Genomic DNA, 109,225 nt, shown 5'->3' on the forward strand with positions numbered 1-109,225 from the left:
CTTTTGCTGCTTGGTTGCGGCAAAATGGGATCGGCGCTGCTCAGGGGCTGGCTGGATTTCGGCGTGCCTGCCAGCAATGTCTGGGTGATCGAGCCGCATCCCTCGGACTGGCTGCAAGCAACCGGGGTACATCTGAATAAAGGCGTGCCGGACCGCGCGGAAATCGCCATTCTTGCCGTGAAACCGCAGATGATGGGTGCCGCGCTCCCGGGGCTGACCGCGCTTGGGAATGGCGAAACGCTGTTCATCTCAATCGCCGCCGGGACGACGATTGCCACGCTGGAACAGGTGCTTGGGGCCAGGACACCGATCGTCCGGGTGATGCCGAACACCCCGGCGATGGTCGGGCGTGGCATTTCGGGCCTTGTCGGCAATGCCCATGCCTCTGCTGCGCAGATCGCGCAATCACGGCTGTTGATGCAGGCCGTCGGCGAGGTGGTCGAGCTGGAGAACGAGGCCCAGATCGATGCGGTGACGGCCGTATCCGGCTCTGGCCCGGCCTATGTCTTCCATCTGATCGAAGCGCTGGCTGCCGCCGGTGAAGCCGAGGGCCTTTCCCCCGAGATCGCGATGAAACTGGCACGGGCGACCGTCACCGGCTCGGGCGAGCTGGCCCATCGCTCGGAAGACAGTGCTGAACAGTTGCGGATCAATGTGACCTCGCCCGGCGGCACCACCGCCGCCGCCCTTGCAGTGCTGATGGAAACGGAGACCGGTTTCCCGGCGCTTCTGAGGCGGGCGGTGAAAGCAGCGGCAGACCGCGGCCGGGAATTGGGCAAGTGAGCACGGAAATGACAGATCAGATCAGCTATGACGACTTCGCGAAGGTCGATATCCGGGTGGGCCGGATCATCGAGGCCGAACCTTTCCCCGAGGCCCGCAAGCCCGCTTTCAAGCTGCGCATCGATTTCGGGCCCGAGATCGGCGTGAAACGCTCTTCGGCCCAGATCACCAGGCATTACACGATTGAAGAGCTGATCGGTCGCCAGGTGCTGGCGGTGGTGAATTTCCCGCCGCGCCAGATCGGGCCGGTGCGCTCCGAGGTGCTGGTGCTGGGTGTGCCGGACGAGGCGGGCGAGGTTGTGTTGCTGAGCCCCGGCCATGAGGTACCGCTGGCCGGGAAAATGTTCTGACAAACCGCTTGCCCCTCTAGTGACTAGAGGGATTAGAACTGATTCGATGATAAAAGGCCGCTGCCGGGTCCCGCCGGGCAGTGGCCGGAGGATCGGTGATGCAAGAGACGAACAGACGTGAATGGCAGGTGGGGGGCATGGATTGTGCCTCCTGCACGGTGAAGGTGACGAAGGCAGTCGAAAAGCTGCCCGGCGTCGGCGATGTACGCGTTGCGCTGATGAGCGAGCGGCTTTCGGCAACGTTGAGCGAGGGTGGCGCCGGCCCCGAAGAGGTCGAAGCAGTGGTACGCCGGCTTGGCTATGAGATCAGCGCCGGCAAGGGCGGCCCGGCAACGCCACGGCCTGATCAGGATCACGGTAAGGCGGAAGACGATCCCGGTCATGGCGCCCCGGGCCATGTTCATTCGCATGATGATCCGGCAGATCGCGGCAAAGCCTGGTATGCGACGGGCAAAGGGCGGCTGGTGATCTTCACCGGCATCCTCCTGGCTCTGGCCTGGATTTTCGAGCTGCTGACCAATGCCGAATATGGCTATTGGGCCTTCCTGGCCGCCTGTGTGATCGGCGTCGCCCCGGTCGCGAAACGCGCTTTCGAAGCGTTGCGGATGGGTCAGCCCTTCACGATTGAAAGCCTGATGACCATTGCCGCCATCGGCGCGCTGTTCATCGGCGCGGCGGAAGAGGCGGCGCTGGTTGTCTTCCTCTTCGCGGTGGGCGAGGTGCTCGAAGGCGTTGCCTCGAACAAGGCACGTGACGGCATCCGCGCGCTGGCAAATCTCGTGCCGAAAACCGCATTGCTGGAAGAGGGCGGCACGACGCGTGTGGTGCAGGTCTCAGACCTTGCCATCGGGCAGACGGTCTTTGTGCGCCCCGGCGACCGGATCCCGGCGGATGGCACGATCCTTGAAGGGTCCAGCGGCATTGATGAAAGCCCGGTCACCGGCGAGAGTGTCCCTGTCACCAAAGGCCCTGAAGATGCCGTTTTCGCAGGCTCGATCAATACCGAAGCCGTGCTGCGCATCGCCGTCAGCCGCGAGGCCTCGGACAATACCATCGCCCGCATCATCCGCCTCGTCGAAGACGCGGAAGAGGCGCGCGCGCCCACCGAGCGCTTCATCGACCGCTTCTCGCGGTTTTACATGCCGGCCATTGTCGGGCTTTCAGCACTGGTGATCCTGATACCACCGCTTGTGGGTGGCGGCGACTGGGACACCTGGATCTATCGTGGTCTTGCGCTTTTGCTGATCGGCTGCCCCTGCGCGCTGGTGATTTCGGTGCCGGCCTCTATCGCCTCGTCGCTCTCTGCGGGCGCGAAAAAGGGGCTGCTGCTGAAAGGCGGTGCGGTAATCGAAGCTGCGGCCACCGTGCGCCGCATCGCCTTTGACAAAACCGGTACGCTGACGCATGGCAAGCCTGTCGTGACCGATCTGGTGGCGGCGCCAGGGGCAAGCGAGGCCGAACTTCTCGCGGTTGCAGGCGCGGTCGAGACCGGCTCGTCCCACCCGCTGGCCCGCGCGGTGCTGGACCGCATTGCAGCTGCGGGCATCACCGCTCTGCCCGCACGTGAAGCCCGGGCAATCATCGGCAAGGGTGTCGAGGCGCTGGTCACAATGTCGAAGGGCGAGGTCCGGGCCTGGGTCTCATCCCCCCACCATGCACATGCGAGTGGTGGCATCGACACCGCATTGAACGACCGCGCCGCCACGCTCGAATCCGAAGGCAAGACCGTGGTTGCGGTCCATGACGAGACGAGGGCCTTCGGCCTGATCGCCATGCGCGATGAACCCCGCAGCGACGCTGCCGATGCGATGCGGCAATTGCAGGCGATGGGGATCGGCGCGACCATCCTCACCGGCGACAATCCCCGCACCGCTGCCGCGATTGCAGGCGGTCTCGGAATGGAGTTCCGCGCCCAGATGATGCCCGAAGACAAGCTTGCGGTGATCCGCGAGATGGGGGCGGAAGGCGGCGTCATGATGATCGGTGACGGCATCAATGACGCACCGGCGCTGAAACAGGCGGGCGTGGGTGTCGCGATGGGCTCGGGCACCGATGTGGCGCTGGAGACGGCGGATGCTGCGATCCTGCGCGACCGGGTCTCGGATGTTCCGGCGCTGATCCGCCTGTCGCGCGCGACCATGGCGAATATCCGGCAGAACATCACCCTGGCCCTGGGGCTGAAGGCGGTGTTCCTGGTGACCTCGGTGCTGGGGATCACCGGGCTCTGGATCGCCATTCTCGCCGATACCGGCGCAACCGTGCTGGTGACGCTGAACGCGCTGCGGCTGCTGGCCTATGACCCGGGGCGCGAAGGCTGAGTTGGCGAGGCGCCCGGCCTGGCGTTTCGCCCTGAAGATGATGGACCTGCCAGCCCTCGCCAGGTTTGCCGCACTCTTCGCCTGCGTCTCCTTCCTGCTCAAAGGCGGCCCTGGCGCGGCCCGGGCCGTCTGCAGCGCGACGCGGGGGGGTCCGGGGGGTCTTAACCCCCCGGCCTTGCCAGAGAAATCCCCATCACCCGCGTGCAAGCCGCGCAAGCCAGGCCCGGCCAAGACGTGCGGTTCCTTCGGCGAAATGCGGAGCCATGGCCTGCGGCTCCGGCGCCTCGCTATGACTGCCGATCCAGGCCAGAAGCGCCATCCGCCGCAGCATGACAAATGTGTCGATCTCGCGCTCCTCCTCCTCGGACAGGGGCGCGATGTCGCGATAGCCGGCCACCCAGGCCGCGCGCAAAGCCGGAACCTGGGGGTGATCTTCCATAAAGCTCACCGCCGCCGCAAAGTCGTAAAGATACCAGCCGAGCCCGGAATCATCGAAATCAATCAAAACGGTACGTGACCCGTCGATCAGCAGATTGGTCAGCCGCATATCGCCATGGATCAGCCCATAGCGCGCCTGCCCCTTGCCCCAGGCCGCCAGCCGCAGGCGGATCATCTGCTCTGCTTTCTCCAGCACTTCGCGGATCTCAGGCGTCACATTCGGGCCAGCGCGCCAGTCGCCCCAGGTCGCGCCGGGCCCAAACACGGCCGCCTCATCCCAGACCAGCCGCTCCAGCGGTTCCGCCGATTGCCAGCCCCGTGCATGGATATGGGTTCTGGCTGCAATTGCCCCAAGGCTGCGAAACGGCGCCACCAAATCATCATCCGGCCCCGGCTGCCGGCCCGGCGCGAATTCGAACATCACCATGTAGCGCCCGGCATCGCGGCCCGCTTCAACTCCGGGCACCGGCGCCTCCTGCACCAGCGCGCCATTCACCCCGGCGATCACGGCAGGCGTATCGATCCCGGCATCGCGTGCCAGCGCCTGGCTCCAGGCCAGTTCCTGGCCGATGCCGGTCCGCGTGTGATAGCCCGGCCGATGCACCCGCAGCACCGCGCGAAACGCCCCCGCCTCCACCAGCCAGGTCAGGTTTTCGGCAATATTCAGAAGGCTCACTTCCGCGCCCGCCGGCACCGGCCAGAGCGGCAAGGCCGCTTCCACCATCTGGCGGATCATTACCAGCTCGTCTTCCAGCGCCACATCGGTCTTGGCCAAAACCCGGATCTCCCTGCGCGGTCCCGCCGTCGCATGCGGCTTTCACGGATCACAGATTTCGCCGCATGGGACGCGCCCTTCAAGCAGGAATGCCGGGACGTATGTGGTTTTTTTAACCGCGCGCGCCCTGCCTGACCCCGCTTTGCGCGCCTCCGGGTCGCGATCACCGCCATCGGACGCCGAGCGGGAAAAGCTATAACGACACGCTGTAGCGGTGCGGTTCCCTGCAGTTCTGGCCGGAGATGGACATAGTGTGGGTCGTGCCGAAGGTCGGAACCAACCCCCGGTGTTCAGCGATGCGGCTGTCCGGGTTTGTCTGATGGTGACAGCTCTGATCGGCCAGCCGCTTCGACAAACGACCAGAATTGTGACGAGCAGTCTCCCGATGGCCGGCCCTGACGGGCCGGTGCCGGGCTTTTCCGCCCTGCTCCGGGTCCGCTGAACCTGGCGGTGGGGCCTCCGGCACAGGGCGATGCCACCGCACGATCCTTGAGCGCGGCGGCATCGCGGTCACACCTATCTGCAGGAATGAACGACGATGGCGCGAGGACTGCCCTTGCCGCGAACGCCTGTGGCGACTTCGTCGGACTTACTCGGCACGAATGGCGCCCCTGTTCCTCCTCAACCTGGAAACCCTGGTCCGGATATCAGGTCCGAAGCGGGATCAAAGCAAAGATAAAGTACCTCAGGGCCTTCGGGGAACGCATCGCGTCACGCGATCCGGATCGCCAGACAGCAGACGTCCAGATCCGCGTGGCCCGCGTCACCTGCTTCACTGCTCCCGGCGCCACCGGGATCGAACGCATGGCCTGAGCTCAGCGGGGAAAGGGCCAGGTCCGGCTGGTGCCTGACTTCTGCAACAACGCCCAAAGGGCAAATCCGGGCGTGCCGGCCTGCCGTATTTGTCGTGCATGGCGATCACTCCCAGACGGTTCTGAACAGATCGAGCGGTATTTTCAGATAGCGCGTGCCATTGGCCTCACGCTCCGGCAGGCGGCCGGCATTGGTGTTCACCTGCAGCGCATGAAGGATCAGTTTTGGCATCGGCAGGGTCGCATCGCGCGCCTCGCGGACCGCGACGAAAGCGGCCTCACCCGGGTGTTTCGAGAGATGGATATTGGTTGCCCGCTGTTCGGCGACGGTGGATTCCCAGGCCGCCGCGCGCCCGCCCTGGCGGTAATCATGACCGGTGAAAAGCCGCGTCGCATCGGGAAGTGCCAGGATCTCCTGGATCGACTGCCACAGCATCCTGGCGCTGCCGCCGGGGAAATCGGCCCGTGCCGTGCCGGTATCGGGCATGAAAATCGTGTCATGGATGAAAGCCGCATCACCGATCACATAGCTGACCGACGCCATGGTGTGACCGGGCGAGAACATCACCCTGGCCGGGATTTCCCCGACCATGAATGTGTCGCCCTCGTCATAGAGCCTGTCCCATTGCGATCCGTCTGCGGCCATATCGCGGTTGTAAAACCCGTTCCACAGCGCCTGAACCTTTGTCACCTTCGCCCCGATCGCAATGGGCGCTCCGGTCTGCCGTTTCAGGTAATCTGCGGCCGAGAAATGGTCGGCATGGGGATGGGTGTCGAGGATCTGGTCAAGCCGGTATCCGCGCTCTGCGACAAAGGCCAGCAGGCGGTCGGCCTCGATTGTGGCGGTCGCGCCTGACTTCTCGTCATAATCCAGCACCGGGTCGATAATGACACAGGCCTTTGTGGCGGGGTCTGCCACCACATATTGAACCGATCCGGTGCGGGCCTCATAAAAGCCGGTGACCTCAGGACGGGGTATCATAGATGCCTCTTTATTCCGGACAAGTACAGGCAGCCTGTCGGCGCAGGTAGAAACATATGTTTTTCCGAAGATACCACATCACAGAAGGGAACAATATTCTACCCGATCAGCCTCTACAGGACGCTCTTCCTTTCAGATACAGGAAACCCGGGATCAGATCACGCAATCATTGCCGCCTTCGACAGGAATCTTCGCGCCGTTGGATCAGGAAACGAACGCTGTCCTCCACCAGCGCAACACCGCAGAGATCGCGCGCCCCGCCTTTCCACAAGCTATTGCCGCCACCCTGCAGCACGCGGCCCGGATTCTGCCCGATCAGGCGAGACGGGTAAGCCCTGAGTGCCAGCCCGGTGAGGCCGGACCGGCGGCCTCATCCCATTGGGTCCGCATCACAAACCTTCTCCGGGCATGATCCGGCCAGTGGTCCACGGGATCGCCCGCGATTAAACTGCATCTGGTTTGCCCTCAGGCAGTCAGGTGCCAGACTGTTTGGCGCTCTGCCAGATCGCAGTACATCTTATAGACTGCAGCGCCGCTCCGGCCCTCATGCACCAGGAAAGCCAGCGCCCTGACCATCGCAACCGGGCCTGAGACCTGGAACAGCTTGCGGGCCATATCTGTCCCCGCCGCGCCCTGGCCGATGGCGCGCGAAGCCATCTCCATTGCCTCGGACTCCGGCAGCTTCTTGTCACCCGTGATCACGACAGGCACCGGGCACATCTTCAGTGCCAGATGGAATCCAGTATTTCCGACCCCGCGCCATCTCTCTCCAAAGCGGAACGCCGGCGTGAATGGATTCTCCGGATCCTGATACCGGGCTCCACCACGCTGAATGATGTGCCTGATCTGACCGAATTCGACCTGATCCTGCCGGCGCGACCCGTGGCAAAGGCCTGTCTTCAGCGCATGCGCGGCGGCGGGGCAAATGCCGAGCTGGTCTGACAGGCTTTCTGCCCGCCAAAGCGCTTGATCCCGAAGCACTTGCCAGGTGTTATTGCGCTGTCCGGAACGGAGAGCGCAATGCATGACGAACTGATCCCGACTCATTTGCCTGCCGCCCTGCTATGCGGCCTCCTCCTGTCAGCGCCCCTCGCGACCCATGCAGCCGAGATCTCGCTCATCGACCCCGCCTTGCGCGATGCGGCGGGGCTGGTATCGGGCAGCTGCAGCCTTCGCCTGAAAGGCGGGATCGAACCAGGGGATGCCGGCCGGCTTGAGGTCATGCTGGAAGATGACAGCATCGAGCACGGACGCCCGACCAGTCTGATGTCCGGGACCGGCGCCGAGGGTCAGGTGCTTTGCCTCAACAGCGCCGGAGGCGATGCCTCTGCGGCGCTGGCGCTGGCAAAGGTGATCCGCGACAACGCGCTTGCGACCGTGGTGCCGGATGGCGCGGACTGTTTCGGCGCCTGTGCGGTGGCGTTCATGGCCGGGTCAGCCGCCTCCTCGAATTCGGGGGGCGGTGCGCGGATGCCGATGCGGGCGCTCCATACCGGGGGAAGGCTGGGCTTTCTGGCACCTGATTTGCCCGATGGCGATGCAGTGCTGGATTACATCGCCGGGCTGACCGACCTGTTTTCCGGCATCGACAGCTATACGCCCACCGCCCGGTTCCATCCGCAACTCCTGGTCGGGATGCTTTCGCATCGTGATCCGGCCCAGCCCTATATGATCGACACCACCGGCAAGGCCGGCCTCTATGATATCCGCCTTGCCGGCGTGCCGCCCATCGAGACTGATGAGGCCACCTGGATGCGCGCCTGCAACAATCTCTCGCTGCAGGCCAGGGGCTGGCAGGGTGCGACCGATCCGGATCTGAGTTCCTGGGCCTGGCAGGTCAATCTGCCCGAAGAGGGATATGAACCCGAAGCCCGCCTGCCGCCCGCAAACTGGAACCTGCTGGCCGGGGGCACGGATGAGACAGCGCCGCCCTTTTTCCGCGAAGTTCTGTCGCGACATCACCAATGCCTGTTCTACCATGATGCCCAGGCCACGCCGGCCTATACCGCCTGGTTTGAACGGGTGAGCGAAGATTCGGTGCCGCAGCACCGGCTGTTCGATCTCTGGCAGACACTGCCGCATTACACGCCTCTGGCTGAATTACGCACTATGGCACGCGTAGAACCCGCCGATTTCCGCACGCTTTACGCCAATCCGCCGGTGGACGCGCCCCATCCTGACCTGCCCGCTGTCCAGGCTTTCGCGCCCGGGCACACGGTGCTGCTGGAAAGCAAAGAGGGAAATATCGCCTATTGGCTTGGCGAGAATGGCACCGGCAGGGCCTATGCCTCCGGCGCGCCCGCTGCCGGTTTCCACTACCAGATCGAGGCGGATCAGCTTTGTGTGACCCGCGAGGCGGGGGCCGAAACCTGCGGCCGGATCGTCAGCGCCGGGGATGGCGGGACGCTGCTGAAAACCGAAACAGAAGATCTTACGATCCACTGGATGCGGCCCGGCGATATCGGCCCGCTGCCGGTAAACTGACAGCCTAGCGCCCCGCATCTCGCGGCCAATGCAGGTTTGGGGAAGACCCCCGGGGGCAATCACGCCCCCGGGGCAGGATTACGGAGCCGGTGCCTCGACCGGCGGCACCTCTGCCGGAGCATCCGGTGCCGCAGCGGGCCTGTCATGCCCCTGGCCGGATTTGTCATGTCTGAACCCGGCCCCGCCTTTTTCGCGATCCTTGCCGCGATCCTTGCCATGGGCTTTATGGTGCTCCCCGCCCCGGCCCTTTGCATGGTCGCGGTCTTTGCCGGGGCCTGCAGCCGGGGTCGCGGCCAGCTTTTCGGCCAGCGGCGTGATCGCCTCGACACAGGCGGCAATTGCGGTCTCGCCGCATTGCACGCTGATGGTCCGCCCGGCCCCGAAATCAAGCCGGATCATCGGGGACCGCGCAAAGCGCGCGCCCGCGCCGTGACCATGGCCCGTCCCGGGGCCGGCCCCTTGGTCTGCATTTTGCGCCGGGGGCGGCACTGCGGCCTCCTGGGAAAACGCGCTCAGCGGCATCAGGGCAAGGGCGCCGGCCAGCGCGGCCGGAAGAAGCTTAAGTCCTGCCATGGGAGATACTCCTTTTCATGGTCTGTTCGTCCTGGATCACGACTGTTCCACGCCCCTCCCCGGGGTTTCCGTCGGCAAGGCGCCCCCGGCACGGGAAGCGCCAGGCGGCGATCCGCCGGGCTCCGACGGCAACGCCCCGATCTGCACCACAGGCATGGCGCGCCGCGCGACTTGACGCATGGCCTCTGACCAGGTCATTGCAGGATCATGTCGGACGAGATCGTTGAGCAGCCCGAGGAAAAGAAGCCGGTGGTCCGAAAACCACGGAAAAAACCCGCAGCGGGCGCGACGGGCGCTAAAAGCACGCGGCGTCGCGGGGCGTTTGCGCAGCTCCGGCGTTGGGCGCTCCGGGCGGTTCTTGGCGTCGTGGGCTTCTTCCTTGTGCTGATCCTTCTGTTCAGCTTCCTGCCGCCCCCGATCAATATCTATCAGATGCAGGAAAAATGGCGGCTTGGCGCGATTGACCGGAAATGGGTGTCCTGGGACGAGATCGCGCCGGTGATGGGCCGCGCGGCCGTGGCGGCAGAAGATGCGAATTTCTGCAACCACTGGGGATTTGACATGACCGCAATCCGGGACGCGATCAATTCGGGATCGAACCGGGGGGCGTCCACCATCACGCAGCAGGTGGCGAAGAATGTCTTTCTCTGGCATGACCGCTCTTACGCCCGCAAAGCCGCCGAAGCCGCGCTCACCCCGGTGATCGAGCTTTTCTGGTCGAAAGAGCGCATCCTCGAAGTCTATCTGAACGTTGCCGAATTCGACGAGGGCGTGTTCGGGGTTCAGGCGGCGGCGCGGCATTATTTCGGGGTCGATGCGAAAAACCTGTCGGCCCTGCAGGCGGCACGGCTCGCGGCGGTACTGCCCGATCCGAAACGCCGCTCGGCCTCGAAACCCTCGGCTTTCGTGCGCAAACGGACCGCCTCGATCATGTCAGGCGCCGATACGATCCGCGCCGATGGCCGCGCCGGCTGTTTTCAGTAGCACGCTTTTGCCGCTCTGACCGGCGCCGGGATTGATCGCCAGGCCCGCAGGGTCTAGGACAGGGGAAGTTTGCGGGCAGTAACCAGATGAACCGTCTTTATCACGTCCCCCTTTCCCCCTTTTGTCGCAAGGTGCGGCTGACTTTGGCCGAGAAGAAAATCGAGGTCGAGCTGGTCGAGGAGCGTTATTGGGAACAGGGTCAGGATTTCCTGCGGCGCAATCCGGCGGGGAAAGTGCCGATTCTGCGGCTGAACGGGCGACTTCTGAGCGAAAGCCAGGCGATTTGCGAATATATCGACGAAACGGTTCTGGTGCCGCCGCTGGTGCCGAGGGATCCCGAACTGCGCTATGAGATGCGCCGGCTCTGCACCTGGTTTGACGACAAGTTCCATCACGAAGTGACGTCCAAGCTGCTTTACGAGCGGGTGAACAAAAAGCTGACGAAAGAGGGCTACCCGGATTCGAAAAATGTGAAATCCGGGTCGAGCAAGATCAAGTATCACCTTGATTATATGGCCTGGCTGCTGGACCGGCGGTCCTGGCTGGCCGGAGATGTGATGACGCTGGCGGATCTGACGGCGGCGGCGCATCTGTCGAGCCTGGATTATATCTCGGATGTCGACTGGCACCGGCATGAGGTGGTCAAGGACTGGTACGCCAAGATCAAGTCGCGCCCGTCCTTCCGGACGCTGCTGGCGGATCAGGTGCCGGGTTTCCCGCCACCCCGGCAATATACCGATCTGGATTTCTGAAGCTGGCCGGGTGGGGGCCAGCCCCCACACCCCCGGAGTATTTGAGCCAGGATGAAAAGCAACCATCCCCTCCCGTTGAAGGAGCGGCTGCGGGAGCAGGCGCTGGCAGAGGGATTCTCGAAAATGGGGATCTGCGCGCCGGATGCGGTGCCGGGAACCGCGGCGCGGCTGAGGGAATTTCTGGAAGCCGGGCGGCATGGGTCCATGGGCTGGATGGCAGAGCGCGAGCACTGGCGGGGGGCACCGGGGGCGCTCTGGCCAGAGGCGCGGTCGGTGATCATGCTGGCAGAGGTTTACACGCCCGAAGAAGATCCGCGCGCAGTGCTGGAACAGCGCGACCGGGCGGCGGTCTCAGTCTATGCCCAAGGCAAGGATTACCATGATCTGGTCAAGCGGCGGCTGAAACGGCTGGGGCGCTGGCTGCTGGACCAGACGGCGGGCGAGGAGATCAAGGTTTTCGTCGATACCGCGCCGGTGATGGAGAAGCCACTGGCCGAGGCGGCGGGTCTGGGCTGGCAAGGGAAACATACGAACCTGCTCAGCCGCGATCTGGGGAACTGGTTCTTTCTCGGCTCGATCTTCACCACGCTTGATCTGCCGAAAGATGCGGCAGAGGTCTCGCATTGTGGCTCCTGCCGGTCCTGCCTGACCGCCTGCCCGACCGATGCCTTTCCCGCGCCCTATCAGCTGGATGCGCGGCGCTGCATTTCCTATCTGACCATCGAGCATAAGGGGCCGGTGGACGAAGACCTGCGCGCCCGGATGGGCAACCGGATCTATGGCTGCGATGATTGTCTTGCCGCCTGCCCCTGGAACAAATTCGCGCAGCAGGCCAAAGAGATCGGCTATCAGCCGAAGGTCGGGGCACCAGAACTCGCCGAGCTTGCCACGCTGGATGATGCCGCATTTCGCGCGCGCTTTGCCGGCAGCCCGATCAAGCGGATCGGCCGCGACCGTTTCGTCCGCAACGTGCTTTACGCCATCGGCAATTCGGCAGACCCTGGCCTCGCCAGCGCCGCCGGGGCGCTGTGTGCGGACCCGGATCCGGTCGTTGCCGATGCAGCAAGATGGGCTCTGAGCCGGCTGACCAATGCCGGGCCCGGCCGCTGACCAGGCCGGATCCGGCCGGACGGGGTGAGGCTGGCGGAAAACGCCTGATTGCAGGCTTGGGATATAAGACGGCCTGTGCCAGACTGCCTGCAGTGACGCAGCACATGTGAGGAGGACGTTATGAGCAGGCATCTTGCCGACAAACGCACAGCCACCACCGGCGCGAGGGTCAAAGCCTTTCTGAACATCGCCCGCAGCAAGGGCGAGACCGGGCGCGACACATTCCACAAGCCGCGCGAAGGCGCCGGCCCCGCCCGGATGCAGCAATTCCTGCGGATCGCACGCGGCCGCACGGTCTGAGCCCCATCCGGTTGACCGGGTGACCGGATGTCCCGGCCCGGCGATAAGGACTCGGGCCATTTCAAAGGAGTGACCATGTCTGTCGACGTGAAATACAAGACTTCTGCCAAAGCCACGGGCGGTGGCCGCAACGGGGTGGCCGGGCTCGACAACGGCCAGCTCACCGTGACCATGGCCAGCCCGAAAGAACTGGGCGGATCGGGCCTCGGGCATAATCCCGAAGAGCTGTTCGCCACCGGCTATGCCGCCTGCTATCTGGGTGCGATGCGCTTTGCCGCCGCGTCCGAAAAGCTGGGCACGGTGCCGGATGCGGCAACCGTCAGGGCAGAGGTCGGGATTGGCCCGCGTTCGGATGGGGGATTTGGCCTGAAGGTAACGCTGACGGTCAGCCTGCCGGGCCTGGAGCGCGACGTGGCCGAAAAGATTGTCGAGCGCGGGCATTTCATCTGCCCCTATTCCAACGCAACCAAGGGCAATATCGAGGTCGAAACCGTTCTGGCCTGAGCGGGTCGGAACGGATCGGGCCGGCTCCGGCTTGACCTGGACGGCATTTGCGCCTATCTGGGCGGCAGGGTTCCGGTCCCTGCCGCCTGCTGGCATTCGCCATGGTGAAACCGGAAAGACCGATCCGCCGCTTCTGTTTCAGGCCGGGTTCGATGGCAATGCAGGCTCCATCCCAGATCTCCCGGCGCTCTGAATAAGGATGCCAAGGCAGATGGAACACAGAATTTCTGCAATACCGCGCCTCGAAGAGGCAAAGACCCAGGCGAAAGCCCTGCGCAGTGAACTGGCCCGCCAGGGTCAGGAGATCAGCCATTCCGCCGCGCTGGAACTGGTGGCAAAGGCGCATGGCTTTCACGACTGGAACACGCTTCATGCAAGGGCCGGCAACCGGCCGCAGCCCCCTGTGCGACTGGGAGACATCACTGCCGGGCGCTATCTCGGTCAGGACTTCCTCGCCGAGGTGATCGGGGTGACGGCGCTGTCCGAGGGCCGTTATGAGGTCGAGTTACAGCTGGATCAGGCGGTGGATGTGGTGACATTCGACAGTTTCTCGAATTTCCGCAGCCGGATCCGCAAAGTGGTCGATGCCTCGGGGCGGTCGTTTGACCGCACGTCGGACGGGGCGCCGCATCTTATCCTGCGCGCGCCATAAGCACGACGGCTTCGGGTTGCAGAGAGCATCTCGGGGCGCCAGCTTCACGCGCCGTGAGATGCTGGCGCCCCTATGCGTGCCTCTGTATCTGAGATCCCCCGGTGAACCGCTGACCTTTCAGCGCAAAGCGTTCCCGAGCCCGAGGGAGAGGGTATGCTACGGCTGACCAAACCAAAAACGGCGGAGCAAATGCTCCGCCGTTTCTGATTTCATGATGCCGCAGCTTATGCGCGGACGTGGCGCTCATAGGTTTCCGCGATGTCGCGGGCGATAGCGCCGACTTCGAATTTAAAGCCACCAATCTCACCCACCGGGGTGACCTCGGCCGCGGTGCCGGTCAGCCAGCACTGCTCGAAATCAGCAAGCTCGGTCGGCATGATATGGCGCTCATGCACGGTGAGGCCTTTTTCTTTCAGCAGGCCGATCACCGTCTGGCGGGTGATGCCGTTCAGGAAGCAGTCGGGCAGCGGCGTATGCACTTCGCCGTCTTTGACGAAGAAGATATTCGCGCCGGTCGCCTCGGCGACATAACCGCGGTAATCCATCATCAGCGCGTCGGAACACCCTTTGGCCTGGGCCGCGTGTTTCGACATGGTGCAGATCATATAAAGACCGGCAGCCTTGGCGGCGGAGGGGATCGTCGCCGGATCCGGACGGCGCCATTTCGAGATGTCGAGCTTGGCGCCCTTCATCTTGGCGTCGCCGTAATAGGCGCCCCATTCCCAGCCTGCGATCACCAGACGTACCGGGTTGCCAACGGCCGAAACACCCATCTCATCGCCCGCGCCCCGGAAGGCAATCGCGCGCACATAGGCATCGGTCCAGCCGTTTGCCTTCAGCATCTCATATTTGGCGGCCTCGATTTCCTGCACGGAATAGGGGATATCCATGTCAAGGAGTTCGGCCGATTTGCGCAGCCGCATCGAATGCTCGACGCCCTTGAAAATCTTGCCATTATAGCAGCGCTCGCCCTCGAAGACCGAGGATGCGTAATGGAGCGCATGGGTCAGGACGTGGACATTCGCCTCACGCCAAGGGACGAGCTTTCCGTCCATCCAGATCCAGCCATCACGATCGTCATATGCCGCCATATCCCGGCCCTCCATTTTTACGAAAGTTGCGCGACACTCATGCTGCACATGCATTATCTTGCGCCAACCTGTCGACTCGCTACGCTTCATGACTTGGAAAGTCAACAAGGCTGACGTAAGTTGTCCTCAAATAGGAGGCTGACCATGTCTCAATTTTCTGGGTCTCAACTTTCTGGCACCGCTCCGGGTGGCGGCGGCGAGAACCTGCTCTTCCTGACCGATGAGCAGCTGCGCAAAGGGATCGAAGCGATGTTCTTCGCCTATCGCGGCTTTACCGCCGATCCGGACCGGATTCTGGAGACGATGGATTATGGCCGCGCCCATCACCGGGCGGTGCATTTCATCCATCGCAGCCCGGGGACGACGGTGTCGAACCTGCTGGGGATCCTTGGCGTGACCAAGCAAAGCCTGAACCGGGTGCTGCGCAGCCTGATCGATGATGGTCATGTCCGCAGCGAAAAGGGCCGGCGCGACGGGCGCGAGCGGCATCTTTTCCTGACCGAAAAGGGCGAGGCGATGGAGAAAAGCCTGTCGGATGCGCAGCGTGCGCGGATGCGGGCAGCTTACCGTGCCGCCGGGCCGGTGGCGGTACAGGGTTTCCGGCAGGTGCTTGAGGCAATGATGGACCCGGGCCTGCGCGACTATTACAACCGTCTGAGAGATGGCGCCTGAGGCGTTGCAAAGGGAGAGCGACGCATGACAGGTACCGCACAGCATCTGGCGGATATCCATCTTCTCGTGGTCGATGACGACGAGCGGATCCGGGTTCTGTTGCAGAAATTCCTCGTGCGCAGCGGCTATATGGTCACTGTGGCGAAGGATGCCGCCCAGGCCCGGCGGCTGCTTGCCGGGCTTGAGTTCGACATGCTGATCCTTGATGTGATGATGCCCGATGAGGACGGTATCGCGCTTACCCGCGATCTGCGCAAAAAGACCTCGGTGCCGATCCTCCTTCTGACGGCGCGGGGCGAGACGGCGAACCGGATCGAGGGGCTGGAGGCGGGGGCGGATGATTACCTCGCCAAGCCCTTCGAGCCGAAGGAGTTGCTGCTGCGGGTGGCCGCGATCCTGCGCCGGGTGCCACAGGTGAGCGAGGCCGATCAGCCGCCGAAGATGCTTCACATGGGCCAGGTGCGCTATGATATGGACCGGGGCGAGCTGTGGCGCGGGCCCGAGCTGGTGCGGCTGACCGCGACTGAGGCCGCTTTGATGCGGCTCTTTGCGGCAAGCGCGAATGAGCCGATCTCGCGCGAGCGGCTGGTCCTCGACATGGGCCGCGAGGAAGAGGCGCAGGAACGCGCGGTCGATGTGCAGATCACCCGGCTCAGGCGCAAGATCGAGGATGATCCCAAGGTGCCGCGCTATCTGCAGACGGTGCGGGGCGAGGGCTATATGCTGGCCCCCGACTGAGGTGGCCGAACGCGGGGGGCCAGCCCCCGCCCCCGGAGTATTTAAGTCAGGAGGAAGGAGCATTGATGCTGGTTTTCTCAGATGGTGCTTTCGCGCGGCATCTGGTGCCGGAGGGGCATCCGGAACGGCCGGAACGGATGGCTGCAGTCGCGCGGGGCCTCGCCGGGCTTGAACTGGAAACACGGCCCGCACCTTTGGCATCAGAGGCAGAGCTCTTGCGCTGTCACCCGGCGGATTATGTCGCCCGGGTCAAGGCAGCCGTGCCTGCAGCTGGCCTCAGAGCAATCGATGGCGATACATGGCTCTCTCCTGGGTCATGGGAGGCCGGGCTTTGTGCCGTGGGTGGCGCCTGTGCAGCAGTTGATGCGGTGATCAGCGGCGAGGCACGGGCGGCTTTTGTGGCGGCGCGCCCGCCGGGCCATCATGCGGAAGCGGCGGTTGCGATGGGGTTCTGCCTCTTCGGCACCGTGGCGATTGCGGCGAAGCGGGCGCTGGATCATCACCGGCTGACCCGCGTCGCGGTGCTGGATTTCGACGTGCATCACGGCAACGGGACCCAGGATCTGCTGTGGGATGAGGCGCGGGTGCGCTTTGTCTCTTCGCAGCAGATGCCGCTTTTTCCCGGCACGGGATATGCGGATGAGTGCGGCGCGCATGGGCAGATCACCAATCTGCCGCTTAACGCCGGATCGGACGGGCGGGCGATGTGGGCGGCCTGGGCGCCGGAGCTGGAGCGGCTGCGGGCCTGGAAACCAGAGCTGATCCTGATCAGCGCCGGGTTTGACGCGCATATCGACGATCCGCTGGGGGGCCTTGGCTGGACGACGGCGGATTTCGTCCGACTGACGCGCGCGATTGCCGATCTCGCAGCGGGATGCGGCGCGGGGGTCGTATCCTGCCTCGAAGGGGGCTATGATCCGGGCGCGCTGGAAGATACTGTCCGCGCGCATGTGAGCGAGCTGAGCAGGACCCTCCGATGAGCCAGAAACCCGTTGCGGAAATGAGTTTTGAAGAAGCGATGGCGGCGCTGGAATCGGTTGTCGGCCAGCTGGAGCGCGGCGATGTCGCGCTGGAGCAATCGATCAGTCTTTACGAATTCGGCGACAGCCTGAAAAAGCACTGTGCCGCGAAACTCGCCGAGGCCGAGGCGCGCGTCGAGATGATCCGAGTCCAGGAAGGTCGCGCCACCGGCACCGCTCCGGCGGAGGGGCTGTGAGCTTTCCCGAACTGTTGAAGGCCGATGCCAGCCGGGTGCAGCTCTGGCTGCGCGATATGCTGGCGGGGCGCGCCGATCTGCCGGTGATTGCGGCGATGCGCTATGCGCTCACGGGCGGCAAAGGTTTGCGCGGCTTTCTGGTGCTGGAATCGGCGCGGCTTTTCGGGGTCGACCCGAAGGCAGCGCTGCCCGTCGCGGCCGCGGTCGAGGCCCTGCATGCCTATAGTCTGGTCCATGACGATCTGCCGGCGATGGATGATGATGACCTGCGGCGCGGCCTGCCGACCGTACATGTGAAATGGGACGAGGCCACCGCGATCCTTGCCGGTGATGCCTTGCAGACCCTGGCGTTTGAGGCGCTGACCGACCCGGTGATCGGCGCGGCAGAGCGGCGGATCGCGCTCGTTGCCGCCCTTGCAAAGGCCTCGGGCGCCGAAGGGATGGTTCTGGGCCAGGCGCTGGATATCGCCGCCGAGACGGCCGGTCGCACCCTGTCTCTTGCAGAGATCACATCCCTCCAGGCTGGCAAGACCGGCGCGCTGATCGGTTTTTCGGCCAGTGCCGGAGCGCTGATTGCCGGCGAAGACCCGGCACATTTGCGGGCCTATGCGGCGGCGCTTGGCCTCGCGTTCCAGATCCATGACGATGTCCTTGATGTCACGGGCGATGCCGGCATCACCGGCAAGCGCACCGGCAAGGATGAGGGGCGCGGCAAGGCCACTTTCGTCTCGCTTCTGGGCCTTGAACCGGCCCGTGACCGCGCCTCCGGGCTGATCCGCGAGGCCGAAGCCGCGCTTTCCCCCTATGGGGCGCGGGCCGAAAATCTTGTCGCCGCCGCCCGTTTCACCATATCAAGACAGGCCTGACCCCACAGGCCGCGCCGCTTCCCAGGAGCCTCCCCATGGCAGCATCCTCCACCATTCTCGACCGGGTGCATTTCCCGTCCGATATGAAGGCGCTTTCCGATGCCGAATTGCGCCAGCTGGCCGATGAGGTGCGGGCCGAGACGGTTGCGGCGGTCTCGGTGACCGGCGGCCATCTGGGCGCGGGGCTTGGCGTGGTCGAGCTGACCGTGGCGCTGCATGCCGTGTTCGACACGCCGAAGGACAAGCTGATCTGGGATGTCGGCCACCAATGTTACCCGCATAAGATCCTGACCGGGCGGCGCGACCGGATCCGCACGCTCCGGATGGAGGGCGGGCTTTCGGGTTTCACCAAACGTTCCGAGAGCCCCTATGACCCGTTCGGCGCGGCGCATAGCTCGACCTCGATCTCGGCGGCGCTTGGCTTTGCGATGGCGGCGGATCTGGGCGGTGACGCCGGCGATGCGATTGCGGTGATCGGTGACGGCTCGATGTCGGCGGGCATGGCATTCGAGGCGATGAACAATGCAGGCGCGCTGAAAAAGCGGCTTTTCGTGGTGCTGAACGACAATGAGATGTCGATTGCGCCACCGGTCGGCGCGCTCTCGGCCTATCTCAGCAAGCTTTACGCTGAAGCCCCGATGCAGGATCTGAAAGAGGTTGCAAAGGGCTTTGTCTCGCTGCTCCCGGGCCCGCTGCAGGAAGGCGCGAAACGCGCGAAAGAGATGCTCAAGGGCATGGCGGTCGGTGGCACGCTGTTTGAAGCGCTTGGCTTTACCTATGTCGGGCCGATTGATGGCCATGACCTCGACCAGCTTCTGCCGGTCCTCAGAACGCTGAAGGCGCGCTCACATGGGCCGGTCCTGCTGCATGTGCTGACGAAAAAGGGCAAAGGCTACGGCCCGGCCGAGAATTCGCCGGATCGGGGCCATGCCCGGGCGAAATTCGACCTGGTGACCGGCGAGCAGAAAAAAACGCCCTCCAACGCGCCATCCTATACGAAAGTCTTCGCAGAAAGCCTGATCCAGGAGGCCGAACGCGACGACAAGATCGTCGGCGTCACAGCCGCGATGCCGGACGGGACGGGGCTGGATCTGTTCGGGGCGCGTTTCCCGCGCAGGCTGTTCGATGTGGGGATCGCAGAACAACATGCGGTGACCTTCGCCGCCGGGCTGGCGGCGGGGGGGATGAAACCCTTCTGCGCGATCTATTCGACCTTCCTGCAGCGCGGCTACGACCAGGTGGTGCATGATGTCGCGATCCAGCGTCTGCCGGTGCGCTTTGCGATTGACCGCGCGGGGCTGGTCGGCGCCGATGGCGCGACCCATGCGGGCTCGTTCGACGTGGCCTTCCTTGCAAACCTGCCTGGGATGGTGGTGATGGCGGCGGCCGATGAGGCCGAGCTGAAACATATGGTCGCAACGGCGGCGGCCTGGGATGAAAGCCCGATTGCCTTTCGCTATCCGCGGGGCGAGGGCATGGGCGTCGAAATGCCGGCGCGGGGCGAGATGCTCGAGATCGGCCGCGCCCGGCTGCTGCAAGAGGGCAACCGGGTGGCGATCCTCTCCTTCGGGACGCGGCTTGCCGAGGTGCTGAAAGCCGCTGAAGCGCTGAGCGCGCGTGGCCTCGCGCCGACCGTGGTCGATGCGCGCTTTGCCAAGCCGCTGGACCGCGACCTGATCCTGCGGCTCACGCGCCACCATGAAGCGCTGATCACGGTCGAAGAAGGTGCGGTGGGCGGTTTCGGCAGCCATGTGGCGCAGCTGCTGGCAGATGAGGGCGTGTTCGACGGGGGGCTGAAATTCCGCTCGATGGTGCTGCCCGATATCTTCATCGACCAGGCCAGCCCCGAGGCAATGTACCGCGTCGCCGGCATGGATGCCGCCCGGATCGAAGCGAAAGTGCTTGATGTTCTGGGCATTGCCAGCGCCAGAAACCGGGCCTGATCACTGTGCCCGACCCCGTTTCCTTACAAGGAAACGGGCAAATTCCTGCAGAGGAATTTTGCCGAAATCTTTAAAGATTTCGGGTCACAGGCCCAGAGGTTTCAGCAAGGCGTCAAACGGCGTCCAGTCGTCAATCTCCAGCCGCACCACCAGGGTCAGCACTTTCAGGCGGAACGCAGGGGGCAGCCGCGCCGCATCCTTCTCGGTCGTGACCAGCTGCGCGCCGAGCAGCATCGCCTCTGCCTCCAGCCGCGCGATCAGCGCGGGCGAGAGCTTCTGGTGATCATCCAGTGCCTCGGCCCTGACCAGCTCGGCCCCTTCGGCCCTGAGCGTCGCGAAGAACTTCTCCGGATTGCCGATGCCGGCAAAGGCGAGCACCCGCTCCTGCCGCCAGTCCATCCCCATTTGCAGCGGTACGAGCCGGCCCGACAGCCTTGGGATGCCACCCAGGTCCCGCCCCCAGATCAGATCGAACCGCGTCTGAGCCACCGTGTCACCGATCGCAAGCACCGCATCCGCCCGCGCCAGCCCCACCGCCACCGGCTCGCGCAAAGGCCCTGCCGGGATGCAGAGCCCATTGCCGAAGCCCTGGCCCGCATCCACCACCACCAGCGACAGATCCTTCACGACTGACGGGTTCTGGTGACCATCATCGAGCAGGATCACCCCGGCCCCATCCGCCACCGCCGCCTTCACCCCTTCGGCCCGGTCCTTTGCCACCCAGACCGGTGCGAAAGGTGCGATCAGCAGCGGCTCGTCCCCCGTCAGATCTGCGGAATGTCGCGTCATATCGACCCGCAAAGGGCCATTGGCTGATCCGCCATAGCCGCGCGTGACCACCTGGACCTGATGCCCCCGCGCAGTCAGATGCGCAATCAGGGCCATGACGGTCGGGGTCTTGCCGACGCCGCCCGCGTTCAGATTGCCGACGCAGATCACCGGCACCGGCGCGCGGTAGCCGCCCGCCTGCCGCAGCCGCCGCGCGGTTGCCGCAGCATAAATTCCGCCCAAAGGCTGCAGGAGCCGCGCCTTCAGCCCCGGCGCGTCCGGCGGATTGTCCCAGAACCCCGGTGCACGCATCAGACCCGCCCCCGCGCTGGTGCCGCCGCCAGCGCCCTGCGCAGATCGGCGAGCACGGCCTCGGTTACCTCGGCCCCGTCCGAGACCACCCCCCAGGCTGCCTGGGCCAGACGTGCCGTACGATCGGGCGCCAGCAGATCGCCAAGCGCCTCGCTCAGATCCCGGATCGAGGCCACCGCCCGCGCCGCCCGCGCCGCGCCGAGCCGCCCGATCTGCGGGCCAAACCCCCCCGGTCGCGGCCCGTGCAGGATCGCCGAGCCAAGCGCAGCCGGTTCCAGCGGGCTGGTCAGAAGCCCGGTGCCCGACAGACCGCCGCCCAGATAGCTGACCGGCGCCAGCCTGTACCACAGACCAAGCTCGGCGGCATCATTCACGATATAGATCGCGGTCTCGGTCTCGGGTTCTTCTTCGTCACTGCGCGAGGCGGTGATCCAGCCCTGATCGGCGAGTTCCCGTGCCAGCGGCGCGGCCCGGGCAGGATCTTCCGGCATCACGATCAGCAGCAGCCGGTGCGCCAGCTGCATCGCATATTGCTGCGCCGCCAGCACCGCGCCCTCCTCGGAGCGCGGCACCCGCGCGCCAAACCAGACCGGCCGCGTCATCATCGCCGCCGCCAGATATTCCCGTTCTGCCTCGAGACAGGGAAGCGCGAGCGAACTTTCCTCCATCCGTCCCGAGCTGACCACCCGTGCAGGCGCGATGCCCGCACGCCTCCAGGCCCGCATCGCCGCCTGGTCAATCGCATAGACCTGCGACAAGGCCGAAACCGAGCGCCGCATCGCGCCCGGGATCCAGCTTTCATGCCCGCGCAGAAACCAGGGATCGCTGGCATCCGCCATGATCAGCATCAACTGCCGCTCGGCACATTCATGCAAAAGCGCCGGCCGGATCTCGCCTTCGGAAAACACGACCGCATCGGGGCGCCAATGGTCGAGAAAGTCGCGCACCGTCTGCGCGCCATCTTCCGGGGCCTGGTCAAAGATCACACCCTTCGCCCGCGCCCCGCCGCCTTCGCCGGTCATCAGCACGGCGACGCCATCCTCTTCGATCAACCGCCGCGCCAGCTCGCGCATGGCCGAAAGCGACGCCTGGCCCGGCACATGCAGCCAGATCAGCCCGCCCAGAGGGCGGGCCGGACGCTCTGCATGGCTGCGTCTCCGGCGACCCGTTGCCGGCCACCAGCCTCTCGACGGCGCAGTCGCCATGGGTCAGCCGGCCTGAGCCGCCGACGCGGTCAGCTCTTCGTCCCGCAGACGATGAAGATGCGCGATGAAATATCGGGTATGGGCATCATCGACCGTGCGCTGCGCCTCGGCCTTCCAGGCGACATAGGCGCTGTCATAATCGGGGAACATGCCGACAATATGGATCTTGTCCGCATCGCGGAACTGGGTCGAGTCCGGCGAGACCAGCTCGCCGCCAAACACCAGATGAAGTCTCTGCGCCATGGTATTCCTTCCCGTCAGCGGGCCCGTCAGCGGGGCGGTCCTTCAGCAGCGCCGGACCGCAGTCACCGGCCGGACGCCGGGCGCAGTCTACAGTGCCACGACTGCGGGGAAAAGACGGCGGGCGGGCCTGTGGAAACTCTTACCTTGATATGAACGCCTTCCCTGATCACAATACGCGCAAATACCGGTAATCGGGCCGTTCCAGGAGAATTAATGATGGATCTTAGTAACATTTCAGGCTCAAACGCCGTCCTGGTGGCGATTGCCGTCTTTGTCATTCTCTGTATTTTTCTGGGCGTCCGCATCGTTCCGCAATCGGAAAAACATGTGGTCGAACGCTTTGGCCGGCTGAAATCCGTATTGGGGCCGGGGATCAACTTTGTCGTGCCCTTTCTTGACCGCATCGCCCATCGCGTTTCAGTGCTCGAGCGTCAGTTGCCCACCGCCAGCCAGGACGCCATTACCGCCGATAACGTGCTGGTCAAGGTGGAAACCTCGGTCTTCTACCGCGTGACCGAGCCGGAAAAGACCGTCTACCGGATCCGGGATATTGACGGCGCCATCGCCACCACCGTCGCCGGCATCGTGCGCTCGGAAATCGGCAAGCTGGAACTGGACCAGGTGCAATCGAACCGCAGCCAGCTGATCGAGCGGGTGCGCGAACAGGTTGCCGCCATGGTCGATGACTGGGGCGTCGAAGTGACCCGGGCCGAGATCCTTGACGTCAATCTTGATGACGCGACGCGCTCGGCCATGCTGCAACAACTGAACGCGGAACGCGCGCGGCGCGCACAGGTGACCGAGGCCGAGGGCAAGAAGCGCGCGGTCGAATTGCAGGCCGATGCCGAACTTTACCAGGCGGAACAGCAGGCGAAAGCCAAGCGCGTCACCGCCGAGGCCGAGGCATTCGCCACCTCAGTGATCGCCGCCGCCATCGCCGAAAACGGCATCTCTGCGGCGCAGTATCAGGTGGCGCTGAAACAGGTCGAGGCGCTGGAAGCGGTGGCCAAAGGTCAGGGCAAACAGACCATCCTGATCCCGGCCCAGGCGCTTGAGGCCTTCGGAAATGCGTTCAACATGCTGAAAGGCAAGTGATGGATCAGATCTGGAGCACCTGGTGGAGCTGGATCGTGCTGGGCCTGGCGCTCGGCATGGTCGAGGTGATCGTGCCCGGCTATATCTTCGTAGGTTTCGCGGTCGGCGCGGCGCTGACCGGGCTGGTCGTGCTGGTCGGGATCCCTGCCGGGCTGCCGATGCTCCTTGCGATCTTTGCGGTGCTGTCGCTGATTTCCTGGCTGGTGATCCGCCGGCTGCTGGGCACCCGCGACGGCCAGGTGAAGATCTGGGACCGCGACATCAACGACAATCCGTAAGCCGGTCATGGCCGGATTCAACGGCGCAAAAGCCGCGTTTTTCCACCTGGACGGTGGTGAAGCGCGGCTTTTGACTTATTTGCGCGACGACTTCCCGCACCTGCCCTGGCCGGGCCACTGGGACCTGCCCGGCGGCGGGCGCGAAGGCGACGAGACCGCCGAGGCCTGCCTGCTGCGCGAGTTCCGGGAGGAATTCGGCCTCACCCTTCCCGCCGCGCGGCTGCTGTACCGGGCGGAATTTCCGCCCATGGCCGGTGGCGACCTGCCGGGGATCTTTTTCGCCGCGGAAATCACCATATCTGAAATCGCCGCGATCCGCTTCGGCAGCGAAGGCCAGTGCTGGGAGATGATGCGGGTCACCGATTACTTCGGCCACCCCCGCGCCATCCCGGCCCTGATCGCGCGGCTGCGTCATGTCGCACCGCTGTTTGGGATCAGGCTTTAAACGGCTCCCTGGTCACCGCGTCAGACGCCAAGCCCGCGCATGAAGCCCTGATGCAGGGCGGGCGGCGCGGCGACAACGCCGTCGCTTTGCGGTACTGCGCGATTGAACACCAGATCCGCACCGTGGCGGTCGGTGACCCTGCAGCCCGCCGCCGCCGCGATCAGGCTGCCTGCTGCCGCGTCCCATTCCCAGGTCCTGCGCAGCGTCAGCATGGCATCCGCCCGCCCCTCGGCCGCCAGACACAGACGGTAAGCGAGAGACGAACGAAACACCCGCTTCACATCCGGGATGCCGCCTGGCCATTGCGCCGGGTCGAGATTGACACGGTTGGTCATCACACTGGCCCCGGTCAGATCCGCGCGCGATGAGGCCCGGATCTCGCGGCCATTGCAAAAGGCCCGCCCGCCAAGCCGGGCGCTATAGGTCAGATCGCGGGCGGGCAGATGCACCACTCCCGCCACCACGACCCCGCCGCGCACCAGAGCCAGCGACAGCGCGAATTCCTTCTCTCCGGCGAGAAAAGCACGGGTGCCATCGATCGGATCAACGATAAAGACATCCTCATGCCCCAGCCGGGCCAGGTCATCCGGGGTCTCCTCAGAAAGCCAGCCATAAGTGGGTCGCGCCGCCATCAGCGTCTCGCGCAGGCTGCGGTCAACCGCGAGATCTGCCTCGGAAACCGGGCCGGCATCATCGGGCTTTTCCCAGGCCTCGGGCGCGCGCCGCCAGTAGATCAGCGCAAGCGGCCCCGCAGCCCGCGCGGCGCGTTCCAGCAGATCGAGATCTTCGGCATCCCGGTCAGGCCTCGATTCACGCCCCAAATCACACCCCGGCAATGGTCATTCCGTCGATCAGGATCGAGGGCACCCGGATCGCCAGATGCTGCCGCGCATCATTGGCCTGAACGATCCGCCGCAGCATGTCGCGCAGATTGCCCGCTATGGTGCATTCATGGACCGGATGCGAGAGGCGGCCGTCCTCGACCCACCAGCCCGACGCCCCGCGCGAGTAATCGCCCGTGGTCGGGTTGATGGTCGAGCCGATCAGCGAGGTGACCAGCAACCCCGTCCCCATCTGCGCGATCAGGTCGTCGCGGCTGGCGGTGCCCGGCGTCAGTTCCAGATTGGTCGTGCCCGGCGAGGGTGGCGCCGAAGGCCCGCGCATTGCATTGGCGGTCGGGCGCAGTTTCAGCCGCCGCGCAGTGGCGAGGTCGAGCACCCAGCTTGTCAGCACCCCATCCGCCACGAAATCCTTTGCCGAGGTCGCCAGCCCTTCGGCGTCAAAAATCCGCGAGGAAGACCCGCGTTTGCGCAGCGGGTCTTCGCGCAGGCTGACCCCCGCCGGCAGCACCGGCTGATCCAGCAGATCGCGCGCCCAGGAGGCGCCGCGCGCTACGGCCTCGCCATTGATCGCGCCCAGCAGATGTCCGATCAGCGAAGACGCGATCCTCTCATCATACAGAACCGGGAAAGTGCCGGTCGGCGGTTTGACCGCGCCGAGCCGTTGCAGCGCCCGTTCTGCCGCGAGCCTGCCGATCCCGGCGCCATCGGGCAGGTCAGTGGCCCAGGGCCGCGCCTCTCCGGCGTAATCGCGCTCCATCGCGGTGCCAGAGCCGCAAAAGGCCACAACCGACCGGCTGTGACCGCTGCGGCCATAGCCGCCGGCAAAGCCATTCGACTGCGCAAGATGCAGGGCGCGGCGCGAAAAGGTGGCCGAGGCTTCGGCCTGGGTGATGCCGTCTGCCTCAAGCGCGGCCGCTTCGAGCCCGCGCGCTGCAGCCTCCAGCGCCGCCGCATCCGGGTCGGCACCGCCATCTTCCAGCTCGAGCCCCGAGGAATCGCGCAGCGCGGCCAGCTCACCAGGATCCGCAAGCCCTGTCGCCGCATCCTCCGGGGCCTCACGCGCCATGGCAATGGCGCGTTCCGCCAGCGCTGCAATCGTCACGGCGGAAATATCAGAGGCCGAGACACAGGCCTGGCGCTGGCCGATCAGCACCCGAAGCCCGATATCGGTGCCTTCGGCGCGTTCGGCCTGTTCCAGCTGGCCCTGACGGATATCGACCGAAAGCGCCGTGCCGCGCACTGCAAGCGCATCGGCCTGGTCGGCCCCGGCGGCGCGGGCGGCTTTCAGAAGATCATGGGTCAGTTCGGCAAGATCGGGCGCGGACATGCGTTATCCTTTGTGGGGCAAGGCAGAGGTAATCTGCCCCGCCCCCTGGCGCAAGGGCTGGCCCCGGCGCGGCGGCAGGGCAAACCCCGGCGGTTTCAGCGGATTTTGACCCCGTTGAGGAACAGGCCCTTCTCGCGGAAATCGACTTCGGTATTCAGCGTATCCGGCGCTTCACCGGCGCGCCCCACCATCATAAGTGCTGCCCGCGCGCCCTGGACATCTTCGGCGCTGATCTGACCGGCCTTCGCCATCAGGTCGATCAGCCCATAAGCGCCCGTGGTCAGGATCGAGACACGGCCCGAGGGCAGCGGCAATCCGTCAAACGTAGCCAGATCCGAGAAATCAAAGCCCAGCCCGCCCTGGCCGGTCGACAGAACCCCAAGGCCCGCGAGTTTCATCTCGTTGATCTTAAAGCTGAACTCGGTAAAGGGCTGACCGGCGTCGGCCGGATTCCAGCCGGGTTTCAGCATCTCTGGCTGCACGCCGTAACGGCCACCCAGATCCAGCGCGAGGGTCAGCGGCTCATGCGGCAGCTCGGTGCCATTGCTGATCAGATGCCACATCTCATCCGACATGGTGATGTCACGCATCACATACGCCGCCGACCAGTCCTGCGGTTTGGTCAGCCCGTTCAGCCCTGCCTCAAGGCCGATCCGGTATTCGCCTATTCCGTAACTCATGCTGTCCGCCGGAAAATCGGGAATATCGCCGGTCAGCAGGAACCGCGTTCCCTTCAGCACCGTGGAATAGCCGATCTTCGTCGCATCAATCCCGAGCGCGAGATCCAGCGTGGCAAAGCCGATATCCCAGGTCGTCGGCGTGGTCTCGGTTCCGGCGGAGATTTCGGTCACATCACCGGTGAATTCCGCATCCCCAAGCGAAAGGCTGACCTTGCCGCGCATCCCGGCATCGAGCAGCGCAAGCCAGGCCGCAACCGGGAAATCGCCGCGCGCCATCGCCGCCTCGGCCTCCTGGACCGCCGGCGAATTGACCGGCATCGCGCCGGAAAAGCCCGCCGAGGATTTGCCCAGCCGGGCCACCATCTCGGCACTGCCCGAGGCGTTTTTGCCAACCGCGGCCCGCGCATTCAGCGTGTCAAAAGACACTGCCGCATCAATCAGCGGCACATCCGTCGCGAGATCCTGCAGATAGCGCAGGACAAAGCTGTCCAGCACGACACTGGCGGTCACCACGCCCTTTTCGGGGGGGATCGCCGGCACGAAGCGGTCAAGTGTCAGCGTCATCGTCGGCGCCGCCGCCTGGAATTCGGCACGCTCACCCAGCCCCTGCACCACAAGGCTCAGATCCGGCGCATCGACGGTGATGAACACCTTTTCTGGCCCGGGCTCCGCCCCGGTTTCATCGGCAGGCGCGTCGGGCAGTTCGAACATCAGCGGGAACCGGTCGGGCAGGATCACCGCCACCGAACCATCGGCCTGGTTGACCAGCTTCATCACCTCAAGCTGGAGCATCCCCGCCTCATCGCCCATGTCGAGCCGCAGATCCTGGAGCACAAGCTGGTTGCCCTCGCGGTTTTCACTGGCGCTGAGGCTGCCGCCCGCCAGGGCAACGCCATCCTGCCAGGCCGCCCAGAGTTCCTGAGCGGTCACGCCCTGGGCCCAGGCCGCCGGCGGAAGAGCGGTCATCACGACCAGGGAACCGGCAAGGGCGGCAGAGTTGCGCAACAAAGAAGACATGTCAGGAGTTTCCAAAGGACGAAGAGAGTGTTCCGGAAGGCGGGCTCCCGGGCGGCGTAAGAGGTTACAAAAGTTGCTGGCCGTTGACGAAGAGGCCCTTGTTGCGGAACACGATTTCGGTGGTCAGCTGATCGGGCCCGGCGCCCGGGCGGGTGAACATGGCCATCGCCATGCGGATGCCGGTCAGGTCATTGGCGCTGACAATCCCCAGAGCCACGAGTTTGTCGAGAAGCGCCGACACCCCCGCTAGGCTGACCGTGATCCTGCCATCGGGCGCCGGGAAGCCCTGGAAGGTCGTGGTATCGCTACTGTCAAAACTCAGCGCGCCACTGGCATCGAGTTGCGCGCCAAACAGCTTTGCAAACCCCTGCTTCAGGTCGATCTGATCGATGCGGGCCAGCGGCACGCTGGCGGAAGGATCCTGCGTCGGACCCGGCACCAGGAAATCCTGCAACCAGGCACCCTTGCCGGTCAGGTCCACGATCAGCGTCGCCGGGTCTCGCGACAATTGCGAGCCCGGGTCCGCAAGGCCCCAGACATAGTCCGAGACCGTCACATCAACGAGGCGGCTCAGAAAGCTGAAATCCTGCGAAACCCCGTCATTGGCGAGCGGCATTCCCATCCGCAGCGTCACTTCGGTAAAAGCCCCGCCCAGATCGGTCAGCCCGGAAGACGGCAGCTCCGCCCGGACATCGCCCCCCAAAAGTGAGAGCCCGTAATCAAAGCGGGCGGCATCAAAGAGCAGCCCCAGATCCCCGCCATCGAGTTTAGCGGTAAAGCTTCCTTTGGCCACGCCGGTATTGTCGGTATCGTTGAACTGCGCCGTCACCGCCCCGAATTCAAGCTTGCTGTCAAATGCCAGCCCCTCGGCCAAAGCCGTTCGGATATCGACCAGCCTGTCAGCTGGCAGAACCGCACCGCTGAAAGTTGATTTCGCGCTCGCAAGGGTCATGGTTCCCGAAAAGCCCGCCGCCCTCTCTTCCGCCGGGCCTGTCTTTTTCCCCGAGACGGTCAGCACCATCGGCCCCAGGGCCATTTCGGACTGAACCCTGACCGCCCCGCCGGGCTGCCGCATCTGCAGGCACGTGCCGGACAGCTGTTCGCCGGTCAGCACCCCCTGCACGTCATGCAGCTCAACGGCCTCATTGCGCAATTCGATCAGCTTCGCCTCGAAGCCGGCGATGGTGTAATCATAGGTGATCGCATCCACCGTGCCCGACGCAATGGTTTCGGCCCCGGTCTGACGGATCTCGACCCTGAAGCCGCGGGCGTCATCCGAATTGAGTTGCGCCCTGTAATCAACGCGGAACATATCTGACATGGTCATCGCGACCGTACCGTCACTGCGGCCGGTCAGGGTCAGCCGGTCAATCTGCATCTGCACATTTGCAGTGCCATCAAGGTCACCCGAAAGCGTGCCGATCCCGCTGATCACCAGCGCATCGCCCTCGCGGGTCTCGGATCTGGTGGTGACCGATCCACCGCTCGCGGTCACGCCGGCCTTCCAGCTGTCCCAGACCTCTTCCGGGGTCAGCGCCCAGGCCGCCTGAGACGGAAGAACAAGCGCCAGCACTGTTGCCGCAGAAATAGTCCAGCGCTTCATCCTCAACCCCGACGCGGAAATCACTGCCATATCGTCGGCCCTGGCCCGGGGCGCGTCAAGTGGAGGTTGACATAGCTTGACTGCGATTCGATTGACATTTTCGACAGTCGCGCAAAGCAGACAGCCAGGGAGGAACGTGATGATTGCAACCGAAGACCAGGGCGCGCTGCGGATCATCCGCCTGAGCCGCGCCGACAAGGCCAATGCGCTGACCCGCGAGATGCTGGATGCCGTGGCGCTGGCAGCAGAAACCGCCTGGGAGGCGGGCGTGAAAGCCCTGGTCCTGACCGGCGAGGGGCGCGTCTTTTCCGCCGGTGCCGATCTTGAGGCGATGGGCCAGGGGCTGGGCCGTGATCCGGCCTGGGAGCGGGCGTCGGGCGCGATTGCCAATTTCCCCGGCCTGTCGGTTGCGGCGCTGAACGGCACGCTGGCGGGCGGCGCCTTTGGCATCGCGCTGGCCTGTGATCTGCGCATTGCCGTTCCCGGGGCGAATTTCTTCTACCCGGTGATGCGGCTTGGCCATCTGCCGCAGCCCTCGGACCCCGGACGGCTGATCGCGCTGATCGGCCCGGCACGGGCGCGGATGATCCTGATGGCCGGAGCGAAGATCGGCGCGGAAGAGGCGCTGTCCTGGGGGCTGATCGACCGCATCAGCCCGGCGGAACACCTGAAGGAGACCGCCGCCGAGCTTGCGAAAGATGCGCTTGCCGCACCAGCCGGTCATCTTGAGACCATCGCCCGTATGACGCGCTGAAAAGCGCTCAGCGCCCCCCGGCCCGATCGGTCACCTCCGAAGGATAGGGCACACTGGTGATCTCTCCGATGATCGCCAGCGCCCCGGTGATCAGTGCCCGGATACCGTCGCGGTGTTCGGGATCGATCCCCTCCGCGCCCTCGCCCCCGGATCCGCCAGTTTGCAGCCGGTCAGACTGAAGGCGGCCAGACTGAAGGCGCCCGGCCGGAGAGCCCCGCGCGGGCAGAACGGTATCTGCCACGGCCACGCAGTGAAAGGCGATGGTCAGCATCAGCCAGCGCGCCTGGGCAAAGCTCAGGCCGCGCGTCCCGGCCAGCTCCTCCTGATGCGCCACGATCTTTTCTGTCATTTCGCGCGTGATCATATCGCCCCGCAAAAGCCAGGGTGCAATGCCGGGATGGGCCTCGACCAGGCGCCAGATCGAAGTCGCGAAATCCCACAGCCATGAGGCCAGCGGCACCTCGGGGCCAGGGCGCGGGAACTCCCATCGCAGGAAGGCGGCCTCGGCCACAAGGCTGCGCAGGTCCGCAAGGCCCCGCACATGTTTATACAGCCCCATATGGCTGACCCCGAGCCGCGCCGCGACCCCCACGATTGTCAGATCATTCAGCCCGATGGCGATGCCCGCATCGGCGATCCTGTCGCGGGTGATGGTTGCCGGTCGGCCCCTGGCGGGCGGGGATGGGCTGAGACTCATGGCTTTCCCTTTTGCGGCGGCTCCGGCTTCCGGCACTGCCGAAGCTTTGAAAGCGTAACGCATAATCATAATTTATCCAATATATTCTATAGCTTGTCGCAAGCTGTCGCGAGAAGTTGACGGTTTTGGTCAATTAGCTTATAGGGCTGCAACTAAATTTAGTTTAGCATCATGAAACTAAATTCCGCAGGGACAATGACCATGAACCAGCCTGACCCGCATTCTGACGTGCTTTCCCGGCCCATCGGGCGCATCGCTCCCTTTTCGCCCCGACACCGCCGGGGCAGCAGAACGCTGCTGCTGACGTCGATGCTGACCGGGTTCGCGCTATTGCCGATGTTTGGCCTGCCCGCCTCCGCCCAGGCCGTGACCCAGGACGACGAGGCCGCAAAGCAAGACGGCGCAGTCGCGCTTGGCACCATCATCCTGCAAACCGGCGGTACGCCCGCGCCCTATGCCGGAGGTCAGGTGGCGACGGGCAGCGCAGTGGGCCTTCTGGGCAATAAGGACGTGCTCGATACGCCATACAGCACCATCGCCTATACCGAAGACTTTGTGCAGAACCGCGAGGCCCAGGATGTCGGCGCGGTGATTGGCGCGACCGACCCTTCGGTCTATGTGCCCAACAAACGCAATATTTTCGAGACCTATACGATCCGGGGCTTTTCCGGATCGGCCGATGATCTGACCTTCGGCGGGCTGATCGGCATGGCACCCAATATGCGCGGCACAACCGAGATGGCCGAGCGGGTGGAAGTCCTGAAAGGCCCTTCGACCTTCCTTTACGGCATGCCCCCGGGCGGCAGTGTCGGCGGTGCGGTGGCGTTGCAACCCAAACGCGCGGGCGATGCGCCCCTGACCCGCCTCACCTCGACCTACAGCTCTGACACCCTTTACGGAGTTCATGCCGATATCGGCCGCCGCTTTGGCGCTAATAAGGAATGGGGCATCCGGGTCAATGCGGTCTCGCGCGATGGCGACACGGCGGTCGATGGCGAGAAGCACGGGATGAATATGGGCGCGCTCGCGCTGGACTGGCGTGGCGACCGCGCCCGGGTCTCGCTGGATTATTACAATATCCGCGAGAAGATGCGGGGCATCAACTATTTCGGCGTCTCGGCCGGGGCGGCCGTCACCGTGCTGCCCGCGCCACGCGACGGGTCGAACACCCTAGCCGCGCCCTGGGCGTTCAACACCAATTCGACCGAGACCGTCCTCCTGCGCACCGAGATCGATCTGACGGACAGCATCACCGCCTGGGCGGCCTATGGCCATAAATCGGGCGGCTATGACGCGCTGATCACCTCGAGCCAGATCACCAGCAATGCCGGCGCGCTTTCGGTCAGCGGTGTGCGGTCGCAACGCCAGGGCAGCCAGGACTCCGGCGAGGCCGGGATCCGCGGCAGCTTTTTCACCGGATCGGTTGGCCATGACTGGGTCGTGACCGCAACCAGCTACGATTCCTCCAACACCTTCAAGGACCGCCGTTTCGCGGTCAGCTCGGTCACCAATATCGACAATCCCGACTGGGGTAACGCGCCGGATCTGACCGCCTATAATGCCAGCGGCCCGACCTCGATCATGGATCTGAAGCTGACCAGCCTCGGCCTGTCGGATACGCTGAAATTCATGGATGACCGGCTGCAGGTGACGCTGGGTATGCGCTATCAGACGGTGAAAAGCGCGAGCACCGCGATCAGCGCCACGGGCGTCCATACTCCGGGTGCACGCTACGATTCCAGCAAGACCTCGCCCGCCATCGCCTTGGTCTGGAAGGCCAGCGATCAGCTGTCCTTCTACGGCAATTACATCGAGGGGCTGAGCGCCGGTCAGGCGGCGCCTGCCACCGCCGTGAATGCGGGCGAGGTGCTGCCGCCCTATCAGACCAAACAGGTTGAGATCGGCGCGAAATGGGATCTGGGCCGCCTGACCACCACAGTCGCACTGTTCCAGATCGAAAAGCCCAGCGCCTATCTTGATCCGGTGACGCTGATCTATGGCACCTTTGGCGAGCAGCGCAATCGCGGGATCGAACTGAATGCGTTCGGCGAGGTCCAGGACGGGCTGCGGCTCATCGGAGGGGTATCTTACACCGATGCCAAGGTGACGAAAGCCAGCACCACGGCCACCACCGGCAAGACTGCGGCAGGCACGCCTGCGGTCATGGCCAAGCTTGGGGTGGAATATGACCTGCCCTCGCTTCCCGGCCTGACGCTGACCGCCAATGTGAACCATACCGGCAAGCGATATGCCAACAATACAAACACGCTGTCGCTGCCTTCGTTCACCGTGCTCGATATCGGCGCGCGCTATGAGACCGAATTGCAGGGCAACCCGCTGACGCTGCGCGCCACGGTGCAAAACATCACAAACGAGGCCTATTGGGCCGGCGGCAGCCTCGCGGGTGGCTATGGCGCCCCGCGCACGGTGCTGTTGTCGGCCTCGGTCGATTTCTGACCGGACCTGCGCTGACCCATCCGCCCCCGCAACCGCCTCCGGGCAGTGCGGGGGGCTTTCATCCCGTTCCCCCATCGGCCTGACCAGATGACGCGCCTTGCGCTGCCCCTGATATTCCTTGCGCTCTGCCTCGCCTCCGTTCTGACCGGGGTGAGCCGCATGAGCCTCGCTTCCCTCTGGACCTTCGAGGCCGGGGCCTGGCTCACCCTGACCGCAAGCCGGCTGCCGCGTCTTGCGGCGGTGGTGCTCAGCGGCGCCGGGCTGGCGGTTTGTGGTATCATCCTTCAGCAGATCCTCAGAAACCGATTTGTCGAACCCGCCACCACCGGCGGGCTGGAAGCCGCGAAACTCGGGATCCTTGTCGCGATCACGCTGGTGCCGGGCCCTGGCCAGGTCAGTCGCATGGCACTGGCGATGGTGTTCTGCCTGGCCGCGAGCCTGATCTTCGTCGCAATCATCAGCCGCATCCGGTTCCGTGACACGGTTTTCGTGCCGGTTGCCGGCCTGATCTACGGCGCAGTGCTTGGGGCCATCGCCGAATTCTACGCCTGGTCGCATAACATCCTGCAAGACATGCAGGGCTGGATGCTGGGCGACTTCTCGCGGATCGTGCAGGGAAATTACGAGATCATCTGGCTGATCCTGCCGGTCGTCCTGGTGACCTATGCCTTTGCCCGCCGCTTCACCCTTCTGGGGATGGGCGAGGAAACGGCGACCAGCCTCGGCCTGAGCTATGGCGCGATGGTGGCGCTTGGCCTCGTACTGGTTTCGGCCACAGTGGCGGCGACAGTGATCGCTGCCGGAACCATTCCTTTTGTCGGGCTTGTGATCCCGAACCTCGTGCGGCTGACCCATGGCGACAATCTCGCACGGACCCTGCCGCTGGTTGCAACCGGCGGCGCCACATTGCTGCTGGCCTGCGACCTGATCGGGCGCGTGGTGATCTGGCCCTATGAAGTGCCGGTCGGGCTGACCGTCGGCGGGATCGGCGGGCTGATTTTCCTCGCTTTGATCCTTCGGAGGGGGAAATGACCCGCCCCCTTGCGATCACCGCCGCGCTGATTGCTCTGGCGGCGCTATATGTGGCTTTGGGGACGGGCCCTGATTTCGGCTATGTCATCCCGCGCCGCCTGATCAAACTGGCCGCAATGGTGACCGGCGGCGTCGCGGTTGCCCTGGCCTCGATCACCTTCCAGACCCTTGCCGGCAATCGCATCCTGACCCCCGCCGTCATGGGCTATGAGGCGGTCTGCCTGATGATGCAGGCGCTGCTGGTTCTGATCCTCGGCACCGGGAGCCTGGTGCTCTGGGGGGGTCAGGGATCGATCCTGATCACGCTGGCGGCCATGCTGGCCTGGTCTTTCCTGCTGCATCACTGGCTGTTTCGCCGCGCGGGGGGCGATGTCTGGTTCCTGATGCTGGTGGGGATCGTGCTGACCATGGTGATTTCCACCTTCACCCAGTTCATCCAGCTGCGTATCAGCCCGGGCGAATTTGCGGTTTTTCAGGGGTTTGCCCAGGTCTCTTTCGAACGGGTGGATACCACGCGTCTGATCGTCTCCACCGGTGCCGTGACCCTTGTCGCGATGCTGATCTGGCGCCGGGTTCCGGTGCTGGATGTGATCGCTCTGGGCCGCGATCAGGCGATGTCTCTGGGCGTCGCCCACGCGCGCGAGACCCGCCATCTTCTGGCGCTGATCGCGGTTCTGGTGGCGATATCCGTCAGCCTGATCGGCCCCACCGCGTTCATGGGGATCTTCGTTGCCAATGCCGCCCGCGCGATGGCGTCCGGTCCCGGCCACCGCCAGACGCTGCCGGTTGGTGCGGCTGTGGCCATCGGGCTTTTCCTGATGGCCGAGCTGGCAGCAGCGCAGGTCTTCGACCACCGCACCACAGTCGGCATCCTGATCAACCTCACCTGCGGCGCCTGGTTCCTGCTTTTGATGCTGCGCCGCCGGAGTTTCGCATGAGCCCTGACACCGCCATGATCACCACCACTGACCTCTCGATGAAACATGGCAACCGCCTTGTGCTGTCAGGCCTGACGACGGCTTTCCCACAGGGAAGGCTGAGTGCGATCATCGGCCCGAACGGCGCCGGGAAGTCGACGCTTCTGATGCTGATGGCCCGTCTCGCAAGCCCTTCCGGCGGCAGGGTCACCATCGCGGGGCAGGATATCGCCACGATCCCACCTGCAGCATTCGCGCGCCAGGTCGCGACCCTGCGCCAGTCGCCCGGCGTCGATCTGCGCCTGACGGTAGGGGATCTGGTCGCCTTTGGCCGCTTCCCCTATAGCCGGGGCCGCCTGGATGCCGCTGACCGCCGCGCGATTGACGACGCCATTGCGCGGCTCGCGCTCGACCCATTGCGCGACACGCTGATCGACGAACTGAGCGGCGGCCAGCGCCAGATGGCTTTTCTCGCCATGACCATCGCCCAGGACACGCCCTGTCTTTTGCTCGACGAGCCGCTGAACAATCTCGATATCCGCCATGCCGCCGGCATCATGCGCGCGCTGCGTGACCTTTGCGCGGATCGTGGCCGCAGCGTGATCGCGGTGATCCATGACATCAATTTCGCCGCCAACAGCGCCGACCATGTCCTCGCCTTGAAATCCGGGCGGCTGCATTCCGCAGGCCCGGTCGATCAGGTCATCACCGAGCCCAATCTGCAAGACCTCTACGGTCTCGATTTCCGGATCCTGCCACGACCACAGGGACGGATCTGCGACTATTTCACCCCGAAAGGAGAACCGGCATGACCCGTTCCAATCCTCTCAGCCGCTGGCTTGTTCTGTTGGCTGCCAGCTGCCTGCTTGCGCCCTCCGCCGCACCCGCCGAAACGAAACCGCAAGTGGACTTGCCGGTAACGATCGAGCACGCGCTCGGGGCCACCGTGATTGACAGCCGCCCGGACCGCGTTGTGGCCCTGGATATGAACGAGCTGGATTTCCTCGACCGGCTTGGCGTACCGGTGATTGGCACCGCCAAGGATTTCGTGCCGCATTTCCTTGCGAAGTACCGCGATGATCCTGCGGTGGCCGATATTGGCATGATCGTGCAGCCCAATGTCGAGAAGGTCCATGCCCTGCACCCCGATCTGATCCTGATGACCTCGCTCCAGGCCGCGCATTACCCCGAGATGAGCAGCTTTGCCCCGGTGATCCATTACGATGTCGATTACCGCGACAGCAGTTCGGGTCATATCCAGGTGGTCGGGGACCATTTCCTGACGCTGGCGCGGATCTTTGGCAAAGAGGATCTGGCAAAGGCTGAGATTGCCGCGCTGGAGGATAAGATCACCACGCTCCGCAGCCTGACCGAAGGCCGCCCGGAGCGCGCGCTGCTGGTCTTGCATAACAATGGCGGCTTTTCGGCCTTCGGAATGAAATCGCGTTATGGCTTTGTTTTTGATGCCTTTGGGGTGAAGGCGGCAAATGAGGCGACCGAGACCGGGCTGCATGGCCAGCCCGTCACCAGCGAATTCATTCAGGCCACCAACCCCGATATTATCTATGTCATCGACCGCACCGCTGTGATGGAACACCGCCCGGTGCTGGATGCCGCCACCATCGAAAACCCGCTTTTGCGCGAGACCACGGCCTGGAAGGCGGGCAAGGTGATCTTTGTCGACCCCGAGGCCTGGTACACCACCGCTGCCAGCATCACCCCGCTTGAGATCATCATCGACGATATCCGCAAGGGCTATGAGTAACGGCCTGCCCCGCGCAGCCCGCGACCGGATGCATGTGGCCCTTGCCATGCGTTCCCCGGGCTGCAAAATCCCTGATGTCGCTTTCCCTGCGAAAAGGAACCGGTTCGATGCTGCAAAAACCCGTCGCTCAGGGCCTCTACGAAATCGTCCACTCCGCCCGCCAGGGCGCGGTATTTGTCGCCTCGGCCGGGGGGCGTGGCGAGGGCGGTCCGCCGGCGCAGATCCTGAAACTCGACCCGAACTCGCTGGAGCCACTGGTCCGGATCGCTCTGCCGGGCAAAGGCTTTGGCCTTGCGCTCGATGATACGGCGGACCGGCTTTACATCACAGACGCGACCGATGCCTCGGTCACCGTAGTCGATACCGCGACGGGCGCGGTGACGGGCCGGGTGCGGCTGGCAGAGAAGACCATCGATGACGAGGGGGGCGCAGGCTTTCCCTTCCATTGCCGTGAACTGGCGCTGGATAGGACCGCGGGCAGGCTTTACGCGCCCTGTCATTCGATGCAGGACAGCGTGCTTTGCGTAATCGACACCGCCCGGCTTGAGGTCGAAACCCGGCTGACCGGTTTCGGCTTTGTCGCGACCGGCATCGCAACCGACCCTGCGCGCCAGCGGCTCTTCATCTCGAATGCCGAGGGCCAGGTGATCACTGTCGCGACCGACTTGCCGCAGATCACCAGGACTGTGGCCACGCCGGGGGATCAGCTGATGAACATCGCGCTGGATCCGCTGGGGGGCAGGATTTTCGCGACCGATCAGGGGCATGAGTTCTTTGAGACCCTCTGGACGCGGCACCTGCCGGGCTACAGCCGCAAGGGTTCGGGGAACCAGCTTCTGGTTCTCGACGCCGCGACCGGCGCGGCGATCCGCCGGATCCCGACCGGCCCAGGCCCGCTTGCAGTGCTTTATGATCCGCGCCGGCAGCTGATCTGCGTCACCGAACGCAGCGGTGCGGCGGTCAGCCTGTTCGACAGTGAAAGCTATGCGCTGAAACACCGGATCACGCTTGAGGGGTATCCGAACAGCCTCGCCCTCGATGACCGGAACGGCATTCTTTATGTGACTGCCAAACAGGGTGAGACCGGTACAGCGGGGGCCCCCGACCTGGTGGCGCGCATCGCGCTGTAATTTCCCCCTGCCCTTGCCCGCCCGGGTCTTCGCAGGCAAGAAAGGGCAAGGTTGCACGGGTTGGACAAGATGGAACACGACATGGACGCCCTGGTGATCGGGGCCGGCCCCGCCGGGTTGATGGCGGCGGAGGAACTGGCGCGGGCCGGGCGCCGCGTGGTGATCTGCGAGGCCAGACCCAGCCCCGCACGCAAATTCCTGATGGCGGGGAAATCCGGGCTGAACCTGACCAAAGACGAGCCGCTGGCCGCGTTCACCGCGCATTACAGCCCGCCCGACTGGCTGGCGCCGATGCTTGCCGCCTTCGGGCCGGGCGAGGTGATGGAGTTCGCCCACGGCCTTGGCCAGGAGGTGTTTACCGGCTCTTCCGGCCGGGTGTTTCCGGTGGTGATGAAAGGATCGCCATTGCTGCGCGCATGGCTTGCACGGCTGGCATCCCTCGGGGCAGAGCTGCGCACCCGCTGGCGCTGGAGCGGGTTTGAGGGGGTAGCCTTTCGCTTTGACACATCAGGGGGCTGCCAGCTGCTGAGGCCCCGGGTGACGGTGCTGGCTTTGGGCGGCGCGAGCTGGGCGCGGCTTGGGTCTGACGGCGCATGGACGCCCTGGCTGGCTGGCCGGGGTGTAGAGATTGCGCCCTGGCAGCCCGCGAATATGGGGCTGTCGCTCACCTGGTCGGCCCATATGGAACGTCATTTCGGCCAGCCGGTCAAAGGCGTGACACTGAGCGCCGGTGACCTGACCAGCCGGGGCGAATTCGTGGTCTCTGCGCGGGGCCTCGAAGGCGGCGGTCTCTATGCGCTGTCGCGCCCCTTGCGGGACGGCGCAGATCTTGTGCTGGACCTGCTGCCCGCGCTGTCAGAGGCAGAGATTGCGGCGCGGCTGGCAAAGATGCGGGCCGGCGAAACCCTGGTGAACCGGTTGCGCAAGCTGGGCCTTGCGCCGGTGCTGGTGGCACTGGTGATGGAATTCGCGCGCGAGGCGCCGCTTGCCGCGCTGAAACGGCTGGTGATCCGCCATGACGGCCCGCGCCCGCTGGATGAGGCGATCTCGGTCGCGGGCGGCATCACACGATCCGCGCTGCGCCCGGATCTGGAGCTGACCGCTCTGCCTGGCATCTTTGCCTGTGGCGAGATGCTGGACTGGGAGGCGCCGACCGGGGGCTACCTGCTGACCGGCTGTCTGGCGAGCGGCAGATGGGCCGGGCGGGCTGCGTCTCAGTTCGACGGCCGATAGCGGGCCAGCGCGACCTCATTGATCTCGCTCGCCCTTACCTCCGCCATGCAGGATGCGGAGGTCAGAGAAACAAGGCGGTCAGAGGGCCTTAATCTGTGATTGTGCGACCATTTGCGGCCAGAATGCCGTGATCTGCCCCAAAGGGCAGATCAGACTGTCAGCGCGACAGGCCGCCCGGCAGGTTCGGCAGGTCAAGCGCGCCAAAGCCGTAATGTTTCAGCCAGCGCAGGTCGGATTCAAAGAAGGCGCGCAGGTCGGGGATGCCGTATTTCAGCATCGCGATGCGGTCGATTCCCATGCCGAAGGCAAAGCCCTGCCATTTATCGGGGTCAATACCACCTGCCGCCAGCACTTTCGGGTGCATCATGCCGGAGCCAAGGATCTCCATCCATTTGTCACCCTCGCCGATGCGGAGCTGACCGCCGACATTGGAATAGCGAATATCGACCTCGGCAGATGGCTCGGTGAAGGGGAAATGCGAGGCGCGGAACCGCAGTTCCACCTTGTCCACCTCGAAAAAGGCGCGGCAGAATTCCTCGAGCACCCATTTCAGGTTGGCCATCGAGATGTCGCGGTCGATGGCCATGCCCTCGACCTGGTGGAACATCGGGGTATGGGTCTGGTCCATATCCATGCGGTAGACGCGGCCCGGAGCGATGACGCGGATCGGCGCGCCCTGGTCAAGTGCTGCCCGGATCTGCACGGGGCTGGTATGGGTGCGCAGCACATGCGGCGGGCGGTTGTCGCCTTCCGCGCGGTGCATGAAGAACGTGTCATGCTCCTGGCGCGCGGGGTGCTCCGGCGGGATGTTCAGCGCGTCGAAATTGTACCAGTCGCTTTCGACCTGGGGGCCCTCGGCGACCGAGAATCCCATATCGGCGAAAATCGCGGTCAGCTCGTCCATGACCTGGGAGACCGGGTGGATGGTGCCCTGACGGCGCGGGCGGCCCGGCAGCGTGACGTCAAGCCATTCGGATTTCAGCCGCTCATCCAGCGCCGCATCGGACAGCGCGGATTTGCGGGCGCGAAGGGCGGTGTCGATCTCGGTCTTCAGCTCGTTCAGATGCGCGCCGGCGGCCTTGCGTTCCTCCGGGTCCATCTTGCCAAGACCCGCCATCAGCGCGGAAATCTCGCCCTTCTTGCCAAGCGCGGCAAGGCGCACCTCTTCCAGTGCGGCCTCGTCGGCGGCACCGGCCACGGCTCCGATATATTTGCCACGGATGTCGGTCAGATCCATCGGAGCCCCCGGGTTGAGATAAGGCTGAATTGCGGCTCTGGGACTAGCCGGGCGGGGCCGCGATTGCAAGGGTCGCAGGGGCCGGGATTTGACGCCCAAAAGGTGTTGCGACGCGCTCAGTCACCATAGGGTGGCGGCAGTTCGGAGGACGGGCAGAAGCTGTAGTCCAGATCCATCAGCCCGTCGAAGATATGAAACGCCTGCTGGTCGCGGATCTCGATCACGCCTTCATTCAGGCTTTCAAGGCCGGTCTCCGCCTCGGCGCAGGTCACGGCATAGCTGTAGCGTGCATCGCCCTCAGAGGTGAGGCCTTCGAAACTGCACATCCCATAGCGATTGTTGAAACCGCCCGCATGAAGGTAGATCAGCGTCGCGTCATTGCCGCTGCCACATTCTTCTCCGGCCTCGACATAATAGCCCTCCTGCAGCGGCAGACCCTCCGCAGCCAGGGCAGGGATAGCCAGAAGCGGGCTGAGCAATGCGGCGGCGATGGCTGGGACAAAGCGGTGAGACATCTGTTCTTCCTTCGAAAACTGTCGCTCCATCCCTGGCTACGGACGGGTACAAAGACAAATGACATTGCCCGTCATGGGGCATGAGCGGCAGGAAACGGCGCAAAAGAAAACCCGCGCAAAGCGCGGGTTTCCGGATCGTTTCGTGTGTCGTCAGGCCGGATCAGGCCAGAGCAGCGCGGGCCTTGTCGGCGATGGCGTTGAACGCCTCCGGCTCATGCACTGCGAGATCGGCGAGGACTTTGCGGTCCACTTCGATACCGGCTTTCGCCAGGCCGTCGATCAGGCGCGAATAGGTGAAGGCCGGGTCGAACAGGCGGACAGCAGCGTTGATACGCTGGATCCAGAGCGCGCGGAACTGCCGCTTGCGGACCTTACGGTCGCGGGTGGCGTATTGCTGTGCCTTGTCAACGGCTTGCGTTGCAGTGCGGAAATTCGTCGAACGGGCGGCGTAGTAGCCCGAAGCCGCCTTGATCACCTTGCGGTGGCGGGCGTGGGTCACCTTACCGGATTTAACGCGGGACATCTGTGTCTCTCCTTACCGGTTATAGGGCATGTATTTTTTGACGATCTTCGCGTCCGAATCGTCCAGGATCATGGTCCCGGTCGCCTGACGGATGAAGGTCGTCGAACGTTTGATCATGCCGTGGCGCTTACCGGCCACACCGGCCTTCACGCGCCCCGAGGCGGTGAAGGAGAACCGCTTTTTAGCAGCGGATTTCGTCTTCATTTTGGGCATTTTACACTCCAGTGTTTTCACGCGCGACGCGGCATGCCACTTCCGCCGGTCTCGCGGTTCTTCCGAAGCCGTCCCTATAGGGGGTTCCGTCTCGCGGGGCAAGGGCCAATCGGCCCCGCCCGTCAGGGCATATGCCCCTCGCCTGTCAGGGCAAATAGCGGGCGGCAACGCTGAGCATGACGCCGGGAATATCCGCCGGCCGGTAGCCGCCGGGCTTTTGTGTCCAGGCCACAATCAAAAGCGCCGCCGAAAGGACCACCATAAGTGTTCCCATCCGCGGCGCCCTTCCGTCGACCCAGCCTGCAAGCATCGTGGGGATGGTAAGAACCGCGATCACGATTCCCACCGTCAGCAACAGATCCGAATCCACGTTGCCCCCGCCCGAAAGCCTTTGTTCGGGTTCAGGTTAGCCGGGATCGACGCGCGAAATCAATCTTTCATCACAGGGCGCAACCCGCAGAATATTAGTCGAACCGGGCACGTTGAACGGCACACCCGCCGTGACCACGATCTGATCTTTCTCATCGGCGAAGCCTGCCGAGCGCGCGGCGCGGATCGCGGAAAGAACCGCACCTTTGAAGCGCTCCTGCTCCGGTACGATCACGCAATGCACCCCCCAGGTCAGCGCAAGACGGCGCGCGGTCGAGACCAGTGGCGTCAGCGCGATGACCGGAACATGCGGCCGTTCCCGCGCCACAAGGCCCACGGTCTGGCCGGACTGGCTGAAACAGGTGATGGCTTTGATGTCGGTCGCCTCGGCGATTTCACGCGCGGCGGCAACGATGCCATCGGCCACGGTCTCGCGCTTCACCACACGGCTGGCGTCGATGATGTTGAGATAGGTCGGGTCAGCCTCGACCGAACGCGCCACATTATCCATCGTGGCGACGGCCTCGATGGGGAACTTGCCCGCAGCCGATTCCGCCGAGAGCATCACCGCATCGGCGCCCTCATAGATCGCGGTCGCTACATCCGAAACCTCGGCGCGGGTCGGCATCGGATTCTCGATCATCGATTCGAGCATCTGGGTCGCGACGATCACCGGCTTGGCCGCCGCGCGAGCCTTGCGGACAAGGCGCTTCTGGATCGGCGGCACCGAATAGACCGGCAGTTCGACGCCAAGATCGCCGCGCGCCACCATGATCCCGTCAGAAACCGCGAGGATTTCCTCATAGGCCTTCACCGCAGCCGGCTTTTCGATCTTCGACAGGATCGCGGCGCGGCCTTTGGCAAGGGCACGGGCTTCAAGCACGTCTTCGGCGCGCTGCACGAAGGAAAGCGCCAGCCAGTCGACACCCAGCTCGCAGACGAATTCCAGATCCTTGCGGTCTTTTTCGGACAGAGCCGCCAGAGGCAGCACCACATCCGGCACGTTCACGCCTTTGCGGTTCGAAATCACGCCACCGACCTCGACCACGCAATCGGCGAAATCCTTGCCGCATTCGGCGACTTTCAGGCGGATCTTACCATCATTGACCAGCAGCGACGCGCCTGGTTCCAGGGCTGCAAAAATCTCGGGATGCGGCAGCTGCACACGGGTCGCATCGCCCGGCGCCGCATCAAGGTCGAGGCGGAATTTCGCGCCATCGGCGAGGTCATAGCCGCCATCCGTGGCAAATGCGCCAACCCGCAGCTTCGGCCCCTGAAGATCGGCCAGAATGCCGATCGGGCGGCCAAGATCATGTTCGACCTGGCGAATGATGATATGACGTTCACGGATGTCGTCATGGGTGCCATGGCTCATATTCAGGCGGAACACATCGGCTCCGGCGGTGAACAGCTGGCAGATCATGTCATAAGTGCTGGAAGCAGGGCCCAGCGTTGCCACAATCTTCACGTTACGGTGACGGCGCATATGCCATCCTCCTGTCTCGGGTTTCGCGTTACGATGTGGGCCAACCGCGTTATGGCGCAGAATGTTAGCGCCCGCAACAGAACGATTTGTGACGCGGGCCCTTTCCTTCCCCTGGTGTTCGACCGGCGCGCGGGGTTAGGATAGCCCGGTGAAATATCTGGCAGATTAACAGGCGGGATCAGCAGACCAATGCAGCATGAGGCGTTCCGGATCGAGGGCGAGGACCGCCCCGGCCCCTGGCTGGTGACCTGTGACCATGCGACAAACCGGGTGCCGGACTGGGTCGCGGGCGGCAGTCTCGGCCTTCCTGCTACTGACATGGCGCGCCATATCGCCTTTGACCCCGGCGCACTTGGCCTGTCGCGCGCTCTGGGCGCGGCGCTGGACAGCCCGGTGATTTCCTCGGATTTCTCGCGGCTGGTGATCGACCCGAACCGGGGCGAGGATGATCCGACGCTGGTGATGCGGCTTTATGACGGATCGGTCGTTCCCGCGAACCGCCGTATCGGACAGGACGGGATCACCGAGCGGCTCGACCGGCTTTACCGCCCCTATCACGGCGCGCTGGAGCGGCTGGCGGCGGTGCCCTCGCCCTCCGGTCCGCGCGCGATCGTCGCGATCCATTCCTTCACACCCTGCCTGCGCGGGCGCCCGCCCCGGCCCTGGCATGTCGGCGTGCTCCATTCCCATCTCGACAGCCGGCTCTCGGCCGCGCTGCTGGCAGAGCTGGCCTTTGAGACCGATCTCTGCATTGGTGACAACGAACCCTATTCCGGCCATCTGCCCGGAGATTCCATCGACCGCCACGCCCTTGACCACGGGCGCCACAATACTTTGATCGAATTGCGCAACGACCTGATCGAAACGCAATCGCAACAGGCGGCATGGGCCGCAAGGCTCGCCCCGATCCTGTCCCGCGCCCTGACCCGCACCCAAACGGAGACCAGCCATGTCTGACACCCCGACCTTCGACGACCAGACCCGGACAGAGCTGGAGGCCGCCACTTTCCGCGCCCTGATGCATCACCTGCTCGACGCGAGGCCCGATGTGCAGAATATCGACCTGATGACGCTGGCAGGATTTTGCCGCAACTGCCTGAGCCGCTGGTATCAGGAGGCCGCCGCTGAAAAGGGCATCACCCTGACAAAAGATGCAGCGCGCGAACAGGTTTACGGGATGCCCTATGCCGATTGGGTGGCCGCGAATCAGACAGAAGCCGGGCCAGAGAAGCAGGCCGCCTTCCGCGACGCCTTTGCGCAGAACGTCGCCGGCAAGAGCTGAGCTTCGCCCCCCGCCGGCGTTGCAACAATCGCACTCTGGGCGGGCCGCCGTTTCCATTCGAAGAACAGTCAGACAACCATTAGCTGATCCGCTTGACTTGCGGTAACGCTCTGCGCATCGCTTCTCAAATTATGTCATTTTTTGGGCAGTGGGGGCTGTTGTTATGGAATTGCTGTTTCTTCTTCCGGTTCTTTTGGTTGGCGGGATCATTGTCGCGCTTGATGACAATGACGATGATGATCGCGACGCACCGGAACATCCGCATGTCCAGGAGGGCACCGAAGGGAATGATACCCTGACCGGCAGCGGCGAGAATGACATCCTGCGCGGCCATGGCGGCCTGGATTTGCTTTATGGTGGTGGCGGCACTGACCGGCTTGAAGGCGGCGAGGACGATGACACGCTATATGGCGGCACCGGCAATGACACATTACTGGGCGGGGACGGCAATGACCGGCTGTTCGGCGAGCTTGGCGACGACATCATCTATGGTGGCGAGGGCGATGATTACGCCGAAATCCTGGCCGGAGAAGGCAATGATCACTTCTTTGGCGGCGCGGGCAGCGATACGCTGAACGCCTCGCAGTCGGATGGGGATATCTTTGCCCGTGGCGGCGCCGGGCGCGACATCATGCATACCGGCAGCGGCGACGACACGCTGTACGGCGATGCCGGCAATGATGCGCTGCGCTCGCTGGCCGGATCGGATGTCTTCTATGGCGGCGTGGGCAATGACTATATCCGCTCGGTCGATCTGAACCCGGATTTCATCGGCAATGACCAGCTTTTCGGCGGTGACGGCAATGACCGGCTGACCGCTGATGGCGGCGACACGCTGACCGGCGGCGCGGGACGGGATATCTTTGAGCTTGATCATCGCGGGCTGGGCGAAGGCGTGATGACCGTGACCGATTACGACCCTGCCGAAGACCAGCTGCATATCCATGTTCTGGCAGGGCCGGAACTGCCGGAAGTCTCGCTGCGCGCCAGCGATTCGGGCACCGGCACAATCGTGACCGTGAACGGCGTGGATGAAGTGCTGCTGGAAAACATCGCACCTGCTGATGTGAACAGCGATGATTTCTACATAACCCGTCACGACATGCCGGTTCCGGTCGCGGGTCAGGGCCCGATTGGCGCCGGTGCGCCACTGATTGCGGTCAACTGACCATCAGATCATCAGGCTCCGGCATATCAGAGGGCCGCCCCGTCACCAGGGCGGCCCTTTTCAGTATAGCGTTTTTCCGCCGCACTGCAGTCCCTCAGACCGCCGCCCTGTTCATCTCATCGAGATAGATCTCACGCATCCGCGCCGCGACCTTGCCGGGCTTGCCCCCGCCGATCGCCGCGCCATCCAGCTCGACCACGGGCATCACGAAGGCCGAAGCCGAGGTGATGAAAGCCTCATCCGCCGCCTGCGCCTCTTCGACGGTGAAGAGCCGCTCTTCGATCTCGAACTGCGCTTCTTTGGCGAACCGCAGCACCGCCGCGCGGGTGATCCCATGCAGGATATCCGAGGAAAGCGGCCGGGTGATGATCTTATTCCCTTTGACGATATAGGCGTTGTTCGAGGTGCCCTCGGTCACATGACCATCCTCGGTGAACCAGGCATCATCGACACCGGCTTTCTTCGCCATCATCTTGCCCATCGACGGGTACAAAAGCTGCACCGTCTTGATGTCGCGCCGGCCCCAGCGGATATCGGGGATCGAAATAACCTTCAGCCCGGTTTTCGCCTGCGGGTTGTCAGCAAGGCCCGTCTTCGACTGGGTAAACAGCACCACGGTCGGCGCCACCCCCGGCCCCCATGCAAAATCGCGATCCCCGGGATTGCCGCGCGTGACCTGCAGGTAAACCATCCCTTCGGTGATGTTATTGACGCGCACCAGCTCGCGATGCACGGCCAGCCAGTCATCGGCAGACAACGGATTGTCCATCTCCAGCTCGTCGAGCGAGCGCTGAAGCCGGGCGATATGGCCACCGAAGTCGATCAGCTTGCCGCCCAACACCGAGGTCACCTCGTAAACCCCGTCCGCCATCAGGAAGCCGCGGTCGAAAATGGAAACCGTGGCCTCGGTTTCGGGCAGATACTGGCCATTCACATAGACGGTGCGGGTCATGAGACTATCCCCAGAGTTGGCGTTCGGGCGGATGAAGCTGCGACAGATCGTAACGCAGCGGGTGGGGCCGGTCTTCTGCCAGCAAAAGCGGCCCGTCAAGGTCTACATAGCCCGCGCCCTGCGCCAGCAGAACCGCAGGCGCCATCGCAAGCGAGGATCCGACCATACACCCAACCATGATACCAAAGCCCTGCGCCTGCGCCTCATCGCGCAAAGCCAGCGCCTCGGTCAGCCCGCCGGTCTTGTCGAGCTTGATATTGATCACATCATAGCGGCCTCGCAGCGCGGCGAGGCTTGCGCGGTCATGACAGCTTTCATCGGCACAGACCGGCAGCGGGCGCGCCATTTCTGCCAGCGCCTCATCCTGCCCCGCCGGAAGCGGCTGTTCGACCAGCACCACCCCCATCTCCACCAGACGCGGCGCGAGGTCCTTATAAACCTCCGGCGTCCAGCCCTCATTCGCGTCGATGATCAGCCGCGCTTTAGGCGCACCACGCCGCACCGCCTCAAGCCGGGGCATGTCATCGGGCGTGCCGAGCTTGATTTTCAGGACCGGCCGGTCTGATGCCGCCCGTGCCGCCGCCTCCATCGCGGCAGGCTCGCCAAGCGAGAGGGTGAAAGCCGTCGTCACCGGCGCGGGCGCCGCAAGCCCGGCCAGGTCCCATGCCCGGCGGCCTGAGATCTTCGCCTCCAGATCCCAGAGCGCGCAGTCAACCGCATTCCGCGCCGCTCCCGCAGGCAGCGCCGTTTGCAGCCCGGTCCGTGTGATCCCCCGCGTAAGGCCAGCAATCTCAGCCAGCACCGAGTCGAGGCTTTCGCCATAGCGTGCATAGGGCACGCATTCGCCATGCCCGGTCATGCCACTGCGCGCCACCTGCGCCGTTACCACCTGCGCCTCGGTTTTCGAGCCACGGCTGATGGTGAAAACCTGCGCGAGGCGAAAACGGGCAGTTGTGGCAGTGATCATCGGGGGGCCTCCTGTTCCCGCGCCAGTTTCCGTGCGTCCGGGGTAAGGGCAAGCGAAAACGGCGCCGCTTTGCGGCATGGGTTTTCTGCGCACGCAAATTCCCCTTGCAAGCGCAAAAGCAACAATCTAACCAAATCAACAAAAGTATCGAAATATGATTACCGAAGGATGCGCTCATGAGCTTTCGCCTCCAGCCCCCTGCCCCTGCCCGCCCCAATCGCTGCCAGCTTTTTGGCCCGGGCTCACGGCCGGCGCTGTTTGAAAAAATGGCGGCCTCGGCGGCGGATGTGATCAACCTTGACCTGGAAGATTCCGTGACGCCCCAGGATAAGGACCAGGCGCGGCAGAATATCATCGAGGCCGTGAATAGCATCGACTGGGGGAGTAAGACGCTCTCGGTCAGAATCAACGGGCTGGACACCCCCTGGTGGTATCGCGACGTGGTCGACCTGCTGGAACAAGCCGGTGGGCGGCTTGATCAGATCATGATCCCCAAAGTCGGTTGCGCCGCCGATGTCTATGCCGTGGACGCGCTGGTCACAGCCATTGAGCGCGCAAAGGGCCGCACCAGACCGATCAGCTTTGAGGTCATCATCGAAACTGCCGCCGGCATCGCCCATGTCGAAGAAATCGCCGCGTCCAGCCCCCGCCTGCAGGCCGTGAGCCTCGGCGCCGCCGATTTCGCGGCCTCGATGGGAATGCAGACCACCGGCATCGGCGGCACCCAGGACAATTATTACATGCACCGGGAAGGCCAGAAATACTGGTCCGACCCCTGGCACTGGGCCCAGGCCGCCATCGTCGCCGCCTGCCGCACCCATGGCGTGCTGCCGGTCGACGGCCCCTTCGGCGACTTCTCGGATGATGAGGGCTTCCGCGCCCAGGCTCTGCGTTCGGCCACTCTGGGCATGGTCGGAAAATGGGCAATCCACCCGAAACAGGTGGCGCTGGCCAATGAGGTCTTCACCCCGTCGGAAAGCGCCGTAACCGAGGCCCGGGAGATCCTCAGCGCGATGGAGGCGGCCAAAGCCGCAGGCCAGGGTGCCGCCACATACAAGGGCCGGCTGATCGACATCGCCTCGATGCGCCAGGCCGAAGTGATCGTCCGCCAGGCCGAAATCATTGCCAGGCGGTGAAGAGAATCCGTTGACACACTGCTTTTACAATGTGCAACATCGTCGCAACCAGGCCCGCCCCTGAGGCGGATTTGAAAAGGACACCCGCGCCGCGACCACAGGGAGAGGAGGCCCTGCGCGGCAAATGGGAGGAAGCACACCCCGTGGCGAAAGCTGCGGGGTGTAGCCATTTCCGGTGCCCAGTTTTTGGCGCCCCATTTTTGGCACCGCGCCTCTGGCAGGCTGCGGAAGCCTCCGGCGGGGATATTTAATGACAGATGAAATCGGCATGCTCTCTTCGGCTTTTCATCTGTCCTTAAATATCCCGGGGGTGAGCGGCACAGCCGCGAGGGGGCTGGCCCCCTCTGCTTCTCTGCCTGCCACGTGCGGCGTCAGTTGCACTTTGCGCCTGCCCCCTCCATATAGGAGGCGATCAGAATAAGGGTCCAGCGCATGATCTATCTCGATTTCGAAAAGCCCCTGGCCGAGATCGAAGGCAAAGCCGAGGAATTGCGGGCGCTTGCCCGTAAGGATTCGGCGATGGATGTCACGCGGGAAGCCGAAGCGCTTGACCGCAAGGCCGAGACCGCTTTGCGCGATCTCTACAAGAATCTCTCTGCCTGGCAGAAATGCCAGGTGGCGCGCCACCCGGACCGGCCGCATTGCCAGTCCTATATCGACGCGCTCTTTACCGAATATACGCCGCTTGCCGGTGATCGGGCCTTTGCCGATGACCATGCGGTCATGGGCGGCATCGCCCGGTTCAACGATCGCCCGGTCATGGTGATCGGCCATGAAAAGGGCCATGATACCAAAACCCGGATCGAACATAATTTCGGCATGGCCCGCCCCGAAGGCTATCGCAAGGCGATCCGGCTGATGGATCTTGCCGACCGCTTCGGCCTGCCGGTGATCACGCTTGTCGACACCCCCGGCGCCTATCCGGGCAAGGGCGCGGAAGAGCGCGGCCAGTCCGAGGCCATTGCGCGCTCGACCGAGAAATGCCTGTCGCTCGGCGTACCGCTGATCTCGGTGATCATCGGCGAGGGTGGCTCGGGCGGTGCGGTGGCCTTTGCGACCGCTAATCGCGTCGCGATGCTTGAGCATTCGGTCTATTCGGTCATCTCGCCGGAAGGCTGCGCCTCGATCCTGTGGAAGGATGCCGAAAAGATGCGCGAAGCGGCCGAGGCGCTGCGCCTGACCGCCCAGGATCTGCAAAAGCTCGGGATTGCGGACCGCATCATCAAAGAGCCGGTTGGCGGTGCGCAGCGCGCGCCTTCGGAGGCGGTCGATGCTGTAGGCAAGGCGATTGCCGTGATGCTGGCAGAACTGACCGACAAGAAACCGGCAGCCCTGCGCAAAGACCGCCGGCAGAAATTCCTCGACATGGGATCGCGCGGGCTGGCGGCCTGATCGCTGGCGCTGCGGCGCCCCTTGTCGACAAAACAGCACCTGCTGATCAGTAGCACCCTGGTCGACCGGCTATGCCAGCGACCAGGTTTTGCCACATCTGACCCATATTAAGACCTCACTCTTCCGGCAGCTTCGATCAGAACGCATTGGAGGGGTCTGATCGTGCCTGTTACGAATCTCATTGTTAACGGAAGTTTCGATCAGGGCAGCACGGGCTGGTCCGGCACCGATCTGGAAACCAGCTATGACGAGGGCACCTATCTCGGGAATGGGTCGCCGAATCGTGTTGCCGAAATGGATGGCGCCAGCAACAAGATCACCGTGATGTATCAGGTGGTCCATATCGACCATGCCGGTTCGGTTCCGCTGGAATTCCGCACCGCGCTGCGCCAGGGGCAGCCGCTCGCCAATAAAGAAGGCTTCCGCGTCGATATCATAGACTCGAACGGCAAGGTCATCTTTACCAAGTCGATCTATCCTCAGGGGCAGACCTGGGAACATCACAGCCTCGCCATCGACTTCCCGAGCGCCGGCGATTACCGCGTCAGCTTTACCGAGCTGGGGGTGAACAACAGCTATGGCGCAATCATTGATGATATCTCGATGCTGGTCTGCTTTGTGGCCGGCACGCTGATCGAGACGCCCGATGGCCAACGCCCGGTCGAGGATCTCCGCCCCGGCGATCTGGTCTTCAATGCCGAGGGCGAGGCTCTGCCGGTGATCTGGACGGGCGCGCGCCGGGTCCCGATGGAAGACCAGATTATCGATGAAAGCCTGCGTCCGGTCGTGTTCGAGCCCGGCTCGCTTGGCAAGGGCCTGCCTGCGCGGCGCCTCGCGGTTTCCCCGCAGCACCGGATGCTGGTCTCGGGCTGGAAGGCCGAGCTCTGGTTCGCGGAATCGGAAGTGCTGGTGCCGGCGATCTCACTGGTGAATGGCGATACCATCCGCCAGGCCACAGCTGATGAGGATGTGACCTATGTGCATTTCCTCTTTGAGGGTCATGAGATCGTCCTCGCCGAAGGGTGCCCGAGCGAAAGTTTCCACCCTGGGGACCATTCGCTGAACGGGCTGGACCGCGACGCGCGCAACGAAGTCCTCGCACTTTTCCCCGAACTGAATACCACGCCGGTCATCGCAGCGCGTCAGGTCATTCGTCGCAAACTGGCCTCGGTTCTGGTGAACTGACCGGGAGCGCTTTCCGCGTCAGCCCCGCGATGCCGGGGCCGGCGTCAGGGTGAAACCGGCCTCGGCCATCAGCCTGTTGGAATTGCTTTCAATCTCATCCTCGATAAGTGCGAGGAATTCGGGCAAGGGGAGACCCGGCTCGATGCGCGGCAGGAATTCGATCACGGCCAGACCCGGTTTACGCAGGATGCTGCGCTTTGGCCAGAAGACCCCCACATTGGTTGCCACCGGCACACAGGGCTGATCAAGCTGTTGATAAAGCAAGCCGGATCCGGCCTTATACTGCTTTATCACCCCTGGCGCGACCCGGGTGCCCTGCGGGTAGATCACCAGCTGCCCCGGATCGGTACGTCCCTTCGCCACATCTGCTTTCATCTTCGCGATCGCGGCGCCGCGCCGGCCCCGATCAACCGGGATACAGCCGATCCTGAGCGCATATTGCCCAAGGAAAGGCGTGTAAATCAGCTCGCGTTTCATGATGAATTTCGGGCGCGGCAAGGTGCCGAAAATCACCAGAATGTCAAAAAAGCTCTGATGTTTTGCGGCGACGATCACCTCATCCTGCGGCACCTCGCCACGGATCTCGGTACGCAGGCCGCACAGGATCCGAACCGAGGCGATCACCCAGCGGGCGTAGAGATGGCAGGCGGCAAAGGCTCCGTTGCGCGATATCAGCGCCCAGGGTGCGAAGATCACCGCGAACACGGCCAGCATGACATACATCTGGATCACGAAAGTCAGCGACAACAGCCAGCGAAACACGATCATCTGAATTCCCTCAGCTTGCGCAGGGCGGCGTAGCGGGTCGAGAAAAAGGCCACGAGCCCGACCAGCGGCGGCAGGATAAAGGGCAAAAGCCAGCTGAGGCCGGTAAAGCCAAGACCGGTCAGGAAGGCGCCGGCAGTGTCGGCCCCCGGCAGGAACAACATGCCGATGATCCCGGCCACCGCACCGACACAGGCACCGGCAAAGGCCCGCAGCGTGAAACGCCGCACGAAAGCGCGGGCAATATACTGGTCGCGCGCACCCACCAGCCGCAACACACGTACGACCTGGGCATTGGCCTCCAGCGAGGCACTTGCCGCCAGTGTCACCATCGCGGCCATAGCGGTGCCGATCAGCACAATCGACAACAGGCCCAGCAGCCGCAGCTTCGAGGCAGCCTCGGCGAGCGGGCGGCGCCAGCGGGTATGATCATCGAGCACCGCACCGGGCGCCTCGGCGCTGAGCCTCTGGCGCAGACCCTCGGCATCATACCCAGGGTCGGCCTCGGTCACTTCGATCAGACGCGGCAGGGGCAGCTCCTCGACCGGCAGTTCGGCACCGAACCAGGGCTCCAGCAAAGCGCGGTTTTCCGCATCGGTCAGGGCGCGGGCGGCCTCGACCCCCGGCGTCGCGGCCAACAGCGTCAGGATCGCCGCCGTCTGCTGCTCCATCTGCGCGGGTGGCGCCGAAAGGCGGATCGTCGAGGTCCGCGCCAGCGCATCCGACCAGCGCCCGGCCAGCCGGCCCGAAGCCAACGACAGCGCCATCGCGAAAACGCAGAGAAAGGTCATCGCGGCGGCGGTGAACGAGGTCAGCCAGGCGGTGTGACCCGAAGGCGGCACCACACGGTCGGATCGCGCATCCGGCGACATCAGGGCAAGGGCGCGGGCAATCGGTCTGGGCAGTTTCACAGATCCGCCCCCGCCAGCTGAATTCGCCGCTTTGAGATTCGCAGCACCCGGGTCGGGATCTGGTTCTTGGCCTGGCGGATCAGATTCAGATCATGGGTCGCGATCAGGATCGTCTTGCCCATCCGGTTCAGTTCGACCAGCAGCGTCAGCAGCCTGAGCGACATTTCCCAGTCGACATTGCCCGTGGGCTCATCGGCGAGAATGATGTCGGGGCCAATGATAATCGCACGTGCCAGGGCCGCGCGTTGCCGTTCGCCCCCGGAAAGCGAGGGCGGCAGCGCATCGGCGAGATGCGACAGTCCGACCCATTTCAACAGCTCGTCCAGATCGCCGCTTTCGCCCCGCCGCCCGGCGACGGTCAGTGGCAATTGCACATTGGCCGCAAGCGGCAGATGGTCGAGAAACTGCACATCCTGATGCACCACCCCGATCCGCCGGCGCAGGTTCGCCACATCGTCACGCGGCAGCGACTTCACCTCGCGGTCAAACAGGGTGACATGGCCGGACGTGGGCAGAAGCTCGGCATAGGCGAGCTTGAGGAATGTCGTCTTGCCCGACCCCGAGGGGCCGGTCAGAAAGTGAAACGACCCCGGCGCCAGCTTCAGCGTCACATCCGACAGAAGCTCGCCACCGCCGTAGTTATAGGCTGCACTTTCAAAGGCAATCACTGCCCGATCCCCCTGCGATGCCTCCGCGACACCCCTGCGATACCATTGCGCGCCCGAGTTTTATGCGCGCTCACTCTGACAAACCATGACTTAATTCGCACGGCTCTCAGGGATTGTTCAAGTCCGGGACACATAGTCTTGGACGATTGCAGGATTATTGTTAGAAGAGAAAAGGGCTTAGCTTGGGGCGGGGTTTTTCATGTTACTGGCATGTCCAAATTGTGACGCCAGATACGATGTGCCGGATAGTGCGATCCCGGAGGCCGGGCGCGACGTTCAGTGCTCGAATTGCGGCCATGCCTGGTTCCAACTGCCGGCTGAGTCGGTCTCAGACGGTCTGGCTGGTGCCTTTGCGGAAGATCTGACGGGTGCTGATTTCGCCGAGACTTCCGGAGGCGAAGGCAATACTGCTGAAAGATCAGCAAAAAAATACGAAGGTGCCGCGGCTTCCAGAGAGCCCGACGTCGTCGCGGGCATCGCAGATGTGGCTGAGGCTGAGGCGGCACCCGCGCACAGCCCCGACCTGACTGGCCCCAACCTGACTGGCACCGATGCGCTGAAAGCCGCTCTGGCAGGCAAGGCTGCAGCCGCGCCGGTCGCACCCCCGGCCCCTGCGCCAGAGCCGGTGCGCCGTGACCTGGACGAGGCCGTTCTCGAAATCCTGCGCGAAGAAGCCGAACGCGAGGCCAGCGCCCGCAAAGCCGAAGCGCAGCGCAATACAAATCGCCGGGCCGAGGCCGATACCGGGCTGCAATCGCAGCCCGAGCTGTCAATACCCGCGCCCACGCCGGAAATGACCGCCCAGCAAAAGCGCCTGGCTATGCTGCGCGGCGAAGATCTCGACGAGCCGGATCCCGAGCCCGCCCGCCCGACGGCGCGGCGCGATCTCTTGCCCGATGTCGAGGAAATCAATTCCACATTGCAGCCCGATGACAACCGCTTCGATCCCGAAGCCGAGGTGGATTCGCTGCCGGATCTGACCCGGGGCAGTTTCCGCACCGGCTTCCTTCTGGCGATTCTGGTGCTGGTGATCGCAGCGCTGCTCTATGTTTTTTCCGACCGTATCGTCGCGGCGGTACCGGCGCTGGAAGGCGCATTGCAGGCCTATGTTCTCTTTGTCGACAACCTGCGCAACTGGCTCAATTCGCTGATGGATGATGCGACTCAGGCTCTGACAGGCGATCCGCAGACCGGCGGCTGAGGCCCGAGCTCGCTTACTGGAAGGCCAATACCCTGAAAAAACCGCGCCGGTGTGTCCGGCGCGGTTTTTCTTTTCAGGTTTTCGCCGCTGGTCGTCAGAACAGATCAAGCAGGCGCTTGAGATAGTCGAGTTCGGCATCCGGGCGCCCCGCCTCGCCCGAGCGGCGGCGGATCTCGTCCAGCAGTTCCTGCGCGCGCTGGTCGGGGTTGTTCTGCACCATATTGCGGTCAGACCCGATCCGCGCCGAATCGCCCGGCTCGCGCCCGAGCGGATCGACCGCATTCGGGTCGACGCGGCGGGCGTCGCGCGGCTCCTGGTTGCCGCCTTCGGCCCCGGGTTCGCGTTCCAGATCCGCCAATGCGTCGCCGAAATCGCGCATACCCTGACGCAGCCGCTCCATCGCTTCGGCCTGTTTGTCGAGCGCACCGGCAAGATCGCCCTGGCGCAGCGCCTCTTCGGCCTCGCGCATCGCGCGTTCGGCCTCGCCCAGCCGCTCGCGCCCTTCTTCGCCCTTTGCCGAACCATCGCCCGGCAGCTTGCCGTTCTGCATCTCATTGAGCTTGTCGCGCAATTCGCGCTGACGATCCGCCAGATCGCCCGGATCGGTGCCCTGCTGACCATTCCGGCCTCGCTGCATGTCGCGGTAGGCATCATCCGAGAGACCCTGCTGGTCTTTCAGCGTCTCGCCCAGGTCTTTCATCGTGCCCTGGCCCTGGCCTTCACCGCCCTGCCCCTGGCCCTGACCCTGCTGCACCTGGAGGTTTTCCATCAGCTGGCGCAGCTCTTCCATCAGCGCCATCGCCTCGGCGGTCTTGCCCTCTTTCATCAGCCGCTCGATCTCGTCGAGCATCTGCTGCAGCTGGTCCTGGGTGATGGTCTGGCCGCCCTGCTGGGCCCCCTCGCCATCCTGGCGGTCGCCGTTCTGCTGCGCCTGCTGGCCCAGTTCCTTGAGATATTCGCGCATCGCCTGCTGCATCTCTTTCATCAGCTGGTCGATTTCCTCGGGTGACGCGCCATTGCGCATCGCCTCTTCCAGCCGGTCCTGGGCGCGCTGCAGCCGCTCGAACGCATTCCCCAGGTCACCCTCTTCGAACATGAAGGCGATATCCCAGAGTTCTTTGACCACCTCGTCACGCTGCCCATCGGTCAGCGGCAGGGTCATCGCATCGGCCTGGCGCACCAGCACCCTCAGCCGTTTCGCTGCATTCTGCGAACGCGTCAGTTCCTCGGGCCGGTTGCCAATAGCTTTCAAGAGCTCCAGCGCGCGCGGCAGGTTTTCGCGGTTCCACAGAATATCGCGCCGCATCTCGATCACCGCATTGGCCATCGGATCGAAAAAGCGCTTGCCGGGCAGCGTCACCTCATAGGGCGCGGCGCTGCCCTCGTTCCCGGCAGCATCAAGTGCGGTGAACACCATGCTGACCGGCATATTCGAGAAGACATGTTCCGAAAGATCATCGACCAGCGTCTGGGTGATCTCGGTCCGGTTGCCCTTCATCGGCATCGGCAGGTCAAGAGTGACCGGCGCGGAAGGCTCCGGCTCGGTCTCCAGCCCGTAGCGGCGGGTGACTTTCTCGGGTTGCAGGCTGATCGTCACGCGGCCGGCGGTGACGCCGTAATCGTCGCTTGCCCTGAATTCCTGTTTAAACCGGCCATCCGCCTCGCGGCCCATCTCGCCCGAAACGGCGATGGTGGGCGCGGTGTCGGGCGTGGCGATGACCTGCCAGTCGCGCCCGCCCGGGCCGCCGATGGCAAGGCGGCCAGACTGGCTGACCACCAGCTCTGTCAGGCCTTTCAGCCCTTCCGGGATCGCGCTCGCGGCCTCGCCTTCCGGGGCGGGGGGCGCAACCCGCGCAATGGTCTGCTCGATCTGCGCATCCGCGCTGTCGCCATAGACGCGGATCTGGATACGGCTGCCAACCGGCACCTCGAATTCGCCCGCCGTGATGTCATTGAGGTAAAGTACCGGCTTGCCGGTATAGGCCGGGGGCCGTGCCCAGCCTTCCCAGACCGGGCCGGAGGGAATCGCCTGGGCGGGGCCGGGACCGATGGCCACAGCCTCGGCCGCGCGCCAGAATGATCCGAACAAAGCCGCCATCACCGCTGCCGTCAGCGCGACATAGCGCAAAGACCAGCGGTCGCGCGACGCGAGTTGCAGATCCGGCGGCACCGCGCGGGCCGCGCGGGCCTTTTCCGCCATCCGCGCCAGGTGCACCCGCCAGACCGCCGATGATTGCGCATCATCGGCCCCGATCGCCTGGCTGTCCCGCAAAGTCGCAATAGGGCGCCCGGGCAGCGACGCATCAAGCCGGATCAGCGCCTCGTCCGCGGTGGGGCGGCGGAATTTGCGCGCCCCCCAGATCAGCGAGGCCAGCACCAGGAGCGCCACCACCCCCAGCCCGATCTGCACCTGCAAGAGCGTTCCGACCTCATGCAGCCCGAAAGCCGCCGCCGAAAACGCCAGCAAAAGCACGGTCCAGAGCGGCCAGAAGGCGCGTGAAAGACGCTCGGCCCACAGCCCTGCCAGCGTCAGGCGACGCGGCCATTTCAGGGCCTGAAGCGCCGCGATGGTCGCGCTGTCACTGCTCGGGGCGGGCTGTCGCGCTGCCATCCGTTCTCCCTTCGCCGCCAGGGCCTTTCGGCCGCGCGGAGGTTACTGATCCTTCATCCACGCGGGCAGTCTATCGCGCGCGAGGATTTCGTCAAAGGTAGGGCGTTCCCGAATGACAGCGAATTGATGCCCATTGACAAGAACTTCGGGAATCAGCGGGCGGGTGTTGTATTCGCTGGCCATCACCGCACCATAGGCCCCCGCCGACCGGAAGGCGACCAGATCGCCGTCGCTCAGCAGCGGCAGATCGCGCCCTTTCGCGAAAGTGTCGCCGGTCTCGCAGACCGGGCCGACCACATCGAAAGGTTGCGTCGGATCACCGGGCGCCCCCTCGGTCACCGGCACAATATCGTGCCAGGCATCATACATCGACGGGCGCACCAGATCATTCATCGCAGCGTCGAGGATCAGGAAATCCCGCCCCTCGCCGTTTTTCACATAGATGACCTCCGAGACCAGGATGCCGGAATTGCCGGAAATCAGCCGTCCCGGCTCGATCTCGATCTCGCAGCCGAGATGGCCGAGCTTGCGCCGGATCATCTGGCCATATTCGACCGGCAGAGGCGGCGCCTCGTTCGAGCGCGTGTAAGGAATGCCCAGCCCGCCGCCAAGGTCGAGCCGGGTGATCTCATGCCCGTCAGCACGCAGCACTTCGGTCAGTTCGGCCACCTTGTCGAAAGCGGCCTCAAACGGCGCGAGCTCGGTCAGCTGGCTGCCGATATGCACGTCGATGCCGACGACTTTCAGGCCCGGCAGTTTCGCGGCCTCGGCATAGACCTCGCGGGCGCGGGCGATCGGGATGCCGAATTTGTTCTCGGATTTGCCGGTCGCGATCTTGGCATGGGTTTTCGCGTCAACATCCGGGTTCACGCGAACGGTGATCGGGGCCAGCTTACCCAGTTCGGTCGCGATTTCAGAAATCGCCCGCAGCTCGGGCTCGGATTCCACGTTGAACTGGCGGATGCCACCTTCCAGCGCGGTGCGGATCTCGTCACGGGTCTTGCCAACGCCTGAGAAAACAATGCGTTCGCCCGGCACGCCTGCGGCTTTCGCGCGCAGATATTCGCCTTTTGACACCACATCCATGCCGGCGCCCAGATCGCCCAGCACTTTGAGCACCGCGACATTCGACAACGATTTGATCGCGAAACACACCAGATGCGGCAGCGGTGACAGCGCCTCGGAAAACAGGCGGAAATGGCGGGTCAGGGTCGCGGTGGAATAGACGTAAAACGGCGTGCCGACCCCGGCCGCGATCTCGGGGATCGCCACATCCTCGGCATGAAGAATACCGCCCTGGTAAAGGAAATGATCCATGCCCTGCCCTTTCGCATCCCGCATCCGCGCCTTGCTATAGCAGAGCGCCGGAAGAGCGCAATTCGGCGATGCCCCGGAGGGGGCGGCTCAGAACCCGGTGCTGAGGCGGATCGGCCCGAATCTTGTGCCGACATATCCGCCGCCGGTACTGGCGCCGACCGTCACCCCCGCCACATTGGCCGAAGCGGACGGAATCACGGTGCCGGTCCGCGACACATGCAGCCCAAGCGTCGGGTCATAGACCACCTGACCCTCCGCCAGCGGGTCGCGTCTGGGCGCGCAACCCGCCAGAATGATGCAAAGGATCAGGCCCGCCCGGATCATCTCAGAAACTATGGCTCGCGCCGAGCCTCAGGCTGCCCGAAAAGCTGACCTTTTCTTCAGGATGCTTCGGCTCACCCGCGACACCGCAGGCGGCCAGAAGAACAGTCACTGCGAGAGACGCAATCAGACGCATCGGATACTCCCTTTTCCGGATCGTGGCTCAGGCGAGCTGCGCTTTCCAGCGCGCGATCTGTTCGCGCACCCTGACCGGCGCGGTTCCGCCATAAGAGACGCGCGAATTGACCGAGTTTTCCACACCCAGCACGGTGAAGACCTCATCCGTGATGCCGGGGTGAACCGATTGCATCTGGTCAAGGCTCAGATCCGGCAGGTCGATCCCCGCCTTTTCCGCCATGCCGACAAGGGTGCCGGTGACGTGATGCGCCTCACGGAAGGGCAGGTTCAGCCGGCGGACCAGCCAGTCCGCCAGATCGGTCGCGGTCGAGAAGCCGGAGGCCGCCGCGAGCGTCAGGCTGTCGCGGTTCGCCGCCATATCCGAGACCATGCCGGTCATGGCCGCGAGACCCAGCATAAGGTTGTCAGCCGCGTCAAAGACCTGCTCTTTGTCTTCCTGCATATCCTTGGAATAGGTCAGGGCAAGGCCCTTCATGATGGTGAACAAAGCCACGGTCGCGCCGAGAATACGCCCGAGTTTAGCGCGCAGAAGCTCTGCCGCATCAGGGTTCTTCTTTTGCGGCATGATCGACGAGCCGGTCGTCCATTTGTCGGAAAGCCGCACGAAACGGAACTGCGCCGAGGACCAGATCACCAGCTCTTCTGCGAAACGCGACAGATGCATTGCGGCAATCGAGGCGGCGGACAGGAATTCCAGCGCGAAATCGCGATCTGACACCGAATCAAGGCTGTTCGCGGTCGGGCGGTCGAAGCCAAGCGCCTCTGCGGTCATATGACGGTCAATCGGAAAGCTGGTCCCGGCCAGTGCAGCGGCCCCCAGCGGGCTTTCATTCATGCGTTTGCGCGCATCTTCAAACCGCGAACGGTCGCGGGCAAACATCTCGACATAGGCCATCATGTGATGGCCCCAGGTCACAGGCTGCGCGGTTTGCAGATGGGTAAAGCCCGGCATGATCCAGTCAGCCCCCTGTTCCGCCTGGGCGACAAAGGCGCGCATCAGGGCGCTCAGACCGGAAATCGCCGCGTCGCACTGATCGCGCACCCAAAGGCGGAAATCGACCGCAACCTGGTCATTTCTCGACCGCCCGGTATGCAGACGCTTGCCCGCCTCGCCCACGATCTCGGTCAGGCGGCTTTCGACATTGAGGTGAATATCCTCCAGCTCGACCCGGAACGGGAAATTACCGGCCTCGATTTCTGACAAGACGGTGAGGAGGCCTTCCCGGATCACACCGGCATCGCTATCGGTAAGGATGCCCTGGGCCGCCAACATCGCGGCATGGGCGCGCGAGCCAGCAATGTCCTGGGCATAAAGCCGCTTGTCGAATCCGATCGAGGCGTTGATCGCCTGCATGATCGCATCCGGCCCTTCGGCAAAACGCCCGCCCCACATCTGGTTTGCGGCTTTGGACTGGTCCTCGTTAGACATGCGGGGCCTCGGAGAGATGGAGTTGGTGATGCGGCTGTTTCTGGCGGCTCTTTATACCGCGCTGGCGCTTGGTGCAAATGCAGCCCTGGCCGAGGGTGCAGGCGGAGTTGCCGTCAGCGATGCGGCGGGTCTGCGCGAAGGCGATATGAAAAAGCTCCAGCTGCATGAGATCCCGAAGGATCTGCCAGCGGCAGAGCTGGTCATGCTCGACGATACGCCCGCCTCGCTGGAGGATTACCGCAGCAAATGGGTGGTTCTGAATTTCTGGGCCACCTGGTGCGCGCCCTGCCGGGCCGAAATGCCATCTCTGAACCGGCTGCAGCTCGCGATGCCCGACATCGCCGTCGTGCCGGTCGCGACTGGCCGGAACGAGCCCGCCGCGATCAGCCGCTTTTACACCGAGGCCGGGATCACCAGCCTGCCGATCCTGCGTGACCCGAAATCTGCGCTCTCGAGCCGGATGGGGGTGATGGCCCTGCCGGTAACCGTGATCCTGAACCCCGAAGGCCAGGAAGTAGCCCGGCTGATCGGCGACGCGGAATGGGACAGCGTGAATGCGCAATCCGTGCTTTCAGCGCTGGTGGCTGGCCACTAGGGCGCGGCGACAAAAGAGAGCCCGTCAGCCTGACCCGGCCGTCATCGTTTTGTGCAACAAAACGGGCCGATTTCTTGAAAGAAATCGGCTCCGCTTACAGATCGAATGTCGCGAAGACCGGGACGTGATCGGAGGGTTGCTCCCAGCCCCGCGCCGCGCGCAGGATCTTTGAGCCGTAGCCGGCATTCGAGATATCGGGCGTTGCCCAGATATGATCCAGACGTCGCCCCTTATCGGCCCCGTCCCAGTCTGCGGCACGGTAGCTCCACCAGGAATAGAGTTTGCCTTCGGTGATATCCTGACGGGTGATATCGACCCAGTTCCCTGCATCCTGCGCCGCGCCGAGATGCTCGACCTCGATGGGCGTATGACTGACGATCTTCAGCAGTTGTTTGTGGCTCCAGACATCATCCTCGCGCGGCGCGATGTTCAGATCGCCGACCAGGATCGCCTTCTCCGGCCGGTCAGCATGGAAGGCATCCCGCATCTCGGTCAGGAAATCGAGCTTCTGGCCAAATTTCACATTCTGCGCCCGGTCGGGAATATCCCCTCCCGCCGGCACATAGAAATTATGGATGGTCACGCCATTTTCCAGCTTTGCCGCCACGTGCCGCGCATGGCCGAGCGCCGCATAATCGCGATCCCCCGCATCTTCGAGCGGCAGTTTCGACAGGATCGCGACACCGTTATACCCTTTCTGCCCGCGCGCCACCAAATAGCGATAGCCGAGCGCCGCAAAGCCTTCGGTCGGGAATTTGTCGATCGGTGTCTTGATCTCCTGCAGGCAAAGTACATCCGGCGCGTCTTCCGAAAGAAGCTTTGACACCAGCCCCTCGCGCAGACGCACGGAATTGATGTTCCAGGTGGCGAGGGTAAAGCTCATCTCTCTCTCCGGCAGTCATGATCCGAAGCGGACACTAGGCCGATGGCTGCGCAAAAGAAAGCCCGGCACCGCAGATGAGAAACGCGAGATACCGGGCAAGGTCCAACAGGGAGGTCCGGAGAATCTAGCACCAAACAGGCCCGGCACGAAGCATGGGGAAAGACTGGCCCGCTCAGACGGCAAGAATTATTGCAAGAACGCAACACCCGCGCCGGGCATTGCCATGCCCACCGAAGCTGTCGAAACAGACGGCAAAAAAAGGCCGGGCAAAAGCCCGGCCAGTCCAACAGGGAGGTTGCCGTGTCATAACCCCGACACGACAAGGGGAACTCTTTCACTAAACGCCATCAGGTCGTACCGGCGTCACCCTGCCATAATGGGCAGCAATCCATTAAGGCGCGGTGAATCAAGCGACATTATGTCGAATTGTTGCGACTTTTATCGGGACGGCGGCACAGTGGCTTTACAGTGACAGCTCAGGCAACAAGCCTGTACCCGCCGCTTTCGGTCACCAGCAGCCGCGCATTCGAGGGATCGGGCTCGATCTTCTGCCGCAGCCGGTAGATATGCGTCTCAAGTGTATGGGTCGTGACCCCGGCGTTATAGCCCCAGACCTCATGCAACAGCACATCCCGCGCCACCACACCCGATTGCGCACGGTACAGGAATTTCAGGATATTGGTCTCTTTCTCGGTGAGACGGATCTTCTTGTCCTTCTCATCCACCAAAAGCTTTTGCGCAGGACGGAAGCTGTAAGGCCCAAGCTGGAAGACTGCGTCTTCCGACTGTTCATGGGTGCGCAGCTGCGCCCGGATCCGCGCCAGCAGCACCGGGAATTTGAACGGCTTGGTCACGTAATCATTCGCCCCGGAATCAAGCCCCAGAATGGTATCGGCATCGGTATCATGGCCGGTCAGCATCATGATCGGGCATTTCACCCCCGATTTACGCATCCGGCGGCACAGTTCGCGCCCATCGGTATCGGGCAGCCCGACATCGAGAATCACCAGGTCATAGATCGCCGCCTTGGCCTTCTCCATCCCTTCGGCGCCAGTGCGGCCTTCGAAGACATCGAAATCCTCGGTCATCACCAATTGTTCAGACAATGCCTCCCGCAGGTCGTCATCGTCATCCACCAGAAGAATTTTGCGAAGCTGGGCCATGATACGGTCCTTTCGTTTGCTTGGGAAACAAATGCGCCGCGTTCACATTTCCCGCAAGATTTGCGACAAGGGAGTCACGGCCTCGTGTCGCAGGAGCAGGAAATATTTCAATTCTGTCATCCTGCGCCCAGATAAACGGGGTCAGGAGACGCGTCATGACTGCAGCTGCCGGTGCCTTTTCTTCTCTCGGACCCGATATCACCGAGCGCCTTTCGCGCGCGCGCGGCGATCTGCGGATGGGTGTGCCGGTGGTGCTGGCAGGCGAGGGCGAGGCCGCTCTGGCCATCGCCATCGAGCCGCTGGAGCCACCGCGCCTGAGCGCATTGCGCAGCTTTGGCGAGCCCGAACTGGCACTGACCGCCTGGCGGGCCGAGACGCTGAAAGCCTTTGCCTGTGACGGCGATATCGCCCGGATCGCAGTGCCACCGGGCGCCGATACTGCCTGGCTCAAGGCTATCGCCGATCCGCAGGATGATCTGCGCGTGCCGCTCAAGGGGCCGGTGCGCGGTCTTTATGGTGGCTCGGGCGCGCTGCACCGGGCAGCGGTGTTGCTGGCGAAATCGGCGCATCTTCTGCCTGCGGCGCTGCTCGTGCGGGTCGAAAACCCGCTGGTCCTGGCCGCCGATCATGGGCTGACCTTCCTCAGGATCGATGAGGCGCTGCCGGCTCTGTCGCGCCTTGCGCCGCTTGCCGACGTGGTCTCGGCGCGGCTGCCAATGGCGCTGGCCGGTGCGGGGCGGCTGCATATCTTCCGCCCCGATGACGGCGGCGACGAGCATTATGCGATCGAAGTCGGCCAGCCCGCGCGTGACCGTCCGGTGCTGGCGCGGCTTCATTCCGCCTGTTTCACCGGTGACGTGCTGGGCTCTCTGAAATGCGATTGCGGCCCGCAGCTCCATGCCGCGCTTGCCCAGATGGGTGACGAAGGCGCGGGCGTCCTGCTCTATCTGAACCAGGAGGGCCGTGGCATTGGCCTTGCGAATAAAATGCGCGCCTATTCGTTGCAGGATCAGGGCTTTGACACGGTCGACGCCAATCACCGGCTGGGGTTTGAAGATGATGAGCGCGATTTCCGCATCGGGGCCGAACTCCTGCGCGGTCTCGGGTTTCGCGAGGTGCGGCTCCTGACCAACAATCCGCGCAAAGTGGCGATGCTGGACAGCTGCGGCCTGAAAGTGGTCGAGCGTGTGCCGCTGAAGGTCGGGAAAACCCGCGAAAACGCGGCCTATCTGGCCACCAAGGCCGCCAGATCGGGGCATTTGCTGTGATCTGGCCCGGACAGACCGCTGAGGATCTTGTGCTGAGCCCCACGGGGCTTTTGTTCCGGGGCCGTCGCTTTGCCTGCACCATCGGGCGTGGCGGCATCTCGCGCGAGAAACGCGAGGGCGATGGGGCGACGCCTTTCGGGCTGCATCATATCGTCGGCGGTTTTTACCGCCCCGACCGGCTGGCCCGCGCCGATGTGCCGGCCTGGGCAGAACCGCTGATCCCGGGCGATCTGTGGTCAGATGACAGCCGCGATCCGGCCTATAATTCCCATGTCCGCGCGCCGCATGGGTTCTCGCATGAGGATCTGCGACGCTCTGACCCGCAATATGATCTGGTTCTGGTCACCGACTGGAACTGGCCCGATGCGACACCCGGCCTTGGATCCGCGATCTTCCTGCATTCCTGGCGCCGCCCGGGCTGGCCCACCGCCGGCTGCATCGCCTTTGCACAACCCGATCTTCTGTGGATCGCACGGCGCATCCGCCCCGGCACAAGGCTGATCGTGCCCTATTTCGCGTAGGCCCGATCCCCGAAAATCGCCGAGCCGACACGGATATGGGTTGCCCCATGCGCCACGGCGAGCTCGAAATCCGAACTCATCCCCATCGAGAGCCCCTCGACCCCGTTGCGCGCCGCGATCTCGGCCAGCATCCTGAAATGCGGCACCGGGTCTTCGCCATCAGGCGGGATGCACATCAGCCCCACCACCGGCAGATACATCGCGCGGCAGGCCGAGATGAAGTCATCGGCCTGATCCGGCAGGATACCGGCCTTTTGCGGTTCTTCGCCTGTGTTGATCTGGATGAAGATATCGGGACTGGCGCCACGCGCATTGGCAAGGGTCGCCAGTCGTTCGGCCAGCGAAGGCCGGTCAACCGAATGGATCGCGTCGAAAAGATCGACCGCGACCTTTGCCTTGTTGCTTTGCAAGGGCCCGATCATATGCAGCTTTACGCCAGGATATTTGCCCCGCCAGACCGGCCACTTGAACGCGGCCTCCTGGACATAATTCTCGCCAAAGACGCGCTGGCCTTCGTCCAGCACCGCCTCGACCCGGGGGCCGGGCTGTACTTTCGAGACCGCGATCAGGGTGACAGAGCCCGCTTTGCGCCCTGCGGCCAGTTCGGCGGCGCGCAGCCTTGCGGTGATCCCGGTAAGTGACATTGCCCGCGCCTTTGCTGCCTCAGAACGCGCCCTGATTACAACGCCCGGACACAGAAGGGAAACGTCAGAAATGAAAAGAGCGGGCATTGCCCGCTCTTTCCAAAGATATTGATCCGTTAAGATCAGAAGTCGAAGCGAACGCCGATGTCAGCAACGGTCTTAGCACGAGCGTCGTTGAAACGAACGCCAGCGTTGTCGACGAAGGTCACGTCGCTGCCGAAGCCGCGCTGGATGGAGCCCGAGATACGAGCGCCTTCGCCGAGCGAGTAGTCAGCGCCGATACCGTAAGCGGTGTCAGAACCGTCTGCGTCCAGGTCCGAGATGTAAGCGCGGAGCGTGGTGGCGCCGAAGGTGTAGTTGCCGTACAGGGTGACTTGGTTGTACGAGTCGCTCAGAGCCGGGTTGTCGTAGTTGTAGAAGTTCAGGCCGACATTGCCGTCACCGAAGTTATACGCACCACCGAGGAAGTAGGAGTCGTAGTCTTTGATGCCACCAACGTTGTTGTTGATTGCAGCAGCAACCGAGATCTGGCCATTCGACCAGTCAGCAGCCAGACCCACTTCTTCGGAAACGCCGGCCGGAAGGGTGTCGACGATCTGATTCGGGTCAATGTACGAGAAGTACAGATTGATATCCGAGATCGAGTAGGTCGCAGCAACGCCCTGATAGCCGTTCGGCTGGGTCTTCGAGTTGTATGCGAAGAACGGGCTGTCGTTGTCGTCGCCGAACGAGCTGTCTTCGTAGCCCATTTCCGAGTTGTAGGTCAGGCCAACCGAGTCCCAAGCGGTGTCGACGTTACCGACCTGAACGGTCAGGCCTTCGTAGCCGACGCTGAAACGTGCAGCGTTGCCAATGGTTCCCGCGTCGCCGTCATCATACTGCATGCGCAGACGAGCGCCGAAGGTCACGCCGACATCGGTCTCGGTGGTGGCGTCGATGTTCAGACGCAGACGCGAGGAGATGATGGTGTTTTCGAGACCCGAACCCACGCCACCACGGTCTTCGACATATTGCAGACCGAAACGGCCGTAGCCCGAAATGGTCACATCAGCGGCGGCGGCGGAAGCGCCAGCAACCAGTGCGGTGGTTGCGATAAGAAGCTTTTTCATCGTATTCCCTCGATTGACTTCCAAGGATGGCCCAACTCAGGGGAATCCGAATTGGGTATGGATCGTATTTCTGCTTCTCGGGGCCTGATTGCAACGATGATGCCGCGACCCGCCCCGAAACGCCTCGCCTGTGGTGCAGCAAAGTCACAGTGCGTTTTTGGCCCCTGACAGCGGCCCATCCGGAGCGTACTGCCGCAACTCCCTCGCCCGGAACGCGGCCTCTGCTATTGCCCCATTAAAGCGGCAATACAGGCATGGCGCCGCCGCCGCCGGGGTCTTGCAGGCCAAAAAGCCTTGTTCCACACAGGTGGCTAAGCTAGACAGCCGTTTAAGTTAAACGGGAGTTTCCGATGGCTCTGGCGAAATCCGCGCGCAGCCTGCTTTGTGGCGGCCTGCTTGTTACCCTTGCGGCCTGCGGCGGCAATACTGGTGGAACCGCAGACGACGCCCGCACCGGGGCGACCGCCGGCAAGCAGGGCACGGCAGAACTGGGCAATTCGCGCGAAAGATCAAACCGCGCCGGCGGCACGATCTGGAATCTCTTCGGCAATGGCGCAGATCCGAACACCACTGTCGAGGTGAACAAATATATCTGGCAGGCCTCGCTTGAAGTGCTGAATTTCCTGCCGATCGAAAGCATTGACCCCTTCACCGGCGTGATCGTCACCGGCTATGGCCGCCCGCCGGGTGGTGGCCGTGCCTACCGCGCTACGATCTATGTTCAGGATCCGGCGCTCGAGGCACGCAGCCTGAAGCTCTCGCTTCAAAGCCAGGGCGGCGGCGCGGTGGCACCCGAGACCGTTCGCGCGGTGGAGGATGCGATTCTCACCCGGGCGCGGCAACTCCGGGTCCGGGACACCAAGCTCTGATCACAGCCAGAACCGAGACAACCAGAGGCGGCTTCGGCCGCCTTTTTCATGTCACAGAAGAATATGCCTTGCAGCAAGGCGGCGCAGGCAGGGATCAGCGCCCCGCCCGCGCGGCGATCCGCAGAAAAACCCGCTCGACCAGCGCAAGCCCTGGCACTTTCATCGTCGAGCGCAGCGTCAGATCAGCCTCGACCAGATCGGCGATGGCGGGTTCCAGGCTGCGCATCCCCCATTTCCTGAGCTGTCCCTGCATCCGATCCCGGCGCGGCCCGAAGACCCGTGCCTTTTGCAAGCCATTGCCTGCACCGCCCGGATCACTTGCCGCAATATGCAGTGTGCGGAAATACCGCAGCGCCTGGATGCAGAGGGTTACCGGCAGCACGCCCTGCCCTCCCAGCCGCAGCATCAACATGCCGACCTGACGGCTCTGCCCCTCGGCCACCGCGTTCAGGAGCTCGTCCACCTCGGCGTCAATCGTTGCCGGTGCCAGCGCCGCGACCTCATCCGGTGTCAAAGGCGTCGGATCCTGCCATTTATACAGCGCGATCTTCTCAAGCGTCTGCCGGAAGTCACCTGGATCCAGCGCCCGCGCAAGTTGCGTCAGATCATCCATCACCGCCGGCGGAATCTGCGCGAGACCGGCTCTGGCCAGTTCGGATTCGATCTCTTCGCGCGTCGGCGGATCGTCATAAAGCCCGATGCAAACCGTATGGGGGAGCTTTTCAAACAGTGACTTAAGCGTCGATTTGCCCTTCAGATCGGCCGCCGTGGCAATGATCACTGCATCACCCGGCTTCCAGTCCTTCAGCGCTGCGGTAAAGGTCGCCGTCAGCCCGTCGGTTGCATCCTCGACAAAGGCCACACGCGGGCCCGGGAAGAAACCGACCGCCCTGACCGCATCTGACAGTGCCGCCTGGTCCTTGCGCAGATCCGCTCCCGACATGCGCGCAAGCCGCATCTCGGCCTCGCCCTCGGGTCCGATCAGCGCGAGAATCGCCGCCTGGCGTTTCAGCGCGACCCGCATCGTATCGGCGCCAAAGATCAGAAGCCCCGCGCGGGCGGGGTCAGGCTTTGCCATGTAACGATTGGCCTCGGCGCCGCGCAGCAGCATCAGCCGGCCGACGGACCAGAGGCGCGCGCGCTGTTGCGCCTTTGCAGCGCCGCCATTTCTGCGATCAGCCGCGCCACGACCTGATCGGCAAGAATCGACATCAGCCGGCTTTGCGCATCTTCCTCGGCCGCCAGCATCGCCACGGTCGAGCCGGTCGCGTTGAACGCGGTGAAGCTTTGCGCCCGCCCGCTTGCGAGCACGGTGCCGCTGAGCGTATCCGAGATGCGGAAGGTCACGACCCCCGAGATATTATAGCGCGTGGTGCGGTTGTCTGCGGTGACGCCGACACCATCCGTTTTCGTCGTGATGGCGTAGTCGAGGTCATAGAGATGGCGCTCGGGCCGCCCGAGACGCTCCTCGATTCGCTGCACAAAGGCAAAAGCCTCTTTGGTATCGGGGTCGGCCGCGCGCACCTGGCCCAGCAGGGCCTCGGCCGGCCCGCCCTTCTGATAGGCGGGAGTAAAGCCGCAGGCGGCAAGCGCCAGCGGCATCAGCAGGAAGGTCCGGCGGTCAGTCCCCACGGGTTCAGCCCCTTGATGCCGTCACGCGACGACGTTGATGATACGCCCCGGCACCACGATGATCTTCTTCACCGCATTGCCACCGAGGAATTTCACCACATCCTCGTGGGCCAGCGCCAGCTTTTCAACCTCGGAAGAGGCAAGATCCTTCGGCACGCTGATTTCCGCACGTTTCTTGCCATTGATCTGGATCGGCAGCGTGATCACATCATCGACCAGCAGCGCCGGATCGGCTTTCGGCCAGCCAGCCCGAGCACAAAGCCCTTCGCCGCCCTGCATGGCCCAGATTTCCTCGGCCAGATGCGGCGTCATCGGCTGCATCAACTGCGCCAGAACCCGCATCCCATCGCGCGCCACCAGCGCCGAAGCATCGGCTTTCGCCAGTGTATTGGTCAGCCCGTAAAGCACGGCAATCGCCTTGTTGAAGGCAAAGCCTTCAATCGACTTCGTGACCTCGACCACCGCCCGCGCCACTGCCTTTTGCAGCTCAAGGTCAGCCGTGCCGGCGTAATCCGATGGCATCGAGGCGACCCGGTCCGACAGCGTCCAGACGCGGGTCAGGTGTTTGCTGGTGGCATCGGCACCAGAGGCCGTCCATTCGATATCCCGCTCGGGCGGGCTGTCCGACATCACGAACCAGCGTGCGGTATCTGCGCCGTAAGACGCGATGATGCTCATCGGATCGACAACGTTTTTCTTTGATTTCGACATCTTGGCCGAAGGGATCACCTCGACCGCGGTGCCATCCGCCAGCGTCACGCCATCATCGGAACGCAGTATATCCTCCGGCAGATGGTAAACCGGGCGGCCCTTGTCATCGGTGGTCTTGTAGATCTCATGCGTGACCATGCCCTGGGTGAACAGCGCGTCAAACGGCTCGCGCGATTTGGCAGGCAGATGGCCGGTCACATTCATCGCGCGGGCAAAGTAGCGCGAATACAGAAGATGCAGGATCGCGTGTTCGATGCCGCCGATATACTGGTCGACATTCATCCAGTATTCCGCATCCTCCATCACCGTCGGCGTGGTCGCGCGCGGCGCGGTGAAGCGGGTGAAATACCAGGACGAATCGACGAAAGTATCCATCGTATCCGTCTCGCGCTTTGCCGCCTGGCCGCATTTCGGGCAAGGGACATCGCGCCAGGTCGGGTGACGGTCGAGCGGATTGCCCGGCTTGTCGAAGCTTACATCATAGGGCAGCTCGACGGGGAGGTTCTCTTTCTTCTCGGGCACCACGCCGCAGGTCGGGCAATGGACGACCGGGATCGGGCAACCCCAATAGCGCTGGCGCGACAGGCCCCAGTCGCGCAGGCGGAACTTGGTCACGCCCTCGCCGAAGCCCTTTTCCTCGGCCAGAACGATGGCGTCCAGGATGCCCTGTTCGCCGGTTTTGACCTCGGCCCCCGCCACATTGCGGATATAGGTGACGCGCTCGGATTTCGCCGGGACGAAGGGTTCCGTGAGCACCGTCTCTGCCTCGCCTTCCGGGACGAAGACCGGGATGATCGGCAGGCTGTATTTGGTCGCGAATTCGAAATCGCGCTGGTCATGGCCCGGGCAGCCGAAGATCGCGCCGGTGCCGTAATCCATCAGGATGAAATTCGCGATCCAGACCGGCAGTTCGATGGAAGGGTCCAGCGGATGGCGCACGCGCACGCCGGTATCGAAGCCGATCTTTTCAGCGGTCTCGATCTCTTCGGCGGTGGTGCCGCCCTTGCGGCATTCGGCGGCAAAGGCCGCAATGGCCTCGTTTTTCTCGGCCAGCGCCTTTGCCAGCGGATGATCGGCCGAGATCCCGGCAAAGCTGGCGCCGCCCAGCGTGTCGGGGCGGGTGGTGTAAACTTCCAGCCGGTCAAAGCCTTCCGGCGCATTCACCGTCTCGAACGCGAATTGCAGCCCCTGGGATTTGCCGATCCAGTTCGCCTGCATCAGGCGCACCTTTTCAGGCCATTTCTCCAGCCCGTCGAGCGAGCTCAGCAGATCATCCGCCATGGCCGAGATCTTAAAGAACCATTGCGTCAGCTCTTTGCGCTCCACCAGCGCGCCCGAACGCCAGCCGCGCCCGTTCTCGACCTGCTCATTGGCGAGCACGGTCATATCGACCGGGTCCCAGTTCACCACGGCGGCCTTGCGGTAAACCAGCCCCGCCTCAAGCATGTCGAGGAACATCGACTGTTGCTGGCCGTAATATTCCGGGTCGCAGGTGGCGAATTCGCGGCTCCAGTCGATCGACAGGCCCAGCGGCTTCATCTGGTCCTTCATCACGGCGATATTGCCATAGGTCCAGTCTTTCGGATGGCCGCCCCGCTCCATCGCCGCGTTTTCCGCCGGCATCCCGAACGCATCCCAGCCCATCGGATGCAGCACCGAGAATCCGCAGGACGACTTATAGCGCGCGACCACATCGCCCATGGTGTAATTGCGCACATGGCCCATATGGATGCGCCCCGACGGATAGGGGAACATCTCGAGCACGTAATATTTCGGCTTTGACGGGTCGGCCTTCGCGGTGAAAACCCCGGCCTCATCCCAGGCGGATTGCCATTTCTTCTCGATCTGACCGGGTTCGTAGCGCGACATGGGTTGAGCCTCTGTATCTGACAGAGAGGGAATTACCCCTCCCGGCGTCAGAGGTAAAGGATCACAGCATCAGCTCCATATCGCGATGGGCAATTCCCGCATCCTGGTATTCCGGCCCGAAGGCCCGAAAGCCGAGCGCCTCGTAAAAGCCAAGCGCATGGATCTGTGCACCCAGTTTCGCGCGGGTGACACCGGGCTGCGCGCGCAAAACCGCGACCGCCTCGCGCATCAGCGCCTGGCCGATGCCCTGCCCGCGCGCTTGCGCAAGCACACAGACCCGACCGATCTTGCCGGTCGCACCCTCGATCAGTATCCGCGCGGTCCCGAGCGGCTGATCGTCTGTGGCCAGCAGATGCAGCGCCTCGCCATCGCGCCCGTCGAGCTCATCGTCCTCGGAAACCGCCTGTTCCTCGATGAAAACGCGGCGCCGCAGTGCCTGGCAGGCGGCCAGATCATCCGTCAATGCAACCCGGATCACGCGAAATAATCCCTGAGAATACGGCTGTAGATTGCTTTCAGCTGGTGGATCTGCGCGATCTCCACCCGTTCATCGACCTGGTGCATGGTCTTGCCGACCAGGCCGAATTCGACCACGGGGCAGTGATCCTTGATGAAGCGCGCATCCGAGGTGCCGCCACTCGTGGAATAATCCGGGCTGACACCGGTCTCGGCCTGGACCGCCTCGCGGATCATCGCGGAAAATTCGCCCGGCTCGGTCAGAAAACTGTCGCCGGAATTGCTGGTCTTCACCGTGATCCGCACCCCGGTTTCCGCCGCAACCACTGCGGCGTGGCTTTGCAGCCAGGTCGCAATGCTCTCTCCGGTATGGAGGTCATTATAGCGGATATTGACGATGGCCGTCCCCCTGGCCGGGATCACATTGGTGGCCTTATTGCCGCAATCAATCGTGGTGATCGCGAGGGTCGAGGCGTCGAAATGGTCTGATCCCTCGTCCAGCGGCTCCGCCTCCAGCCGCGCCATCAGCTTCACCAGCGCTGACATCGGGTTCTTCGCGCGATGCGGATAGGCGGAATGGCCCTGCACCCCTTCGGCGGTGAACCAGGCGGTCAGGCTGCCACGCCGGCCGATCTTCATCATCTGGCCCATAACATCGGGGCAGGTCGGCTCGCCGACCAGGCAATGCGTCATCCGCTCGCCCTGTTCCGCCATCCAGTCCAGCAGCGCCACGGTGCCATGTTCGGCGACATCTTCCTCATCGCCGGTGATCGCAAGGATCACCGCTCCATCGGGCGGGGTCTCGCGCACGAAATCCACCGCAGCAGCGGCAAAGGCCGCCACCCCGGATTTCATATCGGTGGCGCCGCGCCCATACATCCAGCCATCGACCACGACCGCGCCGAACGGGTCCTGGGTCCAGGCCGCAGCATCTCCCACCGGCACCACATCGGTATGACCGTTAAAGCCGAAGGACCGGTTCGCACCCCGTATGCCCCAGCGGGCATAGAGATTGGCGATCCCACCACGATCCACCCGGGTACAGGCAAACCCGGCCTCGCTCAGCAACGCCTCCAGCAAGACGAGCGCGCCCCCCTCTGCCGGCGTTACCGAGTTGCAGCGAATCAGCCGAGCGGTCAGCTCAGCCGGATCAACCGGGGTGAAATCGGTCATGGGGGTCTCCTTCAGGCGATTGCAACAGCCATAGTCCCGGCTGCCGCGCGGGGCAACCGGGGCCTCAGTCTGCCAGACCGGTATTCCCCGCCGCAACCGCTTCAACCGGCGAAAGCACAATCGCCGTCGCATTCTTCACCGTCAGCACCACGCCCGGCAACAGCCCGACCCGCGTCCGCGCCTCGGCCCGGAAGGCCGCGTCGATATTGGCGATGCCGCCAAGCACCTGCAACAGGGCCGGCGAGGTTCCGAGGTTGTTATGCCCCGCCCCCTGATTATAGGCGGCGGTGTCGTAATAGGTGACCTCGAGATCAGAGATCGGCCGCAGATCCGTCAGGTTGCCCAGCCGGTCAGGCGCACCTGCGATGCGCGACGAGATGTTCAGAATGGTGTCGCGGGTGCTGCCAAAGATCAGGAAGGGCTGCGGCAGTTTCCCCATCGCATGGGCCTGGGCGCGGAACAGGTCAACATCGAGATCGGGCGAAATCAGGATCACCCCCGCCATGCGGTCCATCACCTTGCGGTCGCCGCGGATCGAGGCCTGACGCAGCGTCTCCATCGTCAGGGCGCCGCCCATCGAATGGGCCACGATGATGATCCGTTCGGCTCCGGCTCCGGCAACCTCACGGAGCAACGCCTCAAGCCCGTCGCGTCCGAACAAAGCGGAATCGCGGTCATAGACATAGCCAAGCGCCGACCCGCGCGAGGGCCAGGCATAATGCACCGCCACGCCCGGCACTTTCAGATCGTAATGCATCTGCGCGACGCGATAGATGCTCTCTGCCATGGTATTGTTGAAACCATGCACATAGACAGTCACGTCACGACTGCCACGCTGCCCCAGATTCTTCGCCAGTTCCTTGCGGAAATCGCCCGCCGTCGCGAATTGCAGATCGGCGAGCGTCAGGAAATCCTTTGTCGGATCCGCCCGCTTCACCGATTTTGGCCAGGTGACCTCGCCCACCTTATGCTCACGTGGCATCAGGATATCGTAGCGCATGAAGGTCGCGAAATCCGACCGCGCGAACCCGAATTCACCATTCTCTTCGCGCCGCGACGTGCCGACATAGATCGGCACCCGGATCGACACCTCTTCGGCCAGCGCGATCTTTTCTGGCGTCAGCTCTTCAAGCATCACGAAGTTCCCGCGCGGCGCGCAGGAGGCGAACAGGACAAACGCCAAAAGGGCAACAAAAATTCTCATGCCTCTTTCCTGACCGGCCTGCCGCAACCGGTCAAGCCCCGCCGCTTCACCAGATGTTTCAATCCGGTCAGGAACTGCCCTTCCCCGTCATGAAAATACTCAGGAGCAGGCGGGGTGCGGGGGCCGGCCCCCGCCCGGGCCGTCACAACACGTAGCGCGATATATCCGCCGAGCGCGCCAGCCCGCCGACATTCTTTTCGACAAAGGCCTCATCCACCACCACCGCCTCGCCCGGGCGGTCCGGCGCGGTGAAGGAAAGCTCTTCGAACACCCGCTCCATCACCGTGTAAAGCCTGCGCGCCCCGATATTCTCGACCGAGCGGTTCACCTCGGCCGCGAGAGCCGCAATCGTCGCGATCCCGTCTTCGGTGAACCGGACCGCCACCTCTTCGGTCGCCATCAGCCCGGTATATTGCCGGGTCAGTGCATTGTCGGTCTCGGTCAGGATCCGGACGAAATCGCCCTCGGTCAGCGCCTCAAGCTCGACCCGGATCGGCAGACGGCCCTGCAATTCGGGCAAAAGGTCCGAGGGTTTGGCGATATGGAAGGCGCCAGAGGCGATGAACAGGATATGATCGGTCTTCACCGGCCCGTATTTGGTCGAAACGGTCGTCCCTTCGATCAGCGGCAGCAGATCACGCTGCACCCCCTCGCGTGAGACATCGGCGCCCCGCGCCTCAGATTTCGCACAGATCTTATCGATCTCGTCGAGGAAGACGATGCCATCTGCCTGCACTACCTGCAGCGCGCGCGCCTTCACCGCCTCGTCATCCAGCAGCTTGTCGGCCTCCTGGCCCAGCAGCAGATCATAGCTGTCCGCCACCGTGACCCGCTTTTTCGTCGACCGCTGAAACGCCTTGCCGAACATTTCCTGCAGGCCCTGGAGCTGCATCTCCATCCCCTGGCCACCTGCCATCATCGGCATCGCGGGCAAAGGGTCCTGCACTTCGATCTCGATCATCGTGTCATCAAGCTCGCCCGCGCGCAGTTTCTTGCGAAACATCTCGCGGGTCTGTTCGCGCGCATCCTTGCCGGCAATCGCCTCGATCACCCGCTCCTCGGCGGCACGTTTCGCCTTTTCGCGTACTTCATCGCGCATCATCGCGCGGGTATCGACGATGGCGACATCCATCAGATCACGGATGATGCTTTCCACATCGCGGCCGACATAGCCGACTTCAGTGAATTTGGTCGCCTCGACCTTGAGGAACGGCGCTTTCGCGAGCTTTGCCAGCCGGCGCGAGATCTCGGTCTTGCCGACCCCGGTCGGCCCGATCATCAGGATATTCTTCGGGTAAACCTCGTCGATCAGATCGGCGGGCAGACGGTTCCGGCGCCAGCGATTGCGCAAAGCCACAGCCACGGCGCGCTTGGCCTCTTTCTGGCCGATGATGAAACGGTCCAGCTCCGAGACGATCTCGCGGGGGGTCAGGTCGGTCATACTTCAGGCCTCGCATAGGGGGGCAGCCGGTCTTTGCCGGGGAAATCGGGAAGGGTGCGCATCAGCCAGCCGCGCAACTGCACCCACCAGGTGCCGATTGCGGTGATCAGCGCGCCCAGAAGCAGCAGCGCAAAGGCCCAGGAGCCGAAATCGCCTCCCCCCGTTGCCCAGACGATCACGAAAGCCATATAGCCAATCGCGGCCGAGACAAACGAACGCCGGTCGATCACCAGTGCCAGCCCGGTGATGATCAGCAGCGCGATCAGCAAAAGCACCATCCCGCCCGATCCGTAAAGCGTCACCGCCACGGTATTCACCAGTGCGAAAGCCGCCAGCAGATGCAGCCAGAAGGCAGTTGCGGCATTCCTGCCCAGCCGGTGCGGGTCGCGCATGTCGAACCACATCCCCGCAAGGAAAGCCACGATGCCGAAGCCAAGTGTCGCGAAAGCAAAAGCCGGGCTTTCGCGCAGATCAAAGAGCCCGTTCATGCCCCCGGAACGCGTTCCGATGGCCAGCCCGATCAGCGCTTCGGTCGAGGTGGTCAGCGCATAAAGCGTCAAAAGCGCAAAGCCGCCCAGCACGAACATCGAGAATGGCAGCCGGAACCGGCGATACCAGGCCGCCATGCCCAAAGTCGCCACCAGCGGCGGCAACATCAGCACAAAGCGCGATGGCTGGCCTGCGCTTTGCAACACAAGCGTTGTCACGGCGATCAGCAGGCCACCGCCAAAGACCAGCGCCAGCACCATCGACGGCAGGTTCATCCGCCGCCTGAGCGTGAAATATTCTGCCCACCACCAGGCGATCCCGGCGGCGATCAGCGGCAGGACAATGGCAATGGTCGCGCCACCGGCCCAGGCAATCAGCGAAAGCGAACCCGACAAAAGGATGATCAGGCCGATCGAGATGAAGATCTCGGAAAAGCCTTTGAAGAACTCGAAAGGCTCGTCTTCCGCCGGCATCGCCGCGCGCTGTCCGGCGCGGGCGGTGATCAGCGTCGACAGGGACGCGGCCTGAGCCTCGGTCAGGATACCGGCCTGAACGCCGGCGCGAAGGTCATCAGAGATCATTTGCGGATCGTCTCCACCGTCAGATTTCCATTGGTGTAGACGCAGATCGACGCCGCAATCGCCATGGCTTTGCGCGCCACGTCCTCGGCCGGCAGATCGGTCTCCATCAGCCCGCGTGCCGCCGCGAGCGCGAAATTGCCGCCCGAGCCGATGGCCGCGACATCATGTTCCGGCTCCAGCACATCACCCGCGCCGGTCAGCACGTAAAGCTGGTCCCCATCGGTGACGATCAGCATCGCCTCGAGATTGCGCAGATATTTATCCATCCGCCAGTCTTTCGCGAGATCGACACAGGCCCGTGCGAGCTGCCCGGGCGCCGCTTCGAGCTTTTTCTCAAGCCGCTCAAGCAGGGTGAACGCATCCGCCGTCGAACCGGCAAAGCCCACCACCACATCATGTCCGCCAGGGGAAAGCCTGCGCACCTTGCGCGCCGTGCCCTTGATCACCGTCTGGCCCAGGCTGACCTGGCCATCCCCCGCCACCACAACCTCGCCCCCCCGCCGCACGGCGAGGATCGTGGTCCCGTGCCAGCCGGGGAATTTGTCGTCAGCCATGGGAATGCCCTTCGCATTGTTCCGTGCCCCTATATGGAGCGCCGGCCGGACTGGCACAAGTCAGCGGCGTAAGGCTGGACTTCCGGGGTACAGGCGGCCATGATCACCTGTCTTTCATGACCCCGACCCAGGCGAGCCCGATGTCCAGCCCGATTTCCAGCCGGAACCTACCGAACATCACGGCCCTGTTCCCGGTGCTGATCGGAACCTGCGCCCGCAATGGCTTCGGGTTGCCGCGCCGCTGAGCCGGCGGGCAACCCCCTCCTTCTGAACCTGCTTGATTTTGACAGACCGCGCCTCGCGCGGCTTCAGCTATGGGACAGCCATGACAGTCTGGAACGATCTGGCCCGCGCCACCAATGCGGCGGGCGATGAAATCCTTTTGCGCCAGCGGGATAGCCTTTATGAGATCCGCTATAACGGCATCGAGCTGATGTCGAACCTCAACCATCAGTCCGAAGCGGTGCTGGCGACGCGCGCGCTGCGTCTGCTTGGCCGTGCGCCGCGCGATGTGCTGATCGCCGGGCTTGGCATGGGCTACACCTTGCGCGCCGCGCTGGATCTGGTGGGACCAGGTGCGCAGGTGACGGTATGCGAACTGGTGCCGGAAATCGTCGCCTGGAATCACGGGCGGCTCTCGCATCTCGCCGGTCATCCGCTGAGCGACCCTCGCGTGAACGTTGAAATCGCCGATGTGACAGCCGTTCTGGCGCGCAATCCGGGCCGGTTCGACGTGATCCTGATGGATACCGATAACGGGCCGGATACGCTGGTGCGGGAAACCAATGGCGCGATCTATACCGAAAGCGGGCTGAGCCGCAGCCGGGATGCGCTGGCCAAGGGCGGCATTGCCGCTTTCTGGTCAGCCGAGATCGCCCCCGGCTTCGAACAGCGTCTGACCCGGCAGGGCTGGCCCTGGCGGCGGGATGATATCGCGCTGGTTCCGGGGCGGGTAGATGCAATGCACCACATCTATTTCGCCGCCGATGACGCTGCGGCTCTGGGCCTGAAAAAGGCCGCCTGAAACGACAACGGCCCCGGGTTTCCCGGGGCCGTTTGTATCTTTGCGACGATCAGATTGCCGCCTTGATCCAGTTGTCGAGCGCGGCTTTTGGCGCGGCGCCGACCTTGTTCGACACGACCTGGCCATCTTTGAACAGAAACAAAGCCGGGATACCCCGCACGCCGAGCGCCGCCGGGCTTTCCGGGTTCTCGTCGACATTGACCTTCACGATCTTGACCTTGCCGGCATATTCGGTCGCCAGCTCTTCCAGAGCCGGGCCGATCATCCGGCACGGGCCGCACCATTCGGCCCAGAAATCCACCACCACCGGCACGTCCGACTGGCGGACTTCGGCGTCGAAAGTGGCATCGGTAACAGCGACAGTTGCAGCGCCCATGGCGGTCTCTCCTGAGAATTGGGTTGTATGGAAGCTAGGTTTGCCCCTGGCGAACGTCAAGGACCGGTCCGGCTGATCAGGCCTGCGCGCGCTGCAAGGCGGCCTGGATCCTGGCGGGATCCACCGGCATCAGCCGGGGCACCCTGGTCCAGAGGATCGCAGTCGCAATCTCGCGCCCGGGGTAAATCAGCGCCGCCGCATGGGCATAGGCGCCAAGCTGGCGCAGATAGGGCTCGGGGATGCCGTCCTCCGTGTCGGGCACCACCGCGTTCGATTTGAAATCGACCACCGTGATGCGCTCGGGCGTGATCACCAGCCGGTCGACTGAACCGGCCAGCCAGCCGCCATTCCAGGGCGCCGAAAGCTCGGCCTCGGCAAGGCTTCCCGGCCCGAACATCCAGGCCAGATCCGGCGCTGTCAGAATCGCCCGCGCCTCACTCAGAAGCAAATCGCCCGCGCCCAGCCGGGCCGCGAGCTCGGGCCAGGCCGCTACCGGCGCCTCTGCCAGATGCTGCAACAAAAGATGCAGCCTGGTTCCGCGTTCCAGCGGGTCATCTTCCTCGAAGTCCAGCACGAGATGGAAGCGTCCGCCTTCGACCTTCGCCTCGCCACCGCCGAGGCCCGAGGGCGACCAGATCCGCGGCGGCGCCACTGCGCCCGGCAGCGGCGCGAGGCTGAGCGCATGCGGCACCTCTGGCGCGGCTGCCGCCGCAGGGGCATCCCCCGGCCAGTCGCCAAACCCAAGACGGATGCGCCCGTCCTCGCCCGGCACGGCGCCCAGGGCCCCGGCCCCCGTCAGTACCGAATGGTGCCATGACCCCGGCCCTGCCTCGCCCGCTGCCGCAACGATCAGCCAGTGCTTCGCCCGCGTCATCGCCACGTAAAGCAAGCGCAGGTTTTCCGCCTCACGCGCCGCCGCGCGGGCGACTTTGGTTTCGGCCACGAGGCCGGTATCTTCCGCCTTGCGCCCCGACCAGGTCACCATGCCCTCGCCGATCGCGAGGATCATATCCTTATCGGTCAGCCGCCGGTCGCCGGTATCGGGCAGGATCACCACCGGCGCCTCAAGCCCCTTTGATCCATGCACCGTCATGACGCGGATCAGCCGCCCCTCGCCCTCGGCCTGGCGTTTGACCTCGACCTCGCCGGCCTCCATCCAGACAAGGAACCCGGTCAGGCTGGGCACTTCGCCGCGCTCATAGGCCAGCGCCTGCTGGCTCAGCTCGTCAATCGCATCCGCCGCCTCATCGCCCATCCGGCCCAGGAGCTTTGCGCGCCCCTGGTGCCGCGTCAGCACCCGGTCCAGCAGATCATAGGGCCGCATATATTCGGCAAGCTTGCGCAGATCATCCAGCACGGAGAGCGTCCCGGGCTCGTCCAGATGCCGCAGACGCTCCCAGAGATAACCCTTGCGGCCATGCGCCAGCGCGTAAAGCCGCGCCTCGGACCAGCCGAACAGTGGCGAGCGCAGCACCTGAGCCAGCGCCAGATCATCCTCGGGCGTGTTGAGGAAGGAAAGCAGCGCCAGCAGGTCACGCACCGCCAGCTCGCCGGTCAAAGTCAGCCGGTCCGGCCCGGCAATCGGCAGACCAGCGGTCTTGCAGGCGCGGATCACCGCGTTGAAGATCGGCCCGCGCCGCTGCACGAGGATCAGGAAATCCCCGGCATGAACCGGACGGAACCCGCCAGACGCGCGGTGATCCGGGATCTGTCGGCCCTGCGCGATCATCTCCCCGATCTCAGCCGCAATCTGGCGGGCAAGCACCTCGGTCGCGTCTTCCTCGCCGACCTGGTCTATGGGGTCGAACCATTCGCCCGGCTCCGGGTCTTCGGGTTTCGGCACGACCGGCCAGATTTCCACCCGCCCGGGGAGCGCCTCATGGAAGGGGCGGTGGCGAAAGGCACCGCCAAGCGCCGCCTCGGCCTCGCCGGGGAAGGACTGGTCGACAAGATCCAGCAGCGCGCGCGACGAGCGGAAGGAATATTCCAGCGCCTGTTCGGTGACCGGCACACCCGCCGCCGCAAAACCTTGCGCGAAACGGGTTTTCACCGCATCAAACCCCGCCACATCGGCGCCCTGAAAGGAATAGATCGACTGTTTCTTGTCACCGACCACGAAAAGCGACCGCTCGGTGTCGCGCGCACCTTCTCCCGCCATGAACTCTTCGGTCAGCGCCGCGATGATCTTCCATTGCGCGGGGGATGTGTCCTGGGCCTCATCGACCAGCACATGGTCGATGGAACCATCCAGCCGGTAAAGCACCCAGGGCGCAACGCTCGGGTCGGTCAGCAGCGCCGTCGCGCGGGTGATGAAATCGTCGAAATCGAGCCAGCCATGCATGGCTTTCGCGCCCTCATAGCGGCGCAGGAAATCGGCGGCGAACCGGTGCAGCGCCAGCGCTTTGCGAAACGCGGAAAGGCCAAGCCGCAGCGCCCGCCCGCCTTCGACCCGGCGCATCAGCGATTGCAGCCCGTCGAGATGCGTGCCCAGCGTCAGACGGCAGTCTTTGGTCGGGAAAGTATCCAGCTTTGCCCCGAACGGCGCTTTCGCCGTGGCGCCGAACAGGAACAGCCCCTCCAGCACCGGCAGGGCCGCGATCCCCAGCGCGGGCAAAGCCGCCAGCACAGCCCCTGCCTTCTGGTCGGTCACCTTTGACGAGGCCATCAGCACCGGCGCCACCGCCGCCAGCATGGCCTGATCGCCTGGCCCGAAGACCTCTTCCTCCAGCGCCGCCTCATCAAGGCCAGACGGCAGCCCAAAGGCCACCCGCAGCGCGGCCTCTTCCGGCACCTGCATCAGCTCGGCCCGCATCCCGGTGAGTTTTGCGAGGAAAGGATCGATCCGCTCGCCCACTTCGGGCAGGATCGCCTCGAACAGCCCGCGCGCCTCGCCTTCGGCCATTTCCTCAAGGATCTGGTTGCGCAGAAGTTCCGCCGACCGGTCATCAAGCTCGCTGAAAGACGGGCTGACCCCGGCCTCCAGCGGAAAGCGCCGCAAGAGACCGGCGCAGAACGAGTGAATGGTCTGAATGCGGATGCCGCCCGGCGTCTCGATAGCGCGGGCGAAAAGCTGGCGGGCGCGTTTCAGCGCGGCTTCCGACAGATCGCCACCTTCGCCCAGATCGCCAAGGTTCCGGCGCAGCCCCGCATCCGGCGCCATCGCCCATTCCCCCAGCCGGCGGAAGAGACGGTTCTGCATCTCTGCCGCGGCGGCCTTGGTATAGGTCAGGCAGAGGATATTCTGCGGGTCGGTCCCGCGCAGCAACAGCCGCGCCACCCGGTCAGTCAGCACCTTGGTCTTGCCCGAGCCCGCGTTGGCCACCAGCCAGACATTGACCGAAGGATCTGCCGCCGCGATCTGCGCCAGCGATGCCGGATGCTGGGTCATGTCCTGTCCTCCGGCATATCTTCTGGCATCGCCTGTTCGGTGATGTCCCATTCGCCAAAACGCGCGAGGTCATCATAATCGCTGCGCTCACGTGCGCCGAGCATGGCCTGGCGCGCCGTATAACCCCGGTCCGGGTCTTCCCAGGCGCGGATCAACTTGCGGAATTCCTCAAGCAGGCGGTGCAGGTCATCGGTGCCAAGGACGGCGGAAATCGTCTTCAGATCGGCGCTAAGGCGGATATAGGCAATCTCGACCTCATCGGGGAAACCTGCCTCGGGAAAGCCTCCCAGGCTTGCCATCACCGCCGCCAGATGCAGCTGTTTCGCGAATGCCGCCTGTTGCTTTTCGGTGGGCGGCGCGCCGGTCTTGTAATCGACGATCCTCAGCCTGCCATCCGCCGTCACATCCAGCCGGTCGGGTTTGCCCACGAGCACGAAATCCGGATCCTTCAGCTCGACCCGGTATTTCTGTTCCAGCGAGACCACCTCGCCGCCCTCGGCCAGCAGCCCCTGAACGAAGGGCAGCGCCAGCTCTGCCATCCGCGCCCGCCAGATCGCACGCATCGCGGGCCAGGCCACGTCTTCTTCCAGCACGCGGTCGGTGATCCGCATCAGCGCGGCTGCGGCCTCTGTTGCAGTCGGCGGCAGGCCTTCGCGCAACAGCGCCTCGGGCACCTTGTGCAGGATCTCCCCCCTCAGCCGCGCATCCGCCATCGGGCGCAAGGGCATCAGCGGGCGCAGCCGCAAGAGATGGCGCGCATAGATCGCATAAGGGTCGCGGATCAGCTTTTCGATTTCGGTCAGCGAAAGGGATTTCGGGCGGTCCGAGACCTTCGGGCGCGGCGAGGGGCGGCGCGCGCGCGCAGACAGGATCGGCGCTGCCACAAGACCCGCATCCGCGATCAGCCGGTTGCCGCGCGCCTTCATCGCGGCCAGCGCCGACCGCCCGCCCTGGTCCGGCAGACCGTCAAGCAGGTTCATCAGCCGGTTCAGCCAGCGCGACGGCACGGTTTCGGCCTCGGCATTCCTGTGCGCATGGCTCAGCACCACTTCGGGCGCCGCGACCGCCATCTGGAAATCATGCGCCGACAGGCCAATGCGGCGTTCCGGCAGCAAAAGCCCCAGCTCCATCCGCATCTTGCGGTTCAGCCAGGGGTCGGGGTCGGGTTGTGCCGGCCAGACGCCCTCGGTCAGGCCGGCGAGCACCACAAGATCCGCGCCCTGGACCCGCGCTTCCTGTGCGCCAAGGATCACGATCCGCTCATCCGCCGGGATCAGGCTGCGCACCTGGGCGCGGTTGATCACCCCATCCGCCAGCGCGGCATAATCGCCGAGGCCGAGATGCAGCGCGCCGGGCGCCTCGGCGGCGAGGTCTTCGATCACCCGCAGCGCCGCTTCGCCCGCCGCATCCTGCCAGAGCCGCCCGGTGCCCGCATCGGTGCCGCGCGCGAAAGCCTCGGCCAGCGCCCGGTGGCGGGCGATCAGATCGGGGAGCGGCGCCGGGGCGCAGGCCTCCAGCTCTGCCAGCACCGCCCCAAGCCAATCGGCCCAGGGAGCCGCGAAAGGGTCGCGCTGTTCTGCCGCCCAGGCCAGCAACGCCGCAAGATCGGGATAGGCCGGACCACGGGCGCGCAGCCGCAGTTCCAGTTCATGCACCAGCCGCAGATGCGGGCCACGCTGTTCGGTCGAGAAACACAGCGGGTGCTTGAGGAGTGTCAGCACCTCATCCGCCATCAGCCGCCTGCCCATGCCGCGCGCGACCAGCCGCAGCATACGCCCCGCCGGGCTGTGGATCAGTGGCGAACCTGCGGAATCGTCCGGCACCAGCCGCCAGCGGTCCAGCGCCGCCGTCACCCGCCGCGTGAGGTCACGGTCAGGGGTCAGAAGCGCCGCGCGCTTTCCCGCCGCCACCGCCTCGCGCAGACAAAGGGCAATCGCCTGGGCCTCGTCACGCGGGCTCGCGGCCTCGATCAGGGTCATGCGCGCGGTTGCAGCCTGCAAATCGCCCAGATCCGGCCCCTGCGCGATCCATTGATCGGTGACCGGCGCCGGGCGAAGTGCCAGCGAAATCAGCCGGTTTCGCGCGGGATCTGTGCTGCCCTCTCTGTCCCAGCGCCGCATGCCATCCGGGCCAAGACCCAGCGACTGCATCAGCCGGTGATAACGATATTGCGGATGATCCTCCTGGCCGGTCCCGTCATCAAGGCTGGCCCAGACCGCATCCGGCTGGTCGAAATCATAGCCCGGCACCAGAATCGCGCCCTGCGGCAGCCGCGCCACTGCCTGCATCAGCAAAGCCGAAGTCCCGCGCGACCCGGTCGATCCGGCGACAATCACCGGATCGGGGGTTGGTGCCGCCTCCCAGGCGCTGATCTGCGCCAGAAGTGCCAGCCGCAGCCGCGCCTCGCTGTCGGGTGCAGCGCCTTCGGTGAAGAACTGCGCGATCAGCGAGACGAAACGGCGGGTGCGCGACCAATGCGCGGCATGTCCCTCGATATCGAGGAGGTCGAGCGCGCCCGGATCGACCTCTTCCGCCCGCATCTCATCCATCAGCCCTGCGAGGCTGTCGGCAAGGTCGTAAAGCGCGTGGCGCGGCGCGAGGTCGGGCTCTGCCGCCAGAAGCCGGTCGATCAGCACCGCCAGTTCCAGCCGTCGCCCCAAAGGCGAGGCGGCCTCCACCTGGCCGGTCAGAAGCGGGTCACTCCCCGGCTCTGACACAAGTTTCAGCCGTGGCAGAAACCCGGCCCCCTGGGCCAGCAGCGTCTCGCGCAGCCGGCGGCGCATCCGCTGGCTGTTGAGATAGATCGTCACCCGCGCCATGGCTTCGGGCGGCTGGCCCGCAAGCCGCGCGCGCAGACCTGCCGCCAGCCTTGCGGGAAAATCCACGCCCGGGGGCAGGCCAAACAACCGGGGTCCTGGTTCAGGGAACATCATTGTGCCAGCAAAGCCTCAGCCTCGGCGAGGCCCTCGGGGCTGCCGACATCGCACCAGCCGCCCTCCCAGACCAGACCACAGGCGCGGCCATTCCGGATCATTTCATCCCAGGCAAGGTTCAGCGAAAACACCCGCTCCGGATGGCGAGACAGCCAGTCCGTGCCCAGGATCTGCGCGCCGAGATAGACCATGCCATTCGGGTCCAGATCCTCGCCCGTTTCACTGTCGCGGCGCATCCGGGACAGGCAGCCATCCCCGCCCAAAGTGAAATCCGCGCCGCCCTTGCGGCCCGGCAGACCGTCGCGCGGTCTGACCAGCAAGAGCGCATCCATCTTCACCGGATCCCAGGCCTGCGCCAGTGCGCTGAGCGGGTTGCCCCCCGTCCAGACCACATCCGGGTTCAGCGTCATTACCGCGCCATGGCCAAGTGCCGGCAGAGCCGCCTTCAGCCCGCCACCGGTCTCGAGGATCTCGGGCTCATGACTGATGCGGATGGGGCGCCCCCTCAGGTGATCCGCGATCTGCTGCGACAGGTAATGCGTATTGACCACCACCGGGTCACAGCCTGCCCCGGCCCCCAGATCCAGCGCGCGGTCGAGCAGGCTGCGCCCGGCGACCCCGATCAGGGGTTTCGGGCGGTTCAGGGTCAGTTCGCGCATGCGGGTTCCGAAACCCGCGGCAAAGACCATCAGGGGGAAGGTTGGCTGCATGACCTGATCCTCTCGATGATGGCGGGGGTGGGGTCTGGCAGGATGTTCAGAACTTCGTCGCGCAGATCCTTCAGCGCCGGATGGGCGAGATTGCGCATCAGCTGGCCCCAGACCCGGGGCAGAAACGCAAGATAGCGGTCCTTGCCCGCCACCATGGTCAGCCGTGCGAAAATCCCGATGATCCGGAGCGCCCGGAGCGCCCCCAGCACCGCATAGGCCGCCGTGATATCGCCCCGCCCGGTCTCTTGCGCGAAATGCGCAATCATCGCGGCCTCGACCCCGGGCGAAACGTCGCGGCGCGCATCCTGCAACAAAGACACGAGGTCATATTCCGGCTGGCCAAGCTGGCCGAGCTGGAAATCCAGCAACCCGACCCGCGCCGCGCCCAGGCGGTCGGGAAGCCAGAGCAGGTTCTCTGCATGGTAGTCGCGCAGGATCAGCACACGCGGCCCATCGGCATGGGCGCGGATCGCGGCCTCAAGCACCTTGAGGAACGGCGCAGCATCAGGGCGCGTACCGATGGCGGCAAAGGTGTAAAACTCCGGCGCCAATGCGGCTGATGCCGCCCAGTCTGCTGCGCTGAGATCCGGCAGGGAGGCGGGGGGCGCGCCACCCTGCAGACGGATCAGCACATCCACCGCCGCCGTGTAGAGGGGCATTTCCGGCGCGGCACCCGCCTCAAGCAGCCGCGCATAAACGCCGTCGCCCAGATCCTCGATCAGCATGAGGCCGAGCGCCTCATCCATCGCCAGGGTCACCGGAGGCGAGAGGCCAAGCCCCGCCAGATGCGCCCCGATCCGGTGGAAATCACCGATATCATCGCCACAGCCGGGCGGCGCATCCATCAGAACCGCACCGCGATCGCCCATCACCAGTCGCTCATAAGACCTGGCCGAGGCATCCCCCGCAAGATGGCTGCGCCGGGCCGCATCCCAGCCCGCCCTGGCCAGGAACTCTGTCTTTTCAGCCTCTCTCATGGCTTACCCGCAAGGCAGGCGAGGAAACCCTCCGGCCCGGTCAGCCCAAGCCGCCGGCCCTCACCCTCATAAGACAGGGTGACGCGGATCGCATCGACAGGCGCATAGAGCCCCAGCCTGTCGGGCCATTCGATCAGAAGGATATCGCGCCCGATGGCTTCGGCGAGGCCCAGTTCCTCGATCTCGCCAATATGGCTCAGCCGGTAAAGATCGGCATGCCAGACCTCGCCGGCTTCGGTCTCATAGCTTTGCACCAGGGTGAAACTGGGCGAAGGCACGTCGATTTCAGCCCCCGCCATGGCGCGGATCGCCGCCCGGGCGAGATGCGATTTCCCGGCGCCGACCGGGCCCTCAAACAGCACCGTCATCCCGGGCCGCAGGCACAGCCCGAAGCGCGCTCCGAACAGGCGGGCCGCCTCTTCATCGGGCAGGAAAAGATCCAAGGACATCATGGCGCAACTGTCGGCTTTTGCCCGGTCAGGCGCAAGCCTCAGCCGATCTGGCCGCGCCGCCCGGCGGTCTGTCCGCGATCCAGCAGAATGTGATCAAGGATCACGCAGGCCATCATCGCCTCACCAACCGGCACCGCGCGGATACCAACGCATGGGTCATGGCGCCCCTTGGTCACAAGATCGACCTCCTGGCCGAACTGGTTCACGGTGCGGCGCGGCGTCAGGATCGACGAGGTCGGCTTGACCGCGAACCGGCACACAACCGGCTGGCCGGTGGAAATGCCGCCAAGGATCCCGCCCGCATGGTTCGACAGGAACTCGACCCCGTCCTGGCCCATCCGCATCTCATCGGCGTTCTCGACCCCGGTCAGCGCGGCCGAGGCCATGCCATCGCCGATCTCGACGCCTTTGACCGCATTGATCGACATCATCGCGCTGGCCAGGTCAGAATCCAGCTTGCCGTAAAGCGGCGCGCCAAGGCCCGGAGGCACGCCCTCGGCCACCACCTCGATCACCGCGCCCACCGAATTATGCGACCTGCGCAGATCATCAAGATAGACCGCCCAGTCCTGCGCCGCGACGATATCGGGGCAGAAGAACGGGTTCTCGCGGATCTGGCCCGCATCAAACCGCAGCCGGTCGATCTTGTGTTCTCCCATCTGCACCATATAGCCAGTAATCGTCACCCCGGGCGCGATCATGTCGAGCACCGCGCGTGCAACCCCCCCCGCCGCGACCCTGGCCGCCGTTTCGCGGGCCGAAGACCGCCCGCCGCCACGATAGTCGCGCAGCCCGTATTTCAGGTGATAGGCGACATCGGCGTGACCGGGGCGGAAAGCTTGAGCAATCTCGCCATAATCCTTGCTGCGCTGGTCGGTATTTTCGATCATCAGCTGGATCGGCGTTCCGGTCGTCACCCCCTCGAACACGCCCGAAAGGATCTTGACCTCATCGGCCTCACGCCGCTGCGTGGTGAATTTCGACGTGCCGGGTTTCCGCAGATCCAGCCAGGGCTGGATATCGCCCTCGGTCAGCCCCACGCCCGGAGGACAGCCATCCACCGTGCAGCCAAGCGCCGGGCCGTGGCTCTCGCCCCAGGTGGTGACGCGGAAGAGATGGCCGAAGGTGTTAAGGCTCATGACGGTGCTCCGTGCTGACAGGGCGGGCTGACACAGGCGGCATAGCGCCCGGCCGTCGCAGGTTACAACCTCATTCCACAAAAAAGTGAAGCACGGGGTTGAAATCGCATCGCCTGCCCCCATTTCACGACTGCGGGCCGGGCCCCTCTGGCGCTCAGGGCCAGTTTCTTTCGGGAAACGCCTGGCGTGATGTCGGACCGCATCGGGAAAACGCGCCCGATGGATTGCCCGGCTTTTTCCCGATCCGTTTCCACGGCTCAGATGACGGTCATTCCTTCCGGCGCCTTGTGTAAAGGGCTACAGTCGGATGGAGATCCTGCTGACACTATTTCTGGGCAAGCCGCTCTGGCTCTGGCTCACCTTCCTCGCAATCGTCTTCGTGCTGCTGGTTCTTGACCTCGGCATCCTGAACAAGGGCGACGCGGAAATCGGCGTAGCGAAAAGCCTGAAACTCTCGGCCTTTTACGTCACACTCGGCGTCCTTTTCGCGGGCTTCGTCTGGTGGCAGATCGGGCCCGAGGCCGCAGGCCTCTACCTCACCGCCTTTGTCGTCGAGAAATCGCTGGCGATGGACAATGTTTTCGTCATCGCGATGATCTTCGGCTTCTTCGCGATCCCCCGCAAATACCAGCACCGGGCGCTGTTCTGGGGCATCCTCGGCGTGATCGTGCTGCGCGGGCTGATGATCGGGTTTGGTGCGGCTCTGGTGCAGAACTACCACTGGGTGCTCTATATCTTTGCGGCTTTCCTGATCTTCACCGGCTTCAGAATGCTGCTGGCCAAAGATGACCACGACCCGGATATTGCCAATAACCCGCTGCTGAAATTCCTGCGCCGCCGCATCAACGTCACCGATCAGCTTCACGGTCATGCCTTTACCGTGCGCCAGCCCGACCCGAAAACCGGCAAGCTGAAACTCTTTGCCACGCCGCTCCTGCTGGCGCTGATCATGGTGGAAATCGCCGATGTGGTCTTCGCGGTCGATTCGGTCCCGGCGGTCTTCGCGATCACCTCTGACCCCTATATCGTCTTCACCTCGAATATCTTCGCGATCCTCGGGCTGCGCGCCCTCTACTTCGCCCTCGCCGCCATCCTGCACCGCTTCGCCTATCTGAAATATGCGCTGGCGATCCTTCTGATCTTCATCGGCTCCAAGGTCTTTGTCGCGGATCTCCTCGATCTCGAGAAATTCCCGGCCTCGGTCTCGCTCGGCGTCACCTTCGCGATCCTCGCCACCGGCGTGATCGTCTCGCTGTGGAAGACCCGCGGCCAGCCCGCTCATGTCACCCTCCCGGGCGAGCCGGGCGACGACCACCCTGCCCGCCACTGACCTCTGAAAGGGGCGCTCACCCCGCCCCTTTCATCTGTCCTTAAATATCCCGGGGGGAGAGGCGCTTTTGCGCCTCCGGGGGGCTGGCCCCCCGCCCCCGCCACCCCTTGCGCCGCACCGGCAATCCCCTATGCTCCACCCTACCTCGGGGTGCCCGTCACGGGCTGAGATGCGTCATGCGGACCCGTTGAACCTGAACCGGCTCATACCGGCGGAGGGAAGGTGCATCGGATCCCCCCTTGCGCATCGCCCCCGTCGCAACAGGAGGACCTCCATGCGCCCGATGCGCCCCTTCCTTGCGGCATGTCTCGCTTCCCTGCCCCTGGCAGCAGCGGCCGAGACGCCCGTGCTCACCGTCATGACCTATGACAGTTTCACTACCGAATGGGGCCCCGGCCCGGCGGTGGAAAAAGCGTTTGAAGAAGTCTGCGGCTGCGATCTGCGCTTTATCACCGGCGGCGACGGTGCGGCCCTGCTGGCCCGCCTCCAGCTTGAGGGCGCCGCCACCGAGGCGGATGTGGTCCTTGGTCTTGACAACAACCTGACCGCCCAGGCGCGCGCGACCGGACTTTTCGCCCCGCATGGAGAGACGGCCCCGAGCGGCCTGCCGGTCGCGTTTGAGGATGATCTTTTCCTGCCCTGGGATTGGGGCTGGTTCGCCTTTGTCTATGACCGCACGAAAACCGCGATGCCGCCTGAGGATTTCCGCGCCCTTGGCGACAGCGATCTGAAGATCGTGATCCAGGATCCGCGCTCCTCTACCCCGGGCCTTGGCCTGCTGATGTGGGTCAAGGCAGCATATGGTGACCGCGCACCCGAGATCTGGGCCGGCCTTTCCGACAATATCCTGACCGTGACGCCGGGCTGGTCCGAGGCTTACGGCCTCTTCCTCGCGGGCGAGGCGGATATGGTTCTCTCCTATACCACATCCCCCGCCTATCACCGTCTGGCCGAAAAAGACGACAGCAAGGACTGGGCCGAATTTGCCGAGGGCCATTACCTGCAGATCGAGGTTGCGGGCATTCTCGCCGCATCGAAACAGCCGGAACTTGCAAAGGATTTCATCGCCTTCACCCAGTCGCCGGCCTTCCAGTCGGTGATCCCCGAGACGAACTGGATGTATCCTGCGACCGAGATCGCGCTGCCCGAAGGGTTCGAGACCCATCGTCCGGCGAAATCGCTGTTGCTGACGGCCGATGAGGCGCTGGAGGCGCGGGGACCCGCGCTGGCGGAATGGCAATCCTCGCTCGGGCAGTAAGCCTTACCGCCGCGCTCCTGGTCACCGCGCCTCTGGCGGCGGTGGCCTTCAGGGCGGGCGGCCTGCGGCTCAGCATGCCCGACCTTGCGGCGCTGCGTTTTACCCTGTTGCAGGCCGGGCTTTCAGCGCTGATCTCGGTCGCGCTGGCGGTGCCGGTGGCCCGCGCACTGGCGCGGCGGCGCTTTCCCTTGCGGGGCCTTCTGATCACCCTGATGGGGGCGCCGTTCCTTCTGCCGGTGATCGTCGCGGTGATCGGGCTGATCACGGTTTTTGGCCGCTCGGGCTGGGTCAATAGCGGACTTGCCGCGCTCGGCCTGCCCGGGTTCAGCATTTACGGGTTGCATGGCGTGGTCATCGCGCATGTCTTCCTGAACCTGCCGCTGGCGGTGCGGATGATCCTTCAGTCCTGGCTTTCCGTGCCATCCGAGCGCTTCCGACTGGCGGCCTCGCTGGGCTTTGGCCCGCGCGACATCGCGCGACATATCGAGCGCCCGATGCTGATCTCGGTGCTGCCCGGTGCGCTGGCGACCGTTTTTGCGATCTGCCTGACCTCTTTCGCCGTGGCGCTGACACTGGGCGGTGGCCCGCGGGCAACCACGCTCGAGCTGGCGATCTACCAGGCGATCCGGTTCGAGTTCGATCTTGGCCATGCGGCGGGATTGTCGCTGATCCAGACCGGAATCGGCGCGCTGGCCGCCCTGCTGGCCTGGCGGCTTGCATCCGCGCCAGGTTTCGGCGCGGGCCTTGACCGGGCGCTGCCGCTGCTGGCCCCGACCGGCTGGCGGCGCCTTGCAGATGCGGTCTGGCTTTTGCTGGCGGCAGCTTTCCTCCTTCTGCCACTTCTCGCGCTGATCCTTCGCGGGCTGCCGGGGCTGGCGGAACTGCCGCCCAGCCTCTGGGGGGCCTCGCTGCGCTCGGTTCTGGTTGCCCTGATCTCAACTCTGGTGACGGTGGCGGCGGGGCTGGTCCTTGCGCTGACGGTGGCCCGGAGCGGCGCGCGGGGGATGGAGGTGACCGCCGTGCTGCCGCTGGCGGCCTCGGGGCTGGTGCTCGGGACCGGGCTGTTCCTGATCGCACGGCCCTTTGCCTCGCCCGGGCAGCTGGCGCTGCCGGTGACGGTGCTGGTCAATGCGCTGATGGCGCTGCCCTTCGTCTACCGGCTGCTGATCACCGATGCCCGCGCGCTGGAGGCGGATTACAGCCGCCTTGCCGCCTCGCTGGATCTGAGCGGGCTGACGCGGCTGCGTTATCTGACTTTGCCCCGGCTGGCGCGCCCGCTGGGCTTTGCGGCCGGGGTGTCGGCGGCTTTGTCGATGGGCGATCTGGGCGTAATCGCGCTTTTCGCCAGTGGCCAGGAGGCAACATTGCCGCTTCTGGTGCAGCAGCTGATGGGCGCCTACCGGACCGAGGCGGCTGCAGCGGCGGCGCTGGTGCTGATCACGCTCAGCTTCGGGCTGTTCTGGATTTTCGATGCGGGAGGGCGGCATGTTCAGGCTCGATAACCTGGTTCTGGAGCAGGACGGTTTCCGGCTGTCTGCGGACTGGCAGGCAGAGCCGGGGGCGAAGATCGCAGTGATCGGGCCTTCGGGGGCAGGGAAAAGCTCGCTTCTGGCGGCGATTGCCGGCTTCTATGCGCCGGCCTCGGGCCGGATCTGGCTCGATGGGCGCGATCTGACCGGACTGCCCCCGGGGCAACGGCCGCTCTCGATCCTGTTTCAGGATCAGAACCTGTTTCCGCATCTGAGCGTGGCGCAAAATCTCGGGCTCGGGATCCGGCCGGATCTGCGTCTGGCGCCACCGGATCACGCACGGGTGGCGGAGGCGCTGGAACGGGTCGGACTGGCGGGGCTTGGCGCGCGCAAACCGGCGCAGCTTTCGGGCGGTCAGGCGAGCCGGGCGGCGCTGGCGCGGGTGCTTCTTCGCGCGCGACCGCTTTTGCTGCTGGACGAGCCCTTTGCCGCGCTTGGACCGGCTTTGAAGAGCGAGATGCTGGCTTTGCTGACCGAGGTTGCCGGAGAGACCGGTGCCACCGTGCTGATGGTGACGCATGAGCCCCGCGACGCCTTGGATTTTGCCGGGCAGACGGTGCTGGTGGCAAATGGCACGGCGGCGGCGCCGGTTGCGACGGGGCCATTGCTGGCCGATCCGCCACCCGCTCTGGCGGCCTATCTTGGGCTGAAGAGCTAAAAGGAAAAGCCCCGCCTGAGGGGCGGGGCTTTAAACCTGTTCTTTTCGGAACCTCCCCTGCCCTCAGGCAGTGAATTCCTTGCCTTTGACGCGCGCCCAGATCTTCTTGTTGGTCAGATAGAGGAGCACCGAGAGAAGGATCAGGAAGGTCACCGCGACGAAGCCCGCTTTCTTGCGGTCCATCATCTTGGGCTCTGCCGACCACATCAGATAGGCCGAAACATCCATCGACATCGCGTCGATGCTTGCAGGGCTGCCATCTTCAAAAGTGATCTGATCTTCGGTCAGCGGCGGCGGCATGGCGATCCAGCCGCCGGGGAAGGCGTGGTTTTCGTAGAAGGTCGTGCCGGCTTCTTCCTTGGTCTCGCCGGTATAGCCGGTGAGGATCGCATGGATATATTCCGGTCCGCCGATACCGCGCAGGAGCTGGTTGATCCCGGTGCCTTCCGGCCCGTGGAACCCCGCGCGGGCCTTGGCCATCAGCGAGAGATCCGGACCCATACCTTCGCCCGAACGCGCCGGGAAATTGTCGGTCCATTCGCGCGGACGGGTGGTGCCATCGGGCAGGTCGATCTCTTCGAGGCCCGCGGCATAGGCGCGGACCTGATCGGCCGGGAGATGCGGGCCGCCATCATCTGCAAGGCTGCGGATCGGGACGAATTTCGCCCCGTGGCAGGCCGAGCAGACTTCGGTGAAGACCTGGAGACCGCGCTGCAGCTGCAACTGGTCATAGGTGCCGAACGGGCCTTCAAACGAGAAGTCCACATCCTCGATATGGCCGGCATCGCCAGCTGCCAGCGCTGCGCCCGTCAGGGCGAGCGAGGTGGCGGCAGAAAGAATGATCTTGCGGAACATTTTGCGTCAGATCCTTTTCTTCACTCAGCCGCGTGCGGGTAGTGGGATTTGAAGTCTTCCTCGATCGTCGCCGGTTGCGGCAGCGGCTTTTCGATGATGCCAAGCAGCGGCAGGATCACGAGGAAATAGGCGAACCAATAGGCCGCACCGATCAGCGAGATCGTGGCATAGGGCTCTTCTGCGGGCATAGCACCGGCCCACATCAGCACCACGAAATCGACCGCAAGCAGCGCGAACCACCATTTGAACATCGGACGATAGCGCCCCGAACGCACCGAAGAGGTGTCGAGCCAGGGAACAATCGCCATGACCGCGATCGCGCCGAACATCGCCAGCACGCCGAAGAATTTGGCGTCGACGATACCGAAGGTCACCCATTCCGCCGCAATCACGATCCAGACATCGGCAGTGAAGGCCCGCAGGATCGCGTAGAAGGGCAGGAAGTACCATTCCGGCACGATATGGGCAGGCGTGGAAAGCGGGTTCGCCTCGACATAGTTGTCGGGGTGACCAAGGAAATTCGGCATGAAGCCGACAATCGCGAAGAACACCACCAGGATCACGGCCAGCGCGAAAAGGTCCTTGATGACGTAATAGGGCCAGAAGGGAACCGTGTCTTTCTCGGCATTGGCCTTGCTGTCGCGGCGGACCTCAACACCCGTGGGGTTGTTGTTGCCGGTGTGGTGGAAAGCCCAGATGTGAAGGATCACAAGGCCTGCAATCACGAAGGGCAGCAGGTAATGCAGCGAGAAGAAGCGGTTCAGGGTCGGGTTGTCGACCGCCGGGCCGCCAAGAAGCAGCGTCTGGATCGGCTCGCCGATGCCCGGGATCGCGCCGAAGAGGCCGGTGATCACGGTCGCGCCCCAGAAGGACATCTGGCCCCAGGGCAGAACATAGCCCATGAACGCCGTGCCCATCATCATGAGATAGATCAGCATCCCGATGATCCAGGTCACTTCGCGCGGGGCTTTGTAGCTGCCGTAATAGAGGCCGCGGAAGATGTGCAGATAGACGGCGAAGAAGAACAGCGAGGCGCCGTTTGCGTGCAGATAGCGGATCATATGCCCGCCATTCACGTCGCGCATGATGCGCTCGACCGATGAGAAGGCGAGGCTGACATGCGGCGTGTAATGCATCGCAAGGATGATGCCGGTCACGATCTGCAGTGCCAGACAGAATGCGAGGACAATGCCCCAGATCCACATCCAGTTCAGGTTTTTCGGGGTAGGCACCATCAGCGTGTCATAGACCAGGCCAACGATCGGCAGCCGCTTGTGCAGCCACTTCTCGGGGGCGGTCTTCGGTTCGTAATGGTCGTGCGGAATACCGGCCATGTTGCGTTCCTCAGCCCAGCAGGATCGTGGTTTCGTCGGTGAACTGAGCCACCGGCACTTCGAGGTTCCGGGGGGCCGGACCTTTGCGGATACGGCCAGCCGTATCATAGTGAGACCCGTGGCACGGGCAGAACCAGCCGCCGAATTCACCGGCGCCATTGCCCAGAGGCACACAGCCCAGATGGGTGCAGACGCCCATCATCACCAGCCATTCGCCGGCTTCGTCCAGCGAGCGGTTCTGGTCCGAGGCATCGGTGCCCGGCTTGTTCTTATTTTCGGAATTGCGGTCGATGAGCGAAGCATCATCGCCGGAAACGGCGCGGGCTGCTTCGATTTCTTCGGCGGTGCGACGACGAATGAAAACCGGCTTACCGCGCCATTTCACCGTCAGCTGCGAGCCAACGGCCACATTCGTCACATCGACATAGATCGAGGCGAGCGCACGCGTATCGGCCGAGGGGTTCATCTGGTTGACGAGCGGCCAAGCGGCGGCTCCGGCCGCAACTGCTCCGGCGCCGGCGGTGGCGTAATACAGGAAGTCGCGGCGGCTGCCTGCGTGATCATCTGCTTGGGACACGAGTTCCTCTCCCTGGCATGGCCGCGCGCGGCCAGATATTTGTGCGGGGGCAGACGGATTCCCGGCTGCCCTGACGGGCGCGGTTGTAAACAAGCCGTGATAGATCGTCCAGCGAACAATCCGACGCAATCGCCATCAAATTCAAGGATAAAGGCGATTGATGCGAACATGCCGCAGGCACTGTGGCCCGCACCTACCCCTTCGGGACGGTTTCCAGCATCGACGGACGCGCCGCAAATCCGGCCTCCCAGGCCGCGAGTCCGGGGCGTCCGGCCCGCCAGTCCCGCGCAGCAAGGCGGAAATCGACATAGCCAAGGGCCACGCCAAGCGCGATCTGTCCCGCCGTCAGCCCGCCCTGCAAATCCGAAAGGCGCGCGGCCTCGACCAGATCCAGCGCCCGGGCGATTTTGAGCCATTGCCCTTCGATCCAGGGGGTAAAACGGCTTTCCTCGGGGCGCAGCCGTGCCTCATAGACCATCAGCAGCGCAGCATCGAGAATGCCATCGGCCAGTGCCTCCAGCGTCAGCACCGGCCAGAGCGCATCACCCTGCGGGTAGAAGCCACTGCCGGCATAAGCATCAAGCCAGCGCGTGATCACCCGGCTGTCAAACAGCGCCTCGCCCGAAGGTGTCACCAGCGCGGGCACCTTGCCCAGCGGGTTGACCGCAGCCACCGCCGGCAAGGCCGATTCCACCGGGGTAGATGACGCCTGGATCATCGCAATCAGCCCCAGCCCGGCCTCGATTGCCATGACCTGCACCTTGCGCACATAGGGCGAGGTCGGTCCGCCATAAAGCAGAAGCCCTTTGCCCGTTTTGCCTTCGGGCCCCGCTTTTCCGTCCGTCACTGCCGTCGCTCCCTGAACCGCAGCCTCGCGATAAGGCCAGCGTCGATTTCCCATTCCCGGCCGCGAAAACCGATGATCCGCTTCAGCCGCAGGCTGGCATTTTGCTGCCGCGCCTCCGGAGAAGCGCCACTCGCCGTCCGGTGCAGAAAAAGCCCTTCGTCAAGATCATCCAGCGCGTCCTCGGCGCGCTGATCGCGCCGCCCTTCCCCGGCCCGCAGACCCGCCCATCTCGCAAAGCCATAGCCTGCCACAGCGGCCAGACCGATTCGCAACGCCAGCGGAACAAAAGGCAGGGGCATGGCAATCTCCACCAGAAGGACAGGTGCCGGGTATCGTCACCGGCCAGACTGGTGCGGGTGATTCGCAGTGTCAACCGCAGCGGTGGTCAGGTGCGCCGGAAATGGAAAAGGCCGCTTCGGTTTCCCGAAGCGGCCCTGTATCCGTCAGCTGGAAGCTGCACTCAGCCCTGGCGGGCCTTGTAGCGACGCTGCGTCTTGTTGATCACATAGATCCGGCCCTTGCGGCGCACGACCTGGCAATCGCGGTGACGCGTCTTCAGCGAGCGGAGCGAATTGGCAACCTTCATGGCTGTCTCCTGTCCTTCGCGGCGCATCACGCGCCTGATTAACCCGTGCCCCGGGTATGACCCCAAAAGCGATGAAATGGTGGGCGGTACTGGGATCGAACCAGTGGCCACTACGATGTCAACGTAGTGCTCTACCGCTGAGCTAACCGCCCACTCTGACCTACACTCTGCCCGCGCTCCCTCTGGCAAACCATCAGGGCGCGGCTGACCGCGTCGGCGTGGAGGGGTCTATACTCAACCCATATCCTGGCCGCAAGGGGTTTCGGAACGAAGAATTATGACGTTATATCGCAGGATACCGCCAGGAAGAGGAAATCCCGCCCTGATTTTCAGCCGGGACTTCTGCCGCGCCAGCCTGTCCCTGCTTGTACCGAGGCCATTTTGCAAGGAATCACCTCCTCCGACGCGTATATTCTGCACCGGCCCGGGCAACAGACCTGTCCGGTTGTTTTTTCCTCGCCACATTCGGGGCGCATCTATCCGCCCGATTTTTTGCATGTCAGCGCGCTGGACAGCCATGCGATCCGCTCTTCCGAGGATGCGTTCATTGACCAGCTGTTCGGCGCCGCCCCCGCGCTTGGCGCGCCTCTGCTTGCCGCCCGGGCACCGCGCGCCTTTGTCGATCTCAACCGGGGCCCGGATGAGCTGGACCCGGCGGTGATCGAAGGGGTGGAGCGGCCGGCACATAATCCGCGCATCTCTTCGGGGCTCGGGGTGATTCCCCGCGTGGTGGCGGGCGGGCGGCATATCTATCGCAGAAAAATGGCCCGCCCCGAGGCCGAGGCGCGGCTGCAGAGCTTCTGGCATCCCTGGCATGATGCGCTGCGCGGGCTGATTGAAGAGACCCGCGAGACCTTTGGCAGGGCGGTGCTGTTTGACTGCCATTCGATGCCGCATGAGGCGGCAGATCTGCAATCGCGGGGCGGCCAGCCCGGGCCACAAATCGTGCTGGGGGATCGCTTCGGCGCCAGCGCAGGCCGGGATGTGGTCGATCAGATCGCCGGCGCCTTCGAGGCTGCCGGCCTGCGTGTCAGCCGCAATATGCCCTTTGCCGGCGCCTATATCACCCAGGCCTATGGCCGGCCCTCGCGCAATGTTCACGCCGTCCAGATCGAGATCGACCGCCAGCTTTACATGGATGAAGCGCGAATCGAGCCGCATGGGGGATTCGAAGGGTTTCGCCAGCTGATCACCGGGGTCATTGCCGAAGTGACCGGGGCAGATGTCCTCGCCGCCGGGCTGATGACCAGCAGCCGGCCCCCGCTCGCGGCGGAATAGACACGACCGGTGCAGCGGGCAGAGAAGGGCTCAGTCCTCTCCTGCCCGCCATACCTGTCGCGCAGTCAGGCGCTGCCCGTCGCTGAACGGGCAATACCACCGCCGGAAATCCGGCTCAGATCAGCAGGTCAGATTCGCTTTTGCCCGAAGCCAGTGCCTCGGCATACCAGCGCGGCTTGCGGCCACGACCGGACCAGGTGTCTGCCGGATTGGCCGGATTGGCATATTTGGCGCCAACCAGCGCCCGCTTGCGCGGAGCCGCCGTCCCGGTCAGTTCCGCCAGCGACGCAAAACCGAGCTCGCGTGCGGTTTCGTCCAGCTTTGCCAGCGCTTCTTTCTTGCGACGATCCTCAAAAGTCGAAATGGCTTTGCCGACTTTCGCCTGCAGCGATTTCAGATCTTTCAGATCAAGGGAATTGAGATCGAGTTCCATTCAGTGCTCCTGATACTCATCATGAGCCTTCCCTATTGCAAATAAATGCGGGCCGCAATTAAAGCCTTCAGCGTGGGCTGCGTTTTGCAAGAATCCGCTGCAAAGTGCGACGATGCATGTTCAGCCTGCGTGCGGTTTCGGAAACATTACGGTCACACATTTCGTAAACGCGCTGGATATGTTCCCAGCGAACCCGGTCCGCCGACATCGGATTTTCCGGCGGCGGCGGCAAAGCCTCGCCTTTGGCCAGAAGCGCATTTGTGACATCATCCGCATCAGCCGGTTTCGACAGATAGTCCAGCGCGCCGATTTTCACCGCCGCCACCGCCGTTGCAATCGCACCATAGCCGGTCAGCACCACGATCCGGCAATCGGGCCGCTTTTCACGCAGCGTCTCCACCACATCGAGCCCATTGCCATCCTCAAGCCGCAGATCAACCACCGCATAGGCCGGCGGGCGGGTCTGGGCGATCTGGCGGCCCACAGCAACGCTTTCCGCCGTCTCGGGCTGGAAGCCACGCTTTTCCATTGCCCTGGCGAGACGTTTGACGAACAGCTCGTCATCATCGACCAGCAAAAGGGTCCGATCCGGCCCCAGCTCGGCATTCAGATCTCCGGACATTCGCTATCTCTCCTGACGGGTGCCTGACCCGAATGCCAGACCCGGAGAGGCTTCCCCGGTCTGGCAGAATTTACGGTTCTGGACGGCCGGGGTCAATTCAGCCCGTTACATCCAGCATACATCCGACGCCTTTGGCGATCTGTTCAGGTGTCGCATCGCGGCGGTAAAAATCGGCAAAACCGATACCGGGCAACATCAGATAGGTAAAGGCCGAATGGTCAACCATATAGAAATCATCGGTGGCCGGCTGGTGGTTATAATAAACACGATACGCCTTTGCCGCAGCGTCAATCTGTTCCGGAGTGCCCGTCAGACCAATCGCCGTTTCGCTGAAAGCCTCTGCGTAATCGCCCACAACCTGAGGTGTATCCCGCCCGGGATCGACCGTGACGAAAACCAGCCCGACATCGCGACCCACATCCTTCAGCAAATCCAGGGCCTCGGCATTACGCGACATATCGAAGGGGCAGACATCGGGGCAGAATGTATAGCCGAAATAAACCAGTGTCGGCCGGGTGATCACCTCTTTATCGGTCACCTCAGTGCCGGTTTTGTCGAGAAGCGTAAACGGCCCGCCAATATCTGCCCCGCCGACATTCCCTTCGCGACATTGCGCCAGCGGGTCGGCATTGCTTTGGCCGGCAAAGAACAGATAGCCCGCCGTCCCCCCTATCAGGGCGGCCAGCAGCCCCGCCGCTCCGATTGCGTAAATCCTGTTCATCGCCTTCTCCGCTTTTGTCACCAGGAGGGCACCGCCCGGAGCCTCCTGCGCTATCCAGTTGCCCCATTGATCCCCTGGAGCGCGGGCCGTAACAAGGCATAACGATACGAGTAAAGGCGCATTCACAATGCGACAAATCGCGGGCTTTGGCTTTGTCGCCGGAACAGGTGCGGCAGACCGCGTCTGGCTCAGGACGCTGATCCTTATCCGCTGGCTCGCGATATGCGGCCAGCTTGCGGCCATCTCGCTTGCCGATCTGTGGTTCGGGATCGCGCTGCCACTGGGGCTTTGCCTGCTCGCCATCGGGGCCTCGGTCATCGTCAATCTGATCGTGACCTTCATCTTCCCGGGTAACCGAAGGCTGAGCGAAACCGGCGCGCTCCTGTCACTGCTGTTTGACCTCTGCCAGCTGGGGTTTCTGGTCTTTGTCACCGGCGGGCTGACCAATCCTTTCGCCCTTTTGTTCATAGCACCTGTCACCATTTCGGCCTCGGTTCTCGGGATCGGCCCGACGCTGATCCTCGGAACCGCCTCGATTGCGATGGTTTCGGGCCTGGCGGTGGTGAATATCCCGATCACGCTTGCCGGTGGCATCACGCTGACCATCCCGCGGCTTTTCACCTTTGGTTTCTGGGCGGCCATCGTGGTCGGCATCGTCTTTCTCGGCGTCTATGCCCGCCGCGTCGCACGCGAAAGCCGGGCGCTCTCAGATGCGCTGTTGGCCACCCAGATGGCGCTCGCGCGCGAACAGAAGCTGACCGATCTTGGCGGCGTGGTCGCAGCGGCGGCACATGAGCTCGGGACGCCGCTGGCGACGATCAAACTGGTCTCGGCCGAGATGATGGATGAACTCTCCGGCCAGCCCGAGCTGCTGGCGGATGCAAAGCTGATCCGCGAACAGGCCGACCGCTGCCGCGACATTCTGCATGGCATGGGGCGGGCCGGCAAAGATGATCTCCAGCTGCGTCAGGCGCCCCTTTCGACCCTGCTGCGCGAGGCAGCAGAGCCGCATATCAACCGCGGCAAAGAGCTGGTATTCGAACCCGGCCCCGCCAGCGGTGCCCTGCGCGAACCCATGGTGCGCCGCAGCCCGGAAACCATCCACGGGTTGCGAAACTTGATCCAGAATGCGGTTGATTTCGCGGCAGGTCATGTCTGGATCCAGTATGACTGGAGCGGCGACCATATCACATTGCGCATCGTCGATGACGGTCCGGGCTATCCCCCCAATGTGATCAACCGGATCGGCGACCCCTTCGTGCGTTCGCGCCGCAACGAACAGGATCTGAGCCGGCGCCCGGAATATGAGGGGATGGGTCTTGGCCTGTTCATCGCCAAAACGCTGCTGGAGCGCACCGGAGCAAGCCTGACCTTCGCCAATGCCCATGATCCTTTCCTGCCCGACGCCGACCGCCAGGAACGGTCAGGCGCGCTGGTCGGGGTCCGCTGGCGCAAGGCCGATCTTCTCGCTTCAGACATCGCGCCAGGCGCCGCCAATGCGCAGATCGAGATCTGACGGCGGCGCGGTTCAGCATTAACCCGCAATTAACGCATCGCAAATTAACCTCTTCACCGAAACGTGAAGCTGTGGGCTGATTGCATGCCAGGTATGGAAGCGGACTGGATATTCGCAAGCGGGCTGGTGATCACTGCAGCCCTGATCGCACTCGCCTGCCTTCTCGTGATGGCGGCAGTGCAGTCGCGCAGCCCGGCCGCAGCCTCGGTTTTCGCATCCGTCCTGCCTGAAACCGTGTTCATTTTTGATGGTGAGGCACTGGTCGATGCCACCCCGCCGGCCCGCGCCCTGATGGCGACCGGGATCGAATCCGGCGGCCCCTGGTTCCGGGCGCTCTCACGGCTGGAGCCGATGTTCCCCGGGCTCTGGACGCGGCTGGAAGGATTGCAGCGTGAGGGGCGTTTCGTGCTCTGCTCGCGCGAGGATGTCAGCCCGCCGCTGGTGCTGCGCGCCGAATATCTGGGCGGTCTGACACGGCTGACCCTTGTCGATGGCGAGGGCGAGGCCGCCCGACCGGGTTCTGACGGTCTGGCGGAACTTGCCCTGCGCGATGAGCTGGCCGGACTGCATGACACGCTTTCGCGCGCGCCGCTGCCGATCTGGCGCGAAACGGCGGATGGCGAGGTGATCTGGGCCAATGGCCCCTATCTTGCAGCGGCGGCCGAACGGCTGGAACCCGGCAAAGAACTCGCCTGGCCGCTCCCCGCGATCTTTCCGCGCAAACCGGATGACCCTGAAGCCGTATCTGCCAAAGCCAGCACCCTTGCCACGAAGTCACGGGGCTTGCCCGATGCGACCCGGGCCTCGCTGACGCTGGGCGAAACGGTCCAGTGGTATGATATCCTGTCCCGCCCCCTGCCCGGGCGGGGCAGCAATGCGGGGCGTCTGTGCTATGCCCTGCCTGCCGACGGGCTGGTCGCTGCGGAAAACAGCCTGCGTGACTTTACCCAGACCCTCGCCAAGACCTTCGCGCAGCTGCCGATTGGCCTCGCGATTTTCGACAAATCGCGGGTTTTGCAGATGTTCAACCCCGCGATGCTGGATCTGACCGGCCTACCGGTGGAATTCCTTATCGCGCGCCCCAGCCTGCCGGCGCTGCTCGACGCATTGCGCGAACGCTCGATGCTGCCAGAGCCGAAGGATTACCGTTCCTGGCGGCGCCAGATGGCCGAGATGGAGAAAGCCGCCGCTGAAGGTCTGTTCGAGGAAACCTGGGCCCTGCCATCGGGCCGCACCTGGCGGGTCACCGGGCGCCCGCATCCCAATGGCGCGCTGGCCTTCATGCTGGAGGATATCTCGACCGAAATGACCCGCACCCGCCGCTACCGTGCCGATCTGGAACTCGGCCAGGCGGTGATCGACGGGCTGCCGGATGCGGTCGTGGTCTTCGCCCAGGATGGCTCTGTTGCAATGGCCAATTTGGCGGCGACCCGCCTCTGGGGGCAAAGCCCGCTGGACGGTCCGGATAACAGCAGCGGCGGCAAGGCAATCCATTTCTGGCGCGAAAAGACGGCCCCGACACTCCTGTGGAATGATCTTGAAGAGTTCATCGGCCTGTTCGGCACCCGCGAGCCCTGGGACGGCGATCTGCGCATGACTGACGGCCGCGCCTTTTCCTGCCGCGTCGCACCAATGCCGCATGGCGCAACGCTTGTCACATTCCGCCAGTCAGAACCCGCCGCCACGGGGGAAACCGGTGGCTCCCGCGCCATGCTGATTGCCTGAGCTATCCCTGTGCCGCCCCGGGAAGGACTGGCGGGCGTCACTGATTGCGGAAAGATGCCCCGTCCTTGCCTGAATACTCCCCATCAGGATGGCCGCAATCGCCACGAAGCCTCGATCCGGCCAATCCGACCAGGACCCGACCAGCAGGTGGGGATGAGCCCATCGTCTCGCCGGAACGTGGACTGACGGCGCCTCCTTCGCGCGGTTCGGTCCGTTTACGAGGGTATCAGGCGACGATTCGCGGTCTGCCCCGACAAAACTCCACCCTGCCTGGACAGCAGAAGCGCCAGGAACCCAAAGCCATCTGTCATATGATGAGTTTTGCGATCCCCGGGGCCAAGGGCGGAGGTGTTTGGAAATACCCTGTCGGTGGAGCAACACCCACGCATTGCTGCAGCCGGGCCGCGCCGCCCTGACGTGCGACGCACAGACAGGATGCCCGCGCTCCCACTGCGAGACCTGGCGCTCATGTCCCCTTGGCGGGGAGACTACGTGAGCCCGGGCACAGATGCGCGACAGCGACACCGCCATGTAAATAAGGCAGCGGCGGCCTTGCTACAGGCCGCCGCCGGGGAGGGGATCGCCCCTCCCATTCCCGTCAAAGGGCTCAGAAACCGAAGACCAGCGACAGGCCGAGTTTGTTATCCGTGCGGATTGCGCGGCTGTCATTGTATTCGGTCAGGTAGCTGACCCGGGTCGAGATCGCGTCAGTTACCTTGAAGTTGATGCCGAGATCGTTGTTCGCCCGCAGTGCGGTGTCCGAATTCAGCACGTCGGTGTCATTGGTGAAGAACACGTTGTCGTTGATCTTGTAGTAGAAGCGCGACGACGCGATGTAGCCGGTCTCGGTGGTCGACTCCCCCAGACCATTCTTCAGATAGCTGACACCGATACCAGCCTGAACGCGCCAGGCCATGTCGGTTTCGTTGATGATCCGGTAACCAGGACCCACGCCAAGGAAAGCGTCCCGTTGGGTCTGGCCACGCAGCTGTTCGGTATCGCTGATCGCGTCTGCGCGCTGTTCATCCGTCAGGCGGTCGGCGAGACCGTCCGACACAACCCGACCCAGCACGAAGCCGTAGAAACGGTCATCGAAGGAATAGGTCGCGTCATAGATACCGAAGACATCACGCTTGGTCGATTTGTTGTCGGCCTCGGAATAGTCGATCACCGCGCCGATGGTCTGGCTGAAGGCACCGGCGCCGTGGCGAAGACGCAGACCGACGGTCAGGTCCTGCGATTCATTGTTACCGGTCTTGCCGGAGTAGCCGATCGAGGCCGAGCCCGAAAAGCCCTGACGGAAATCCGGGCTGCCGAAACGGGCATTGTCCTCGGCGCGGGCCATGTCGCGGGCAACATCGCGCTCAACATCCTCGATCTGGTCATCAAGCGACGAAATCCCGACGATGTCAGTCTGAGCGAAGGCAGGCGCCGTCAGTCCGAGCGCCAGGATGGCTGAAGTCAGATAGAGCGATTTCATGGCAATTCCTTTCACGGGTTACGTCCGTCCCAGGTCAGGGGCGGTTGGTAAGAAGGAATTGGCTGTTTTGCCGGGAATCGGAACATTCAGGAAACTTGAGCCATCCCCGAGAATTACTCGTGGAACCAGATCCTTTCTGACGAAACGGCGATGCCCGGGGGGTAAGAGCGATTTTTTGTCCTTTTATCTCAGCCAGATACAATGAACACTGTTCACATCTGGCGCAACGCGAGCACTTCGGCATTGGTGTCTGACGCCCGGCTGGCGGATTCCAGCAGTGTTTCCTTTGCAACAGCGAGCAGCTTCTCGCCGAGGTCATCGCGCCACAACGACCAGACCGGAAGCTGGAAGACCGGCGCATTTGCCACCACATGCAGCTGCGCGAGGTCAAGAAAACGCTTGGCATGCCGGGCGGGAAGATAGGCCGCAAAGGGCCGGGTCTGAATAAAGAGGGCGGCGAGCGAGCCGAAGGCCAGTTGCAGACGTGTGCCATGCAGCGAAGGAAGCGCCTCTTCGTGAAAGCGCATGAACTCGGGCCCCCAATCCACCAGCGCATAGTCTTCGTCCAGATCCGCAACCGTCAGCCCCTGGCGCGAAGAGACCAGCACCAGCTGGTCCTCAAGCAGTTGTTCGGCATGGATCCCGGGCCGGTTTGCGACCGAATAGGACAGGGCGACATCAATCCCCCCCTGCAACAGGTTCTGAGTCAGCGTCTCTGCCCGCGCCATCTCTGCCCGCAAAGCAATTTCGGGCAGGCGGGCGCGCAGCAGATCCAGCCAGCCAAATCCGAGGCGAGGCCAGAGCGAGGGCTCCGAACCGATCACCAGACGCAGCCCTTCTTCACCAGAGGCCGAGACCCGCAGCCGGGCCTGTTCCCAGTTGCGCAGGATTGCGATGGCAAACCCACGAAACTCACGACCGGCCGCCGTCAGCGCCACGCCGTCTTTGGACCGGGAAAACAGCGGGCGGCCCAACTGCTCTTCGAGCCGCTGGATCCGCAGACTGACCGCCGATTGCGTGACAAAAAGCCGCTCCGAGGCGGCGGCGAAAGATCCGGTTTCCGCCGTTTCCATAAAGGTTCGGACAAGTTGCAGTTCGATGGCCTGATCCTCCGCGCTGACACGAGACCCACTCGCCCCGCGAGAATTCAGATGTCAACGGACAGGCCGCCAGCACAGGTGCCACCATGCGGGATCTCGCCCGAAAGGCAAGTGCCCGGCGTGCCAATCATATTCTGACATAACCCCGGAGGGGCGCGATTTCCCCCGCCGTCCGGGTGGCGGGCCAGAAGGCCTGGAAGAACGCGGGTTGCCGATCGCCGCCGATAGCGGCAACCCCGGCATGGCGCTCGCGCGTCGATCATGATACCCGTGCCGCTCAACAAGAAGGCGAGCAGTATAGTGCCTCAGGACGAGCAGAGCTTTATCCGGCTGGACGATGATGACATCCGTTACCTCAGCACGCAGCTGCGGGGCGTTAAGCAGGCGCGCGTGCGCTTTCTGACTGCCACGCCCGAGTTTCAGCTTGAGGTGATCGAGGTGCTTCTGGCGCTTGGCGTCTCGGCAACGGCCGAGAGGCTCTCCCAGATCGCACCCTATCCGAAGCGAAGATTCGGGATCCGCTATAAGGGCGACACCGCTATCATCACCGTGGCTCAGGACGCGCTGCTTCTGGGGTGATGCCTTTGGGGCCTGTTGGGGCAGGTCCCGCCGCCACAAGCGGGTCAACACCAGCGCAGGAGGATCAGATGCGCAATACTATCTCACTGATTGCGGCCGCTGTGCTTTTCCCGATCACCCTCATGTCACCGGTGCAGGCCGGTGTTGCCGGAGAGTATGAGGTTGTCGGGGTTGAAGCCGAAGATATGCTGAAAATGCGCACCGGACCAGGGATTGGGTACAACATCATCCTCGGCCTGCCGAATGGCACACTGGTCAGGGTTCACAGCTGTGAGCAGAGCGGCAGCACACGCTGGTGCAAGGTCTCACTCAAGCAAGCCCGCGCGCTGAAGGGCTACGTCTCGGCATCCTACCTGCGGAAACTGTGATCTTTCGCCCGTTCTGAGTTCATCGGTTATGTTCTGGACCCTGAGAACTTAGTTGTTTGAAGCTGGATTTCCCTGGCAGGGAGTAGAGCTGAAGCCGATTAAGGTATCGAAGTTCACTGCGGCGCCAAAGGCGTTCCTCCTGAACTAAGGCGTGGATCCACCTTCACGGCGCCTTGGCGAGCTTGTTGCGGCTGGCCTGCGGTCTGCCTGTACATGAGGTTGTGGACGCGGCGGCTCAAATTCAAAAAGCCCCGCGGAAAGCGGGGCGTTTGGGGTCAAACAGTTTGCGTTCAGCGTACGCTGATTTTCAACATGTTGATAATGCTGGCGAATTAGTAT

109 protein-coding genes, 1 tRNA gene, 1 pseudogene and 1 riboswitch (1 of these 112 only partly in view) are annotated in these 109,225 nt (G+C 64.0%); of the genes and pseudogenes, 50 read left to right on the forward strand and 61 right to left on the reverse strand.

What is annotated here, in order from left to right; genetic code table 11:
- The 3 genes from proC to M3484_RS13785 all read left to right on the forward strand — a co-directional run.
- Window positions 1-783, forward strand: the 3' portion of a protein-coding gene (proC, locus tag M3484_RS13775; RefSeq protein WP_249497318.1) for a pyrroline-5-carboxylate reductase. It extends 30 nt beyond the left edge of the window; the window shows 783 of its 813 coding nt (coding positions 31-813); its start codon lies beyond the left edge, outside the window; the stop codon is at window positions 781-783.
- 8 nt (window positions 784-791) lie between these two features.
- Complete coding sequence (locus M3484_RS13780; RefSeq protein WP_249497319.1) at window positions 792-1,133, forward strand: tRNA-binding protein; 342 nt, start codon at window positions 792-794, stop codon at window positions 1,131-1,133.
- Between the two features lie 98 nt (window positions 1,134-1,231).
- Window positions 1,232-3,451 carry a heavy metal translocating P-type ATPase gene (locus tag M3484_RS13785; RefSeq protein WP_249497320.1) on the forward strand — a complete coding sequence of 740 codons (2,220 nt, stop codon included), beginning with the start codon at window positions 1,232-1,234 and terminating at the stop codon, window positions 3,449-3,451.
- Between the two features lie 193 nt (window positions 3,452-3,644).
- Here the strand turns inward: M3484_RS13785 and M3484_RS13790 are convergent, their stop codons facing one another.
- The gene (locus M3484_RS13790; protein WP_249497321.1) at window positions 3,645-4,664 is read right to left on the reverse strand and encodes a phosphotransferase enzyme family protein; all 1,020 of its coding nucleotides are present in this window, start codon (window positions 4,662-4,664) and stop codon (window positions 3,645-3,647) included.
- Window positions 4,665-4,795: 131 nt separating this feature from the next.
- On the opposite strand from M3484_RS13790, the pseudogene M3484_RS13795 reads away from it, so the two are divergent.
- Window positions 4,796-5,477 (forward strand): annotated as a pseudogene (locus M3484_RS13795) (transposase).
- Window positions 5,478-5,582: 105 nt separating this feature from the next.
- Here the strand turns inward: M3484_RS13795 and M3484_RS13800 are convergent.
- Both M3484_RS13800 and M3484_RS13805 read right to left on the reverse strand, forming a co-directional pair.
- The gene (locus M3484_RS13800; RefSeq protein ID WP_171909551.1) at window positions 5,583-6,458 is read right to left on the reverse strand and encodes an MBL fold metallo-hydrolase; all 876 of its coding nucleotides are present in this window, start codon (window positions 6,456-6,458) and stop codon (window positions 5,583-5,585) included.
- A 465-nt stretch (window positions 6,459-6,923) separates the two neighbouring features.
- Window positions 6,924-7,169, reverse strand: a complete 246-nt coding sequence (locus M3484_RS13805) for a beta/alpha barrel domain-containing protein (RefSeq protein WP_249497322.1) — start codon at window positions 7,167-7,169, stop codon at window positions 6,924-6,926.
- A 21-nt stretch (window positions 7,170-7,190) separates the two neighbouring features.
- Between M3484_RS13805 and M3484_RS13810 the strand changes: the two genes are divergently transcribed.
- Together M3484_RS13810 and M3484_RS13815 are read left to right on the forward strand one after the other, a co-directional pair.
- Window positions 7,191-7,400: a hypothetical protein gene (locus M3484_RS13810; RefSeq protein WP_249497323.1), complete on the forward strand. Its 210-nt coding sequence runs from the start codon at window positions 7,191-7,193 to the stop codon at window positions 7,398-7,400.
- A gap of 78 nt (window positions 7,401-7,478) precedes the next feature.
- Complete coding sequence (locus M3484_RS13815; protein WP_249497324.1) at window positions 7,479-8,942, forward strand: hypothetical protein; 1,464 nt, start codon at window positions 7,479-7,481, stop codon at window positions 8,940-8,942.
- Between the two features lie 78 nt (window positions 8,943-9,020).
- On the opposite strand, the gene M3484_RS13820 is transcribed toward M3484_RS13815, so the two are convergent.
- The gene (locus tag M3484_RS13820) at window positions 9,021-9,515 is read right to left on the reverse strand and encodes a hypothetical protein (protein ID WP_249497325.1); all 495 of its coding nucleotides are present in this window, start codon (window positions 9,513-9,515) and stop codon (window positions 9,021-9,023) included.
- Window positions 9,516-9,722: 207 nt separating this feature from the next.
- On the opposite strand from M3484_RS13820, the gene mtgA reads away from it, so the two are divergent.
- The 6 genes from mtgA (at window position 9,723) to M3484_RS13850 (ending at window position 13,817) form a co-directional block, all read left to right on the forward strand.
- Window positions 9,723-10,499, forward strand: a complete 777-nt coding sequence (mtgA, locus tag M3484_RS13825; RefSeq protein ID WP_092899760.1) for a monofunctional biosynthetic peptidoglycan transglycosylase — start codon at window positions 9,723-9,725, stop codon at window positions 10,497-10,499.
- A gap of 86 nt (window positions 10,500-10,585) precedes the next feature.
- Window positions 10,586-11,251 (forward strand): FtsZ-binding protein FzlA, encoded by a 666-nt coding sequence (fzlA, locus tag M3484_RS13830; protein WP_092899762.1) that lies wholly within the window; start codon window positions 10,586-10,588, stop codon window positions 11,249-11,251.
- Window positions 11,252-11,302: 51 nt separating this feature from the next.
- Window positions 11,303-12,361: a tRNA epoxyqueuosine(34) reductase QueG gene (queG, locus tag M3484_RS13835; RefSeq protein ID WP_249497327.1), complete on the forward strand. Its 1,059-nt coding sequence runs from the start codon at window positions 11,303-11,305 to the stop codon at window positions 12,359-12,361.
- Window positions 12,362-12,481: 120 nt separating this feature from the next.
- Window positions 12,482-12,661 carry a hypothetical protein gene (locus M3484_RS13840; RefSeq protein ID WP_092899766.1) on the forward strand — a complete coding sequence of 60 codons (180 nt, stop codon included), beginning with the start codon at window positions 12,482-12,484 and terminating at the stop codon, window positions 12,659-12,661.
- A 75-nt stretch (window positions 12,662-12,736) separates the two neighbouring features.
- Window positions 12,737-13,165, forward strand: a complete 429-nt coding sequence (locus M3484_RS13845; RefSeq protein ID WP_249497328.1) for an organic hydroperoxide resistance protein — start codon at window positions 12,737-12,739, stop codon at window positions 13,163-13,165.
- 211 nt (window positions 13,166-13,376) lie between these two features.
- Entirely contained in the window at window positions 13,377-13,817 is a 441-nt protein-coding gene (locus M3484_RS13850; RefSeq protein ID WP_249497329.1) for a glyoxalase superfamily protein, read from the forward strand.
- 224 nt (window positions 13,818-14,041) lie between these two features.
- On the opposite strand, the gene M3484_RS13855 is transcribed toward M3484_RS13850, so the two are convergent.
- Window positions 14,042-14,908 (reverse strand): branched-chain amino acid aminotransferase, encoded by an 867-nt coding sequence (locus tag M3484_RS13855; protein WP_092902049.1) that lies wholly within the window; start codon window positions 14,906-14,908, stop codon window positions 14,042-14,044.
- Window positions 14,909-15,052: 144 nt separating this feature from the next.
- Between M3484_RS13855 and M3484_RS13860 the strand changes: the two genes are divergently transcribed.
- The 6 genes from M3484_RS13860 to dxs all read left to right on the forward strand — a co-directional run bounded on the left by M3484_RS13860 (window position 15,053) and on the right by dxs (window position 20,343).
- Window positions 15,053-15,580: a MarR family winged helix-turn-helix transcriptional regulator gene (locus M3484_RS13860; protein WP_092899772.1), complete on the forward strand. Its 528-nt coding sequence runs from the start codon at window positions 15,053-15,055 to the stop codon at window positions 15,578-15,580.
- 24 nt (window positions 15,581-15,604) lie between these two features.
- On the forward strand, window positions 15,605-16,318 hold the full coding sequence (locus M3484_RS13865; protein WP_092899774.1) for a response regulator: 714 nt from the start codon (window positions 15,605-15,607) through the stop codon (window positions 16,316-16,318).
- 65 nt (window positions 16,319-16,383) lie between these two features.
- Window positions 16,384-17,298 carry a histone deacetylase family protein gene (locus tag M3484_RS13870; protein WP_249497330.1) on the forward strand — a complete coding sequence of 305 codons (915 nt, stop codon included), beginning with the start codon at window positions 16,384-16,386 and terminating at the stop codon, window positions 17,296-17,298.
- Window positions 17,295-17,534 (forward strand): exodeoxyribonuclease VII small subunit, encoded by a 240-nt coding sequence (locus M3484_RS13875; protein ID WP_092899778.1) that lies wholly within the window; start codon window positions 17,295-17,297, stop codon window positions 17,532-17,534. Before M3484_RS13870 ends, M3484_RS13875 begins: the two co-directional genes overlap by 4 nt.
- The gene (locus M3484_RS13880; protein WP_249497331.1) at window positions 17,531-18,400 is read left to right on the forward strand and encodes a polyprenyl synthetase family protein; all 870 of its coding nucleotides are present in this window, start codon (window positions 17,531-17,533) and stop codon (window positions 18,398-18,400) included. The genes M3484_RS13875 and M3484_RS13880 overlap by 4 nt, the downstream gene beginning before the upstream one ends.
- 35 nt (window positions 18,401-18,435) lie before the next feature.
- Window positions 18,436-20,343 (forward strand): 1-deoxy-D-xylulose-5-phosphate synthase, encoded by a 1,908-nt coding sequence (gene dxs, locus M3484_RS13885; RefSeq protein WP_092899780.1) that lies wholly within the window; start codon window positions 18,436-18,438, stop codon window positions 20,341-20,343.
- 84 nt (window positions 20,344-20,427) lie between these two features.
- Here the strand turns inward: dxs and lpxK are convergent, their stop codons facing one another.
- From lpxK to M3484_RS13900, 3 genes are read right to left on the reverse strand one after another with little or no spacing between them, the layout of a single operon-like run.
- Window positions 20,428-21,423 (reverse strand): tetraacyldisaccharide 4'-kinase, encoded by a 996-nt coding sequence (lpxK, locus tag M3484_RS13890; protein WP_249497332.1) that lies wholly within the window; start codon window positions 21,421-21,423, stop codon window positions 20,428-20,430.
- Entirely contained in the window at window positions 21,423-22,628 is a 1,206-nt protein-coding gene (locus M3484_RS13895; protein WP_249497333.1) for a 3-deoxy-D-manno-octulosonic acid transferase, read from the reverse strand. Before M3484_RS13895 ends, lpxK begins: the two co-directional genes overlap by 1 nt.
- Window positions 22,629-22,631: 3 nt before the next feature.
- Window positions 22,632-22,871, reverse strand: a complete 240-nt coding sequence (locus M3484_RS13900; RefSeq protein ID WP_249497334.1) for a DUF4170 domain-containing protein — start codon at window positions 22,869-22,871, stop codon at window positions 22,632-22,634.
- Window positions 22,872-23,087: 216 nt separating this feature from the next.
- Between M3484_RS13900 and M3484_RS13905 the strand changes: the two genes are divergently transcribed.
- Genes M3484_RS13905 through M3484_RS13915 form a run of 3 tightly spaced genes read left to right on the forward strand, consistent with a single transcriptional unit; the run spans window position 23,088 to window position 24,689 of the window.
- Complete coding sequence (locus M3484_RS13905) at window positions 23,088-23,966, forward strand: SPFH domain-containing protein (protein WP_092899787.1); 879 nt, start codon at window positions 23,088-23,090, stop codon at window positions 23,964-23,966.
- Window positions 23,966-24,244 carry an NfeD family protein gene (locus M3484_RS13910; protein WP_092899789.1) on the forward strand — a complete coding sequence of 93 codons (279 nt, stop codon included), beginning with the start codon at window positions 23,966-23,968 and terminating at the stop codon, window positions 24,242-24,244. The genes M3484_RS13905 and M3484_RS13910 overlap by 1 nt, the downstream gene beginning before the upstream one ends.
- 7 nt (window positions 24,245-24,251) lie before the next feature.
- The gene (locus M3484_RS13915) at window positions 24,252-24,689 is read left to right on the forward strand and encodes an NUDIX domain-containing protein (RefSeq protein ID WP_249497335.1); all 438 of its coding nucleotides are present in this window, start codon (window positions 24,252-24,254) and stop codon (window positions 24,687-24,689) included.
- Window positions 24,690-24,709: 20 nt separating this feature from the next.
- Here M3484_RS13915 and M3484_RS13920 read toward each other — a convergent pair whose 3' ends face one another.
- The 4 genes from M3484_RS13920 to M3484_RS13935 all read right to left on the reverse strand — a co-directional run bounded on the left by M3484_RS13920 (window position 24,710) and on the right by M3484_RS13935 (window position 30,158).
- Window positions 24,710-25,510 (reverse strand): 3'(2'),5'-bisphosphate nucleotidase CysQ, encoded by an 801-nt coding sequence (locus tag M3484_RS13920; RefSeq protein WP_249497336.1) that lies wholly within the window; start codon window positions 25,508-25,510, stop codon window positions 24,710-24,712.
- A 1-nt stretch (window position 25,511) separates the two neighbouring features.
- Window positions 25,512-26,858: a TldD/PmbA family protein gene (locus M3484_RS13925; RefSeq protein ID WP_249497337.1), complete on the reverse strand. Its 1,347-nt coding sequence runs from the start codon at window positions 26,856-26,858 to the stop codon at window positions 25,512-25,514.
- 95 nt (window positions 26,859-26,953) lie between these two features.
- Complete coding sequence (locus M3484_RS13930; protein WP_249497338.1) at window positions 26,954-28,555, reverse strand: DUF2125 domain-containing protein; 1,602 nt, start codon at window positions 28,553-28,555, stop codon at window positions 26,954-26,956.
- Between the two features lie 64 nt (window positions 28,556-28,619).
- A complete protein-coding gene (locus M3484_RS13935) occupies window positions 28,620-30,158 on the reverse strand; it encodes a DUF2125 domain-containing protein (RefSeq protein ID WP_249497339.1) in 1,539 nt (512 codons plus the stop codon).
- Window positions 30,159-30,297: 139 nt separating this feature from the next.
- Between M3484_RS13935 and M3484_RS13940 the strand changes: the two genes are divergently transcribed.
- Window positions 30,298-30,912, forward strand: coding sequence for an enoyl-CoA hydratase/isomerase family protein (locus M3484_RS13940; RefSeq protein ID WP_249497340.1), 615 nt, complete (start codon window positions 30,298-30,300; stop codon window positions 30,910-30,912).
- A 7-nt stretch (window positions 30,913-30,919) separates the two neighbouring features.
- Here the strand turns inward: M3484_RS13940 and M3484_RS13945 are convergent, their stop codons facing one another.
- The gene (locus M3484_RS13945; protein ID WP_249497341.1) at window positions 30,920-31,609 is read right to left on the reverse strand and encodes a TetR/AcrR family transcriptional regulator; all 690 of its coding nucleotides are present in this window, start codon (window positions 31,607-31,609) and stop codon (window positions 30,920-30,922) included.
- A gap of 201 nt (window positions 31,610-31,810) precedes the next feature.
- Between M3484_RS13945 and M3484_RS13950 the strand changes: the two genes are divergently transcribed.
- The 7 genes from M3484_RS13950 to M3484_RS13980 all read left to right on the forward strand — a co-directional run bounded on the left by M3484_RS13950 (window position 31,811) and on the right by M3484_RS13980 (window position 40,143).
- Window positions 31,811-34,066 carry a TonB-dependent receptor gene (locus tag M3484_RS13950; RefSeq protein WP_249497342.1) on the forward strand — a complete coding sequence of 752 codons (2,256 nt, stop codon included), beginning with the start codon at window positions 31,811-31,813 and terminating at the stop codon, window positions 34,064-34,066.
- Window positions 34,067-34,153: 87 nt separating this feature from the next.
- A complete protein-coding gene (locus M3484_RS13955; protein ID WP_249497343.1) occupies window positions 34,154-35,098 on the forward strand; it encodes an ABC transporter permease in 945 nt (314 codons plus the stop codon).
- Window positions 35,095-36,036, forward strand: coding sequence for an iron chelate uptake ABC transporter family permease subunit (locus M3484_RS13960; RefSeq protein ID WP_249497344.1), 942 nt, complete (start codon window positions 35,095-35,097; stop codon window positions 36,034-36,036). The genes M3484_RS13955 and M3484_RS13960 overlap by 4 nt, the downstream gene beginning before the upstream one ends.
- A gap of 14 nt (window positions 36,037-36,050) precedes the next feature.
- Entirely contained in the window at window positions 36,051-36,827 is a 777-nt protein-coding gene (locus M3484_RS13965) for an iron ABC transporter ATP-binding protein (RefSeq protein WP_249497391.1), read from the forward strand.
- Window positions 36,824-37,780, forward strand: coding sequence for a siderophore ABC transporter substrate-binding protein (locus M3484_RS13970; RefSeq protein ID WP_249497345.1), 957 nt, complete (start codon window positions 36,824-36,826; stop codon window positions 37,778-37,780). The genes M3484_RS13965 and M3484_RS13970 overlap by 4 nt, the downstream gene beginning before the upstream one ends.
- 107 nt (window positions 37,781-37,887) lie before the next feature.
- Complete coding sequence (locus M3484_RS13975; RefSeq protein WP_249497346.1) at window positions 37,888-38,910, forward strand: YncE family protein; 1,023 nt, start codon at window positions 37,888-37,890, stop codon at window positions 38,908-38,910.
- A 69-nt stretch (window positions 38,911-38,979) separates the two neighbouring features.
- Window positions 38,980-40,143, forward strand: coding sequence for a TIGR03862 family flavoprotein (locus M3484_RS13980; RefSeq protein ID WP_249497347.1), 1,164 nt, complete (start codon window positions 38,980-38,982; stop codon window positions 40,141-40,143).
- A 157-nt stretch (window positions 40,144-40,300) separates the two neighbouring features.
- On the opposite strand, the gene pheS is transcribed toward M3484_RS13980, so the two are convergent.
- The 6 genes from pheS to pyk all read right to left on the reverse strand — a co-directional run bounded on the left by pheS (window position 40,301) and on the right by pyk (window position 44,486).
- Window positions 40,301-41,380 carry a phenylalanine--tRNA ligase subunit alpha gene (gene pheS, locus M3484_RS13985; RefSeq protein WP_092899817.1) on the reverse strand — a complete coding sequence of 360 codons (1,080 nt, stop codon included), beginning with the start codon at window positions 41,378-41,380 and terminating at the stop codon, window positions 40,301-40,303.
- Between the two features lie 116 nt (window positions 41,381-41,496).
- Entirely contained in the window at window positions 41,497-41,895 is a 399-nt protein-coding gene (locus M3484_RS13990) for a hypothetical protein (protein ID WP_249497348.1), read from the reverse strand.
- 160 nt (window positions 41,896-42,055) lie between these two features.
- A complete protein-coding gene (gene rplT / locus M3484_RS13995) occupies window positions 42,056-42,418 on the reverse strand; it encodes a 50S ribosomal protein L20 (RefSeq protein WP_092899821.1) in 363 nt (120 codons plus the stop codon).
- Between the two features lie 12 nt (window positions 42,419-42,430).
- Complete coding sequence (rpmI, locus tag M3484_RS14000) at window positions 42,431-42,631, reverse strand: 50S ribosomal protein L35 (protein WP_092899823.1); 201 nt, start codon at window positions 42,629-42,631, stop codon at window positions 42,431-42,433.
- Between the two features lie 145 nt (window positions 42,632-42,776).
- On the reverse strand, window positions 42,777-43,001 hold the full coding sequence (locus M3484_RS14005; protein WP_092899825.1) for a hypothetical protein: 225 nt from the start codon (window positions 42,999-43,001) through the stop codon (window positions 42,777-42,779).
- Between the two features lie 36 nt (window positions 43,002-43,037).
- Window positions 43,038-44,486, reverse strand: a complete 1,449-nt coding sequence (gene pyk / locus M3484_RS14010) for a pyruvate kinase (protein ID WP_092899827.1) — start codon at window positions 44,484-44,486, stop codon at window positions 43,038-43,040.
- A gap of 189 nt (window positions 44,487-44,675) precedes the next feature.
- Between pyk and M3484_RS14015 the strand changes: the two genes are divergently transcribed.
- The 3 genes from M3484_RS14015 (at window position 44,676) to M3484_RS14025 (ending at window position 46,936) form a co-directional block, all read left to right on the forward strand.
- Window positions 44,676-45,443: an N-formylglutamate amidohydrolase gene (locus M3484_RS14015; protein WP_249497349.1), complete on the forward strand. Its 768-nt coding sequence runs from the start codon at window positions 44,676-44,678 to the stop codon at window positions 45,441-45,443.
- Complete coding sequence (locus M3484_RS14020) at window positions 45,436-45,768, forward strand: DUF1244 domain-containing protein (RefSeq protein ID WP_249497350.1); 333 nt, start codon at window positions 45,436-45,438, stop codon at window positions 45,766-45,768. Before M3484_RS14015 ends, M3484_RS14020 begins: the two co-directional genes overlap by 8 nt.
- 163 nt (window positions 45,769-45,931) lie before the next feature.
- Window positions 45,932-46,936 (forward strand): calcium-binding protein, encoded by a 1,005-nt coding sequence (locus M3484_RS14025; protein WP_249497351.1) that lies wholly within the window; start codon window positions 45,932-45,934, stop codon window positions 46,934-46,936.
- Between the two features lie 94 nt (window positions 46,937-47,030).
- Here the strand turns inward: M3484_RS14025 and M3484_RS14030 are convergent, their stop codons facing one another.
- The gene (locus M3484_RS14030) at window positions 47,031-47,888 is read right to left on the reverse strand and encodes a D-amino-acid transaminase (protein WP_092899835.1); all 858 of its coding nucleotides are present in this window, start codon (window positions 47,886-47,888) and stop codon (window positions 47,031-47,033) included.
- Window positions 47,889-47,892: 4 nt separating this feature from the next.
- The gene (gene dgcA, locus M3484_RS14035) at window positions 47,893-48,855 is read right to left on the reverse strand and encodes an N-acetyl-D-Glu racemase DgcA (RefSeq protein ID WP_249497352.1); all 963 of its coding nucleotides are present in this window, start codon (window positions 48,853-48,855) and stop codon (window positions 47,893-47,895) included.
- 176 nt (window positions 48,856-49,031) lie between these two features.
- Between dgcA and M3484_RS14040 the strand changes: the two genes are divergently transcribed.
- The 3 genes from M3484_RS14040 (at window position 49,032) to M3484_RS23805 (ending at window position 52,568) form a co-directional block, all read left to right on the forward strand.
- Window positions 49,032-49,991 carry an L-malyl-CoA/beta-methylmalyl-CoA lyase gene (locus tag M3484_RS14040; protein WP_249497353.1) on the forward strand — a complete coding sequence of 320 codons (960 nt, stop codon included), beginning with the start codon at window positions 49,032-49,034 and terminating at the stop codon, window positions 49,989-49,991.
- A 432-nt stretch (window positions 49,992-50,423) separates the two neighbouring features.
- Window positions 50,424-51,383, forward strand: a complete 960-nt coding sequence (locus tag M3484_RS14045; protein WP_092899841.1) for an acetyl-CoA carboxylase carboxyltransferase subunit alpha — start codon at window positions 50,424-50,426, stop codon at window positions 51,381-51,383.
- A 162-nt stretch (window positions 51,384-51,545) separates the two neighbouring features.
- Window positions 51,546-52,568, forward strand: coding sequence for a Hint domain-containing protein (locus M3484_RS23805; RefSeq protein ID WP_092899843.1), 1,023 nt, complete (start codon window positions 51,546-51,548; stop codon window positions 52,566-52,568).
- An 18-nt stretch (window positions 52,569-52,586) separates the two neighbouring features.
- On the opposite strand, the gene M3484_RS14055 is transcribed toward M3484_RS23805, so the two are convergent.
- The 3 genes from M3484_RS14055 to M3484_RS14065 are packed head-to-tail and all read right to left on the reverse strand — an operon-like array spanning window position 52,587 to window position 54,912.
- Window positions 52,587-53,336 (reverse strand): lysophospholipid acyltransferase family protein, encoded by a 750-nt coding sequence (locus M3484_RS14055; protein WP_249497354.1) that lies wholly within the window; start codon window positions 53,334-53,336, stop codon window positions 52,587-52,589.
- The gene (locus tag M3484_RS14060; RefSeq protein ID WP_249497355.1) at window positions 53,333-54,244 is read right to left on the reverse strand and encodes a cell division protein FtsX; all 912 of its coding nucleotides are present in this window, start codon (window positions 54,242-54,244) and stop codon (window positions 53,333-53,335) included. Before M3484_RS14060 ends, M3484_RS14055 begins: the two co-directional genes overlap by 4 nt.
- Window positions 54,241-54,912: a cell division ATP-binding protein FtsE gene (locus M3484_RS14065; protein ID WP_249497356.1), complete on the reverse strand. Its 672-nt coding sequence runs from the start codon at window positions 54,910-54,912 to the stop codon at window positions 54,241-54,243. Before M3484_RS14065 ends, M3484_RS14060 begins: the two co-directional genes overlap by 4 nt.
- A 199-nt stretch (window positions 54,913-55,111) precedes the next feature.
- Here M3484_RS14065 and M3484_RS14070 point away from each other — a divergent pair, with 199 nt between their 5' ends.
- Complete coding sequence (locus M3484_RS14070; RefSeq protein ID WP_283258435.1) at window positions 55,112-56,113, forward strand: zinc-ribbon domain-containing protein; 1,002 nt, start codon at window positions 55,112-55,114, stop codon at window positions 56,111-56,113.
- A gap of 94 nt (window positions 56,114-56,207) precedes the next feature.
- Here the strand turns inward: M3484_RS14070 and M3484_RS14075 are convergent, their stop codons facing one another.
- The 5 genes from M3484_RS14075 to argH all read right to left on the reverse strand — a co-directional run bounded on the left by M3484_RS14075 (window position 56,208) and on the right by argH (window position 61,929).
- Window positions 56,208-58,724, reverse strand: coding sequence for a DUF4175 domain-containing protein (locus M3484_RS14075; RefSeq protein WP_249497358.1), 2,517 nt, complete (start codon window positions 58,722-58,724; stop codon window positions 56,208-56,210).
- Window positions 58,725-58,766: 42 nt separating this feature from the next.
- The gene (gene lysA / locus M3484_RS14080) at window positions 58,767-60,041 is read right to left on the reverse strand and encodes a diaminopimelate decarboxylase (protein ID WP_249497359.1); all 1,275 of its coding nucleotides are present in this window, start codon (window positions 60,039-60,041) and stop codon (window positions 58,767-58,769) included.
- An 87-nt stretch (window positions 60,042-60,128) separates the two neighbouring features.
- A complete protein-coding gene (locus tag M3484_RS14085; protein ID WP_092899853.1) occupies window positions 60,129-60,365 on the reverse strand; it encodes a hypothetical protein in 237 nt (78 codons plus the stop codon).
- A 1-nt stretch (window position 60,366) separates the two neighbouring features.
- Window positions 60,367-60,498, reverse strand: a complete 132-nt coding sequence (locus M3484_RS14090) for a porin (RefSeq protein ID WP_143040514.1) — start codon at window positions 60,496-60,498, stop codon at window positions 60,367-60,369.
- A gap of 27 nt (window positions 60,499-60,525) precedes the next feature.
- On the reverse strand, window positions 60,526-61,929 hold the full coding sequence (gene argH, locus M3484_RS14095) for an argininosuccinate lyase (RefSeq protein ID WP_249497360.1): 1,404 nt from the start codon (window positions 61,927-61,929) through the stop codon (window positions 60,526-60,528).
- A 28-nt stretch (window positions 61,930-61,957) separates the two neighbouring features.
- Between argH and M3484_RS14100 the strand changes: the two genes are divergently transcribed.
- Window positions 61,958-62,524 (forward strand): TlpA family protein disulfide reductase, encoded by a 567-nt coding sequence (locus M3484_RS14100; RefSeq protein ID WP_249497361.1) that lies wholly within the window; start codon window positions 61,958-61,960, stop codon window positions 62,522-62,524.
- Between the two features lie 94 nt (window positions 62,525-62,618).
- Here the strand turns inward: M3484_RS14100 and M3484_RS14105 are convergent, their stop codons facing one another.
- Together M3484_RS14105 and M3484_RS14110 are read right to left on the reverse strand one after the other, a co-directional pair.
- Window positions 62,619-63,407, reverse strand: a complete 789-nt coding sequence (locus tag M3484_RS14105; protein WP_249497362.1) for an exodeoxyribonuclease III — start codon at window positions 63,405-63,407, stop codon at window positions 62,619-62,621.
- A gap of 476 nt (window positions 63,408-63,883) precedes the next feature.
- Window positions 63,884-64,570: a response regulator transcription factor gene (locus M3484_RS14110; protein ID WP_092899859.1), complete on the reverse strand. Its 687-nt coding sequence runs from the start codon at window positions 64,568-64,570 to the stop codon at window positions 63,884-63,886.
- Between the two features lie 695 nt (window positions 64,571-65,265).
- Between M3484_RS14110 and ribA the strand changes: the two genes are divergently transcribed.
- Together ribA and M3484_RS14120 are read left to right on the forward strand one after the other, a co-directional pair.
- A complete protein-coding gene (ribA, locus tag M3484_RS24020) occupies window positions 65,266-65,838 on the forward strand; it encodes a GTP cyclohydrolase II (RefSeq protein ID WP_502942467.1) in 573 nt (190 codons plus the stop codon).
- A gap of 29 nt (window positions 65,839-65,867) precedes the next feature.
- A complete protein-coding gene (locus M3484_RS14120; protein WP_249497363.1) occupies window positions 65,868-66,359 on the forward strand; it encodes a L,D-transpeptidase family protein in 492 nt (163 codons plus the stop codon).
- Here M3484_RS14120 and M3484_RS14125 read toward each other — a convergent pair.
- Window positions 66,347-67,003 carry a YggS family pyridoxal phosphate-dependent enzyme gene (locus M3484_RS14125; protein ID WP_249497364.1) on the reverse strand — a complete coding sequence of 219 codons (657 nt, stop codon included), beginning with the start codon at window positions 67,001-67,003 and terminating at the stop codon, window positions 66,347-66,349. The two genes, M3484_RS14120 and M3484_RS14125, sit on opposite strands and share 13 nt — an antisense overlap.
- Before the next feature lie 122 nt (window positions 67,004-67,125).
- Entirely contained in the window at window positions 67,126-68,112 is a 987-nt protein-coding gene (locus M3484_RS14130; protein WP_249497365.1) for a porin, read from the reverse strand.
- Window positions 68,113-68,462: 350 nt separating this feature from the next.
- Here M3484_RS14130 and M3484_RS14135 point away from each other — a divergent pair, with 350 nt between their 5' ends.
- On the forward strand, window positions 68,463-68,981 hold the full coding sequence (locus M3484_RS14135; protein WP_092899867.1) for a DUF3576 domain-containing protein: 519 nt from the start codon (window positions 68,463-68,465) through the stop codon (window positions 68,979-68,981).
- A 94-nt stretch (window positions 68,982-69,075) separates the two neighbouring features.
- On the opposite strand, the gene holA is transcribed toward M3484_RS14135, so the two are convergent.
- From holA to hslV, 9 genes are all read right to left on the reverse strand, one after another.
- Window positions 69,076-70,092 (reverse strand): DNA polymerase III subunit delta, encoded by a 1,017-nt coding sequence (gene holA, locus M3484_RS14140; RefSeq protein ID WP_249497366.1) that lies wholly within the window; start codon window positions 70,090-70,092, stop codon window positions 69,076-69,078.
- Window positions 70,092-70,613: an LPS assembly lipoprotein LptE gene (lptE, locus tag M3484_RS14145; protein ID WP_249497367.1), complete on the reverse strand. Its 522-nt coding sequence runs from the start codon at window positions 70,611-70,613 to the stop codon at window positions 70,092-70,094. Before lptE ends, holA begins: the two co-directional genes overlap by 1 nt.
- Before the next feature lie 21 nt (window positions 70,614-70,634).
- Window positions 70,635-73,193 carry a leucine--tRNA ligase gene (gene leuS / locus M3484_RS14150; RefSeq protein WP_249497368.1) on the reverse strand — a complete coding sequence of 853 codons (2,559 nt, stop codon included), beginning with the start codon at window positions 73,191-73,193 and terminating at the stop codon, window positions 70,635-70,637.
- Window positions 73,194-73,254: 61 nt separating this feature from the next.
- Window positions 73,255-73,671 (reverse strand): GNAT family N-acetyltransferase, encoded by a 417-nt coding sequence (locus tag M3484_RS14155; RefSeq protein ID WP_249497369.1) that lies wholly within the window; start codon window positions 73,669-73,671, stop codon window positions 73,255-73,257.
- The gene (dapE, locus tag M3484_RS14160) at window positions 73,668-74,822 is read right to left on the reverse strand and encodes a succinyl-diaminopimelate desuccinylase (protein ID WP_249497370.1); all 1,155 of its coding nucleotides are present in this window, start codon (window positions 74,820-74,822) and stop codon (window positions 73,668-73,670) included. The genes M3484_RS14155 and dapE overlap by 4 nt, the downstream gene beginning before the upstream one ends.
- A gap of 64 nt (window positions 74,823-74,886) precedes the next feature.
- The gene (locus M3484_RS14165) at window positions 74,887-76,026 is read right to left on the reverse strand and encodes an alpha/beta hydrolase (RefSeq protein ID WP_249497371.1); all 1,140 of its coding nucleotides are present in this window, start codon (window positions 76,024-76,026) and stop codon (window positions 74,887-74,889) included.
- A gap of 142 nt (window positions 76,027-76,168) precedes the next feature.
- Window positions 76,169-77,467 (reverse strand): ATP-dependent protease ATPase subunit HslU, encoded by a 1,299-nt coding sequence (gene hslU, locus M3484_RS14170; RefSeq protein WP_092899877.1) that lies wholly within the window; start codon window positions 77,465-77,467, stop codon window positions 76,169-76,171.
- Entirely contained in the window at window positions 77,464-78,537 is a 1,074-nt protein-coding gene (locus M3484_RS14175) for a hypothetical protein (RefSeq protein WP_249497372.1), read from the reverse strand. The genes hslU and M3484_RS14175 overlap by 4 nt, the downstream gene beginning before the upstream one ends.
- The gene (hslV, locus tag M3484_RS14180; RefSeq protein ID WP_092899881.1) at window positions 78,534-79,091 is read right to left on the reverse strand and encodes an ATP-dependent protease subunit HslV; all 558 of its coding nucleotides are present in this window, start codon (window positions 79,089-79,091) and stop codon (window positions 78,534-78,536) included. Before hslV ends, M3484_RS14175 begins: the two co-directional genes overlap by 4 nt.
- A gap of 325 nt (window positions 79,092-79,416) precedes the next feature.
- Between hslV and M3484_RS14185 the strand changes: the two genes are divergently transcribed.
- The gene (locus M3484_RS14185) at window positions 79,417-80,115 is read left to right on the forward strand and encodes a spermidine synthase (protein ID WP_092902076.1); all 699 of its coding nucleotides are present in this window, start codon (window positions 79,417-79,419) and stop codon (window positions 80,113-80,115) included.
- 49 nt (window positions 80,116-80,164) lie between these two features.
- Here the strand turns inward: M3484_RS14185 and trxA are convergent, their stop codons facing one another.
- The 7 genes from trxA to aroC form a co-directional block, all read right to left on the reverse strand.
- Window positions 80,165-80,491, reverse strand: a complete 327-nt coding sequence (gene trxA, locus M3484_RS14190) for a thioredoxin (protein WP_092899883.1) — start codon at window positions 80,489-80,491, stop codon at window positions 80,165-80,167.
- A 76-nt stretch (window positions 80,492-80,567) separates the two neighbouring features.
- Window positions 80,568-83,879 carry a double-strand break repair helicase AddA gene (gene addA, locus M3484_RS14195; protein WP_249497373.1) on the reverse strand — a complete coding sequence of 1,104 codons (3,312 nt, stop codon included), beginning with the start codon at window positions 83,877-83,879 and terminating at the stop codon, window positions 80,568-80,570.
- Window positions 83,876-86,785 carry a double-strand break repair protein AddB gene (gene addB / locus M3484_RS14200; protein ID WP_249497374.1) on the reverse strand — a complete coding sequence of 970 codons (2,910 nt, stop codon included), beginning with the start codon at window positions 86,783-86,785 and terminating at the stop codon, window positions 83,876-83,878. The genes addA and addB overlap by 4 nt, the downstream gene beginning before the upstream one ends.
- A 23-nt stretch (window positions 86,786-86,808) precedes the next feature.
- Window positions 86,809-87,522 carry a nucleotidyltransferase family protein gene (locus tag M3484_RS14205; RefSeq protein WP_249497375.1) on the reverse strand — a complete coding sequence of 238 codons (714 nt, stop codon included), beginning with the start codon at window positions 87,520-87,522 and terminating at the stop codon, window positions 86,809-86,811.
- The gene (locus M3484_RS14210; RefSeq protein ID WP_249497376.1) at window positions 87,501-88,499 is read right to left on the reverse strand and encodes an aminoglycoside phosphotransferase family protein; all 999 of its coding nucleotides are present in this window, start codon (window positions 88,497-88,499) and stop codon (window positions 87,501-87,503) included. Before M3484_RS14210 ends, M3484_RS14205 begins: the two co-directional genes overlap by 22 nt.
- A complete protein-coding gene (gene tsaE, locus M3484_RS14215; protein ID WP_249497377.1) occupies window positions 88,496-88,948 on the reverse strand; it encodes a tRNA (adenosine(37)-N6)-threonylcarbamoyltransferase complex ATPase subunit type 1 TsaE in 453 nt (150 codons plus the stop codon). The genes M3484_RS14210 and tsaE overlap by 4 nt, the downstream gene beginning before the upstream one ends.
- A gap of 41 nt (window positions 88,949-88,989) precedes the next feature.
- Window positions 88,990-90,090, reverse strand: coding sequence for a chorismate synthase (gene aroC / locus M3484_RS14220; protein ID WP_249497378.1), 1,101 nt, complete (start codon window positions 90,088-90,090; stop codon window positions 88,990-88,992).
- Between the two features lie 307 nt (window positions 90,091-90,397).
- On the opposite strand from aroC, the gene M3484_RS14225 reads away from it, so the two are divergent.
- The 4 genes from M3484_RS14225 to M3484_RS14240 all read left to right on the forward strand — a co-directional run bounded on the left by M3484_RS14225 (window position 90,398) and on the right by M3484_RS14240 (window position 94,865).
- Window positions 90,398-91,420 carry a TerC family protein gene (locus M3484_RS14225; RefSeq protein WP_249497379.1) on the forward strand — a complete coding sequence of 341 codons (1,023 nt, stop codon included), beginning with the start codon at window positions 90,398-90,400 and terminating at the stop codon, window positions 91,418-91,420.
- A gap of 136 nt (window positions 91,421-91,556) precedes the next feature.
- A riboswitch (TPP riboswitch) is annotated at window positions 91,557-91,657 on the forward strand.
- Between the two features lie 37 nt (window positions 91,658-91,694).
- Complete coding sequence (gene thiB / locus M3484_RS14230; RefSeq protein WP_249497380.1) at window positions 91,695-92,678, forward strand: thiamine ABC transporter substrate binding subunit; 984 nt, start codon at window positions 91,695-91,697, stop codon at window positions 92,676-92,678.
- Complete coding sequence (locus M3484_RS14235) at window positions 92,654-94,180, forward strand: thiamine/thiamine pyrophosphate ABC transporter permease ThiP (RefSeq protein ID WP_249497381.1); 1,527 nt, start codon at window positions 92,654-92,656, stop codon at window positions 94,178-94,180. The genes thiB and M3484_RS14235 overlap by 25 nt, the downstream gene beginning before the upstream one ends.
- The gene (locus tag M3484_RS14240; protein WP_249497382.1) at window positions 94,164-94,865 is read left to right on the forward strand and encodes a thiamine ABC transporter ATP-binding protein; all 702 of its coding nucleotides are present in this window, start codon (window positions 94,164-94,166) and stop codon (window positions 94,863-94,865) included. Before M3484_RS14235 ends, M3484_RS14240 begins: the two co-directional genes overlap by 17 nt.
- 63 nt (window positions 94,866-94,928) lie before the next feature.
- Here M3484_RS14240 and M3484_RS14245 read toward each other — a convergent pair whose 3' ends face one another.
- The 7 genes from M3484_RS14245 to M3484_RS14275 form a co-directional block, all read right to left on the reverse strand.
- Window positions 94,929-95,720: a cytochrome c1 gene (locus M3484_RS14245; RefSeq protein WP_249497383.1), complete on the reverse strand. Its 792-nt coding sequence runs from the start codon at window positions 95,718-95,720 to the stop codon at window positions 94,929-94,931.
- 20 nt (window positions 95,721-95,740) lie between these two features.
- Window positions 95,741-97,054, reverse strand: a complete 1,314-nt coding sequence (gene petB, locus M3484_RS14250; RefSeq protein ID WP_092899905.1) for a cytochrome b — start codon at window positions 97,052-97,054, stop codon at window positions 95,741-95,743.
- A 10-nt stretch (window positions 97,055-97,064) separates the two neighbouring features.
- Complete coding sequence (petA, locus tag M3484_RS14255; protein WP_092899907.1) at window positions 97,065-97,631, reverse strand: ubiquinol-cytochrome c reductase iron-sulfur subunit; 567 nt, start codon at window positions 97,629-97,631, stop codon at window positions 97,065-97,067.
- 193 nt (window positions 97,632-97,824) lie between these two features.
- Window positions 97,825-98,478 carry a glutathione S-transferase family protein gene (locus M3484_RS14260; protein WP_249497384.1) on the reverse strand — a complete coding sequence of 218 codons (654 nt, stop codon included), beginning with the start codon at window positions 98,476-98,478 and terminating at the stop codon, window positions 97,825-97,827.
- On the reverse strand, window positions 98,475-98,777 hold the full coding sequence (locus tag M3484_RS14265) for a hypothetical protein (RefSeq protein WP_249497385.1): 303 nt from the start codon (window positions 98,775-98,777) through the stop codon (window positions 98,475-98,477). Before M3484_RS14265 ends, M3484_RS14260 begins: the two co-directional genes overlap by 4 nt.
- A 161-nt stretch (window positions 98,778-98,938) precedes the next feature.
- The gene (ykgO, locus tag M3484_RS14270; RefSeq protein WP_092899911.1) at window positions 98,939-99,064 is read right to left on the reverse strand and encodes a type B 50S ribosomal protein L36; all 126 of its coding nucleotides are present in this window, start codon (window positions 99,062-99,064) and stop codon (window positions 98,939-98,941) included.
- Between the two features lie 77 nt (window positions 99,065-99,141).
- Window positions 99,142-99,216: transfer RNA gene (locus M3484_RS14275), tRNA-Val, on the reverse strand.
- Between the two features lie 229 nt (window positions 99,217-99,445).
- Here M3484_RS14275 and M3484_RS14280 point away from each other — a divergent pair.
- Window positions 99,446-100,342 (forward strand): N-formylglutamate amidohydrolase, encoded by an 897-nt coding sequence (locus tag M3484_RS14280; protein WP_249497386.1) that lies wholly within the window; start codon window positions 99,446-99,448, stop codon window positions 100,340-100,342.
- A gap of 115 nt (window positions 100,343-100,457) precedes the next feature.
- Here M3484_RS14280 and M3484_RS14285 read toward each other — a convergent pair whose 3' ends face one another.
- The 3 genes from M3484_RS14285 to M3484_RS14295 all read right to left on the reverse strand — a co-directional run bounded on the left by M3484_RS14285 (window position 100,458) and on the right by M3484_RS14295 (window position 102,118).
- Window positions 100,458-100,775 (reverse strand): H-NS histone family protein, encoded by a 318-nt coding sequence (locus tag M3484_RS14285; RefSeq protein ID WP_092899913.1) that lies wholly within the window; start codon window positions 100,773-100,775, stop codon window positions 100,458-100,460.
- A 67-nt stretch (window positions 100,776-100,842) separates the two neighbouring features.
- Complete coding sequence (locus M3484_RS14290; protein ID WP_092899915.1) at window positions 100,843-101,397, reverse strand: ActR/PrrA/RegA family redox response regulator transcription factor; 555 nt, start codon at window positions 101,395-101,397, stop codon at window positions 100,843-100,845.
- A 97-nt stretch (window positions 101,398-101,494) separates the two neighbouring features.
- The gene (locus tag M3484_RS14295; protein WP_249497387.1) at window positions 101,495-102,118 is read right to left on the reverse strand and encodes an SCO family protein; all 624 of its coding nucleotides are present in this window, start codon (window positions 102,116-102,118) and stop codon (window positions 101,495-101,497) included.
- 127 nt (window positions 102,119-102,245) lie between these two features.
- On the opposite strand from M3484_RS14295, the gene regB reads away from it, so the two are divergent.
- Both regB and M3484_RS14305 read left to right on the forward strand, forming a co-directional pair.
- Window positions 102,246-103,634 carry a sensor histidine kinase RegB gene (regB, locus tag M3484_RS14300; RefSeq protein ID WP_249497388.1) on the forward strand — a complete coding sequence of 463 codons (1,389 nt, stop codon included), beginning with the start codon at window positions 102,246-102,248 and terminating at the stop codon, window positions 103,632-103,634.
- Window positions 103,635-103,718: 84 nt separating this feature from the next.
- Window positions 103,719-105,359, forward strand: coding sequence for a PAS domain-containing protein (locus tag M3484_RS14305; protein WP_249497389.1), 1,641 nt, complete (start codon window positions 103,719-103,721; stop codon window positions 105,357-105,359).
- Between the two features lie 607 nt (window positions 105,360-105,966).
- Here M3484_RS14305 and M3484_RS14310 read toward each other — a convergent pair.
- Window positions 105,967-106,839, reverse strand: a complete 873-nt coding sequence (locus tag M3484_RS14310) for a DUF481 domain-containing protein (RefSeq protein WP_092899921.1) — start codon at window positions 106,837-106,839, stop codon at window positions 105,967-105,969.
- 212 nt (window positions 106,840-107,051) lie between these two features.
- Entirely contained in the window at window positions 107,052-107,990 is a 939-nt protein-coding gene (locus M3484_RS14315; protein ID WP_349306278.1) for a LysR family transcriptional regulator, read from the reverse strand.
- A 249-nt stretch (window positions 107,991-108,239) separates the two neighbouring features.
- On the opposite strand from M3484_RS14315, the gene M3484_RS14320 reads away from it, so the two are divergent.
- Together M3484_RS14320 and M3484_RS14325 are read left to right on the forward strand one after the other, a co-directional pair.
- A complete protein-coding gene (locus M3484_RS14320) occupies window positions 108,240-108,518 on the forward strand; it encodes a hypothetical protein (protein WP_249497390.1) in 279 nt (92 codons plus the stop codon).
- A 68-nt stretch (window positions 108,519-108,586) separates the two neighbouring features.
- Window positions 108,587-108,886 carry an SH3 domain-containing protein gene (locus M3484_RS14325; protein ID WP_092899927.1) on the forward strand — a complete coding sequence of 100 codons (300 nt, stop codon included), beginning with the start codon at window positions 108,587-108,589 and terminating at the stop codon, window positions 108,884-108,886.
- Window positions 108,887-109,225 lie beyond the last annotated feature (339 nt).

The sequence above is a fragment of the Pseudomonas sp. GX19020 genome, assembly GCF_023371075.1.
In the GTDB taxonomy this organism is placed as follows: domain Bacteria; phylum Pseudomonadota; class Alphaproteobacteria; order Rhodobacterales; family Rhodobacteraceae; genus Pseudogemmobacter.

Excerpts from the sequence above, each read along its gene's own strand:
- M3484_RS14295 (WP_249497387.1), bottom strand. The coding sequence starts at position 102,118 with ATGAACAGGATTTACGCAATCGGAGCGGCGGGGCTGCTGGCCGCCCTG.
- M3484_RS13905 (WP_092899787.1), top strand. The coding sequence starts at position 23,088 with ATGGATCTTAGTAACATTTCAGGCTCAAACGCCGTCCTGGTGGCGATT.
- M3484_RS13990 (WP_249497348.1), bottom strand. The coding sequence starts at position 41,895 with ATGTCTCACCGCTTTGTCCCAGCCATCGCCGCCGCATTGCTCAGCCCG.
- M3484_RS13875 (WP_092899778.1), top strand. The coding sequence starts at position 17,295 with ATGAGCCAGAAACCCGTTGCGGAAATGAGTTTTGAAGAAGCGATGGCG.
- M3484_RS13865 (WP_092899774.1), top strand. The coding sequence starts at position 15,605 with ATGACAGGTACCGCACAGCATCTGGCGGATATCCATCTTCTCGTGGTC.
- M3484_RS13785 (WP_249497320.1), top strand. The coding sequence starts at position 1,232 with ATGCAAGAGACGAACAGACGTGAATGGCAGGTGGGGGGCATGGATTGT.
- M3484_RS13960 (WP_249497344.1), top strand. The coding sequence starts at position 35,095 with ATGACCCGCCCCCTTGCGATCACCGCCGCGCTGATTGCTCTGGCGGCG.
- M3484_RS13845 (WP_249497328.1), top strand. The coding sequence starts at position 12,737 with ATGTCTGTCGACGTGAAATACAAGACTTCTGCCAAAGCCACGGGCGGT.
- leuS (WP_249497368.1), bottom strand. The coding sequence starts at position 73,193 with ATGTCGCGCTACGAACCCGGTCAGATCGAGAAGAAATGGCAATCCGCC.
- thiB (WP_249497380.1), top strand. The coding sequence starts at position 91,695 with ATGCGCCCGATGCGCCCCTTCCTTGCGGCATGTCTCGCTTCCCTGCCC.
- M3484_RS13910 (WP_092899789.1), top strand. The coding sequence starts at position 23,966 with ATGGATCAGATCTGGAGCACCTGGTGGAGCTGGATCGTGCTGGGCCTG.
- M3484_RS13915 (WP_249497335.1), top strand. The coding sequence starts at position 24,252 with ATGGCCGGATTCAACGGCGCAAAAGCCGCGTTTTTCCACCTGGACGGT.
- hslV (WP_092899881.1), bottom strand. The coding sequence starts at position 79,091 with ATGGCTGACGACAAATTCCCCGGCTGGCACGGGACCACGATCCTCGCC.
- ykgO (WP_092899911.1), bottom strand. The coding sequence starts at position 99,064 with ATGAAGGTTGCCAATTCGCTCCGCTCGCTGAAGACGCGTCACCGCGAT.
- M3484_RS13895 (WP_249497333.1), bottom strand. The coding sequence starts at position 22,628 with ATGGCGACTGCGCCGTCGAGAGGCTGGTGGCCGGCAACGGGTCGCCGG.
- M3484_RS13965 (WP_249497391.1), top strand. The coding sequence starts at position 36,051 with ATGATCACCACCACTGACCTCTCGATGAAACATGGCAACCGCCTTGTG.
- M3484_RS14085 (WP_092899853.1), bottom strand. The coding sequence starts at position 60,365 with ATGATCCGGGCGGGCCTGATCCTTTGCATCATTCTGGCGGGTTGCGCG.
- M3484_RS14030 (WP_092899835.1), bottom strand. The coding sequence starts at position 47,888 with ATGACCCGCACCGTCTATGTGAATGGCCAGTATCTGCCCGAAACCGAG.
- M3484_RS14075 (WP_249497358.1), bottom strand. The coding sequence starts at position 58,724 with ATGGCAGCGCGACAGCCCGCCCCGAGCAGTGACAGCGCGACCATCGCG.
- tsaE (WP_249497377.1), bottom strand. The coding sequence starts at position 88,948 with ATGTCCTTGGATCTTTTCCTGCCCGATGAAGAGGCGGCCCGCCTGTTC.
- M3484_RS13820 (WP_249497325.1), bottom strand. The coding sequence starts at position 9,515 with ATGGCAGGACTTAAGCTTCTTCCGGCCGCGCTGGCCGGCGCCCTTGCC.
- M3484_RS14135 (WP_092899867.1), top strand. The coding sequence starts at position 68,463 with ATGGCTCTGGCGAAATCCGCGCGCAGCCTGCTTTGTGGCGGCCTGCTT.
- M3484_RS14110 (WP_092899859.1), bottom strand. The coding sequence starts at position 64,570 with ATGGCCCAGCTTCGCAAAATTCTTCTGGTGGATGACGATGACGACCTG.
- M3484_RS14185 (WP_092902076.1), top strand. The coding sequence starts at position 79,417 with ATGACAGTCTGGAACGATCTGGCCCGCGCCACCAATGCGGCGGGCGAT.
- mtgA (WP_092899760.1), top strand. The coding sequence starts at position 9,723 with ATGTCGGACGAGATCGTTGAGCAGCCCGAGGAAAAGAAGCCGGTGGTC.
- M3484_RS13930 (WP_249497338.1), bottom strand. The coding sequence starts at position 28,555 with ATGTCTTCTTTGTTGCGCAACTCTGCCGCCCTTGCCGGTTCCCTGGTC.
- M3484_RS14025 (WP_249497351.1), top strand. The coding sequence starts at position 45,932 with ATGGAATTGCTGTTTCTTCTTCCGGTTCTTTTGGTTGGCGGGATCATT.
- M3484_RS13975 (WP_249497346.1), top strand. The coding sequence starts at position 37,888 with ATGCTGCAAAAACCCGTCGCTCAGGGCCTCTACGAAATCGTCCACTCC.
- M3484_RS13935 (WP_249497339.1), bottom strand. The coding sequence starts at position 30,158 with ATGAAGCGCTGGACTATTTCTGCGGCAACAGTGCTGGCGCTTGTTCTT.
- M3484_RS14240 (WP_249497382.1), top strand. The coding sequence starts at position 94,164 with ATGTTCAGGCTCGATAACCTGGTTCTGGAGCAGGACGGTTTCCGGCTG.
- fzlA (WP_092899762.1), top strand. The coding sequence starts at position 10,586 with ATGAACCGTCTTTATCACGTCCCCCTTTCCCCCTTTTGTCGCAAGGTG.
- M3484_RS14210 (WP_249497376.1), bottom strand. The coding sequence starts at position 88,499 with ATGAGAGAGGCTGAAAAGACAGAGTTCCTGGCCAGGGCGGGCTGGGAT.
- pheS (WP_092899817.1), bottom strand. The coding sequence starts at position 41,380 with ATGGATCTGACCGACATCCGTGGCAAATATATCGGAGCCGTGGCCGGT.
- M3484_RS14285 (WP_092899913.1), bottom strand. The coding sequence starts at position 100,775 with ATGGAACTCGATCTCAATTCCCTTGATCTGAAAGATCTGAAATCGCTG.
- M3484_RS13860 (WP_092899772.1), top strand. The coding sequence starts at position 15,053 with ATGTCTCAATTTTCTGGGTCTCAACTTTCTGGCACCGCTCCGGGTGGC.
- M3484_RS13815 (WP_249497324.1), top strand. The coding sequence starts at position 7,479 with ATGCATGACGAACTGATCCCGACTCATTTGCCTGCCGCCCTGCTATGC.
- M3484_RS13955 (WP_249497343.1), top strand. The coding sequence starts at position 34,154 with ATGACGCGCCTTGCGCTGCCCCTGATATTCCTTGCGCTCTGCCTCGCC.
- M3484_RS14290 (WP_092899915.1), bottom strand. The coding sequence starts at position 101,397 with ATGTCCGGAGATCTGAATGCCGAGCTGGGGCCGGATCGGACCCTTTTG.
- M3484_RS14105 (WP_249497362.1), bottom strand. The coding sequence starts at position 63,407 with ATGAGCTTTACCCTCGCCACCTGGAACATCAATTCCGTGCGTCTGCGC.
- M3484_RS14020 (WP_249497350.1), top strand. The coding sequence starts at position 45,436 with ATGTCTGACACCCCGACCTTCGACGACCAGACCCGGACAGAGCTGGAG.
- M3484_RS14245 (WP_249497383.1), bottom strand. The coding sequence starts at position 95,720 with ATGTTCCGCAAGATCATTCTTTCTGCCGCCACCTCGCTCGCCCTGACG.
- addA (WP_249497373.1), bottom strand. The coding sequence starts at position 83,879 with ATGACCCAGCATCCGGCATCGCTGGCGCAGATCGCGGCGGCAGATCCT.
- M3484_RS14045 (WP_092899841.1), top strand. The coding sequence starts at position 50,424 with ATGATCTATCTCGATTTCGAAAAGCCCCTGGCCGAGATCGAAGGCAAA.
- M3484_RS13980 (WP_249497347.1), top strand. The coding sequence starts at position 38,980 with ATGGAACACGACATGGACGCCCTGGTGATCGGGGCCGGCCCCGCCGGG.
- M3484_RS14055 (WP_249497354.1), bottom strand. The coding sequence starts at position 53,336 with ATGATCGTGTTTCGCTGGCTGTTGTCGCTGACTTTCGTGATCCAGATG.
- M3484_RS14325 (WP_092899927.1), top strand. The coding sequence starts at position 108,587 with ATGCGCAATACTATCTCACTGATTGCGGCCGCTGTGCTTTTCCCGATC.
- dxs (WP_092899780.1), top strand. The coding sequence starts at position 18,436 with ATGGCAGCATCCTCCACCATTCTCGACCGGGTGCATTTCCCGTCCGAT.
- M3484_RS14125 (WP_249497364.1), bottom strand. The coding sequence starts at position 67,003 with ATGTCACTTACCGGGATCACCGCAAGGCTGCGCGCCGCCGAACTGGCC.
- M3484_RS14040 (WP_249497353.1), top strand. The coding sequence starts at position 49,032 with ATGAGCTTTCGCCTCCAGCCCCCTGCCCCTGCCCGCCCCAATCGCTGC.
- M3484_RS14100 (WP_249497361.1), top strand. The coding sequence starts at position 61,958 with ATGCGGCTGTTTCTGGCGGCTCTTTATACCGCGCTGGCGCTTGGTGCA.
- M3484_RS14265 (WP_249497385.1), bottom strand. The coding sequence starts at position 98,777 with ATGCCCCTGCCTTTTGTTCCGCTGGCGTTGCGAATCGGTCTGGCCGCT.
- M3484_RS13855 (WP_092902049.1), bottom strand. The coding sequence starts at position 14,908 with ATGGCGGCATATGACGATCGTGATGGCTGGATCTGGATGGACGGAAAG.
- M3484_RS13840 (WP_092899766.1), top strand. The coding sequence starts at position 12,482 with ATGAGCAGGCATCTTGCCGACAAACGCACAGCCACCACCGGCGCGAGG.
- M3484_RS14235 (WP_249497381.1), top strand. The coding sequence starts at position 92,654 with ATGGCAATCCTCGCTCGGGCAGTAAGCCTTACCGCCGCGCTCCTGGTC.
- M3484_RS14175 (WP_249497372.1), bottom strand. The coding sequence starts at position 78,537 with ATGATCTCTGATGACCTTCGCGCCGGCGTTCAGGCCGGTATCCTGACC.
- lysA (WP_249497359.1), bottom strand. The coding sequence starts at position 60,041 with ATGGATCATTTCCTTTACCAGGGCGGTATTCTTCATGCCGAGGATGTG.
- M3484_RS14070 (WP_283258435.1), top strand. The coding sequence starts at position 55,112 with ATGTTACTGGCATGTCCAAATTGTGACGCCAGATACGATGTGCCGGAT.
- M3484_RS13970 (WP_249497345.1), top strand. The coding sequence starts at position 36,824 with ATGACCCGTTCCAATCCTCTCAGCCGCTGGCTTGTTCTGTTGGCTGCC.
- hslU (WP_092899877.1), bottom strand. The coding sequence starts at position 77,467 with ATGACCGACCTGACCCCCCGCGAGATCGTCTCGGAGCTGGACCGTTTC.
- M3484_RS13945 (WP_249497341.1), bottom strand. The coding sequence starts at position 31,609 with ATGAGTCTCAGCCCATCCCCGCCCGCCAGGGGCCGACCGGCAACCATC.
- M3484_RS14090 (WP_143040514.1), bottom strand. The coding sequence starts at position 60,498 with ATGCGTCTGATTGCGTCTCTCGCAGTGACTGTTCTTCTGGCCGCCTGC.
- lpxK (WP_249497332.1), bottom strand. The coding sequence starts at position 21,423 with ATGCGTGCACCGGGGTTCTGGGACAATCCGCCGGACGCGCCGGGGCTG.
- M3484_RS13800 (WP_171909551.1), bottom strand. The coding sequence starts at position 6,458 with ATGATACCCCGTCCTGAGGTCACCGGCTTTTATGAGGCCCGCACCGGA.
- aroC (WP_249497378.1), bottom strand. The coding sequence starts at position 90,090 with ATGAGCCTTAACACCTTCGGCCATCTCTTCCGCGTCACCACCTGGGGC.
- M3484_RS14310 (WP_092899921.1), bottom strand. The coding sequence starts at position 106,839 with ATGAAATCGCTCTATCTGACTTCAGCCATCCTGGCGCTCGGACTGACG.
- M3484_RS14205 (WP_249497375.1), bottom strand. The coding sequence starts at position 87,522 with ATGCAGCCAACCTTCCCCCTGATGGTCTTTGCCGCGGGTTTCGGAACC.
- M3484_RS14225 (WP_249497379.1), top strand. The coding sequence starts at position 90,398 with ATGGAGATCCTGCTGACACTATTTCTGGGCAAGCCGCTCTGGCTCTGG.
- holA (WP_249497366.1), bottom strand. The coding sequence starts at position 70,092 with ATGCTGCTGCGCGGCGCCGAGGCCAATCGTTACATGGCAAAGCCTGAC.
- dgcA (WP_249497352.1), bottom strand. The coding sequence starts at position 48,855 with ATGATCACTGCCACAACTGCCCGTTTTCGCCTCGCGCAGGTTTTCACC.
- rplT (WP_092899821.1), bottom strand. The coding sequence starts at position 42,418 with ATGTCCCGCGTTAAATCCGGTAAGGTGACCCACGCCCGCCACCGCAAG.
- M3484_RS13940 (WP_249497340.1), top strand. The coding sequence starts at position 30,298 with ATGATTGCAACCGAAGACCAGGGCGCGCTGCGGATCATCCGCCTGAGC.
- argH (WP_249497360.1), bottom strand. The coding sequence starts at position 61,929 with ATGTCTAACGAGGACCAGTCCAAAGCCGCAAACCAGATGTGGGGCGGG.
- petB (WP_092899905.1), bottom strand. The coding sequence starts at position 97,054 with ATGGCCGGTATTCCGCACGACCATTACGAACCGAAGACCGCCCCCGAG.
- M3484_RS13925 (WP_249497337.1), bottom strand. The coding sequence starts at position 26,858 with ATGTCCGCGCCCGATCTTGCCGAACTGACCCATGATCTTCTGAAAGCC.
- M3484_RS13870 (WP_249497330.1), top strand. The coding sequence starts at position 16,384 with ATGCTGGTTTTCTCAGATGGTGCTTTCGCGCGGCATCTGGTGCCGGAG.
- rpmI (WP_092899823.1), bottom strand. The coding sequence starts at position 42,631 with ATGCCCAAAATGAAGACGAAATCCGCTGCTAAAAAGCGGTTCTCCTTC.
- M3484_RS13900 (WP_249497334.1), bottom strand. The coding sequence starts at position 22,871 with ATGGCGCAGAGACTTCATCTGGTGTTTGGCGGCGAGCTGGTCTCGCCG.
- trxA (WP_092899883.1), bottom strand. The coding sequence starts at position 80,491 with ATGGGCGCTGCAACTGTCGCTGTTACCGATGCCACTTTCGACGCCGAA.
- M3484_RS13850 (WP_249497329.1), top strand. The coding sequence starts at position 13,377 with ATGGAACACAGAATTTCTGCAATACCGCGCCTCGAAGAGGCAAAGACC.
- M3484_RS13950 (WP_249497342.1), top strand. The coding sequence starts at position 31,811 with ATGAACCAGCCTGACCCGCATTCTGACGTGCTTTCCCGGCCCATCGGG.
- M3484_RS14130 (WP_249497365.1), bottom strand. The coding sequence starts at position 68,112 with ATGAAAAAGCTTCTTATCGCAACCACCGCACTGGTTGCTGGCGCTTCC.
- pyk (WP_092899827.1), bottom strand. The coding sequence starts at position 44,486 with ATGCGCCGTCACCGTAACGTGAAGATTGTGGCAACGCTGGGCCCTGCT.
- regB (WP_249497388.1), top strand. The coding sequence starts at position 102,246 with ATGCGACAAATCGCGGGCTTTGGCTTTGTCGCCGGAACAGGTGCGGCA.
- M3484_RS14015 (WP_249497349.1), top strand. The coding sequence starts at position 44,676 with ATGCAGCATGAGGCGTTCCGGATCGAGGGCGAGGACCGCCCCGGCCCC.
- queG (WP_249497327.1), top strand. The coding sequence starts at position 11,303 with ATGAAAAGCAACCATCCCCTCCCGTTGAAGGAGCGGCTGCGGGAGCAG.
- M3484_RS14305 (WP_249497389.1), top strand. The coding sequence starts at position 103,719 with ATGCCAGGTATGGAAGCGGACTGGATATTCGCAAGCGGGCTGGTGATC.
- M3484_RS13810 (WP_249497323.1), top strand. The coding sequence starts at position 7,191 with ATGGAATCCAGTATTTCCGACCCCGCGCCATCTCTCTCCAAAGCGGAA.
- M3484_RS14165 (WP_249497371.1), bottom strand. The coding sequence starts at position 76,026 with ATGAGAATTTTTGTTGCCCTTTTGGCGTTTGTCCTGTTCGCCTCCTGC.
- M3484_RS13780 (WP_249497319.1), top strand. The coding sequence starts at position 792 with ATGACAGATCAGATCAGCTATGACGACTTCGCGAAGGTCGATATCCGG.
- dapE (WP_249497370.1), bottom strand. The coding sequence starts at position 74,822 with ATGACCGATTTCACCCCGGTTGATCCGGCTGAGCTGACCGCTCGGCTG.